The organism is Paenibacillus thermotolerans (genome assembly GCF_028745515.1).
GTDB classification, from domain to species: domain Bacteria; phylum Bacillota; class Bacilli; order Paenibacillales; family YIM-B00363; genus Paenibacillus_AE; species Paenibacillus_AE thermotolerans.
Genome location: NZ_JAQZSG010000002.1, coordinates 247,401 through 336,003, shown reverse-complemented (window position 1 = coordinate 336,003; position 88,603 = coordinate 247,401). Strand labels below are relative to the sequence as shown.

At 54.0% G+C, this 88,603-nt stretch carries 79 protein-coding genes and 1 pseudogene; 18 read left to right on the top strand and 62 right to left on the bottom strand.

Going from position 1 to position 88,603, the window contains the following annotated elements; translation table 11 throughout:
- Nucleotides 1–206: 206 nt before the first annotated feature.
- The 8 genes from PT964_RS03570 to PT964_RS03535 all read right to left on the bottom strand — a co-directional run bounded on the left by PT964_RS03570 (nucleotide 207) and on the right by PT964_RS03535 (nucleotide 7,723).
- Entirely contained in the window at nucleotides 207–1,589 is a 1,383-nt protein-coding gene (locus PT964_RS03570; RefSeq protein WP_274361954.1) for an NAD-dependent malic enzyme, read from the bottom strand.
- Nucleotides 1,590–1,692: 103 nt separating this feature from the next.
- A complete protein-coding gene (locus tag PT964_RS03565; protein ID WP_274361953.1) occupies nucleotides 1,693–2,505 on the bottom strand; it encodes a Cof-type HAD-IIB family hydrolase in 813 nt (270 codons plus the stop codon).
- A 42-nt stretch (nucleotides 2,506–2,547) separates the two neighbouring features.
- Entirely contained in the window at nucleotides 2,548–3,204 is a 657-nt protein-coding gene (gene rnhA / locus PT964_RS03560; RefSeq protein WP_274361937.1) for a ribonuclease H, read from the bottom strand.
- A gap of 230 nt (nucleotides 3,205–3,434) precedes the next feature.
- The gene (locus tag PT964_RS03555) at nucleotides 3,435–4,466 is read right to left on the bottom strand and encodes a GNAT family N-acetyltransferase (RefSeq protein WP_274361936.1); all 1,032 of its coding nucleotides are present in this window, start codon (nucleotides 4,464–4,466) and stop codon (nucleotides 3,435–3,437) included.
- Between the two features lie 14 nt (nucleotides 4,467–4,480).
- A complete protein-coding gene (locus PT964_RS03550; RefSeq protein WP_274361935.1) occupies nucleotides 4,481–6,406 on the bottom strand; it encodes an endonuclease MutS2 in 1,926 nt (641 codons plus the stop codon).
- A gap of 421 nt (nucleotides 6,407–6,827) precedes the next feature.
- Nucleotides 6,828–7,043 carry a hypothetical protein gene (locus tag PT964_RS03545; RefSeq protein WP_274361934.1) on the bottom strand — a complete coding sequence of 72 codons (216 nt, stop codon included), beginning with the start codon at nucleotides 7,041–7,043 and terminating at the stop codon, nucleotides 6,828–6,830.
- Between the two features lie 38 nt (nucleotides 7,044–7,081).
- Entirely contained in the window at nucleotides 7,082–7,384 is a 303-nt protein-coding gene (locus tag PT964_RS03540) for a hypothetical protein (protein ID WP_337995004.1), read from the bottom strand.
- A 180-nt stretch (nucleotides 7,385–7,564) separates the two neighbouring features.
- Nucleotides 7,565–7,723: a hypothetical protein gene (locus PT964_RS03535; RefSeq protein WP_274361932.1), complete on the bottom strand. Its 159-nt coding sequence runs from the start codon at nucleotides 7,721–7,723 to the stop codon at nucleotides 7,565–7,567.
- A gap of 95 nt (nucleotides 7,724–7,818) precedes the next feature.
- On the opposite strand from PT964_RS03535, the gene PT964_RS03530 reads away from it, so the two are divergent.
- Together PT964_RS03530 and PT964_RS03525 are read left to right on the top strand one after the other, a co-directional pair.
- Nucleotides 7,819–8,223 carry a CBS domain-containing protein gene (locus tag PT964_RS03530; RefSeq protein WP_274361931.1) on the top strand — a complete coding sequence of 135 codons (405 nt, stop codon included), beginning with the start codon at nucleotides 7,819–7,821 and terminating at the stop codon, nucleotides 8,221–8,223.
- 128 nt (nucleotides 8,224–8,351) lie between these two features.
- Complete coding sequence (locus tag PT964_RS03525) at nucleotides 8,352–9,671, top strand: hemolysin family protein (RefSeq protein ID WP_274361930.1); 1,320 nt, start codon at nucleotides 8,352–8,354, stop codon at nucleotides 9,669–9,671.
- A gap of 99 nt (nucleotides 9,672–9,770) precedes the next feature.
- Here the strand turns inward: PT964_RS03525 and PT964_RS03520 are convergent, their stop codons facing one another.
- From PT964_RS03520 to PT964_RS03500, 5 genes are read right to left on the bottom strand one after another with little or no spacing between them, the layout of a single operon-like run.
- Nucleotides 9,771–10,757, bottom strand: coding sequence for a phosphotransferase (locus PT964_RS03520; RefSeq protein WP_274361929.1), 987 nt, complete (start codon nucleotides 10,755–10,757; stop codon nucleotides 9,771–9,773).
- A 15-nt stretch (nucleotides 10,758–10,772) separates the two neighbouring features.
- Nucleotides 10,773–12,248, bottom strand: coding sequence for a glycoside hydrolase family 32 protein (locus tag PT964_RS03515; RefSeq protein ID WP_274361928.1), 1,476 nt, complete (start codon nucleotides 12,246–12,248; stop codon nucleotides 10,773–10,775).
- Nucleotides 12,214–13,314, bottom strand: coding sequence for a phosphotransferase (locus PT964_RS03510; RefSeq protein WP_274361927.1), 1,101 nt, complete (start codon nucleotides 13,312–13,314; stop codon nucleotides 12,214–12,216). Before PT964_RS03510 ends, PT964_RS03515 begins: the two co-directional genes overlap by 35 nt.
- Nucleotides 13,311–14,597 carry an FAD-binding protein gene (locus PT964_RS03505; RefSeq protein WP_274361926.1) on the bottom strand — a complete coding sequence of 429 codons (1,287 nt, stop codon included), beginning with the start codon at nucleotides 14,595–14,597 and terminating at the stop codon, nucleotides 13,311–13,313. The genes PT964_RS03510 and PT964_RS03505 overlap by 4 nt, the downstream gene beginning before the upstream one ends.
- A 45-nt stretch (nucleotides 14,598–14,642) precedes the next feature.
- The gene (locus tag PT964_RS03500) at nucleotides 14,643–14,900 is read right to left on the bottom strand and encodes a winged helix-turn-helix transcriptional regulator (RefSeq protein WP_274361925.1); all 258 of its coding nucleotides are present in this window, start codon (nucleotides 14,898–14,900) and stop codon (nucleotides 14,643–14,645) included.
- Here PT964_RS03500 and PT964_RS03495 point away from each other — a divergent pair.
- Complete coding sequence (locus PT964_RS03495; protein WP_274361924.1) at nucleotides 14,892–15,551, top strand: nitroreductase family protein; 660 nt, start codon at nucleotides 14,892–14,894, stop codon at nucleotides 15,549–15,551. The two genes, PT964_RS03500 and PT964_RS03495, sit on opposite strands and share 9 nt — an antisense overlap.
- Before the next feature lie 51 nt (nucleotides 15,552–15,602).
- On the opposite strand, the gene PT964_RS03490 is transcribed toward PT964_RS03495, so the two are convergent.
- From PT964_RS03490 to PT964_RS03475, 4 genes are all read right to left on the bottom strand, one after another.
- Entirely contained in the window at nucleotides 15,603–16,103 is a 501-nt protein-coding gene (locus PT964_RS03490; RefSeq protein WP_274361923.1) for an NUDIX domain-containing protein, read from the bottom strand.
- A 387-nt stretch (nucleotides 16,104–16,490) separates the two neighbouring features.
- Nucleotides 16,491–17,069 (bottom strand): ATP-dependent Clp endopeptidase proteolytic subunit ClpP, encoded by a 579-nt coding sequence (gene clpP / locus PT964_RS03485; RefSeq protein ID WP_274361922.1) that lies wholly within the window; start codon nucleotides 17,067–17,069, stop codon nucleotides 16,491–16,493.
- A gap of 26 nt (nucleotides 17,070–17,095) precedes the next feature.
- Nucleotides 17,096–17,977, bottom strand: coding sequence for an RNA polymerase sigma factor (locus tag PT964_RS03480; RefSeq protein WP_274361921.1), 882 nt, complete (start codon nucleotides 17,975–17,977; stop codon nucleotides 17,096–17,098).
- A 71-nt stretch (nucleotides 17,978–18,048) separates the two neighbouring features.
- Nucleotides 18,049–19,269 carry an MFS transporter gene (locus PT964_RS03475; RefSeq protein WP_274361920.1) on the bottom strand — a complete coding sequence of 407 codons (1,221 nt, stop codon included), beginning with the start codon at nucleotides 19,267–19,269 and terminating at the stop codon, nucleotides 18,049–18,051.
- An 80-nt stretch (nucleotides 19,270–19,349) separates the two neighbouring features.
- Here PT964_RS03475 and PT964_RS03470 point away from each other — a divergent pair, with 80 nt between their 5' ends.
- Entirely contained in the window at nucleotides 19,350–20,012 is a 663-nt protein-coding gene (locus tag PT964_RS03470) for a LysE family transporter (RefSeq protein WP_274361919.1), read from the top strand.
- Between the two features lie 423 nt (nucleotides 20,013–20,435).
- On the opposite strand, the gene PT964_RS03465 is transcribed toward PT964_RS03470, so the two are convergent.
- The gene (locus tag PT964_RS03465) at nucleotides 20,436–20,909 is read right to left on the bottom strand and encodes a DinB family protein (protein ID WP_274361918.1); all 474 of its coding nucleotides are present in this window, start codon (nucleotides 20,907–20,909) and stop codon (nucleotides 20,436–20,438) included.
- Nucleotides 20,910–21,177: 268 nt separating this feature from the next.
- On the opposite strand from PT964_RS03465, the gene PT964_RS03460 reads away from it, so the two are divergent.
- The 3 genes from PT964_RS03460 to PT964_RS03450 all read left to right on the top strand — a co-directional run bounded on the left by PT964_RS03460 (nucleotide 21,178) and on the right by PT964_RS03450 (nucleotide 25,369).
- Nucleotides 21,178–22,914 (top strand): alpha-glycosidase, encoded by a 1,737-nt coding sequence (locus PT964_RS03460; protein WP_274361917.1) that lies wholly within the window; start codon nucleotides 21,178–21,180, stop codon nucleotides 22,912–22,914.
- A 135-nt stretch (nucleotides 22,915–23,049) separates the two neighbouring features.
- The gene (locus PT964_RS03455; RefSeq protein ID WP_274361916.1) at nucleotides 23,050–23,979 is read left to right on the top strand and encodes an AEC family transporter; all 930 of its coding nucleotides are present in this window, start codon (nucleotides 23,050–23,052) and stop codon (nucleotides 23,977–23,979) included.
- 127 nt (nucleotides 23,980–24,106) lie between these two features.
- A complete protein-coding gene (locus tag PT964_RS03450; RefSeq protein ID WP_274361915.1) occupies nucleotides 24,107–25,369 on the top strand; it encodes an MDR family MFS transporter in 1,263 nt (420 codons plus the stop codon).
- Between the two features lie 17 nt (nucleotides 25,370–25,386).
- Here PT964_RS03450 and PT964_RS03445 read toward each other — a convergent pair whose 3' ends face one another.
- The 8 genes from PT964_RS03445 to PT964_RS03410 form a co-directional block, all read right to left on the bottom strand.
- Nucleotides 25,387–25,821: a hypothetical protein gene (locus PT964_RS03445; protein ID WP_274361914.1), complete on the bottom strand. Its 435-nt coding sequence runs from the start codon at nucleotides 25,819–25,821 to the stop codon at nucleotides 25,387–25,389.
- Nucleotides 25,822–26,101: 280 nt separating this feature from the next.
- Nucleotides 26,102–26,380 carry a hypothetical protein gene (locus tag PT964_RS03440; RefSeq protein ID WP_274361913.1) on the bottom strand — a complete coding sequence of 93 codons (279 nt, stop codon included), beginning with the start codon at nucleotides 26,378–26,380 and terminating at the stop codon, nucleotides 26,102–26,104.
- Nucleotides 26,381–26,620: 240 nt separating this feature from the next.
- Nucleotides 26,621–27,055: a VOC family protein gene (locus PT964_RS03435; protein ID WP_274361912.1), complete on the bottom strand. Its 435-nt coding sequence runs from the start codon at nucleotides 27,053–27,055 to the stop codon at nucleotides 26,621–26,623.
- Between the two features lie 111 nt (nucleotides 27,056–27,166).
- Nucleotides 27,167–27,469 (bottom strand): hypothetical protein, encoded by a 303-nt coding sequence (locus tag PT964_RS03430; protein ID WP_274361911.1) that lies wholly within the window; start codon nucleotides 27,467–27,469, stop codon nucleotides 27,167–27,169.
- Between the two features lie 4 nt (nucleotides 27,470–27,473).
- Nucleotides 27,474–27,677 (bottom strand): helix-turn-helix transcriptional regulator, encoded by a 204-nt coding sequence (locus tag PT964_RS03425; protein WP_274361910.1) that lies wholly within the window; start codon nucleotides 27,675–27,677, stop codon nucleotides 27,474–27,476.
- Nucleotides 27,678–27,894: 217 nt separating this feature from the next.
- A complete protein-coding gene (locus PT964_RS03420) occupies nucleotides 27,895–28,350 on the bottom strand; it encodes a GNAT family N-acetyltransferase (protein WP_274361909.1) in 456 nt (151 codons plus the stop codon).
- A 21-nt stretch (nucleotides 28,351–28,371) separates the two neighbouring features.
- Nucleotides 28,372–28,863, bottom strand: a complete 492-nt coding sequence (locus tag PT964_RS03415) for a GyrI-like domain-containing protein (protein ID WP_274361908.1) — start codon at nucleotides 28,861–28,863, stop codon at nucleotides 28,372–28,374.
- A gap of 144 nt (nucleotides 28,864–29,007) precedes the next feature.
- On the bottom strand, nucleotides 29,008–29,520 hold the full coding sequence (locus tag PT964_RS03410) for an NUDIX domain-containing protein (RefSeq protein ID WP_274361907.1): 513 nt from the start codon (nucleotides 29,518–29,520) through the stop codon (nucleotides 29,008–29,010).
- A gap of 640 nt (nucleotides 29,521–30,160) precedes the next feature.
- On the opposite strand from PT964_RS03410, the gene PT964_RS03405 reads away from it, so the two are divergent.
- The gene (locus tag PT964_RS03405) at nucleotides 30,161–30,661 is read left to right on the top strand and encodes a hypothetical protein (protein ID WP_274361906.1); all 501 of its coding nucleotides are present in this window, start codon (nucleotides 30,161–30,163) and stop codon (nucleotides 30,659–30,661) included.
- A gap of 66 nt (nucleotides 30,662–30,727) precedes the next feature.
- Here PT964_RS03405 and PT964_RS03400 read toward each other — a convergent pair whose 3' ends face one another.
- From PT964_RS03400 to PT964_RS03380, 5 genes and pseudogenes are all read right to left on the bottom strand, one after another.
- Nucleotides 30,728–31,426, bottom strand: coding sequence for a DUF4386 domain-containing protein (locus PT964_RS03400; RefSeq protein WP_274361905.1), 699 nt, complete (start codon nucleotides 31,424–31,426; stop codon nucleotides 30,728–30,730).
- A 31-nt stretch (nucleotides 31,427–31,457) separates the two neighbouring features.
- Nucleotides 31,458–31,682 (bottom strand): helix-turn-helix transcriptional regulator, encoded by a 225-nt coding sequence (locus PT964_RS03395; RefSeq protein ID WP_274361904.1) that lies wholly within the window; start codon nucleotides 31,680–31,682, stop codon nucleotides 31,458–31,460.
- 1 nt (nucleotide 31,683) lies between these two features.
- A complete protein-coding gene (locus PT964_RS03390; RefSeq protein WP_274361903.1) occupies nucleotides 31,684–32,130 on the bottom strand; it encodes a hypothetical protein in 447 nt (148 codons plus the stop codon).
- A 273-nt stretch (nucleotides 32,131–32,403) separates the two neighbouring features.
- Nucleotides 32,404–32,757 (bottom strand): annotated as a pseudogene (locus tag PT964_RS03385) (bifunctional 5,10-methylene-tetrahydrofolate dehydrogenase/5,10-methylene-tetrahydrofolate cyclohydrolase); the annotation flags it as partial.
- Nucleotides 32,758–32,921: 164 nt separating this feature from the next.
- Complete coding sequence (locus tag PT964_RS03380; RefSeq protein WP_274361902.1) at nucleotides 32,922–34,727, bottom strand: LamG domain-containing protein; 1,806 nt, start codon at nucleotides 34,725–34,727, stop codon at nucleotides 32,922–32,924.
- A 130-nt stretch (nucleotides 34,728–34,857) separates the two neighbouring features.
- Between PT964_RS03380 and PT964_RS03375 the strand changes: the two genes are divergently transcribed.
- The 3 genes from PT964_RS03375 (at nucleotide 34,858) to PT964_RS03365 (ending at nucleotide 37,027) form a co-directional block, all read left to right on the top strand.
- Nucleotides 34,858–36,045, top strand: coding sequence for an MFS transporter (locus tag PT964_RS03375; RefSeq protein ID WP_274361901.1), 1,188 nt, complete (start codon nucleotides 34,858–34,860; stop codon nucleotides 36,043–36,045).
- 70 nt (nucleotides 36,046–36,115) lie between these two features.
- Nucleotides 36,116–36,547 carry a GNAT family N-acetyltransferase gene (locus tag PT964_RS03370; RefSeq protein ID WP_274361900.1) on the top strand — a complete coding sequence of 144 codons (432 nt, stop codon included), beginning with the start codon at nucleotides 36,116–36,118 and terminating at the stop codon, nucleotides 36,545–36,547.
- 123 nt (nucleotides 36,548–36,670) lie between these two features.
- Nucleotides 36,671–37,027, top strand: coding sequence for a VanZ family protein (locus PT964_RS03365; protein WP_274361899.1), 357 nt, complete (start codon nucleotides 36,671–36,673; stop codon nucleotides 37,025–37,027).
- Here PT964_RS03365 and PT964_RS03360 read toward each other — a convergent pair.
- Entirely contained in the window at nucleotides 37,008–37,652 is a 645-nt protein-coding gene (locus PT964_RS03360; protein WP_274361898.1) for a YwmB family TATA-box binding protein, read from the bottom strand. The genes PT964_RS03365 and PT964_RS03360 overlap by 20 nt on opposite strands.
- Before the next feature lie 110 nt (nucleotides 37,653–37,762).
- Between PT964_RS03360 and PT964_RS03355 the strand changes: the two genes are divergently transcribed.
- Both PT964_RS03355 and PT964_RS03350 read left to right on the top strand, forming a co-directional pair.
- Nucleotides 37,763–38,659, top strand: coding sequence for an AraC family transcriptional regulator (locus PT964_RS03355; protein ID WP_274361897.1), 897 nt, complete (start codon nucleotides 37,763–37,765; stop codon nucleotides 38,657–38,659).
- A 101-nt stretch (nucleotides 38,660–38,760) separates the two neighbouring features.
- Complete coding sequence (locus tag PT964_RS03350; RefSeq protein ID WP_274361896.1) at nucleotides 38,761–39,756, top strand: phytanoyl-CoA dioxygenase family protein; 996 nt, start codon at nucleotides 38,761–38,763, stop codon at nucleotides 39,754–39,756.
- 345 nt (nucleotides 39,757–40,101) lie between these two features.
- On the opposite strand, the gene PT964_RS03345 is transcribed toward PT964_RS03350, so the two are convergent.
- Nucleotides 40,102–45,579, bottom strand: a complete 5,478-nt coding sequence (locus tag PT964_RS03345; protein WP_274361895.1) for an S-layer homology domain-containing protein — start codon at nucleotides 45,577–45,579, stop codon at nucleotides 40,102–40,104.
- Between the two features lie 307 nt (nucleotides 45,580–45,886).
- Here PT964_RS03345 and PT964_RS03340 point away from each other — a divergent pair, with 307 nt between their 5' ends.
- On the top strand, nucleotides 45,887–48,955 hold the full coding sequence (locus PT964_RS03340; protein WP_274361894.1) for an ATP-binding protein: 3,069 nt from the start codon (nucleotides 45,887–45,889) through the stop codon (nucleotides 48,953–48,955).
- Between the two features lie 30 nt (nucleotides 48,956–48,985).
- On the opposite strand, the gene PT964_RS03335 is transcribed toward PT964_RS03340, so the two are convergent.
- Both PT964_RS03335 and pdxR read right to left on the bottom strand, forming a co-directional pair.
- Nucleotides 48,986–50,119 carry a response regulator gene (locus PT964_RS03335; RefSeq protein ID WP_274361893.1) on the bottom strand — a complete coding sequence of 378 codons (1,134 nt, stop codon included), beginning with the start codon at nucleotides 50,117–50,119 and terminating at the stop codon, nucleotides 48,986–48,988.
- Nucleotides 50,116–51,672, bottom strand: coding sequence for a MocR-like pyridoxine biosynthesis transcription factor PdxR (pdxR, locus tag PT964_RS03330; RefSeq protein WP_274361952.1), 1,557 nt, complete (start codon nucleotides 51,670–51,672; stop codon nucleotides 50,116–50,118). The genes PT964_RS03335 and pdxR overlap by 4 nt, the downstream gene beginning before the upstream one ends.
- 177 nt (nucleotides 51,673–51,849) lie before the next feature.
- Here pdxR and PT964_RS03325 point away from each other — a divergent pair, with 177 nt between their 5' ends.
- Nucleotides 51,850–52,476 (top strand): pyridoxamine 5'-phosphate oxidase family protein, encoded by a 627-nt coding sequence (locus PT964_RS03325; protein ID WP_274361892.1) that lies wholly within the window; start codon nucleotides 51,850–51,852, stop codon nucleotides 52,474–52,476.
- Here PT964_RS03325 and PT964_RS03320 read toward each other — a convergent pair.
- The 11 genes from PT964_RS03320 to PT964_RS03270 all read right to left on the bottom strand — a co-directional run bounded on the left by PT964_RS03320 (nucleotide 52,473) and on the right by PT964_RS03270 (nucleotide 65,019).
- Entirely contained in the window at nucleotides 52,473–53,627 is a 1,155-nt protein-coding gene (locus tag PT964_RS03320) for a glycerate kinase (RefSeq protein ID WP_274361891.1), read from the bottom strand. The two genes, PT964_RS03325 and PT964_RS03320, sit on opposite strands and share 4 nt — an antisense overlap.
- A 17-nt stretch (nucleotides 53,628–53,644) precedes the next feature.
- Nucleotides 53,645–54,040 (bottom strand): YkvA family protein, encoded by a 396-nt coding sequence (locus tag PT964_RS03315; RefSeq protein ID WP_274361890.1) that lies wholly within the window; start codon nucleotides 54,038–54,040, stop codon nucleotides 53,645–53,647.
- Between the two features lie 51 nt (nucleotides 54,041–54,091).
- Complete coding sequence (locus PT964_RS03310) at nucleotides 54,092–56,224, bottom strand: ABC transporter ATP-binding protein (RefSeq protein WP_274361889.1); 2,133 nt, start codon at nucleotides 56,222–56,224, stop codon at nucleotides 54,092–54,094.
- Nucleotides 56,225–58,018 carry an ABC transporter ATP-binding protein gene (locus PT964_RS03305; RefSeq protein ID WP_274361888.1) on the bottom strand — a complete coding sequence of 598 codons (1,794 nt, stop codon included), beginning with the start codon at nucleotides 58,016–58,018 and terminating at the stop codon, nucleotides 56,225–56,227.
- A 3-nt stretch (nucleotides 58,019–58,021) separates the two neighbouring features.
- A complete protein-coding gene (locus PT964_RS03300; RefSeq protein WP_274361887.1) occupies nucleotides 58,022–58,924 on the bottom strand; it encodes a GNAT family N-acetyltransferase in 903 nt (300 codons plus the stop codon).
- Between the two features lie 401 nt (nucleotides 58,925–59,325).
- Complete coding sequence (locus PT964_RS03295) at nucleotides 59,326–59,886, bottom strand: nitroreductase family protein (RefSeq protein WP_274361886.1); 561 nt, start codon at nucleotides 59,884–59,886, stop codon at nucleotides 59,326–59,328.
- 79 nt (nucleotides 59,887–59,965) lie between these two features.
- Nucleotides 59,966–60,775, bottom strand: coding sequence for an ABC transporter permease (locus PT964_RS03290; RefSeq protein ID WP_274361885.1), 810 nt, complete (start codon nucleotides 60,773–60,775; stop codon nucleotides 59,966–59,968).
- A complete protein-coding gene (locus PT964_RS03285) occupies nucleotides 60,759–61,580 on the bottom strand; it encodes an ABC transporter permease (RefSeq protein WP_274361884.1) in 822 nt (273 codons plus the stop codon). Before PT964_RS03285 ends, PT964_RS03290 begins: the two co-directional genes overlap by 17 nt.
- Nucleotides 61,577–62,578: an ABC transporter ATP-binding protein gene (locus PT964_RS03280; RefSeq protein ID WP_274361883.1), complete on the bottom strand. Its 1,002-nt coding sequence runs from the start codon at nucleotides 62,576–62,578 to the stop codon at nucleotides 61,577–61,579. Before PT964_RS03280 ends, PT964_RS03285 begins: the two co-directional genes overlap by 4 nt.
- Nucleotides 62,579–62,817: 239 nt before the next feature.
- Nucleotides 62,818–63,612, bottom strand: a complete 795-nt coding sequence (locus PT964_RS03275; protein WP_274361882.1) for a HipA family kinase — start codon at nucleotides 63,610–63,612, stop codon at nucleotides 62,818–62,820.
- Nucleotides 63,613–63,624: 12 nt separating this feature from the next.
- Entirely contained in the window at nucleotides 63,625–65,019 is a 1,395-nt protein-coding gene (locus tag PT964_RS03270; protein ID WP_274361881.1) for a hypothetical protein, read from the bottom strand.
- A gap of 218 nt (nucleotides 65,020–65,237) precedes the next feature.
- On the opposite strand from PT964_RS03270, the gene PT964_RS03265 reads away from it, so the two are divergent.
- The 3 genes from PT964_RS03265 to PT964_RS03255 are packed head-to-tail and all read left to right on the top strand — an operon-like array spanning nucleotide 65,238 to nucleotide 68,066.
- The gene (locus PT964_RS03265; protein WP_274361880.1) at nucleotides 65,238–66,569 is read left to right on the top strand and encodes a glycosyltransferase; all 1,332 of its coding nucleotides are present in this window, start codon (nucleotides 65,238–65,240) and stop codon (nucleotides 66,567–66,569) included.
- Entirely contained in the window at nucleotides 66,569–67,090 is a 522-nt protein-coding gene (locus PT964_RS03260) for a PIG-L family deacetylase (RefSeq protein WP_274361879.1), read from the top strand. The genes PT964_RS03265 and PT964_RS03260 overlap by 1 nt, the downstream gene beginning before the upstream one ends.
- A gap of 19 nt (nucleotides 67,091–67,109) precedes the next feature.
- A complete protein-coding gene (locus PT964_RS03255) occupies nucleotides 67,110–68,066 on the top strand; it encodes a glycosyltransferase family 4 protein (protein ID WP_274361878.1) in 957 nt (318 codons plus the stop codon).
- Nucleotides 68,067–68,169: 103 nt separating this feature from the next.
- Here PT964_RS03255 and PT964_RS03250 read toward each other — a convergent pair whose 3' ends face one another.
- From PT964_RS03250 to rimI, 16 genes are all read right to left on the bottom strand, one after another.
- Entirely contained in the window at nucleotides 68,170–69,120 is a 951-nt protein-coding gene (locus tag PT964_RS03250) for a sugar phosphate nucleotidyltransferase (protein WP_274361877.1), read from the bottom strand.
- Between the two features lie 331 nt (nucleotides 69,121–69,451).
- Nucleotides 69,452–70,654 carry an MFS transporter gene (locus PT964_RS03245; protein ID WP_274361876.1) on the bottom strand — a complete coding sequence of 401 codons (1,203 nt, stop codon included), beginning with the start codon at nucleotides 70,652–70,654 and terminating at the stop codon, nucleotides 69,452–69,454.
- Nucleotides 70,655–70,754: 100 nt separating this feature from the next.
- On the bottom strand, nucleotides 70,755–78,719 hold the full coding sequence (locus PT964_RS03240; protein ID WP_274361875.1) for a PKD domain-containing protein: 7,965 nt from the start codon (nucleotides 78,717–78,719) through the stop codon (nucleotides 70,755–70,757).
- 3 nt (nucleotides 78,720–78,722) lie between these two features.
- On the bottom strand, nucleotides 78,723–79,865 hold the full coding sequence (locus PT964_RS03235; RefSeq protein ID WP_274361874.1) for an S-layer homology domain-containing protein: 1,143 nt from the start codon (nucleotides 79,863–79,865) through the stop codon (nucleotides 78,723–78,725).
- 48 nt (nucleotides 79,866–79,913) lie between these two features.
- Complete coding sequence (locus PT964_RS03230) at nucleotides 79,914–80,462, bottom strand: hypothetical protein (RefSeq protein ID WP_274361873.1); 549 nt, start codon at nucleotides 80,460–80,462, stop codon at nucleotides 79,914–79,916.
- A complete protein-coding gene (locus tag PT964_RS03225; RefSeq protein ID WP_274361872.1) occupies nucleotides 80,455–80,904 on the bottom strand; it encodes a hypothetical protein in 450 nt (149 codons plus the stop codon). The genes PT964_RS03230 and PT964_RS03225 overlap by 8 nt, the downstream gene beginning before the upstream one ends.
- 12 nt (nucleotides 80,905–80,916) lie before the next feature.
- A complete protein-coding gene (locus PT964_RS03220; protein ID WP_274361871.1) occupies nucleotides 80,917–81,072 on the bottom strand; it encodes a hypothetical protein in 156 nt (51 codons plus the stop codon).
- Nucleotide 81,073: 1 nt separating this feature from the next.
- The gene (locus PT964_RS03215) at nucleotides 81,074–81,253 is read right to left on the bottom strand and encodes a hypothetical protein (protein WP_274361870.1); all 180 of its coding nucleotides are present in this window, start codon (nucleotides 81,251–81,253) and stop codon (nucleotides 81,074–81,076) included.
- Between the two features lie 25 nt (nucleotides 81,254–81,278).
- Nucleotides 81,279–81,416: a hypothetical protein gene (locus PT964_RS03210; RefSeq protein WP_274361869.1), complete on the bottom strand. Its 138-nt coding sequence runs from the start codon at nucleotides 81,414–81,416 to the stop codon at nucleotides 81,279–81,281.
- Nucleotides 81,417–81,429: 13 nt separating this feature from the next.
- Nucleotides 81,430–82,308, bottom strand: coding sequence for a hypothetical protein (locus tag PT964_RS03205; RefSeq protein WP_274361868.1), 879 nt, complete (start codon nucleotides 82,306–82,308; stop codon nucleotides 81,430–81,432).
- Between the two features lie 17 nt (nucleotides 82,309–82,325).
- Nucleotides 82,326–83,297: a type II secretion system F family protein gene (locus PT964_RS03200; RefSeq protein ID WP_274361867.1), complete on the bottom strand. Its 972-nt coding sequence runs from the start codon at nucleotides 83,295–83,297 to the stop codon at nucleotides 82,326–82,328.
- Nucleotides 83,294–84,706, bottom strand: a complete 1,413-nt coding sequence (locus PT964_RS03195; RefSeq protein ID WP_274361866.1) for an ATPase, T2SS/T4P/T4SS family — start codon at nucleotides 84,704–84,706, stop codon at nucleotides 83,294–83,296. Before PT964_RS03195 ends, PT964_RS03200 begins: the two co-directional genes overlap by 4 nt.
- Before the next feature lie 14 nt (nucleotides 84,707–84,720).
- On the bottom strand, nucleotides 84,721–85,941 hold the full coding sequence (locus tag PT964_RS03190) for a CpaE/TadZ family protein (protein WP_274361865.1): 1,221 nt from the start codon (nucleotides 85,939–85,941) through the stop codon (nucleotides 84,721–84,723).
- Nucleotides 85,938–86,729: a Flp pilus assembly protein CpaB gene (cpaB, locus tag PT964_RS03185; RefSeq protein ID WP_274361864.1), complete on the bottom strand. Its 792-nt coding sequence runs from the start codon at nucleotides 86,727–86,729 to the stop codon at nucleotides 85,938–85,940. Before cpaB ends, PT964_RS03190 begins: the two co-directional genes overlap by 4 nt.
- Nucleotides 86,730–86,883: 154 nt before the next feature.
- Entirely contained in the window at nucleotides 86,884–87,924 is a 1,041-nt protein-coding gene (gene tsaD / locus PT964_RS03180; protein ID WP_425262659.1) for a tRNA (adenosine(37)-N6)-threonylcarbamoyltransferase complex transferase subunit TsaD, read from the bottom strand.
- Between the two features lie 109 nt (nucleotides 87,925–88,033).
- Nucleotides 88,034–88,501 carry a ribosomal protein S18-alanine N-acetyltransferase gene (gene rimI, locus PT964_RS03175; protein WP_274361862.1) on the bottom strand — a complete coding sequence of 156 codons (468 nt, stop codon included), beginning with the start codon at nucleotides 88,499–88,501 and terminating at the stop codon, nucleotides 88,034–88,036.
- Nucleotides 88,502–88,603: the final 102 nt, after the last annotated feature.

Here is an 88,603-nt window from a genome sequence, read left to right as displayed (position 1 = left end):
TTTTGTCCAAGACGAAATCTTAGTCCTTACAGGAATGTTTAGCGGCGCGGCGGTGGGTAAATTGGCGATATAGCGTCTGTGGTGTCCGTTATTTAGAAGCTGCGATTCAGTATGTTGGTTTCCATGCCCTGCATGCAGCTCCGCACTTTCCGAATCGTGCAAAAAAAAAGCCGCACCCGGTAGGTGCGGCATGCCGCTTCATTCGCTTATCTGAATTCCTTCGGCACGCGGCGGGCAACGCCGGTAGCCAAGGCCGCCTCCGCAACGGCGCGGGAGACGCGGTCCACAACCTTGTCGTTAAATGTGGACGGAATAATGTATGCCTCGTTGAGCTCCTCGTCCGTAACGACAGAGGCGATCGCCCGCGCCGCGGCGAGCTTCATCTCCTCGTTGATCGTCCGGGCACGGCTGTCGAGCGCCCCGCGGAACATGCCCGGGAAGCACAAGACGTTGTTGATTTGGTTCGGGTAATCGCCGCGGCCGGTCGCCATAATCCGCACATAAGGCTCCGCAACCTCCGGCAAAATTTCCGGTTCCGGATTCGCCATCGCAAACACGATCGGATCCCGGTTCATCCGCTGAATATCTTCCACCTTCAGCACGCCGGGGCGGGAAACGCCGATGAATACGTCGGCGCCCTCGATGACGTCCGAGATGCCGCCGCGCAGCTTCCGCGGATTCGTTCGCGCCGCCAGCCAATTCCAGTTGTCGTTGGCGTACGTTTGGTCGCTGACCAAGGCGCCCTCGCGGTCCACGCAGATCAGCTCGCCGACGCCGGCGGAAAGCAATATTTTGGAGCATGCCGTACCTGCCGCGCCGCAGCCGACCAGCACGATCCGCACCTGCTCCATCGGCTTTTCGACGAGCTTGAGCGCGTTGATCAAGCCCGCCAGCAGCACTACCGCGGTACCGTGCTGGTCGTCGTGGAATACGGGAATATCGAGCTCCTGCTTCAGCCGCTCTTCCACCTCAAAGCAGCGGGGCGAGCCGATATCCTCCAGATTGATTCCTCCGAACGCCGGAGCGATCAGCTTGATCGTGCGAATGATTTCTTCCGTGTCTTTCGTATCCAGGCATATCGGAAAAGCGTCCACTCCCGCAAGCTGCTTGAAAAGCATCGCCTTGCCTTCCATAACCGGCATCGCCGCATGCGGCCCGATGTCGCCGAGGCCGAGCACCGCCGTCCCGTCCGATACGACCGCCACCGTGTTACGCTTGATGGTCAACGAATACGCTTTGCCCGGATCCTCGTGAATCGCCATGCACACCCGCGCGACGCCGGGCGTGTACACGCGCGACAAATCGTCGCGGTTTACGATTTTCACCTTCGGCTGCATCTCGATTTTCCCGCCGAGATGCACAAGGAACGTGCGGTCCGATACGTTCACGACGCGTATGCCGGGAACGCTGCCGACCCGGTCGATCAGGTCCGTGTAATTGGCGTCCGCCAAATTGATCGTAATGTCCCTCGTTGTGGAATCTTTACCCGAACGAATGACGTCGATGGCAACGACGTCCCCTCCGGCGTTCGTTATTTCCGAGATGACTTGTCCGAATCCGATTTTCGTTTTGTCCATTTCAATCCGCATAATGACGCTTGTTCCGATAGCCACGACTTGCTCTCCCCTTTTAATTGAATGGTGGTTAATTATTGAAGCGGAGATGCCTGCGCGCTTTGCCCGCGCAGGAGGGTTACGCGCCGGTGCCTGCTCCCCTTAGCAAAAACCGATCCACAACCGTGCGTACTCCCTCTTCATTATTGCTTAAAGTAATAAAATCCGCCACCTGCTTCAGAGGCTCCACCGCATTCGCCATGGCAACCCCGAGTCCAGCGGCTTCGATCATCTCGCGGTCGTTCCAAGAGTCGCCGACGGCGATCGTCTGCGACCGGTCAATTCCGTAATATGCAGCCAGATGAAGCAATGCATGGCCCTTTGTCGCTTCGGGATGCAAAATTTCCAAATAATGCGGCTTCGATTTCGTAATGTGCGCTTGCTCCCCCAGCAGCTGCTTCAGCTCGGGAATGAGTTCGTCCAGCTTGGACGGCTCGTCGATGATGAGCAGCTTTGTACTGCCTTGCTTCGCAATGCTGTCAAAATCGGTCACGATGGAATACTCCACCTTCACTTGCTCCGCGTACTTTTTGACCTTGTCGTTTTCTTCCCAAGCATACAGCTCGTCGTTTAGATAGGCCTGCAAATGCAGCCCGCGCTCTTTCGCGAACCGGATCACCTTAAACGCGGCTTCCGCCGGCAAGGAACGCTCGTACAGCACTTCGCCGTCCAGCAAATTTTTAATCAATGCGCCTTGGTACGTGATGACCGGAACGTTCAACTCAAGCTGCTCGGCCACCTTCTTCGTGGAAGCGAACATTCTCCCCGTCGCCAGCGTAACGACCGCCCCTTGGCGAATCGCTTCGGCAAGCGCCTCCCGCGTGCCCGGCGTCACCTCCAAATTGTCGTTAAGCAGCGTGTCGTCGATGTCGATCGCAATCATTTTGTATATCGTATCCATTTCGCTCCAGCCCTTATCCGTTGAACTTGTTCTCTATTTCCGCCCGAAATCGGCTTTAATTTCTCCCCATGCTTCCGTTTCCCACTTCACGATCTTGTTGCGGTACGGATTGCCGCGCAGCCACGCCAGCGCCCGGTCGACGAGCCGCCAAATTTCCTCCGTGGAAGCGTCCCGGACGAGCGTCGTCGCTACGTGCTTCTCCCTCACCCATTTGATCGCCGTGCGCGAATCGGAGTAAATCGTCTTGCCGCTGCCCTGCTGCTTCAAATACGCAAGACCGTGCACGATGGCCAAAAATTCGCCGAGGTTGTTCGTGCCCTTCGGGATCGGCCCATTGTGAAACAGCCGCTCGCCGGTCCGCGTATCGACGCCTTGATACTCGACAATGCCCGGGTTCCCGCTTGAAGCGGCGTCTACGCAGATGCTGTCGAGGTCGTAATTCGCAGCGGCTGCGCTGCCTGAGCCGGAACTGCCGGTTTTGGCGCCTGCCGATTGCGCCGCGATCTTGGCGGACGCCGCGAACGTCTTGGCCCAACCGGTTTCGTAGGCTTGCTGCGCCTCCGATTTGGATGGGAAGGACTTGTACTTGGCCCCCTGAAAGCCGTCCACCTGCGCCTTGCAGTCGTTCCATGTTTCGTAGATGCCCGGCTCGCGCCCGACCCAAACGACGTAATATTTCGATTGTGCCAAGTTCATCACCAGTTCACAATTTTACCACAGTCGGAGAAAACAAAATAGCATGCCGTAAGAACGAGAACGGCGGGTTCGCCGGCCGGCACCCGCCCTTTGCTCCGCTACAGCAGCTCTCACCGACAAAGCAGCTGCTCCCAACGGAGCTTTGTTCCGTTGCAGCCTGCCGCACCGCCTGACCGACCACCTCGTACGGAACTTTATTCCGCTGATCGCCACCGCGGGCCGCCTTACGAGCAAACGTCGAACGCCGAAGGCCAAATGACGAGCCCCGGAAGCCGGATGCCCTCCTTCACTTCCTTCATATAAACCGCCGCCTCTTCAGCAGTGCCCTCGCCGAACACGCGGAGCATGCCCGCGTCCCAAACGTTCGTCTCCGCTTCATACGGCATCCGCAGCAGCTCGCGAACGGCGCGTGCCCCCGGATGCAGCGGGAGATAAAGCGGCCCGGGCTCGCGTGAGCCCGCCGCGCCCGCAGGTCCCGCGACGCGCCCGTCGGCGTCGACCCCAAGCGCCGCAAGGTGCCCGAGCAGTTCCGCCATAGCCCCGCCATCTTGCGCCAGCACGAGCTCCGGGGCCTGCGGCCGATCGTTGCGGTACTTCACAAACCCGCACATCTCCCCGCCCCGTTCCAGAACGACAGAGCGGAACCGCCGATCCGGCGAGATCCAATCCGCCAAATCGTCACCCACGGCAAGCGCCAGATCGACGTCGCCGTGCCACAGCTCCCACATCCGCTGTAGCGCCGGGATGTCGTCTCTCCCTACACGCCGCTCCTCCAAGCGCGCAGCATCAATCGCCGCACGCGCCACCTTCAACCGGCACGTTCCGAACATACCGGTCACATAGCCGAACCGAGGATAGTATCCCGGATGGCCCAGTACCAATCCGACCTTCACGCCCATTTCTTCCAGCACCCGGTGTCCTTCCTCAATCAACGCCGACGCCACCCCTTGGCCTCGAAACTCTTTGGCGACAGCCACCGGCGCCAAGATCGATGCGCGAACGCGAGCCCCGCCGATTCGCGCTTCATACAAGCTGAACATCGCATGCCCCGCTACGCGGCCCTCCGACTTCGCCACCAGCGAAAGCCGGGGAGCGTGCAGCCGCCGTCTGCGCAGCGCATCCGTCAGCGCAACCTCCCCCATTCCCGCGGAATAATCGAACGCCTCCGCGTGCAGCTCGGCGATGCGCGGAACATCCCGCCAGTCTTCGTGCCGTATCGCATATTCCACATAACCCGATTCAACCCTATTCCCCATATCCATTGCTCCCCCTACTTCTCTTCCGCTTTCCGCACGATCATGACGCCTTCCGCGTGCCTTTTGCTCATCAGCTTTTTATTCTTCCGGTTTTCCTTCGATTCGAACACGATGTCAAAATCGTAATCCTTCGGATACAGCTGCTCTTTCGAAATAAACGGCTTCAGCCTTTTTTGATTGATCGATAGCTTTTCCTTCTGAATTTGTACGCCGACGTTGCCCATCGCATCCTCCACCGCATATACGATACCGGAACGCCCCATCGAAGGAATGTAAACACTGTCCCCGATTTCAAAACGATTCCCATCAATCGCCACTCCGCCATCCGATTCGCCTTCCTGCACGGAGTCGGAAATCGCCGGCTTGAACGCCGGAAGCTCGGCGGCGCCGCCGAAATCAAGCGGACCTTCCCCGCGCGCGACCGACGTTAATTGACGCGAACGCGCAAGCACCTTCTCCGGCATGCCCAGCTTGCTCGCGATGACGAACGCATAGCTGCGCCCCGCCTCCCCGATCCGCAGCCGGTAGAGCGGCTCCAGCGTCTCCGTGTCGAACTCCATGCGGGCGTTCTCAAACCCGGGAGCCGCCGCGGCGAAACGCTTAATCTCATTAAAATGCGTCGTAGCGACAACCGTCGCTCCGCGCCGGTACAGCTCCTCGAGCACCGCGATCGACAGCCCGACACCTTCCCCAGGGTCGGTTCCCGATGCCATCTCGTCGATCAGCACGAGTGTCGAACGGTTCGCCGACTTCAATATCTCAACTATATTTTTTACATGCGCGGAGAACGTGCTTAACGATTGCTCCAGCGACTGCCCGTCACCGATATCCGCAGCGATATTCGTGAATATCGCGAACGTGCTGTCCGGGGCCGCCGGCACAAGCAAGCCCGACTGCACCATGAGCGTAAGCAGCCCCACGGTCTTTAACGCAACCGTCTTGCCGCCGGTATTCGGACCGGTAATGATAAGCGTGCGGAACCTGCGACCGATCTCGAACGACAGCGGCACCATGGCGCGCCCCAGCAGCGGGTGAACGGCATCCTTGACGTCGATCAAGCCGCCGTCGTTCACTTCTGCCGCGACTCCGCCGATCGCCCTGGCGTACTTCGCCTTGGCGAACAAGAAATCGTAGCGGCCCACCCCGTCCGCGTTCACTAACAGCTCGCGTTCATAGCCTTCAAGCATGCCGGTCAGCATCGCCAGCACCTTCGTCTCCTCCCGCGCTTCCTCGGACCGCAAGGCGTTCAGCTCATACTGCAGCGAACCGATTTCCGCCGGCTCGATATACACGGTTTGGCCGCTCGCCGATTCGTCCAGCACCGCACCCTGCACGAGCCTGCGATGCTCCTTCTTCACGGGGATGACGTACCTGCCGCCGCGCAGGCTGACGATGTTCTCCTGCAAGATCGAGCGGTGCTTCGAAAGCAGCGCGTCCATCCGCTTCTTTACTCTTTCTTCGGCGACCGCTATTTTTTTGCGGACTTTGGCAAGCTCGCCGCTCGCCTCGTCGGTTACCCGTCCGTGCCGGATGCAGCGTTCGATTTCCGACTTCAAATCCGTAAGCGCATATAAAGCTTCGGCGTAGGAGGCTACCCGGGGTGCGGCGCCGGACTTGCCCGCCATATACTTTTTCAAATGCCGGCAGCTGTTTAAAAATGTCGCCACCGCGCCAAAATCCGCCTCCGAAAATACGTAGCCCTTCCCCAGCAGACCGAAAACCGTCTCCATGCCCTCTAACGAAGGGAGCGGAACGTTTGCCCCGTGCTTAATGAGGTCGGCGGCCTCAGCCGTTTCCTGCAGCGCGGACATTACCGCCTTCAGCGTCACCATCGGCTGCATTTGCTCAACGAGCTCTCTGCCCAAATACGTTACCGCCTGTTCCTTCACTCTTTCTTTAATTTGCGGATACTCAAGGCGTTGCAATGTTTTTTCGTTCATCGTTATTCATCCCTTCTTTATTCTTTTGCACAAAAAAAGAGGCAGAAAGCGCGTCAACAACGCATTCTCTGCCTCAAACTCAAAAAGCGCACACTTATGGCGTCCGCAGAAACTAAAAAAACCGTGCTGAACAACAGCACGGTCACGGCGCCAAAAGCAATAGCTTTCAAGGGCGAAATGAATGTGGTTTTTCGCTGTTCTTAACTGATCGAGACTACGGCATGCGCAGCAAACTAAACCTCACCCTAATCGAAAGGCGAAGCAAAATGAATTGCATACGTGCATCTTACAGTCTCGCTATTAAATTGCTCAGTTAAGAACGCTCACCGACATCAAAATCTCTCCTTGAAATAGGATACATTCACTTTAATGGATATTGTAAACCGCTGTCAAGATATGGTTTGCCCATTTCTCGCATTACTTAACCAAAGTAACGCATGACCCATACCATAACGACGATAAAAATGACCGTACCAGCCACATACAAGACCGACAACCGGATCCAGTTCGGTATGGAATTGCGGTCGTAAGCGGGATTTCCCTCTTTATTTTCCTTCGATAAGCCGACCATCACCGTCAAAACGGCCCCGATCAACAATACAGCAACTGCCGCTATGATCATTACGCTTTGGCTCATGTTCATCCCGCCTTATTGTGAGCTTCGTCACACCTATATTACATGGATTGACAGCTTTCGTCCAAGGTGTTCACAATAATTTCCGAATTTAGTTGTGTGCCGGCTCCCAGCGAAAAGTAACGACGGCAAGAAGAATGGCGAACGGCCGCAAAAATAACGATCGTAAGCAGCAATTGCGGGAGCACATCGAAGCTGCCGTTCATAGCGGCGCGCACGGCGTCGACAAACGGGCTGTATGGAAGCGCTTTGCCTACCGTTTGCGCCCAAGCCGGCGCGTCCTGCATATTGTAGAACGATTCGCTTGTGAAGATCATCGGAAAGCACAGCAGGTTCGTCAGCATGTTTACCTGTCCTTCTTGCTTTGCCAGATTGCACGCCGGCAAGCAGCCGTTCCCGATCTGCCGGGTCCTCGAAGAAGACGAACAAGCCGATTAACAACCCGATCGGCAGCAGCACGGAATAAATGATCGTATAAACGTCCTTCGACATATTTTTGAGCAGCATGGCAAGCATTGTCTTCATTAAGCGATATCTCCTTTCGAGTATGCGGCATCCGTTACCTTCATATACAAATCCTCAAGACTATTTGTTCCGTGGGCTTCGCACAGCTCTATGGGAGTTCCTTCCGCAATGGCCCGCCCTCCGGTAATGACGATGACGCGCTGCGCGATTTTCTCCACTTCCTCCATAGGCGTCTTTTGGAAATATCGACCTTTTTTAGACGCGGGAAACCGGTTCATGTTACAATAAACGTTGGAACTGGAGGAGCATAAGTATGAATATAGCCTTTTTTCTGCTGCCGAAGGAGAATGTCGTGACGCTGAAACCCAGCAACACGATGCGTCAGGCACTGGAGAAGATGGAGCATCACGGTTTTACCGCATTCCCGCTCGTAGATGAGAACGGCAAATATGCGGGAACCATTACAGAAGGCGATTTGTTGTGGAAGATGAAGAGCGACCCCGAGCTGAAATTTGCCGACACGCACCGGGTTCCGCTCCTGAACGTGCCTAGTAGAAGAACGATTGCCCCGGTAAGAATCGACGCCGTAATGGAAGATTTGATTACGCTGGCCAAGTCTCAAAACTTCGTCCCTGTCGTTGACGATATGGGAGTTTTTATCGGAATTATTCGCAGAAGCGATATTATCGAGTATTATTACGGCAAAATGGCGCGTTAACGCACAATATGCGAATAGTGACAAGTTTGACGGAATAGGCTGATACTACCTATAATTAGCTTTAATAATTATTTTAAATTTTAAGGAGGTGCAAACTACCATCCGGACACCGGATCGGTAGAAACCATTTGGATCCTTCCCCCTTACCCGGTTGGATAAGTATTCCGTTAATTTTATTCTTAGTATTTCTTAACGGATTCTTCGTCGCGGCTGAATTCGCGATGGTGAAAGCGCGCGGCTCCCGAATCGATACATTGGTTCAGCAGGGCCATCGGAGAGCGCAATTTGCTAGAAAGCTAACGAATAATCTAGATGCTTATCTTTCCGCATGCCAGCTCGGCATAACGCTCGCATCGCTCGGCCTCGGCTGGGTGGGCGAACCGGCGATCGCCAACTGGCTGGAACGGTCATTCGCGTCAATCATTCCTGCTTATTTGATTCACCCGCTCTCTTTTGCAATCGCGTTCTCTGTGATTACGGTGCTGCACATCGTGCTTGGCGAACTTGCGCCCAAGTCATTGGCCATCCGTAAAGCGGAACAGCTTACGCTGTTGACAGCGCTTCCGCTTGAGCTATTTTACCGGATCATGTACCCGTTCATCTGGCTTTTGAACGGGACGGCCAACAGCCTGCTTCGGATGTTCGGCATTCAGCCGGCAAGCGAAGGCGACTCCGCCCATACGGAAGAGGAAATCCGGATCTTGATGAAAGAAAGCAACAAAAGCGGCCATATCGATAATACGGAAATGACGCTCGTGGACAATGTGTTCGATTTCGCGGAAACGACGGCAAGGGAAATTATGATTCCTCGCACAGAGATGGTTTGCCTGTACCTCGATAAGTCGTTCGAAGAAAATATGGAGATTGCCGTTTCGGAGAAGCGCACGCGCTATCCGGTATGTGAAGGGGATAAAGACAATATTGTCGGACTCATTCATATTAAAGATTTGTTAGAAACGAAAGGACCGACCGATCTGCGGTCGTTAGTCCGTCCGATCACCTCGGTGCCGGACGGCATGCAAATCAGCCAGCTGCTGAAAGTGATGCAGAAGAAGCGCACGCAGCTCGTGCTGTTGATCGACGAGTACGGCGGCACCGCCGGGCTTGTCACGTTCGAGGATATTATCGAGGAAATCGTCGGCGAAGTACACGACGAGTTTGACGAGGAGCGCCCTCATATCGAGAAGAAAGAGAACGACATCTACTCGATCGACGGTTTGCTGTTGTTGGAAGACGTGAATGAATATTTCGGACTCGAGATCGACACCGAGGTTTACGACACGGTCGGCGGCTGGATGTACTCGCAGGTGGAAAGTCCGCCGCGCATTAACCAGAAAGTAACCGTCGGAGATTTCGACTTTATCGTAGAAGAGACGGAAAACTTAAGAATATCGCGCCTTATCGTTCGCAAGCGGGTTGCAGAGCCGCTGCGGGCATACGGCAGCTGACGAAGACGCCGGTCGCTGGATGTGACCGGCGTTTTTTGTGCGTGCGGCGATGGTGTTAGACAGCGTTGGCCGCTTGCAGCGGAACTTTGTTTCCGTTTCCTATAACAAATCCGCAACAACAGACCGGTCCGCTTCCGAAACAAGCCAATCGATCAACGGCTCTTGCTTTTCAAGCTGGCGGTTCAACTCCCCGGAAGGGTTTCGATGAAACGACGACGTACACACAAAAAACAAAGCGGCTCTCGCTACGGCAATCGGCAGCACGTTCCGCTCGGCCGGCGTTAAATCGCCGTACCCTTCAAGAAAAGCTTTGCCGAGATGGCGGAAAGTATCGTTCTGCAACAGCGCCCATAGCATATAAGCGATGTCGTGCAGCCGCTCCGCCCGCTGTACAAAATCGAAATCCATCACGGCCCGAATATCCCCGTCTTCTCCGTACAACACATTTCCGGTGTGCCAGTCACCGTGAATGACCGTCTCCGGCAGCGTGCCTCCATATTCGCACCATTCGGGCATCATGAGATCATACAAACGTTCTGCCCTGAACATAAGCTCTTCCGGGGGGTTACATGTTTCCCTCAGCAGCTTTAATCCCTCCGATAAAATCTCATTCGAAGGGTAGTTTGACCATTCCGGCTTCGGACCGGCTTCAAAGGAAGCAAGCACGTCATGCATCTTCCGAAGCAATCTCCCGTTCGTCCTTGCATGTTCAACAGACGAATCGAACGGTTTCCCTTCAATGAACGGAGTGACCTGTAAGAACCTGTCTTTATACTGCGTATAATAGATTCCTTGCTCGTTAATTAACGGAAACAACACGGGGACATCAGCGGCTTCCAGCGCAGAGAGCACCTTTAGCGAATAATCGATATGTTCGGCGCCGACGAGGCCGAAGGCAATGCGGCAAACGAACATGCCTTTATCCGTTTCGATTTTAAGGTTTGCGTTATATGCACCGCCGAGATCCCCGTGATTGTGCAAGAACGCGCCCAACCCAAAGTGTTTGCAGATCGCTTCCAATTCGGTTCGATCCGGGATATGCCTGAACAACGGATCGTAAGCCGGGTAAACTCCGCTTGCCGCCATAATCAACGTCGCCCCCTACCAAATCGGCTTCAATTCCCACGCATCAAGCGAAATAAGCCGTGCTTCCCCGCCCCGCGAGAACAGCTGTACCCCGAGGCTGTCCGGGTCCGGATAAATGCGGTTCGTGATCGTCCGAACTCCGTCGTTGGCGAACAGCTCCACCGAGGAACGATCCAAGAACAAATGAAGCTTCAACGCTCCGTCGGCAGACGGTTCGACAACGGCCTCGCTAATTCCGCCGTCTCCGTGCCCCGCACGTTCTCGGTCAACCGACAGCTTCCGCCCGGCAACCGTATAACGGATCTCTGTATACTGATCGCCATCTGACGAGCACCGCAGCCGCAGCCCGAACTCCCGGGCATCGGCATCCTTCAAATCGAACACCGCAACGATTTCCAGGACATCCCCTCGAATGCCGGGAAGCGGCGTGATCCGATCCGCCCCGATCGTCTGCGACCCAAGAGCGTACCGGACACTCCGCAGCGCTTTCAGTTCCTCCACAGGCTGCATCCGCACGGATCCGTCGGAAGCGCGCGTAAGCTCCCGCGGAACTGTCAATGCGCCCATCCAGCCGTCCTCCTGCTCCGGCATACGGGCGCCCCAAATGTTCATCCAAGCGATCAGAATCCGTCTGCCACGGCCGTCCGCGAACGTTTGCGGCGCATAAAAATCGAAGCCGTAATCAAGCCGGTCTGCATATATTTCATCAAGCTTTCCGCTCTCATAGTCAAAGGAACCGCTTATGTAATAGTTTTTTGCGCCATCCATATTCATCGGCGAAATAATCAACGTATGCTCATCGTTCTCCCCCAGCGGGAACAAATCCGGACATTCCCACATGTTGCCCCGCGTCCCGTCGCTTTCGGCCGCAACTCCCGCATAGGACCAATCACGCAAGTTGCCGGATTTATAGAGCAGCCCTCTCCCTAACCCATCCTTGCCGCTTCCGACAACCATAAACCAGGTGTCCCCGCGCTTCCACACCTTCGGATCTCTGAACCCGAAACACCCTTCCTCCGGCGGGCCGGAAACGACCGGATTACCCGCATATTTTTCAAAATGGACGCCGTCCTCGCTATACGCCAGACACTGCGCCTCTTCCGGCATTCTCCCGTCGACATGACCGGTATAGATCAGAACCAGCTTTCCGCCATCGTCGCAGACGGCGCTGCCGGACCAACAGCCGTAACCGCCGCTCGCACCCAAATCGTAAGGCTCCGAAGGAGCCAGCGCCACGGGAAGGTGCTCCCAGTGCACCAGATCGCTGCTCCTAACATGTCCCCAGTACATCGGTCCGTGGTTCGGCCGGAACGGATAATGCTGGTAGAACGCATGGTATTCCCCGTTATAGTAAACGAGTCCGTTCGGATCGTTCATCCAGCCCGCCGGCGGCATGACATGATAAGCTAATCGGTACCGTTCGTTCTTCAGACGCGCTTGCGGGCTGGAAATATATTCATTCGCTGCTTGAATCCGTTCCCTGTGCTTCATGTTTCGTCCCCCCTAGAAATGGGTACTTGGTTCCGGGCCGCTGAAGACAGGCTTCCACAGCGCCGATCGCCGGTTCGATCCCGTCCCATCGGTTCATGCAATGGTGAAGGATCATGTCCAGATCGTTTTCTTTTTGAGCTTGATCCAAGTTTCTGAAAATAATGTTCATCAACCAATTTGTCAAGTTCCGAAGGTGGTTCCGATAACAATAAAACCTCAATATGTCGGGATCGACGGCCGGGGAACGACCGAGCTCCCGCTCGTAAGCGGAATAGAAAGCATTGAAGCTCTCCCCGATATACCCCGCCATATCGAATTCACGAGGCGCAAGCTGAGCCGATTCCCAATCAAGCACATACAGCTCCGATTGTTGACGGATCATATTGCCTCCCCACAGGTCGCCGTGACACAAAACCATCTCTCCGGGGGCGGCGATCGTATCGGCGCGAAGCTCGCGAACAAAGGTAAGAAGCGCTTGAATCCGGTCTTTACTACCCAAAACATGATCTCGCAGCGATTGTAGGATAGGATCGTCGAATGATTTTGCATTGTCTAGCATCTTAAGACATTTGTCTAAATCGGGTATGAAAGAAATATCGTAGGTTTCCGTTGATAGCATCGACCGGTCGATGTGAGGTGTCGTCAGATGGATTCGCGCTGCGGTTCGGCCGACGGCTTCAAGAATGTTCTCGGAAAAAGGATACGCATCGGCCAACGTTTCCCCGTCGATGAAATGGAAAAGGACCGCGGTGCAGTCTTTTAACGTCGTTTTGAAATCGCCGCTTAACGCTCGGATCGGGTACGTTACGTTGCGAAAAAGCGCTTCATGATACAGCCGCCAGGTGAGAGGCAAATAAAACTGCAAACGGTCAATCCCTTTGCGCTGACTATCGTTACTATGGTCAAACAGCTTTAAGTGATATTGCTCCCCCGACACGCAGCCGACTCGATAAGAATAAGCCGAATCGCCGATCGGAAGGAAGCGAAGCCGATCGATTTCAAGTCCGTATGCTTGGCTTAGCTCCATCATAAGCGCCGACTCGTCTACCCTAAATCTCGTTCTCATTCGATTCCATCGCCCATAATATATTTTTCCATGAACGCGTTGCGGAACTTTCCTTGCGGATCATACCGAAGCAGCAGCTCCCGGAAATCGGGCAGCTTCTCGTAAAGCGAGTGCAGCCGGGCAGGCGGCATCGTAAACAGCTTGCCCCAATGCGGACGCGCGCCGAACGGCGCCAGCTGTTCTTCGATTGCCGGCAGCACTTGCCGAACCGCTTCCCAATCCGGCTTCCATGTAAAATGAAATGCCGCCGTATCCTGTTTGTAGCACGGACTCATCCACAGCTCGTCAGCCGCAATCGTCCGGATTTCGGAAATATACAGCAGCGGCGAGATTCGTTCTTTCAGACGATCAAGCGCAAGCAATGCTTGATAGACATCTTTGCGGGCCACGAAATATTCGCTTTGCAGCTCTTCCCCGGCGCTCGGAGTGAAGTCCATGCGAAAATGCGGCAGCCGTTCGTACCACGGTCCCGGTATGCCCAACTGCTCGCTGCAGTTTTCCGCCGAAATGCCCGGCACCGGATGCCGGAGCCCATCGGCAGACGCTGCGCCGAAAAACTCCCGCTCTGCCTCAACCGAAGAGGCCTGTTTTAACGGCTCCGGAAGCTTCCGCTTCACCCATACTTGATTGAACGCCGACGCCGTCCAATCCGTAAACAAGCTGACGCTGTAAGCGCTTGAAAATATGTCGTCAAAATGCTCCTCAAGCCGCGCCAAAGGCAAGTTTTCATATACGTGCTGGCTTACGTGAAACGCCGGAACGACATCCAGCGTAATTTTCGTGACGGCACCCAAGCCTCCGAGCCCGACAACCGCACCGTAAAATTCGCCGTTCGACTGCCCGCGGGAAAATACGGCTGTCTCCCCGTCCGCTGTGACAACCTCGAGGGAATGAACCGCCGACGCCAAATTGCCGTTCCGGTCGCCGGAGCCGTGCGTCGCGGTTGCGCACGCGCCTGCAACGCTGATGTGCGGCAGCGACGCCAAATTGTGCAGCGCATAACCGTTGCTGTGAAGATACCGGCACAGCTCTCCGTACCGGATGCCGGCTTCGACCGTTACTTTGTGCCGGAAACGGTCGAGCTCGATCACGCGGTTAAGCTTCTGCAGCGACAGAAGCGCTCCGGAGCAATCGGCGATTCCGTTAAACGAATGGCGCGTCCCAAGCACTCTCAGTTTGCCGCTGCGCGCCACCAGCTCCTGAACCTGCTCCACATTCTCGGGAGCATGAACGACTGTCGTGCTGTACAGGTAATTCCCTGCCCAGTTGCGTTCCTTTTTCATTCCGGCACGCTCCTTTCGATCAACCATATCGAATTTCGAATCGGTTTACAGTATCCCTTGCAGCTTTTTATGGTGTCGTACGCCCCATTCGCTTATGAGTTGAAGCATGGGTGTCAGCTGTCGCCCGTACTCGGTCAAATCATATTGAACGGAAATGAGGTTTCCCGCGGTTTCTTGAGTCCTGCTTACAAATCCGTGCTCCTCCAATTCGCGCAGCGACTGGGCGAGCATTTTTTTGGTAATTTCGGGGATCAGCCTCTTCAACTCCCCATACCGCGACGGGCGATGGCTTAAGTGCCACAAAACGCGGGTTTTCCATTTCCCGCCGATACCGTTTCCGTCATCGACGTCATGCAGTCGAGAAAAAGCGTCAGATCCTTCGATCCGGACCGAAAGCTGCCGCGCAATGAGTTAGAGCGTATTTTGCAAGCGGCCGTTACTGCGCCTTCCTCCTGGAACCTGCAGCACTGGCGATTTTTAGTCCTTGAAACACCGTCAAGCAAAGCGAAATGTTACCCGATCGCTTGGAATCAGGAACAAATCCTTAGCAGCTCCTGCGTGATTGCGGTGCTGGGCGATCTGGAGCCGTACCGCAGAGGGAAAAACATATTTTCGAAGCAAGTAGAGCTTGGGAATATGCCAGAGACGTTAATGGATACGTACTTGCGGAGCCTGCCTCCGAAGTACGGCGACCGCGATTTTGCACTGCAAGATGCGGTCCGCAACGCGTCTTTGGCGGCCATGCAATTGATGCTGGCGGCCAAGAGCCTCGGCATCGATTCCTGCCCGATGATCGGGTTCAAGCCGCAGGAGTTCGCGGATGCTTTTCATATTCCGGACAGGTATGTTCCCGTCATGCTGATTTGTTTGGGCTATGGGGTTCGGGATGCGCATGCGACGATTCGTTTGCCGCTGGAAGAGGCCGTTTATTTTGAGTGTATGAAAGAAATGTGATTATCCGCCTATTTCAATACATTACCTTTTCTTCCGATAGAAAGAAACCCTTTAGAACACAATCGGGTCTTGCAGCGCCGTCCATTGGATTTGCGGTTGTTTGTCGGATGAAAGGGTCATCGTCCCGACGAAAATTTGCTCCGATTCGAGATTCCGCAGGTAATGTTCCAGCATGAAGCGAAGGATGGCGGACATCGGGAGCCTCTGCGGTTCACGGAGATCCGTCCAGTGCAGCTCGCCTTCCTCGGAAGAAATGAATTCCGTGGCGGCCGCCCTGCCGAAATAGACGAACTGCTGCCTGATTTCGCCTTCTTTGTTCCTTAAGAGGATGTATCTGAGCTTTAGGCCGGCAATGTCTTTTGCGGCGATGCCGGACTCCTCGTAAATTTCCCTCAGGCACGCTTCTTTAGGAGAGTTTAATTCTTCAGGCTCCAAATGACCGCCCAGCCCGGTCCAAAACTCGCCGCTGAACAGCCGGCTGCCCGATCTTTTCATCATTAACACTTTCTTGCCGTTGAACAAAAATGCGGTTGCCATCTGTCTGACTTCCATAGGGACACCTCTCCGGGGATGATGCCGTCCTTTATTCCCGTCATCCTCGGAAATAAGGGAGGCACATGAAATAGCAAAACTATGAGTTGCTAACGGCCTGTTTTTCGCTTTGCGTGGGAAATTAGCCGCACTATAAGTTGCTATTGCCCCAAAAACCACCGTTCCAGGGGTGGAAATCGGAAGATAGCAACTCCAGGTGTTGCTAAAAAATTTCAGCCGCCGTTTTAGGCCGAATAGCAACCTGTAGTGTTACTATTTTCGGGCCGTGGTGGATAGACTCTCGCACTAAACTATTTCGCCTTGATCCCCGGGTTTTCCTTGAAAATGCGCCAACAAAAATAGTGCCCTGCCAACCGGACGAATCCGGCTAAGGGCACTATTCCCTGCTTACCGCTCCAACACTTTATCGACGATCCCGTACTCCAGCGCCTCCCGGGCGCTCATGTAAAAGTCGCGGTCCGTATCCTTCACGACCTTCTCGTACGGCTGGCCCGTGCGTTCCGAGATCATGCGGTTGACTTGCTCGCGCGTCTTGATGATGCGCTCCGCGTGAATCATCATGTCGCTCGCTTGACCTCGCGTGCCGCCGAGCGGCTGATGCAGCATAATCTCCGCGTTCGGAAGCGCAAAGCGCTTGCCCTTCTCGCCGCCGATCAGCAGCATGGCGCCCATCGACGCCGCCATCCCGATGCAAATGGTGGACACGTCCGGCTTAATATGGCTCATCGTATCCAATATGGCGTAACCAGCCGTTATGCTTCCGCCCGGCGAGTTGATATACATGTGAATGTCTTTCCCGTCGTCCTCCGCGGCAAGAAACAGCAATTGCGCAACGACCGCGCTCGCAACGTGGTCGTCGATCTCGCTGCCTACAAAGATAATCCGGTCCTTCAACAGCCGCGAATAAATATCGTACGACCGCTCTCCGCGGTTCGTCTGTTCCACTACCACCGGCACATATGCCATGCGGTTCAGCCCCCTATTCGGAACGCCTATACCGCGATCGCGTCTCCCGCGCGGGCCGTGATCACCCGAATGCACGACCGGCCGCCCGCGCTAACGTGCAGCGCAAACGTGCAGCTGCCGTCGCCGTCCTCGGCGAAGCCAAGCCCGGCGCGCCTGGATGCTGCCGCATCGGAGCGGGCGAGCAGCTTGCGCGCACCCTCGGCTTGCGCCGAAGGGCCGTCCGCCGCTGCGGTGACCGCGCCGCCGAGCGCGACGATGCCGCTCACGCTGCCCGATTGCAGCGCGCGCAAATACGCCTCCACGAGCGCGCCGTCCGCCGCTTCGTCAGCGGCGGCACCGGCTTCGCGACCGGCCGCGCCGCCCGCGCGCAAGCCCGGTTCGCCCGCCTTGCGCAGCCGGTCCAAGCGGTCCCTGCTTCTGCGAAGCAGCGATTTCACCGCGCCCTCGGTCGTGCCCGTCAGGGCGGCGATCTCCGCCAGAGTGAGCTGGAACGCCTCCGCCAGCAGCAAGACGGTCCGCTGCTTTGCGGGCAGCCCCGATATAATCGTCTCCACCGCCCACCGGGCATCGACGGCGGCTTCGATCGGAGACTCCGTCAGCCCGAGTCCGCTCAGCTCAGCCCCATCCAATGAATACGGATGCTCCCGTTCCCTGCGGAGTTTGTCGATCCAGGCGTTCGACGCGATGCGGTACAGATACGCTTTCTTAAAATCAGCCCGCCCGGTGTGCACATACCGGACATACGCTTTCGTAATGGTCTCTTGCAGCAAGTCGTCCGCGTCCCAGCGGTTGCCGGCCACGGAACGGCAATATCCGGCAAGCGCATCCTGTAGCGGCGCAAGTGCGCGCTCGAACGCATCGCCTTCGGATACGCCGCGCTCCTTCTCTTTGGCGCCAAAGAAGAGCATCGGAGTCCTCCTTCGTGTTGAAAAGTACTTCTCATCCTAAGTAACGGATTATGCCCGCGAAAAGATACGGTCTACCTGCGTTTGAACGTATAAATCAAATATACGCCGATAAACGCGAGAAACAGCACCGACGACGCTCTGTACATCACCGCAAAGCTGCCGAACGTATCGGCGATCGGGCCGAGCAAAATCGCTCCTCCTCCGATGCCGAGGTCGATCGAGGAAAACAGCGTCGCGTTGGCGGTGCCCCTGCGGTGTGCCGGCGCGCGGTTAATGACCCAAGCTTGAAGCGAAGGCTGAATGCCGCCGAATGCAATTCCGAAAAAGACCGCGCTTGCAATTAGCATGTAGGTGCTCGTCGTGTATGACAGGAGCAGGATGCCGATGAACCCTGCGACGGCGCACGGGAGCAGCACCCAGACGTGCCCCAGCCGGTCGAACAGCCTTCCGGAAATCGGGCGAATCAAGAACAAACATACCGCGTTAGTCGAGAAAAACAAGCCTACATTTTCCAGCGCCCGTTCCTCTCCGTACAGCGTAATGAACGTAACGACACCGCCGTAGCCCGACATAATGAGCAGCATGAGCAGCGAGGGAAACAACGCGGTCGGCTCGATAAATCTTCGCCAGCCGGTAACAGGCGCGGCGGGAACCTCCGGCAAAGCGCCGGCGTGACCTTCCCCGCTCCGCCCGGGCTCCTGCACCGCAAAAGTTAAAGCGAGCGCAGCGGCGGTGCTGGCTAACGAAACCGCAAACAGCGGACCGAAGCCGTACCGGTCCATGATCTCAAGACCGCTGAGCGGACCGACGATCATCGAGAACGTGCCGGCGAGCCCGAAGTAGCCCATTCCTTCTCCCCTCCGGGAAGAGGGAATGATGTCCGCGACGATCGTTCCGTACGTCGTCGTAGCAAATCCGAAGCCGAACCCGTGAATCATCCGCACAAGCAGCACCAGCAGCACGGCGGCGGCAAAGCCGTACAAGCCGATCGCCAGCAAGCAAAAGGCGAGGCCGAAAATAAGCACCTGCTTCTTCGGATACGCATCCAGCGCCCATCCGGCAATCGGGCGGGCGATCAGCGCAACGATCGTGAACATCCCGATAATCCACCCTACCTCCGTGTTGCTCCCGCCCATGTTTTGCACATATACGGGCAGCGTAGTGAGCAGCATCTGGAAGCCGAAAAACATAAGTCCGTTCGCCAGCGCAAGCAAAACAAAGTTTTTCGTCCACAGCTTCTCCTTCGCCGCAGGTTGTATCGGATGCTCCATTCGAGCCTTCGCCGTTTCCATGAAAATAATTGCTCCTTCCGACGCTGAAATCGGTATAATAGTTTGATATAACAATTCAGATACAGGTGTTGAAACAACAAGTGCTGCTTACATCGTTGTTCTTCTCGGGATTTGCCCTATCGCTGTCTCTATGTCTCGATCTCGGCACGGTGAACGTCGCCATCATCCGTGCGGGAGTCGTTCGCGGCTTCCGGCCGTCTTTCCTGATCGGCGTCGGCTCTTCTTTCGGCGACTTGACGTATGCCGTTCTGGCCGCCACTGGAATTACGTTCCTGCTCGGCTATGAGCCGGTCCGTTGGTTTCTTTGGCTGGGCGGGACGGCCGCGCTGCTCTATTTTACCATAGGCATGGTAAAAGCTGCATGGAAACCAAAAGCGTTACAAAATGTTTCCGACGACGCTGCCGGGAACGGGCGCGACAACGACAAACGGTGGAAAGACTTCTTCTGGGGCTACGGTCTCGCTATGTCTTCGCCGACCGCCATTCTATGGTTCGCAACCGTCGGCGGAAGCGTCATCGCGAACTCTCCGGTCCGGGGGGCGGGGGCGCTGTCCGTGTTTTTTGCGGGCTTTTTCGCCGCTTCCATCGTTTGGTCGCTCGGTGTGGCCGCTCTTTCCTCTGCGGGAGGACGCAGCTTCGGCCCGGTGTTCATCCGCGTCATCTCCGTGCTGTCCGCGCTGTTATTTTTATATTTGGCGGTTCACGTCTTTATTAACGGTTATGTACAATTGATCCGGCAATAGTCTGGGGCTGGCGGGGCATTTTGAAGGTAAAAGTGGTGACTGTTATCGAAATCGAGGCGCCGGTCGAAGCATACGAAAGAGCGAGCGGACGCCGGCGTAACGGACGGGCTTATGCGGAGGTTTTTGGAGCACAGAAATCTTGAGCTGAAGCGATTGTCTGAAGCCGGTGCGTCGGCTGCAGGAGGCAAATAACGGATCTAGAAGCACTTATTTCGGAACGTCGGCCAACCGATTCGTCGAATAACGGATCCTGCGGCACTTAAATAGACGTTTACCCCATATCAACCTATGGACGATGTTACAATAAGTACCTTCGAATCCGTTAATGTAAGCAATTCAAAGCCGCCCCTGAAAAATAAGCACGTCATCATCCGTTAACCCATGACGGCAGGCAGCTAGCCCCCGCCGTCACCTCAGCTTAGCCTACCCGCCCCTGACCAGCCTCAAGATCGTCTGCATGGAGGCGTTGTGGCCTCCCTCATGATACAAACTGAAATTGACGATCGCTCCGATCGTGTCAAGTGTCCCGCTGTAGTTCTGGAACGGGACGGCGGGAGCCTCGCTCAGCTTTTCGCCAAGCAGCGTGCGGATGCGCCCCGGCTGCTCCGAAAGCCTCGCGGCAAGCTCGGCGATCGGGGGCGCCTCGCCCTTCCATTCGGACGGCCTCGTGCCGTTCCCGAACAGATCGATATAGACCGGCGGCACATCCACCGGAAATCCGGCGAAATGAAACGCCAGCCGCTCCTGCACAAGATATATATGCCCCAAATGCCACCGGATCGTATTGTTGAAGCCGGCCGGCTGAACGTCGGCCTCCTCGTCGGTGACGGTTTCCACTGTCTTCAAAGTGATCGAGCGGATCAACTCCACTTGCTTAAGCAATTGCTCCGGATTCAACACGTTCCCCTCCATATCGTAAGCGGTCGTACGGCAGTCGGCGCATTTTCCTTATTTTAACACCCTAGTCTTCGCCGTGTGAACCGTACGATCTTCCCATGTTTTTTGTGAACGCTTCCATCGACTTCTTTATTTCAAACTTCGGCCCGGTATGATAAAATAGTACGTAATTTGAAGGCAATGCTACCTTGATGAGACGGGTACAACCTCGGGTGAACGAACACTCAAGGCTGTACCCTTTATTTTTACAGTAAGGAGTTGATCGCGCATGTTGTTGGAGGCGGTTTATCATCGTCCGAAGCTGAATTGGTCGTTCGCCTACGACGAGAAAACGGTTGTGCTGCGGCTGCGAGCCAAGCGCGGCGATCTGGACGGCGTCGAGGTGCTGTACGGGGATAAATTTCAACCGTTCGAGCAAATGAAGACGGCTTCCGCGGAGAAGCTCATTTCGGACGAGCTGTTCGACTATTGGGAGGCTTCCGTCCAGCCGGAGTTCCGGCGTCTGGCGTACGGGTTCCGCTTGTTGTCCGGCAAGAAGGATATTTGGTATTCCGAGAAGGGCTTTCATTCCGAGCGTCCGAAGGAGCATTTCGGTTTGTTCGAGTTTCCGTTCCTCCACGCTTCCGAGCTGTTTAAGCCGCCGGAATGGGTGAAGGATGCCGTCTTCTATCAAATTTTCCCGGAACGGTTTGCGAACGGCGATGCCTCCAACGACCCGGAGGGAGTGTTGCCGTGGGGCGGCAAGCCGGAGTGGTACAATTTCTTCGGCGGCGACCTGCAGGGCGTGCTCGATCATCTCGATCACTTGAGCGAGCTTGGCGTGAACGCGATTTATTTCACGCCGATCTTCCAGGCGACAACCAATCACAAATACGATACCGAAGATTATTTGCGGGTGGATAAGCATTTCGGGGACAACGAGCTTCTGAAGAAGCTGGTCGACGCCTGCCATGCCCGCGGCATCCGCGTCATGCTCGACGCCGTGTTCAATCACGCGGGCGCCACCTTCGCCCCGTTCCTCGACGTGAAGAAGAAGGGCGCGAAGTCGCAGTACAAAGACTGGTTCCATGTCAAAAAATTTCCGCTCAAGAAAAAGGACGGCGTACCGACCTACGACGCCTTCGCCTTCGAAGAGCATATGCCGAAGCTCAATACGGCGAACCCGCAGGTGCAGGAATATTTGCTCGGCGTTGCGCGCTACTGGATCGAAAAGGTCGGCATCGACGGCTGGCGGCTCGACGTGGCGAACGAGGTGGATCACGAATTTTGGCGGAAATTCCGCCAAACGGTGAAAGCGGCGAAGCCGGATGTGTACATTCTCGGCGAAATGTTCCACGATGCGATGATGTGGCTGCAGGGCGACCAATTCGACGCGACGATGAACTACCCGTTCACCGGCAAAGCGCTCGACTTCTTCGCTCGCGGCGACCTTGACGCGCGCGAATTCGCGGATGCGATCGGGCGCCAGATCGCCTCGTACCCGCGGCAGGTGAACGAGGCGATGTTCAACCTGCTCGACTCGCACGATACGCCGCGCCTGCTTACCGTCTGCGGCGGCGACAAGCGGCTGCTCAAGCTCGCCGTCTTGTTCCAGCTGACGTATATAGGGGCGCCGTGCATCTACTACGGCGACGAGGTCGGCATGGCCGGCGAGGGCGATCCCGATTGCCGGCGGTGCATGGTTTGGGATCCGGCCGAGCAGGATCAAGAGCTGCTTGCGTTCTACAAGGACGCGATCGCGCTCCGCAAGCGCCATGCCGCGCTGCGCTGCGGTTCGCTGCGTTTCCTGCATGCCAAGAAGCGCAGCCTCGTGTACGAACGGGCGGATGCGCAAGAGCGGTTCGTCATTCTCATGAACCGGCACAAGAAGCCGCGCACGTTCGAGCTCGATTTCGGCGAAGGCAATTGGCGCGACGCGCTCACCGGCGAAATTGTCGCCGTCGGCAGCGGCCTTGAGATAGAGCTGCCGGAATACGGATATTTGGTGCTTCAATCGAAGGCTTAGTTTATACGTAAATCGGAGAAGACCGCAAGGTCTTCTTTTTTCTATGGATTCATTTCCTGTCAAAATAACCTTCAAAAAATCGTCCGTTCGCGGTAAGCTATAGTTCGATAACAATAGGGAGGCGGTAACCGCAGCATGGCTTATTTTTTACATATTTTATTGTACAACGTCATCCCGCTCTCGATTATGATCGCCGCGGGCGCAACGCTGCAGCGCGTATTCAAGCTCGATATCCGGACGCTTTCGAAGCTGAACTTTTATTTGTTTTCGCCCTGCGTGCTGTTCGTCATGCTCTATGAATCTACCTTTACCTTTGGCGTTCTGGGCCAAGTGCTGCTGTTCTTCGCGATATTCTATGCGGCCTTGCTGCTGGTCGCCGAGGCGGCCATAAGACTTCGGCGCCTTCAAGGCGGAATGCGCGGGGCGATGCGGAACAGCGTCATTTTTTACAACAGCGCGAACTTCGCGATTCCTTTGAACCAGCTTGTGTTTGCAAACAATCCGTTCACGATGTCCATTCAGCTCATCATTATGATGATGCAAAACTTGCTGCCGAACACGTTCGGCATCTACAGCGTGAACGCCCATCGGCTGACCTTCAAGCAAATATTGCGCGAAATCGCAACCTTCCCTGTCATTTACGTATTGCCTCTGATCTTCCTTGTGAAAATAACCGATGCGCCGATTCCGGAATCGATCTATATTCCTCTCAAATACGTTTCGCAAGGGTTTGTGGCAACCGCGTTAATTACGCTAGGCGCCCAGCTGGGCAACATGAACTGGAACGTCTCCATGTCGGGCTTGTCGAACGTGTTTCTTTCCAACGGCCTGCGGCTCGTCGTCTCTCCGGCCATCGGCTTCGCCGTTGTGTTCGCGCTCGGCTATCACGGGCCGCTTGCGCAAGCGCTCGTTCTATCGTGCGCCGTCCCCACGTCGCTCAGCAGCATGCTGCTTGCGGTGGAGTTCGACAACGAGCCGGACTTCGCGTCCCAAGCGGTGTTTCTTTCCACCCTGTTCAGCATCGTTACCGTAACGGTAGTAATCGCGCTGATCGGCGGTCTTTAATAAAAGGTGAAATGGCATGATCAAAAGCTGCTCTTTTTCTTCCCCCTTTCTCCGATATAATGATTTACAACCCTGATGAAATGACAGAAATAGATTAAGGGGACGGAAGATAAGGAGTGGAAGAGGCATGTGGACAAAATTAATTTCTCGCTATGACGCCGCGATTTGGATTCGGATCATCGGCACGGTCATCACGACCGTCGCCGGCTTCATGATTCGGCCTTTCCTGGTGCTGTATCTGTATGACAAGCTCGAAGGCTCGATCCTGCTGCCGATGCTCGTCGTCGGGCTTCAGCCGCTGGCGGCCATGGTCGTCGGGCTTTGGGCCGGCGGCTTGTCCGACCGGATCGGCCGCAAGCCGCTAATGATCAGCGCGCTGGCTCTCAATATGGGGGCGATGGTCGGCTTTTTCTTCTCCGAATCGGTCTGGGCGTTCGCATTATGCTCCATCGTGAACGGAATCGGCTCCAGCTTGTTTTTCCCGGCCGCTAACGCTCAGGTGGCGGACATCGTGCCGGCCGAGCGGCGGGCGGAAGTATTCGCATCGCTGCATGCGGCGCTCAATGTCGGCGCGGCGTTCGGTCCGATGCTCGGGCTGCTGATCTTCTCGTGGGAACCGAAGATCGTGTTTGCGATTTCGGCCGCTTCCTTCGCCCTGTACCTGCTGCTCGTATGGCGGAAAGTTCCCGAAACGATGCCGGCCCGCGGCCGCGAAGCGGACAACGGCGGCGCGCCTGAAGCGGCGGCCGTACATACGCGCCTGAACTTCCGCGATCACAAATGGCTGTTTTATATGACCCTGCTTGCGCTGCCTATAGGTATTTTGTACGCGCAAGTAGAAACCGTACTTCCGCTGCATCTGCAAGGCCAGTTCGACAATTACAAGGCGATGCTCACGACGATGCTTACCATTAACGGCTTGACGGTTATGCTGCTGCAAATCCCGCTCGCACGGTGGACGGAGCGTTGGGAGACGCGCCGGGTCATTCTGCTTTCGTACGGATTATTTACGGCGGTTGCGCTAGGATACGGCTTCGCTCCCGGTCTCGCGCTGCTTATTCTCGCCGAACTGGTGTTTTCCGCCGGAGAAATGCTCAACGGCCCTCATATGCAGAAGGCCGTCTCCATGATCGCTCCCGAACATATGCGGGGACGCTATTTCTCCGTATTCAGCATGAACTGGCAGCTCGCCCGCGGCGTCGGGCCGATCGCTTTCGGCTTTCTGTTTCAGCTGTGGGGCGGTCATGTAACGTTCGCCATCGTGGCCGGATCGCTGGCTTTGGCGGGATTGGCGCAATATGCATTGATCCGGAAAATGTCCGCCGCTCCGTCCGCCGGCGCCAAAGCCTCGAAGACTGCGGGGAAAACGGCGGCGGCAGGCAGCGCTTAACATGATGCGGCGCAATGTTAGTGGACCTGGTTATTGTTGTTCGTGCCGCCGATCTGATCGCTATCGTCCTCAGTTTGCTTCGACCGCTGCTGCTTGGATTGTTGATTCGATTGCTGCTGCGGCTGCCGGATCGATTTAAACTGGTTCTGCGCTTTGGATGTTAATTGCTGCATTTGATCGAGAATTTGATAAGCCTGCAAGCTTTGATTCGCTTCGTTCAACGTTTGGGCCGCCTGCTGAATCGATTGCTGAAGCTGATCGAACGCGAGCTTCTTCTGGTCTTGAATTTGGCTTCCGAATTGGTCGATTTGTTTCATCAGTTCATTGGCGCTCTTCTCTTTATTTTGCGCTGAAGAGCCGCCGTTCCCGTTCTGTTGCTGGCCGTTGTTTTGCAATTGCGATAATGTTTGCTGCAGCTGCTCCAATTGATTGCTTAACGGATCAAGTTCCATGGCAGCCTCCTCTGTTGTTGATGCCAACGGTTCATTGCTTTTCGACGGATCCCGTTTTAGCGCCCGGAGCATTTCTTTAGACAAAGTGATGACCTCCCGCGATTTTGTCCGTATGGGGCTTCAACCGTTTCCAAACGTTCATTATTTTTACACTTGCCGTTTCATTTTATCCGCCGATTTTTGGAAATAACAAAGCAGCTCTTGCAAATAAAAAAACGGATAGAGTTCAGATCGGCTCTGAATTCTATCCGTTACTTATTCCCACTGGAGATTATCGGCGTTATACGGCATTAATATTGACCGCGCTAAGGCATTTGGTGCAAATATGCGCGTTCCACTTCTCCTCCGCCGATTCTACGCTGTCCACCCAATAGTAATGTACGAGCGCATTGCCGTTGTCGACGACCTTCGTTTTGAAATATTCCGCAGAAACCCATGTGCAATCAGGCCGGTGGACTCTATTAGGATTGTAGGAATCAGTGATTACGACGAATCCGATCCCCGCTTCCTTCATTTTTAAGAACGAATCGATATCCTTAATTTCTTTACTGTCGCCCATTTCCTTCCCTCCATCGCGTTTCTGTAAAATACGTATTCTTCGCGAGCGATGGAAATCCTTTTTTATCAGCTTGTACGTATATAACCGGTGGCAGCCTTGCGTTGTCAGCTGAATTGACTCATTTGTCAGCGACCGCTGACTCATTTGTCAGTGCGATTGACTATTCGCCTTACATGTCAACCGTATTGACAAGTTTGTCACTCTTCGCTGACTCATTTGTCAGTGCGATTGACATTGACTTTATTGAACATCCTGCCATGCGGTATATTTATTGCCGTCCGGGTCGAAGAAATGGAACGCCAGGCCGCAACCTCCGCTGTCTTTGAGCTCGGATACGTGCGCGCCGTTATTTTTCATTTGCGCGTGCAGCTCGGCGATTTCGGTTACTTCAAAACAGATCGACTCCATTTCGTGCTCTTCGTTATTCTCGTCCCAATCGTGGGTCACGAAATTGGCCGTCTGCTTTTCCTTCGTCTCCAAGAAGAATATGCCTTGCCCGGAAGCCAGCTTCACATTTCCGTTCGGAGATAAAGTTACCAGCCCGTGCTTCATGAAAAATTGTTTCGTCGTTGCCGCATTAGTCACCGGGATGTATACGCATTCGATTCTTTTCAACGCTGCCTGATTATGCGGGTACTGTCTTTCCAGCTCATGCTTCAGCTCCAGTTTGTTCATCCCGTCACGCACCTTTAATTGGAATATTCATCCATATATTCTTCGTTGCGCAATCCTATTCCTGCAATGACAAATTAATATTATTTTTCGTGTTTATGGCAGCTTCCCGCTTTACAATTTCAAATGATAGTAAATCGTTGAGAATGCCCACCCGGCCATGTGCACAAGCATCAAAATGCCGATCGCCGGCACGGCGGGCAGTTGTACGCCGAAAACCAGCAGTATGAAGATAATATAGATGGCCGCTAATGTTATTTTCCAAGCCGTTTCGAGCGATTTGACGGAGATCGTTTCAAATCTTTCATCGAGTCCCCGCTTTCGAGCCGCTTGTCTGCGGCCCCACCACCATCCGAATGCTCCGCCGGCAGCCCCGAAAATGATCCCGAACAAACCAAGTATTTGGTCCAATACCATACCTTCAGTCACTCCCTTTCTCAAAAATAAAAACTTCCTCGATCGTACGGTGAAACACTTTCGCTATTTTGTAAGCCAACTCCAACGACGGGTTGTACCGGCCATTCTCTATTGAAATAACGGTTTGTCTTGAAACGCCTAATTGTTCGGACAGCTGCTCCTGCGTTAAGCCAATTTCCGCCCGAAGCTCTTTGATGCGGTGCTCCACGTACAATCACCTCCTGAATAGTAAAGCTAGCTTTACGTAAAGCATACTTTACGTCCATGCTGTATGTCAAGACCCCTTTACATATTATTCGAACATAAAAAAGCCGGCACCACAGCAATGGTACCGGCTTAACCATACTTCGAATGTCCTTGAATGACGACCTGTTTTACTACGATCGCTTTCTTCCCCGCTATAACATCCAAACTGCCTCCAACTTCTACAATTCCATCGTCATAAATGCACTATTAGGATCTTCCACATAATCTGCAAAAGGCCCGCAATATTGAAAACCGAAGCTCTCGTACAACTTCCTTGCAGGTATAAAAGCGTCCATCGATCCTGTTTCCAAGCTGAGACGCCGGTAGCCGCGCCGTTTCGCTTCCTCAATGATGTGTGCAAGAACCGCTCTTGCCACACCTTTTCGAAGATGGGCCGAAGAGGTTCGCATCGATTTGATTTCGCCATGCTCGCGATCGAGTTCTTTAAGCGCCCCGCATCCAAGCAACTGTCCTTGCTCCCAAGCGCTCCAGAAAGTAACGTCGGGTTTTCTCAAGCCTTCAAGATTGAGCGCATGAACGCTTTCCGGCGGGGAATGCTCGAACATTCCTTGCAGATGCTCGTTGATCAAAGCCGCGATTTCGGGCCCGGTTACATCGTCCAGTATGATTTCCACCCTACCCACTCCTAGCTATATCTATTCTTTGATCGGTAGAGAATACCGAGCAAATCCTTCAGCGTTATAACGGTACCTCTCGCAGATTGTATATTCGCGCCCTTCTGCATCCACGGTCAAGCCATTCTCGGCTATATATGCGTCGATCACCCGACCGGCCCCGTCAAAATCTCCGTCTTTGCTGGCCGCCGCAACGCAGCGCTGCGCCGGAACCGTCATTCGCACAAACCATTCCGGCACTCCGTCGAAGGTGGAAACCTCCACGCATAAAATATAGGCGTGCGTGCTCGGCGTATGTTGCCCCGGAACTTGGGGCCACATGCCGTACTGCACGGACGCATCTACGATTTGGGGCAAATGGCCTGACAGTCCTAGCAAGCTATCCTTCGCAAGGCGATACTTGGACCCCATATCGGTAAGACCGATACATGGAATGCCGATCAGCTTCAACTCCCCGTGCTCTAAGATCTGAGCCTGCATGTCCGGCAAAGCGAAAAGCGTTGTCCCGTTCAATACAATCTCTCCTTTTTACAGCACTTATTAATATTTGCCCAGTGTTTGTACCAGCTAACGGCTCATAGAAAAAAGACAGCGCGTAAAGCGACTCTCTCTTTTTGCATTACCGCTTTTTTCATCATTATACCATATTGTGGTAGACTACCTAGACTCCCGACTCACTCTTCGGAACGCCTCTTCGTAGAATGCAAAGTTGTCCCTCACCCAGGGAATGCTTTGAATCTTCTCCGGCCCGAAAAGTCCTCTTTCCTTAACCTCCTCGGTGCTTTCGAACGGATCCAGCTTTGCAATGTTCGCGCAGTAAAAGACCATGTAACTGCAAGGAAAAGGGTATTTATATCCGGGAGGCCTTTCGCCTAATAAATGAATCTTCATAAATCCAAGAAATTCGGGTTCTTCTATGACGGCTCCGGTTTCTTCGTACAGCTCTCTCATTACCGCCTGAACCGGAGTTTCCCCCGCTTCGATATGCCCGCCGGGAATATCCCAGCCCCGGTCGTTCAAGTTCGTTACAATCAAAGCATTCTCTTTAAAAGCAAGTACAAATGCGGATGTCACAAGCTCGGGAGGAGGCAGCTCGTTCGTTATTACCGAGCGAATTTCGTTAGGCATCGGCAGCCATTCCATGTTCTCTTTCACATTCACAACGGTCATTGCAGCATCCCCCTTATCGGACTGTGCCTCGAACTATGTAGTGCGCTTATCACCGTTTCGATTGCGGCCGCGATCATCCCGCTTTCAAGGCGTCTCCTGACTAAGAAATAACGATCTTAATGTTTATGAATTGTTATCAGTAGCAATACTATGAATAAAACAAAATAACCTTTGAGGGAACTATGATCATATCCCTTTATATTTCCTTGTGTTGGCTTCTACTAGCGTCAGCTATGTCGGTAAAAAAAATACCCAACCAGGAGTTCGCCTTTGTTTTTCTAATTGTAAACTTTATCAATACTAACTTATCCTATGTATTCGGCGACACGTTGCATCTGTTCGGCATAGCGAAGGAAGCCCATCGCTATGTCTCTTTCTCGTTGCTGCAAAGCATCATGATCCCATTATTTATTGCGATTATGATCAACTTATTGTATTTGGTCCGCACCTTTTCTAAAAAAATACTCGTTCATCTCTTCGCAATCGGTTTCCTTATTGGCACGGAAGCGCTCAGTTACTTTACAAACATTGTCTCCTACAGCGAAAAACATGTATGGATATGGCTTATCGGCTATAAGCTTCTTTTGTTTTTCTTAGCATTCGCGATGTTAAGATCCTTTAGATGGGTGTGTAGCCGGTCATGAAAGGTCCCGCTTGGTTGGTTGAAAAAGCATTTGATCTGAATGACTGGTTCGTGCTGGGCTGCCTTGTGCTTGCATACACGGTGATGTGCTTTATGCCGAAACGGTTTCCGATGTCCACCACTCTCTTGCTGATTCTCTTTAGCGCTGCCGTCGCTTCCATATTGGATAACTCTGCCGGCGGTCATGTTTTTGACCTGTACGATATTATGGACGGACCTGCCTATACCTTAATGGATTTTATCGTTTATTTTCTCTACGCGCCTTTCGCGTACTATTTCATTTACTTTTATGACCGTTGGCAAATAAAACGGTTCGGAACTGTCGGATATATTATACTGTTTTCCGCTATTTCCGTCGCTTTTGAATTGTTATGCGCGAAAGCGGGAGTCTTTCATTATAAGAACGGTTACCGCGTGCAATATTCATTCTGTATATATTTATTTGTTCAAAGTGCCACGATTTGGTTTTATCAATATATTTCGAAGCGCGCTTCCTGAGGTAAATAAAGGCTTTTTGTTTGAATATCCAGCATACGTATCATCTATCCAACTTATAAGAAGACTCTAGTAAGAAAGAGAAGCAAATGCGGATTTGTTGAAGCCTTTCACGATGAGCCACACCGCGAGAGTCATTTCGTTAACGAAAACAGGCACCGCCAAAATAGCGCCCCAAACGGAAAGTTGATCAAATACGCCGAACATGACTAACAACGCGCAGAGAAAAATACAAACTGACCCCGTCATACCTAAGATCGGAATAAACCTTGGCAAGAGCCTGGTTTTGTAGAAAATATAACTGTACATCATCGTATTGATGCCCAACATGAAATTGGGGCCAAGCAGGAAGGTCCAGTCATGTATTGCTTTCAGCGAAGTGCCTGTTGCTTGAAAGAAGGCGGCGTCCCCCGCACCTGCGGCTGCAAATTCACGGCTTAAGGTCACTAGGGACAATACGCTGATTACACCGACCGTAATAATGATCGCTTCAAGAAACCGAAAGCACACATGCCAAAGCGCTATCGTTTCATTATACTTCCTTAAAATCGGAAACATGGTCGTTGCAGTGCCGACCGCCGAAACGACCAGGACTAACTCCATAACCGCACCGAATATCACTTCATTGGCGTGCTCGGAACCGTTCACCAGGTAATCGGAACCAAGGATCGGTTTATAAAAAATAAGTCCTCCGATCACCGCCGTAACGGCTGCAACAATAAACAATATTCCCACAATAATTGCGCTCTTTCTGATAGAAAAATTCACTCGATTTTCTCCTTCGTTGTTATATTCGCGCTTACTGCTCCGTATGTTCCCCGTAAAAGAACACCTCTTCCAAAGGCAAGCTGAAGGCGTGAGCAATGCGGAAAGCAAGCTCCAAAGACGGGGAGTAATTTCCTTTTTCCAGGGCCACGATCGTTTGTCTCGTTACGCCCACCTTGTCAGCCAGCTGCTGTTGGGTCATTTCATGATGGATGAACCGTAATTTTCGGATGTGATTGCCGACAAGATGTTTACTCATATTAGACTCCTCTCCGATAGTGATAAAGTTTCGTAACGGAGCCGGTCACATCGGAAACGAATCCGGCGGCGATCAGGATTACAAACATCATCTGTGACGGCTGATCGACGACCAGCGAACCCATGGCCAGAAGAAAGCCAAGGATAAATACAAAAAATGAGTTCCGGAACGCTTTCAATTCAATGAGCTTATCCAGTTCATCCGCGAACGTCGGTTCCTTCTCTCCGGTCGTGATTCGAAAGACGATGTTGAAAATAACGCTGATAACGATATGCGCGACGATCGACACCAGCATTAAGTTGAGAACGAAGGCGCCCCAGAAACGAAACGTTTCCATCGACTCCAGTCCCGCGGCGGGAAGCTTCGGAACCATGTACAAACAATAAGCTCCGAATATGAGTATGGCGCCGATCAGCGTTACGATGCTCTTCTTTTCTTGATAGGTCATGGAATACGCCTCCTGTATATTCCTCTTTACATAATGTAAAGTATGGTATACATAACGTAACCAAAATCATCCATTATGTCAAGTTTAATTTACACATAAAAAACGCATCGTCTGCGGCCAACCGCGACAGTGCGTTTTCTTTACTCTTTCCTATTTGTCAGCGATATTGACTATTTTGTCAGTGACCGCTGACTATTTTGTCAATATCAGTGACACCCGCTTCTACTAGTCAATCGAATTGACAATTTTGTCACTCTACGCTGACTAATTTGTCTACTTTACTGACATACTCAGGTGAAGGTTGTCCCGGCCCATTCTTTCCGCGGCATCCACTGTATGCTTTAGCAAGGTAGCGATCGTAACCGGTCCGACCCCCGCCGGAACCGGGGTGATCGCGTACGCGTTCTCCATACAGCCGTCATAGTCGACGTCCCCGATGTTCCCTTCGTTATACCCGGCGTCCAGCACAACCGCACCCGGTTTAATCCAATCCCCTTGAACGAACTTCGGCTTTCCTACGGCGGCAACTACGATATCCCCTAATCGAACGATCTCGGCAATATTTCGGGTTTTCGAATGACAGGTCGTTACGGTAGCGTGTTTGTTCAGAAGCATTGCCGATACCGGCATGGATGCTCTTAACAAGCTGATCAGACATCCGAACGATTTCCAAGGCGCATTTCTTTGTTCCTCTTCAGTAGTCTACACACAATGGACTGAGGCCGTAAAACATATGTTTACCTAATTTCGGCAAGCAAGCCACCCCTTAAGGGTGGCTTGCTTGTACGATTTCAACCGACAATGCCCTCAGTCATCTCCAAACCGAGCTCTTCATCCAGCGGTGTCAAATGTTTCACCATCTCGCGCAATACAGCCAGCCCGGCAACCTCGGCTTCCCGTGCTTCACGGAGCAGCCGGATCGCTTCCGCCTTCAACACGGGATCCGCCGGATCCGCGCTATGCGGAAACGGGAACATCTCACGCATGCTTACCCAAGCCCGATAGCTCGACAAATACACGTCGGATGCCTTCAACATCAGCTGCTGAAGCTTCGGATCCTGAATGGACATGCAATGGGTAATCGACGATTGGATGAAGAACGGAACGAGATATTGCCTTGAAGACGTGATCCACAGAAGGTTGTAGCTGGTGAAAAACCGGTGCGCCGTTCCCTCCTCGAAAGCGGTAATCCATGCATCTATGGCGGCTATTCCGTTCTTTCGTACGCTCCCGTCCCCTCCCTTGTCGTCTATGTGGCGAATCGCAAGGGCGAGCGCTTTGCTTAATGTTTTCCTGTAGCTCGCGTCTTCTTCCTCCGAATATCGCGTAACGTTTACGTGCGGCCGGTCGTTCCGCTCCTTTAACGCCAATACGAACATTTCCGGATTGATGGGCTGCCCGTTCCGCGGTCTTCGCCCGAAATCGTCATAGGAGAGCTCTCCTCCGCCCCGCGCGTTAATATCGTGAATGTGGAGAATTCGCCGCTCGTCATCGTATCCGTAAATAAGCCCATGCTCGTAGTTATCAAGGTTCCAGCCTACGACGGCAAAGCCGCGCCCAATGCTTTCCCGGACGATGTCCAGCGCCCGTTCGACGGTATGTTCTTCCCAATCGCCCCCGTAGAGGTTGGCCGACAGCACCTCGATGTCGAAGCCGAGATTGTCCATGGCTTCCCTCAGCAAGCTTCCGTCGCCGAAAACATCCATCGGCATAACGGACTCGTTCGTATTAATGGAGAAAGCTTGTCCCGTATAAACCAATGCCTGCGGCAGGCTCAACGGTTTGGACGTATACAGCATTGCGCCGTGCAGGGCTAACGCAAAAGAGTTATAGCAATCGTTCCAATTGAAGGCTTGGCGTTCCAGCAGCTTTTTCGCCGGGAATTTGGCAGATGCGTCGTACGCCTTGCTTTCGCGGGCCGGAACGTGCGCCAATTGAGGGTCACCGGTGTAGCCGTTTTCCGTATAGAGAGCGGATACCTCCCGCTCGGACAGCGCTCTGTCATACATTCGAAGATCATCCAGCGCTCCGCGAAACCAAAACCGCGGTTCATTCGAATTTTTTTTCCCGATATAAATCGGCTCGTCCGCACTGGGCGCAAAAGATCCCGGCTGTTCGTCCTGCAACATCCCGTTCACATAAAGCGAATGGCGTCCTTCACGGTATACGGCCGCAATATGATACCAAACGCCCGGCTGAATCGGCTGCTTAGCTATCGGATCCCGTCCGCCCATCATGCGATGCCATACAAATAATGCCCCTTTGGTGCTCAACTGAAATACGCGATGCGCCCCTTCCTTCCGAAGGCCGTTATCGTCCTGTGAAATGATGGCGCTGTTCCACCCCTTGAGCGCCGCCTGCTCGTCATACTTCGCCCAAACGGATACGGAAAACGCATCGCGATCGAGCGCCGGCGGAAGCGTTACAACCACATGATCCCCATTCCCTGAAAAAGCGCATGCCCCGTCCGTCTCGCCGAAACGGTCGGCCGTATAGGTTATCCCCTCCGCCCTGCCGTGACGTCCGAAACCGCTCGTGTCCTCAACGTTGCCGTCAAACAAATAGTGCCCGACTAACCCCTCCCGCAAGCTGTCCAATCCATTTCCTCCTTATTGGAACATTTATCCATATCCCTTTTACTATATCATAGATTTGAAAACCAAATAGGATTTCCGCTCTCGATCCCGAATAGGATTAAGAAAGCCATAACAACCGGGAGGATTCCTCATGCGCATCGGAAACGACTTCCGAACGTTCGTATCGATCAAAGGAGCTTGGACGCTCATTGCAACGCTGTTTCTGTACGGTGTCGGCACCGGCATATTAGCCCCGATGAACGCCGTCTATTTGGACGAAAGCATCGGGCTTTCCAAAGAGCAAATCGTTATCGTGTTCGCGTCATCCTTGTTCCTGAACATGACGATTACGATCGTCACCGGCTGGTTCAGCGACCGGCTCAAAAGCAAAAAGCAGCTGCCCATAATAGCGGCGAGCCTTTGCATCATCGGCTTGCTGCTGTATATGAACGCAACCGATTTCGCAAGCGCGCTCGTCGGCATGATTATCGCCGTCGCGCCTTCCGGCTTAATTATGGGCCAGCTGTTCGCCATGTCGCGCAACCATTTCTCACACTATGCGAAGGATATTGTAGAGATGGCTCAGCTGTGGCTTCGAGCCACGTTTAGCGTCGGATTTTTTACCGGCTTGCTGCTGGGGGCGAATATTTTCCTCATTGCGACCTTCAGAGGCGTGCTGTGGGGCAATTTGGCCGGCTACGTTTGTTTGCTGCTGCTTCTGCTGTTTTACCGGGAAACGACAGCCGCCCCCGGAACGAAGCAGGAGGTCAAGGGCGAACCCTTTTCTCTCATTATGCTGATTGCGCTGCTGATGCTGGCTTGTGCGGACGCCATCCGCGGCCTATATTTGCAGCTTGTCGTCTTGAAGCTGTTCGAGCAGCCGCAAATTATGTCTTATTTGTGGAGCGCCCAAGCCGTGTTCGAGCTGCTCTTCATGACGGTAACCGGCTATTGGGCGGCACGCTACGGCAGCAAAAAAATTATATTCCTCGGCGGATTTTTCGCATTGGCGACGTATTTGACGTATGCGGCCGGCGCCTCGCTGCCCGTCTTTTTCGCGGTGCAGCCGTTGTACTCGTTCTTCGTCTCGATTTTGTACGGCGTAGCCATGGGCTACGTCCAGCGCATGTTCATTGCGCGCACCGGCTTCGGTTCGAGCTTGTACGTGTTCATTTCGCAGATGGCTTCATTGATCGGGTACTTTTTGCCGCTGTTCGTTCAAGGGATTACGCCGCATATTTTCTTCATTCCAAGTGCGCTTGTAGCTTGCTCCCTCATTCTTATGGCAACGGTGCTCCTTTCGGACAAACGAGCCCCCGCCTTGAAAGCAAGCGCTTAATGACGCAAATATGATATGATGCTAATGGTCTTTTTTTCAGAGGATTGATCGGAAGGAGCGTTGCGCATCTATGTTAGTTAATCTGAAGCATCGGACAGACGAGCCTCTCGTTCAAGAGCTGGTAGGCTACAGCGTGTTTCCGGACCCGGACAAGCTGGCGGGCGTCATGGAGGCATACCGTGCCGATTCGGCGCTTGAGCTGTACGGCATTGCCGGCGAGGACGAAGAAGACATCGTCGGCATTATAGGAATACGGATCAATGACGGAAACCGGATGACCATCGAGCATATCGCAGTACTTCCGGATTGCCGGGGCATGGACTACGGGCGAGGGCTGATCTTAGAAGCCATTGACCTCAAAAAGCCGTCCGAGGTCACAGCAGAGACGGATGAAGAGGCCGTCAACTTTTATCGCAGCATCGGATTTACGATCGAAAGCCTTGGCGAAAAATATCCGGGCGTTGAGCGGTTTCTGTGCACGTTTGAAGCGGAGGTCGAGTGATCCGTTGTTTTCCGCAGCGACGAGGGCTTTCTTTTTCCTGCTAACGTTACTATATCTCGCCTGCCTGATTTATTGGATGTTTATCGGCTTCGGCCGGTCTGCCGTACCCCGCATCAGGAGTATATGTACAACATTACGCCGTTTGCGACGATCAAAATGTACTTCAACTACTTCGATCATTATAATCTGCGGACTTGGGCGGTGAACGTCTTCGGAAACGTCGGCGTCTTCATCCCCTTCGGCTTCATGCTGCCGATCGTGTTCCGGTGGGGGTATTTGAAATTCGCCTCCGTATTCGTTGCGGGCTTGACGCTGCTGGAGCTCGGTCAGATGGTGAGCAAGCGCGGAAGCTTCGATGTTGACGATATTATTTTGAATACGGTCGGCGCAACGATCGGCTTTCTCTTGTATTTGTCGGTGCCGAAGCCTCGCAAAAGCGGCCGAAGAACGAAGGGAAAACCTAGTATTCGATCAAAATGACCGGCGTACCCAATGTTATTCTCCATTCCTGCGACTCGGTAGAGCGGTGTGCGGCTGCCTGCAGCTGTACCGCGTGCTCCCCGCTTCTTACGGAAGCTTTGAGCATCGGGGTTTGGTAAGTCACGCTGCGGGAGCCCGCATCCTCATAAGATTCTATCATTGTTGCTTTTGCCGAACGCTCGATTTGCTCCCATACGAAATCGGGCGTTTGTTGTGCCTCGGCAACGAGATTGCCCTGGATATTGATGTTCCATGTACCGTCTAAGCGGTTGTTTTGCATTTCGATCATCGCTTCCTTGATCCATTCGGGTGCGGCTTGGGAAGCGGCCGCGCTTTGGATGCTGTAGCGGATCAAATATTCGCAATCGGTTGGGCCGCAAACTGCACGGCCGTACGGGCGAAGCTCGGTCATCAGCGATTGAACGGCTTCTCTCGAACCTTCTCCTCTAACCGTAACGACGATCAGCCTGTTATCGGACGATATGACTTCATCGGCAAGCAGGGTCAGCCGGCGATAATCTTCCAAAACGTGCGGCGATGGCTGCGCAGGCTTCGCAACGGCCCAGCCGGCGCAGGCAAGGATCGTTACGATGAGCATAAGAAGGAGCGAAAGATTGCGTTTCATGTACAGCAGTCCTTTCTAGTAAACTAGTAATAGATTTGCCGATAATAGCGAATAATATACCTGTAGGTTGAGAGAAATATAGAAACGCTTCGGAAGGGGAGTGGTCTTGGGTGGAAGAGATTCGTTTGATTCGGTTCCATCATGCAGGGGATGTAACGGTCAAAGGGGGCCACCGGCTCGGGCCGCGAATAATCGACGATTATGAGCTTGTGTACTTTCCGGCCGGGAACGGGACGGTCTATGAAGCTCAAGGGCGAAATTATCCGCAGGATGTGCCGACCGTTGTCGTGACGCGCCCCGGGGAACCCCATCACTATACGTTCGATCCGGAGCTTCCGACGCGGCATCTGTTCATCCACTTCGATCCTGCGGATGAACGGCTGCTGGAGCGGTATTCGCTGCTGGGCCGGACGGCGGTTTGCAGCATCGGATTGCGGCGCGAATCGCTCGTTCCGCAGCTGATGAATCAGCTGATGTATTGCTTTCATACGCGCCCGGCCCGGTGGAGACAGCTGGGAGAGATGATGCTGCTTAGCATTCTTGAAGAGCTGGAAAGCGGACTTGCGGAGCCTGCCGCAGGCGTGAGCGCGGAAGAAGCGTCGCTGCCTCCTCAAATTTCGACTGCTTTAAGCTTTATGGAGGCCCACCTGACGGAAAAGCTGGAGATTGACCGTTTGGCGCGTCATGTGGGGTGGTCGCACGAACATTTTTCGCGGACGTTCCAACAGCATGTAGGCTGTTCACCGAAGGAATGGATGACGAAGCGGAGAATCGAGCATGCGGCCCAGCTGCTGCTGCAGCGGTCGGACAGCGTAAAGGCGATCGCGCGGGAGAGCGGATTCGGCGACGAGTATTATTTCCATCGCCTGTTCCGGCGGCGGATGGGTGTGACGGCGACGGAATACCGCAAAAAATACGGCGATCCCCGGTTTCATGAGCTGGTACCGGCGAACGGATTCGGTCGGTTTTATCCGTTGAATCATTTTTTTGCGCTGGATGCGGATTGATTGTACCCATATCAAATTTGTCCATCATCTTTCCGGTTGCGTTCATTGTGTAACCGTTCTCTTTCGGTCAAAATGAGGAAAAACGAGGGGAGCTATGCGCGATGACAGTAACTCAAGCTCAAAGACAGCGGTACACCGTAAAGGTAGACGAATATGTAAGCTATCATAGAGACGGATATTTGATTGTGCGCGGCCTGCTTCCGAAAGAGGACGCGGAACGGCTGCTGAAGTGGATGGATGATGTGTACCACGGCCGAATCGACGACTTGGATCATTTGTCGCCGGTGTTCGACTGGATGGACGAGAAGCAGAAGACCGAGCGGTTTTCCTCCGCTCGCCTCCATATGCCGCATCGGCACAGCGCCACGGCGGAATGGGGCTTGCTGCATCCGCGCGTCATCGACGTGCTGGAGGCGCTGATCGGGCCGGACGTATATGCGCTGCAATCGATGATGTTTTTGAACCCGCCGGGCAAGGGCGGACAAGGCTGGCACCAGGACGCCTTCTATATTCAGACGCAGCCGGATACGCTGATCGGGGCGTGGATGGCGCTGGATCGGGCCGATGAGGAGAACGGCTGCTTGTGGGTGGCGCCGGGCTCGCACAACGAGCCGATTTATCCGCCGGAGGAAGCGCACCGCGGAGGCTTCGTGCATGTGGACGACAAGCAGATCGAGGGCTTGTTTACGGCTGAGAACGTGAGCAATATGGACGATACGGTCAACAATTTGTCGGGCGTGGCCGCGAAGTACGGGAAGCCGGTGCCTGTCGTTTTGGAGCCGGGGGACGTGTTGTTTTTCCACTCCCACCTGCTGCATCGTTCGTATAAGAACACGACGACGGACCGGATGCGCCGCTCGTATGTGACGCACTATTGCAATGCGCGCTCCTGGGTGCCGTGGACGCACGGCGAACCGTATGAGGGCGAGGCTGCGAACCATATGCACATTCTCGCCCGCGGGCGCACGCATTATCCGTACGCGCTGCCGCAGTTCGGCACGCCGGTGGAGCTTTCGAGCGCCGACGGCAAAGACGGCGACAACGGCTCCGTCATGGTCGCCATGCCTGGCGGCGAGATGGGCAAGATGGAGATGTAGGTTGGGCTTGAGTGAGGGGTGCGCCGCGTTCGGGTGCACCCCTTCCTTGCTATTGTTCCGTTGCTCTCTCCCGCGCCGCATGATCGACCGCCTCGAACGGAGCTTTATTCCGCTGCATTCTGCCACGATGAGTTAGCGGAAACGATTGTCCGCTAATTACGGCAAAATTGCCAATTTTGCCGATTTATCGGAACCAGATGTCCGCTAACCCGCGCTTTTGGGCCGTTTTTAAATAAAAACCCCCGATTAACGGACATATCGTTCCGTTAATCAGGGGGGGGTTCGCATTAATCACTATTTTAGCGAACATTCGGTTCCGTTAGGTCCACCGTAATGAGTTATGTGTTAGCGTACGTCGTCATCCAGTGTCTTTAACCAGGCTTCGCTGCCATCAAGATTGCGAGTGGATTCATGAGATTGCGTCGCTTCCTGCACTTGGCCGAACGCCCAATGGCTCTCCGGAATATCCGGGAACATCGGCTCCAAACCGTGCAATGGACCGCGATATAACATCCGGTTAATGAGCGTCACCGCTTCCGAGCGAACGATCTTATCGTTCGGTTTAAAAGATCCGTCAGGATACCCGGATACGAATTTGTTCCGGTACAGCTGTTCAATCGCTTCAGCTGCCCAATGGCCTTCAATATCGTTAAAGTGCCATTCGCCTTGCTTACTCACTTGAATACCGAGGAAACGCGTCATGACCGTCGCCAATTCGCCCCGGGTCACGGCCTCCTCCGGACGGAACGTGCCGTCGGCGAACCCGTGGAAGTACCCGTGCTTCGTCACGATCTTGATGTAATTGGCTGCCCAATGGCCGGGAGCAATATCCGTGTACTTCAAATCGTCTTCGATCTCAACATTTTCCGTTAATCTCGCCAGAATTGCGGCCAGCTCGGCTCGCGTCAGCGAACGTGCCGGCTTAAACTCTCCGTCCGGATAACCCAAGATATACCGTTGATGCTGCAAGGTCCCGAACCGGTTGGAGTATACTCTCACAATCGAATCCGCTTGTGCTGTGACCGTTTCCTTCGGGTTAGGGCTCGCAATGAGCTCGGATTTGATCGCAAACGATGCCTCGGCTTGGTTTAATTTCGGCCATTTCACCACGATTTCCAGTTGACCGGATGCATCGGCCGCCAAAGCTTTTATCGTCCATGTAACCGCATTATTGCCAACGCGCCCGCCGTCGGCGTCCACAACTTCGACGCCGTCAGGCAATAATAGCCGGATGTCGACAAAGTCCAGCGGCCGCTCGGACTCGTTCCTGTAATCGATGGTGATCGTCGTCCGGCCTTCTTCCTCGACCAGGTTCTTGTCTACGGACAAATTCAGACTGAATTTCGGTTCAGCCGGTGGGACAACGGCGTTTCCGCTTCCGCTCCCGCCTCCGCCTCCATTTCCGCCTCCGCCAACGTTCGAGGGAATAGGGTCGAGCCAGACATTCTTTTGAACGATCGACCATTCTACCGGTATATCCTCACTCTTATAGAACACATATCCTTCTTTTTCCACTGTAATATAGTAATCCGTCTCCGGATACACCATATAGGCATAAAATCCCGCCGCATCCGTCAATTGAAGCGGGCTTGCGTTGTCATTCGGCGCAAATCCGGCAATGGGCGGCAACGTTACTTTCGTATCCGTCAAAATCCCTTTATCTTTATTTCGATCCGTATTCGCATAGAACAGATTCACCCTTGCCCCCGGAATTACCGCATTCGTTACCGAATCGCGGACCGTACCGTATGGGTCGACAAGCTCGCTGACTATATTCATCTCTCCGTCGTCGTTTACAGTCAGCGCGGAAGTCGAGATTGTCAAGTACCGGTCGGGGCCGACGGGATCGGCCGGATCGTTCAGCACGGCGCGGACGACCAAGTCATATCGCCCGTTAACGGTGATCGGAATGTTGAATGTCCCATCCGCATTGAGTGTAACGGGCACCTTGATGCTTGGATCGTCCTTATCGATCAAAACAGCTTCAATCTTATCGAAATGGTCGACCTCGTCAAACATACTTTGCGGAGACACTAATGCATGATGAACAGGATCCTTGACGAGAACGAGACCGCTGCTCACTTTATTGGACTTATACGTTTCTCCGTTCGAAATAGCGCCCACCGCTGCCGATTGACGGAATGTGATCTTTTGGGATGTCCCTCCGATGCTTACCGTCTTGGTGATCAAAACAAGGTACTCCTTATTCCCTTCAGGTACGCCGATTGCATATTTGCCGTCATCCCCGGTTACTTGGCTGGCATAGAAACCGATCTCCTCTTGAATCACCTCGACCAGCGCGCCGGAAACCGTAATCTTCCGGTTGCCCTTTGTTTCCCATACGACACCCTCAATGGCTCCGGGTTCGAATGTCACCCAAATTTGCTTGGATGCCGTCAAGTCGTACTCTTCGTCGTTTACGGTCATGGTCACAGGGAACTTAAGGGACGATGCGCCGCTAACGGCTTCCGATCGGAATGTAAGCGTCGCCGTACCGTTCTCATCCGTTCGAGCCGTCGATCCGTTCGGGAAGCTCCCGTACGGCGAGGTGAATGAGACCACAATGCCGGGAGGCACCGGTTTGCCGTCCGGATCTTTAATCGCCGCTTGCAAGACGGTGGTCGACATTCCGTCGCCGCGAATCGAGCTCGGGCTCGCGGTTAACACGATCTGATACCGGGAAATCTCCGCATTCACCGTGATCGCGTTGCCCGCCTCGTTATAGTCGCCATACGCCGGAATGGCGAAGAAATTCACACCGGAATCGGAGTAGCCGGCATTTCCGGCCATTAATTGATACTGTTGGTATTGTCTTGCCTTCACTGCCGTGAACGTATATTTCCCGTTCGCATCCGTCAACGCCGGGCCTGCAACCGTTTCGTCCGTGGCCGGATCGACGAGCTTTACCGTTGCGCCCTCAATCCGTTCTCCCGTATTCGAATCCGAAACCGTTCCCTCAACGGTTAGGGTCGACAATACGCCAAGTTTATTGTTGAGCCGATCCGCAGCGTCCTCGCCTTGCGAATCGTTCGTGGCGAACGTGACCGCATATTCGGCCGGAACGATATCGTCCGGCAATCGAATCGTACCTCGCCATTGCTTTTGTCCGTTCGATGCGGAAGTACCGGCTAATTGAGCGGTAAGCTTCTTTGTTCCAACCGGCGTATTTACGTTTAATTCGGCAGTCACTTCTGCCGCGCTCTCATCGCTGACTGCACGGAGCTGAACCGAATCCCCCGCACCGTAAGCGGGAATTGCCCACCCATTGCGTTCCTGGCTGCCGGTCCAACCGTCCAAATTCGCATCCGCCGCCGGCGCCGCTGTCAGCTCGACATCCAAATAACCTGTTTGTTCGGGATCGGCCTTCAAAGCCGCGGCGACTCTAACCGTCGTGCCGGGTGCGGCTTGATGCGCAACCTGCAGCACGCCTTCCGCATCAATGCTCACCCCGACCGGCACATTCGAGGTGCCCGGTTGATAAACACTCCAGGTTACCGTGCTATTCGGCAGTACGCTGTCTCCGTCTTTCGCTTGATACTCCGAGGTCGCTGCTCCCTCCGCCGGAATCTGCAAGGAAGCCGCGCCCGTCACCTCAATGTTCATTTCCTCCGCCGGCGCCGCAGTCAGCGTAACCGACAGCTCATCTTTTATTTCCGGGTTGTCGGCTAAGGCCGCAACTACCCTTACCGACGTCTCCTCTTCCAAATGCGCAACCGTCAATCGGCCTGTCCCGTCAATGGTTACACCGTCCAAGGCGATATTTTGCGCTTGCTGATATACACTCCAGGTCACCGTATAATCGCTAATCCCCTGAACATCCGCCGAGTACGTCGATGTTTTGGTTTGTCCTGCGACAGGAAGCGCCAGCTGTTGCTCTCCCGCCACCTCGATGCTTGCAACATGGAAAGTCGTAACGGCGGTCGCTTCATTGCCGTTGGCATCGTAGGCTTTCGCATATATCGTATGCTCTCCCAAAGTCAACCGGCTCGGTGTATAGCTCCATTTCCCATCGGCATCCGCCCGTACCGTAACTTGCGAACTACTATCGATTTTCAGCGAAACATAGGAATTTGCCCCTTCGGCAGCGGCCGGTTCCGCCATCCCTTTGATTTCCGGGGTTGTTTCCGCAGTGACGGAACGGTGAGCGGGAGATGCGACCGTCACCTCGGTTGTCGTATCCAGTTTCACGGTTTGCGTATCCGTTGCGCTTGTGTCATTCACGCTGGCATCGACCCTGTAATTTTCGCCGGCTAATGGATCTTGAATGTCGACGAACCAAGTACGATCGGCCTGAACCACAACATTCTCATTCTTATAAACTTCTAAATCCGTATCCCGATCCGTAATTTTCAGAGTGATTTGGCTCGCAGCCGGCGCGTTGGTTCTTCCTCTGATGGTCGGCCGATCATCGGTTAAAGTCACTTCATCGCCGTTGTCGATGCTGATCGAAATATCTCCCGTCCCCACAGTATGCGTAGTTGAAGCCGTCGCGACATTCCCTTCGCTGTCCGCAGCTTCCGCCGAAAAGACGTAATCTTTTGGAGACAGCGGCTTCTCCAGCGTATAGGACCAGCTCTCTCCCTCCGCTTCAATCGTTGCGATCGTAAGGCCGTCTTGCTTGAGCTTGACCGTATTGCCCGCTTCCGTCGTTCCATGGACGGTCGGCATGGCTGCTCCGCCAGGACCCGATCGGTCAATGTTTATATCCACATTCGTACCGCCGGCGGCTGCGTATTGAATTTGTACTGTGTCCGAAATGTATTGATCGGGAGTGTTTTGATTATAAAATCTCACTTCCGCCGTATTTTGGCCCGCTCTTAACGGATTAGCGGACGGAATCGGGATCGTCCAAGATCTGGTTACCGCCCCGTTGCCGTTGCTGCCCTTTAATACTTCTCCTAAATCGGCTCCATTGACAAATAATTTTACTCTTGAGTTCGAATTAATCGTTACGGATCCGTCTATCGTTCCTTTTAATGCAGGCGTCGCCGTATCCGCGACGATCGTCTCTCCATCCTTAACAGGCTTGCCGTCCACTTGAGTAATTTGAATGCCTTGCGAAGCCGGGGCAGGATTTACGTTATTTAGCGTAATTGCTTTCTTATCTTTAAACGGCGCATCCGCGAGATCCCGGCCGTCCTTGTTCACCACAGCCAAATTGGCCGCTTTGGAGGTGGCGAAATACAATTGAATAGACGATGTTGCCGGATCAATATCCGGCGCTACCCCCGTTATGACCGACTTGGGAACCTGAAAATCCAAAAAATAATGTCCGTTCTCCGCGGGTACAATTCTCGTGCCCGGCACCTTCGATCCCGTTGCCGGATCGACTGTATTTGACGGATTCGTCGCATAAACTTGAGTCACGTCGACTTCACTTGCGGCGTTCGGACCCGCTGCGTAAACAAAATCCGTGTCGGGATTTTTGCCGAACACACCCACCGTTGCTTTATGTACGCCCCCTACCCCTAATTGAACAAGCCATACCGAAGAAAGGAACCCGCCTTTACGGTCATATGGGTTGCCCTTGAGGCGTACGCGGAAAAACATATGTTCCGTATCCGAAGCAACATAGAAAGAAGGAAGATCGCCTATCCCTTTATCCGCTCCGCTTGTAAAATCGACGTCATCCGGGCTGATTCCCGGCTCGTTGGCCGGATCGTAAATATTGCTCCCGTTACTCCATGTATAAGGTGTAAATTCGCTTGGCCATGTCCCTGGCGTGTACGTCCCGCCTTCCGCCGACGCCGAAACCGGAACAATGCTCATAAGCAAACACACTAACAAAAACAAGTTAATAACTTTCATCCGTTTCTTCCCCACTCCATTACCCTCCCGTTGTAAATCATGCAAAATAAAATATTTATGTCCGTCAACAATTTTTCCAATAAAAAATTGTACCGCCGGTACCTCTACAATTTCTTTACAAAGCTCTATGTAAGTCTTCGAAGATAACCTTTTGGCCGCGATGCTTAATAGTTGTAACTGCCTTCTATATACACCTATTCCACTCCAGTCTTCATCTTCGCTCCGGTAACGTTCTAATTTATCATCCGCATTGTCACACGACGAACTCAACAATTTCTAGACAAGCAGGAGAATGAAGATGCAGCGCGAATAGTAGCCCATTATGCTATCTAACAAAAAGATCATCTTAATCGTTGTCCTGTTTCTGACGGCCATAACAGGGATGCGTCTAACGTGGCTCGGATTCCAAAAAACAATTGAACATCCGCAAGCGATCAATGGCGTACTAGACCTGCGAGGATGGCCGATCCCCGAGAACCATACCATTACATTGAATGGGGAATGGGAGTTTTTCCCCTCTCGCTTGATCCGGCCCGAAACCGACGGAAAGAACGCCGTTTCGTCCGTATATGAGAAAAAATTTATACAAGTTCCGGGAAAATGGAATCATGCTTTTCCAACCGATGCTGACGCTTCGTTTCATTATGGTACGTATAGACTGCGGATCCTGCTCGATGACCATAAAGAACAAAATGTAATATTGCGGATCAATGAAATTAGGACCGCATCCGCCGTGTATATCAACGGAAGGTTCGCCGCGGGAGAAGGGCATCCGGCCGAACGGAGGGATTTGCATCAGGCAAGGCATGTCCCTTACTCCGTTACCTTGCCTCACGGCAGCAATGTCATCGAAATGATCATTCAAGTCTCGAATCACGCGGGAGACGGCGGCATAACGCAGCCCATTCGATTAGGATCGGTGGAAGCCGTAGATCACCGAAGCCTGTTCTCTATGGGCTTGCAATTTATGCTGTGCATTGTTTTTTTCATACACGGAATTTATGCCGTTATGCTGTATTTCCTGGGGGCGGCAAACAAAGGAATGCTCTTATTTTCTTTATTAATCTTCAGTGCGATCGTCACCGTTTTGGTCTCGGATGACAAATTGCTGTTGATCTGGTTTCCTTTGCCGTATGAAATATTTTTAAAGATTGCTCTCTTGTCCTACATTGGCACGGCTTCATGTTTACCGCCGCTGCTGAACCATATGTATCCCGACTGCGGCAGCCCCAAATTATTGCGGTGGTTTGCGGTTTATTGCATTGCATATTCGATGTTTGTCTTATTCGCGCCGTCTCAATACGCAGCTCCGTCCATCAAAATATTTCTCGCGGCGACCCTGCTGATTTCGGTATTCATCTCGGGCTCTATTTTGCAATCTGCGGTCAAAAAGAAAGAAGACGTCATTTACCTGCTGCTCGGCTGTACCGCCTTTGCGGCAAACGTGATGTGGACCATCATTAAAGGCAGAGCTTCAATCCATATGATGCATTACCCGTTCGATTTGATGATAGCCGTGTTCTGCTTCGCGGCTTTTTGGTTCAAGCGATTCTTTCGGGCGAATTTGCAAACGAAGCAGCTTGCGGAAAAGCTCCAAACGGCCAACCAACAAAAAGACGAGTTTCTCGTCAATACATCGCATGAATTGAGAATTCCGCTGCACGGCATCATCAATATCACGCAAAGCGTGTTGGACGATGCCGACAATCCGGCAAACGACGATCACAGAAAAAGATTGGAGCTTCAGGTCGCCGTTTCCAAACGGATGTCGCTGATGCTGGATAATCTGCTGGACGTAGCGCGTCTGAAAGAGAACACCATTCGTTTGCAGATCGCAAAACTGCGGGTGCAATCCGTCGTTGCCGGCGTACACGAAATGTTCAGATTTATGCTCGAAGGCAAACCCATTCGATTTCGCATCGGCATTGACGACGCTTTCCCTCCTGTCTTGGCGGATGAAAACAGGGTTATTCAAATCATGTTTAATTTGCTTCATAATGCGATCAAATTCACGGATGAAGGAGAGATTGCAGTCCGCGCCACGATCAAGAACGGCTTGGCGCACATTCATATTAGCGACACCGGAATCGGAATGGACGAAGAAACGCAGCGGACAATATTTTTACCCTACGAACAAGGCCGTTCGAATATGGAAAGAGCAAGCGCGGGGTTCGGTCTTGGGTTAAGCATTTGCAAACAGCTGGTTGAGCTTCATGGCGGTACGATAAAGGTCGAATCCGCTCTCGGACAAGGCACGGTCTTTACCTTCACCCTGCCCTTATCGGAAGGTGCCGAATATTCGGAAGACGAGTCGCCGTTACCTGCCGCCGTCCGTTACGAAGCCGCCGCCGCCGGATCGGACATGACCGGCGCAGCTTTCGCTTCGGCTTCAACCGCCGGGGCAAGCAAACCGAAACTATTGGTCGTTGACGACGACAGCATAAATTTGAAAATAGTTGCGGAAATACTCGGCGCCGCGCAATATCGCATATCCACCGCTACGAGCGCCTTAGAGGCGATAGCCAAGCTGGAAAAGGAACATTATGATCTCATGATTTCGGATGTGATGATGCCTCACATATCCGGCTATGAATTGACTCGCATCATTCGTGAACGATTCTCGGTTTCCGAACTCCCCATTCTTCTGTTGACGGCGAGAAGTCGTTCCGAAGATATCGTTGCCGGCTTTCAATCGGGCGCGAACGATTATGTGACGAAGCCGGTGGATTCGTGGGAGCTCAGATCCCGGGTGCGCGCGTTAACCGAGCTGAAGCTGTCGATCGAGGAACGGATGCGTCTCGAAGCCGCTTGGCTTCAATCTCAGATTCAACCGCATTTCCTGTTTAACACGTTAAATTCGATCGCCGCGCTCGGAACGATGGATATGGCAAAGATGCAAATGCTGCTTGAACAATTCAGCAATTACTTGCGCATGAGCATCGACTTTCACAACTCCGATCGCATCGTTTCGATCGAACGCGAGCTCGCCCTCGTTCGATCCTATTTATACATCGAGAAGGAACGGTTCGGGGAACGGCTTGATGTACAATGGCGGCTGGATGCGAACATTTCTTTTCTTTTGCCTCCTCTGTCCATCCAAACACTCGTCGAGAACGCCGTGAATCACGGAATATTGCGGCGTTCCCGCGGCGGAACAATCCATATTCGGATTACCGATGAGAAGGACCATATAAATATATGCATAAGCGATGACGGTGTCGGAATGAACGAAGAAACATGGGAGCAGGCGCTTAAACTTTCGGGCTCCGGCAATGGAATCGGTCTTCGCAATACGGATCGCCGCCTCAAACAGCTGTACGGCAAAGGTTTGCAAATTCGGAGCGCTCCCGGTCAGGGGACGGTTGTCGCTTTTCAAGTCCCGAAACAATAAAACTTGAATTAAGGAATGAACAGCGCGGGTTCATTCCTTAGTTTCTTGATTCCAACGATTATACCATTCGGTAATGTACGGGCTCGGCTTCTCGTTTATTTCTTCCATTAGCACGGTTGTCAGCAAACGATACTGACGATGCACCAATAAGTGATTATTCATTGCGGAAAACAGTTTCATCAAGGCGAAATGCGCTTCTTCCGCTTGCGGATACCGGTCGCATATTTCGAGATACTTCTCCATCGCTTTCTCCCGCCGGCCGCAAGAAACATACCATTCGGCCAAACGGAAGGACATGCGGAGCCATAGTATTTTTAACCGCTGGCGCTCGCTCTCCGCCCACCAGTAATCAAATCCCTGCAAATAATCTCCTGCGTACAGAACCATGACCCTCTCGTAATGATCAATTGTTTCGGCGGTTACCGGCGGTCCCGATTGGATACGCTGCTCCCATTCCTCCACATCGATCAGCACATGCTCAGTATGCAAAATATACCCTTCCGTCGCATTCGCTATTTTGATATAAGCGCCGTATGGTTCCAACGTTTTCCGAACGTGATAAACCGCCGTATATAAATGCGAATAGGCCTTGCCAGGCTCGAATTCGGGCCAAAGCAATTCGATCAACGCAGACTTCCGAACAAGCTGCTCCCGGTTTTGAAGCAAATACAGAAACAGCTCCTGAGCTTTGGTCGTGCGCCAACGAATCGTTGCGAAATGATGTTCTTCGGACTGAATGGATATATGCTGAAACATTTTCAATTGAATGTTTTTTACTTTCGGCCGCGAAGCGGCGGACGCTTCCCCGAGACGCTCTTGGATTCGCTGTATGGTTTTCAATAAACGTTCCGTACCGACCGGCTTCAGCACGTAATCCAGCGCATTCAGCTCGAACGCTTGAATGGCATAATCGTTATAGGCCGTTACAAACACTATATTTAGTTTAGGCTTGTGCTCCAATATTTGTTCGGCCAGCTCAATTCCGTTCGTTTCAAGCATTTGGATATCCAGGAACGCCACATCGACATCTTCGCGAAGAATGCTTTCCTTACCCGCAATCGGATCGTCGAACTTCCCCACAATGCGAACATCCGCTATTTTTTGGAGCTGATGCTCGAGATAATTCAAAGCAAGCCTCTCGTCATCTACAAGAATTATTTTCATCGGTTGCTCCCTGAACCTATAAATTGTTGTATTGCGCATTCGGAATCGGACATGATTTCAGCCGGACCGCTCTCGGAGCATGCCCCTTCCTCGCGAATGATCTCCACCCCGAGCTTGATTTGAGCCGGAGACAAGCCCGCAAATCCGAAGCATGCTGCGGTTACGGTCTCCCCTTCTCTCCGGAAGGAAACGTCCGCCCAAGTCACGCCCCTTTCCCGGCATCGCTCGGTCAAGCGCCGATACTCCTCATGAGGCTTGCGGCAGAGGCAATACAGATGCAAGCCCGCATCCTGGGGCCGAGGGTCGAACCAATCCGACAGCCGTTCGCGGAATAAGCCGTACATCGTTTCGTACTTGGCGCTGTATATCCGCTTCATCCGGCGCAAGTGCCGCTCATAATGCCCCCCGCTCATAAAGGACGCAAGCGCCCGCTGCTCCGTCGCACCCGAAGGATGCGGCTCATACAGCTGCTTCAGCTTAACGAACAAATCAAGCAGCGAATCCGGCACCACTGCGTAGCCGAGCCGAAGCCCCGTAAACAACGTCCGCGAAAAGGTTCCCACAAACACGACCCGCCCCTCCCGATCGACCGACTTCAAAGGTTCGAGCGGACGGCCGCCGTGCCGAAACTCGCTGTCGTAATCGTCCTCGATAATGACGGCGCCGCGCTCGGCAGCCCAGCGCAGCAGCTGCTGGCGGCGCTCGAGCGGCAGCACGGCGCCGGTCGGGAACTGGCGGTTCGGCGTCACGACGAGCACGCGGGCGTCCCAAGGCGCTGGCACGATGCCTTGGGCGTCCACCGGGGCGAGCAGCGGAACGCCGCCCGCCGCCTCAACGGCGCGGGACGTTCCGGAGAAGCCCGGGTGCTCGACGACGACCGGGTCTCCGGGGTCGACGAGCAATTGCACGAGCAGCGCCAGCGCCTGCATCGAGCCGTTGACGACGACGACGTGCTCCGCCGTCGTCGCAATGCCCCGCGTGCGCCCGAGATGGCGCGCGATCGCTTCGCGCAAGGGCCGGTACCCTTGCGCGATGAAGGCGTCGTAGCCTCCGACGCCGCTGCTGCGGGCCGCCGCGAAGACGGCCCGGTTCCACTCCGCCGCCGGGAATGCGGCGGTGTCCAACCCGACGGTGGAGAAATTCACCGTCGCACCCGGCTGCGCGGCTTCACGCAGCCGCATTCGCGCGAGCCGCTGGGCCCAGGCGGACATCGGCACGGACGGCGCCGCCGGAGCCGCAGCCTCCTCAGCCGCATCCGCTCCGCCGGCTGCCGCAGCACCCGCAACCGCGTCCGCGCCGGCCCCGCCGCCGCGAAACGCCGCATACGTACCGCTCCCCACGCCGCGGATAACATATCCTTCCTCCGCCAGCATATCATATGCGAGGCTCACCGTCCCTCGGGACAAGCCGTAAGCGCCGGCGAACGACCGGCTGGAAGGCAGCCGCTCGCCTTCGGCCAGCGCCCCGCCGACGATCGCCTCCCGCAGCGCGTGATATAACGCCAAATATTTCTGCTTATAAATCGTTGAATACGTATCGTAAAGCGCCAGCATATCCAAGCCAATCGCCGCCTCGACTCCAAATTGGTCTATAAAAATCAATCTAAATCGGTTCTATTTTATTGTCAATTAAAAATGGACTATAAAAAGTTATCGAAATTGGATCTTTTTTATTGTCAATTATGGAACTACAATGATTTTCAAACAAAAACGGGGGAGCGACAAAACGAGATGAGAAGAAAAGAGTTTACAGTAGGGAACGAACAAGAGGTTGAGGAATTTCTAAGGGAAATGACCTTCGGCTTTCTGGGAACGATCGGCGACGACGGCTACCCGCACATTACGCCCCTTAACTTCGTTTATGCGGACGGCAACTTCTACATGCACGGCAGCAAAATCGGCCAAAAAATGTCCGATCTCAAGCAGCATTCGAAGGTCACCTTCACGGTTGCCAAGGAATACGGCATCATCCCGTCTTATTGGAGCGATCCGGTGCTGGCTTGTCCCGCGACCGCCTTCTTCAAATCGGTCGTCGCCCGCGGCGAAGCCTCAATCGTAGAGGATCCCGCGGAGAAAGCCGCCGCCCTTTCCGCGTTCATGGAAAAGCTGCAGCCGGAGGGCGGTTACGAGCCGATCCGCGCCGACCATCCGAAGTACAAGCCGCAAATTGCGGGCGTCGCCGTCATCAAAATCGCCGTGAAGGAAATGACGGCAAAATTCAAATTCGGGCAAAATTTCCCGAAAGCCAAAGCGGAGCATATTATGACGGGGCTCGGCGAACGAGACCGAGACTTGGATGCGGAGACGATCGAGCTGATGAAAAAATATTGCCCGCACCATAACCGGCAAACAGACTAACGCCGGACAGCGCCGCCCCCCCTGCTCATAAACAACCGCACTACGTTTTCCGCGGCCCGCTCAAGCAGCTCGGGCGCACGGGCGATCGCTTCGTCGAGCGGCAAAGGACCGTCCGCTATGCTGAACAGCGCGGTCATCCCGTGCTCGTACAGCGCCTCCGCTCCAGGCTCGACGCCGCCCGAGACGCACACGGCCGGCACGCCCGCGGCGCGCGCCGCGCAAGCGACCCCTTGCGGCACCTTGCCGCTCGCCGATTGCGCATCCGTCCTGCCCTCTCCGGTCAGCACCAACGATGCGCCGGCAAGCAGCGACGGCAGCCGCGCGGCGTCCGCCACCAGCTCCACGCCGCGGCGAAGCTCCGCGCCTAAAAACACGATCGCGCCGTAGCCCAATCCGCCGGCCGCTCCGGCGCCCGGCAGCTCGGCGGCGTCAATTCCAAGCTGCTCGCGCACCTTCGCGGCGAGCCACTGCAGCCCGCGGTCGAGCCGCTCCAGCTCATCGCCGCTGCCGCCCTTCTGCGGCCCGTAAACAAACGCCGCACCCGACGGGCCGTACAGCGGGTTCGTCACGTCGCACGCCGCGACGATCTCAACCCCGTCAAGCAGCGCCGCAGCTTCGGAAACATCGATCGCGGCAATCCGCGCCAGCCCGCCCCCGCCGAACCCGATCTCGGTCCCGTCCGCATCCGTAAACCGCACGCCCAGCGCCTGCGCCATGCCGACGCCGCCGTCGTTCGTCGCGCTGCCGCCTAGCCCGAGAATGATTTTGCGGCAGCCATCCTCCAACACCGCGCTCCGAATCAGCTCTCCCGTTCCGTACGTCGTCGCCGCCGACACATCCCGTACCTCCGGAGGCACAAGCGCCAAGCCCGATGCCGCAGCCATCTCGATGACCGCGGTCCCGCCGCCGCCAAGCACCCCGTAGCGAGCCTCCACCTTCTCGCCCATAGGCCCCGTCACAAGCCGGGTACGCCATTCCCCCCCGGTAGCGGAAACCAGCGCCTCAACGGTCCCTTCCCCGCCGTCCGCCATCGGCACCCGAATCACTTCGGCGTAAGGTGCCGCGCGAAGGACGCCCCGCTCGAGCGCCTCAGCGGCCTCTATAGAAGAAAGACTCCCCTTAAACTTATCGGGAGCCAGCACGATTTTCATATTCACCCGTACCTCCTTCATCCGAGTTGCAGACGCCGGTAAACAAACCACCCGACGTACAATATCACCGCGGCCCATATCGCAACAATGACCGCTCCGCCGATCCAATTGACAGGCTTCTTGCTTCCCGTTGCAATCAGACGTTCCGCTTCCCGCCGGCACTCCTCCAAAACCGCCGGCGGAATCAGCTTCACGACGAGCGCAATGCCAAGCGGAACAAGAATGACATCGTCCAAGTACCCGAGCACCGGGATAAAGTCGGGAATGAGGTCGATCGGGCTGAACGCATACGCCGCAACCGCTACGGCCGCCGCTTTGGCATACCATGGCACATCCTTCCTGCGAGCCGCCAAGTATAGCGCGAACAGCTGCTTCTTCAACCTTTTCGCCCATGCCTTCAATCGTTCGAACACAAGTACCGTCTCCCGCGAATCATTTTTTCGATCGAATCCTTGCCTCAATCCTTACCCCGAAAGCGTAACGCCTTTATCCTTAAACTGCAGCTGATGCAGACGGTAGTAATACCCCTCCTGCGCAAGCAGCTGGTTGTGGTTGCCGATTTCCCGCACCTTGCCCTTATGCATGACGACGATTTGGTCGGCATGCTGGATCGTCGACAGCCGGTGCGCAACGATTAGCGTGGTACGGCCGACGCTTATGTCCGCAAGCGCCTTCTGCACGACCAGTTCGGTTTCCGTGTCGATATTGGAGGTCGCCTCATCCAGAATCAGCACCTGCGGCTTGAACACGATGGCCCGCGCGAACGAAAGCAGCTGGCGCTGCCCGAGCGACAGCGTGACGCCTCTCTCGCCGAGCAGCGTGCCGTAACCGTCCGGGAGCGAGCGGATAAAGCCGTCCATGCGGACCTGCCGGGCCGCCTCCCGCACATCCTCATCCGTAATCGACATTTCGTTCAAGCGCACATTGTCTGCGATCGAACCCGTAAACAGGAACACGTCCTGCTGCACGATACCGACCGCCTTCCGCAAATCTTCGAGCGCAATGTCCCGAATATCGATGCCGTCGAGTAAAATGCGCCCTTTCTGTATATCGTAAAACCGGTTGATGAGCTGAATAATCGAGCTCTTCCCCGCGCCTGTCGCGCCGACGAACGCCGTCGTTTCGCCAGGGCGGATTTTGAACGAGACGTCCTTGAGCACCCAGTCCTCTTCATTGTAGGCGAACCAAACATGTTCGAAAGTGATTTCTCCGCGAACGCCGTGCTCGGGAAGCCGCACCGGGTTCGGCTTGTCGACGATCGCCGGCTTTTCGGACAGCAGGTCGAAAATCCGCTCCGCGCCGACCATCGCCATCTGGACTTGGCTGTATTTTTCCGCAAGGCTTAGGAGCGGGTTAAAAAACTGCCGCACATAGATCGTGAACGCAAATACGACCCCGAACGTCAGCGTCCCGTCCAGCACCCGGATGCCGCCGTACCACAGCAGCATCGCCACCGCAAAGTTGCCGATCAAGCCGATCGCCGGCTGGAACACGGAGTTGATGACCGTGCCCCGCATCCCCGCCTTGTAATGCGCTTCGTTCAGCTCGTTGAACTGCTCCCACTGCTTCCGTTCGCGTACGAACAGCTGCGTAATGCGCATGCCGGACAAGTTTTCCGCAAGAAACGAGTTGAGCCGCGAGAGGAGCGCTCTCGTGCGGCGCTGCGCAGCACGGATGACGTGGTTGTACCAGAACGTCAAGCCGGCCAGAAACGGCAGCACGATAAACGTCAGCAGCGTCAGATTCACGCTCATGTGCAGCATGACGCCGATAATGCCGACCAGCACGAGAATGTCTTTCAGCAGGTTCACAATGACTTGCGTGAACAAGTTGTTGAGCGACTCCGTATCCTGCGTCACCCTTACGACGATGCGGCCCGCCGAATTTCTGTCATAGAACGACATGTGCATGCGGCTTAAGTGCCTGAACAGGTCGTCGCGAATTTTGTACAGGATGCTTTGCCCGGTTTCTTGAAGCAGGTTCATTTGCCATATGCTCAAAAAAGCCGCGCCGATCACCACCGCTAAAAATACCGCACCCAGCAACCATATTCCCGCATAATCGCCGGCCTGGAACGCCGACTCCTGTTCCTCCGTCAGCGAACGAGCCGGTAGCGGCGCGGCCGCGCCTTTCAAAGAAACCTCATAGCTTCCACCGCCGTCGTCCGTGCGCTCGGTCAGCTTGATTTCGCTCTGCTCGGCAGGCAGCCAGCCTTCCACCATGTAGGACCGGCCTTCGATTTCCACGATTTGCACTTGCTGCAAACCGTTTCCGTCTTGGTCTTGCGTCGCCCCCGCGCCCTTCGTTCGCGCATAAGACCGCCCGAACACATCGGCACCTTCGAGCGGCTCAAATCCGAGACTGCGAAGCCGCTCCTCGGAATCCGCCGCAACCATCGGCTGCCGGTAGCCGTTAATGTGGTCGTCGATCGTCAGCTTAATTAAGTACGTTCGGCCGAGATCGGCGCCGACGACGACGAACGCCAGCAGCATGCAGATCAGAAACTTCCCCCAGTAAGGGGCCGCGTACTTCGCCAGTTTTTGCAGAAGCTCCCGGTCCGTAAACTTACGAGTTTCCCCTTCCTGATGAATGCTCACCTATCTCCCGACCTCCTTCGGCAAATCATGAGAATCCTGCGTCTCCGTGCGTTGAGACTCCTCATCCATCAGCTGCTTGTGGTACATGTCGGCATAAATACCGCCCAGACGCAGCAGCTGTTCGTGCGTGCCGCGCTCGACGATGCGGCCTTCGTCCATGACGATGATTTGCTCTGCCCGGCGCACCGAGGAAATCCGGTGTCCGATAATGATCGTCGTCCGATCCTTCATGACGTTGTCGAGCTCGGCCAAGATCCGGTCCTCCGTCAACGTATCGACCGCGGAGAGGCTGTCGTCGAAGACGAGAATCGCCGGCTTCTTAATGACCGCGCGGGCGATGCTTACCCGCTGCCGCTGGCCGCCCGAGAGCGACAGCCCGCGTTCTCCGAGCTCCGTATCGAAGCCCTTAGGAAACTCGATAATGTTGTCGTACACTTGCGCGATGCGGGCCGCCTCTTTCACCTCGCAGAAGGAGTGCGGCTGCGGATCGAACCCGATGTTCTCCTTGATCGTCGACGAGAATAAAAATCCGTCCTGCGGCACGAAGCCGATATCGCTCCGCAGCGTCGAAAGCGGCACGGTCAAAATATCGTTACCGTCCATATACAGCGTGCCGATCGGCGGATTGTACTGCCTGACGAGCAAGTGTACGAGCGTGCTCTTGCCGCTCCCGACCTTGCCGACGATGGCAAGCGAGGTGCCCTTCGGCACGTTCAGCGTAATATTCCGCAGCGCCGGACGCTTCGAACCCGGATATGTGAACGTCAGATTGCGGAACGCGACAGCGCCCTCCAAGTGTTCGATCTCATTGTTCGTATCGGGGCCGTCCTTAACCTCGGGGGCGGTGTTCAATATGTGCAGCAGCCGCTTCTCCGACGCCCAACCCTTCTGCAGCACGTTCATGACGCGGCCGATGTTTTCGATCGGTCCGATCAGCATCGACAAATACGTGTTGAACGCTACGAATTCGCCCAGCGAGATGACGCCATTGAGCACCATCACCCCGCCGTAGATAACGGAAATTAGGAAGCTGACGCCGACAATCGCCGAGCTCGCCCCGTTGAACTTCGAGTTCGTGCGGACGAGCCTTACGTTCGTTTCCACTCCGTATCGGTTCGCCTTCGAAAACCGTTCGATTTCGCGCCGCTCCTGCACGAACGATTTGACTACCCTTATGCCCGCCACGAACTCCTGCACCCGGCTCGTCATATCGCCGATGGCGTCCTGCACCTCGGAGGATTGCTTCTGAACGGTGCGGTGAAACCGGTACGCCAGCGCCGACAGCATCGGCAGCGGCAGCAGCGTGAGAAGCGTCAACAGCGGCGAAATAGAACCGGCCATGGCCACGACCGTAACTCCGATCATAACCACGGCCTCCATCACCTGAAAGTATGCGCCCATCGTCACTTCCCGCATGACGCCGACGTCGCTGACGCCGTGCGCCATCAGATCGCCGATCCGCTGATTGTTATAGTACTGCGCCGGCATTCGTTCCCAGTGCGTGAACAAATCGTTGCGCACCCGTTTCTCCAGCTCCCGTGCCAGACGAAACAAATAAATCCGGCCGACCGACCGGAAGAGCGCCGTGCCGAGCGCCGCCGCCGCGATGCCGGCGGCCAGCGCCGCGATCCCTTCGGACGTCAAAATTTTCTGCTCCAGCCGGTCGGTGAACTGACCCATTAATGCCGGAATGAGCAGCTGAAGCAGCGATGAGACGGTAACGAGAATGAAGCCTAGGATATAAGACCATTTGTGGCGCAAAATATGCTCCCGAAAAATGCTTTTTCGCTCCATCGTTCAGTCCCTCCTGTACAACTGCCAGTAATAAAATCGTTCCGTTTCATGGTACCTCGTGAACCCAAGCTTGCTGAGCACGTGAATGGAAGCGTCGTTCGTCTTCTCCGTCTCGGCGATGACCTGCCGCACACCTTGCCGGAACGCCCACTCGACAAGCGCCTTCGCCGTTTCGGTGCCGTAGCCGATGCCGCGCGCCTCCGGCAGGAAGCCGTACCCGATCTCCACGCACATGCCGCTGTCCGGCTTGCCTTTGAAGCCTGCGTCCCCGACGAACCGCCCGGTGTCCAGCGTCTGCACGAGCCATGTCCCCCAGCCGATCCATTCCGGATCCCGCTTCAAATGCGACAAATACCATGTCACATGGTTTCCCACGGGGTAGCTTTGCCGCTTCGCTTCCTCCAGCCGCTCCGGAGTGCACGGCATGATGCGCAATCGCTCCGTAACGATCGGCTCCGGCGGTGCGATTGCCGCGTGCTGTCTGTTGAGGCCTGCCGCTTTTTGCAGCAGCTCCAGGATCACATAGTACAGTAGAGCCGCAAAGGAACCGATCAATAACGTCGCTGTCGAAGTCGGTGAAGAGATACCGTACGGTGGTCCCGATATCGATTGAATAAAGAAATAAAACACAATGTACCCCGCGGCTGCGTACAGCGGCGCCTTGACGAGGTGCGGAACCGGCCCCGATCGAAGACGAAGCGCGCCGGCGAAGCCGTCGATTGCAAGCGACACCGGGATGCCGGCGATTAGATACACGGGTGCGGCAAACACGGCGATGAACAGGATAAAGTATAACGGCCCCGCTTCTCCCCCGCCCAATGTGAATAAGAACACGATCGCAAGTATGACGGGAAACACTATCGAAGAAACGATTCCCGCCAAAAAACGAAGCAACAACGACGCCAACTTCCGCCACTCCCCCAACCGATCCGAACGTGTGCATTACTGTTATCCTTTATCATACACCAATCCGGCGGCGCGCTCACCGAAAAATTACAGTTCGCTTCCATTTGTCGTGCGTAATGCCGCTTCTCCTGCAAAGAGACCACCTTGAACGGAACTTTATTCCGCTGCAGCCTCCACACCGCCAAACTAGCTGCCTCCAACGGAACTTTGATTGAACTTTGTTCCGTTGCTCGCCACCGCCTACGATCCCCCTCCGACCGCGATAACACCAACTTTTGGTGTTATCCCCGGCGAAACCGATCCGCCGATCCGCCGTCCCGCCCCGCCCCATCTCTACCAAAAAAACAAGCCAGAACCGGACCCGCGCTCGCAGCACGCAGGCCGTTCCTGACCGTTCAACGTCACTCCTCGATCCATACCGTCCGCTCCGCCGCGGGGGTGCGGACCGCCTTCGGCGGCTCCATATCGGGCCAGCCGATGTAGATCAGCCCCAGCACCCGATCCTGCTCCCCAAGCCCGAACGCTTCGTTCATGCGGGGATGGTACGCCGGCTCCCCCGTGCGCCAAATCGCGCCTAACCCGAGCGAGTGCGCGTCAAGCAGCATATTTTGAATGCCCGCATACACCGCAGCGTACTCCTCAAGCTCAATGACGCCCTTGGCTCCGGACGGAGAGCAGCACGCCGCCGCCACGACCGGAGCGCGAAACGCCTTCGCCCGCTGCTTCCGCACCGACTCCTCGTCCGCATCCGGATGCTCCAGCCTATAGATGTCCGCATAAGCGTCTCCCAATCGGCCGCGCCCGTCCCCCGTCATCACGACAAACCTCCACGGCTCCGTGTGCCGATGGTTCGGCGCCCATACCGCCGCCTCCAGCACCTTCGCGATCAGCTCTTTATCGACCGCCTCCGGCTTCACCCTGCCGATGCTTCTTCTCGTCAAAATGCCGTCCATTAGCTCCATTTTTCCACCATCCCCCATCCCCTCTTTTTCTCTATCTTATTCTAACGGAAGCGGCCTCTATTCGTCACGAGACGCGAGTTTACCCTCGCATCGCCATTAAATTGCCCGAGCTGTAACGGCGCAGTCCCGCATAAAACAGCTTCACCGCTCCGATCCCCAGCAGCGCGGACACTCCCAACGCGCCTAGCAGGAACGGCCAATCCACCGCCGACCGCATCAGTCCGATCGGCATATAGCTGATGAATCCGGCGGGCACCACCGTAAAAATAATGAGCCGCCCGGCTCCGCGGAATATGTCGGTCGGATACGTCGTGAACGTGATCATGGACATGAACAGCTGCTGGCTGAGCCCCTCCGCGTTGCCGAACCAGAAGGCGAGGGAATTGATCGCGACGCAAAAAAACAAGAAAATTGCGGCGGATACGATATGCGCCAGCACGTATTTCAGAAAGCCGGACAGCGTGCCGTCGCCAAACATGAAATAAAGCACGACCGAGAACGAAAAATCTCCGATCGCCGACACCGACATGCGGCTCGCCAGTACATTCAGCAGCACCGGCTTCGGCTGCGCCAAATACACGTCCAGCTGACCGTTCGCCGTCATGACCGCGATCCGGTTCATGTTGCCGAACAACGTTGCGGCGATGCCGAACCCGCCGGCGCTTACCGCCCACATCATCATGACATCCTGCAGCTCCCACCCGTTCACCGCGTTGAACCGGTTGAAGAAGACGCTCCAGAAAAAAATCCATACGAAATCGTTGAGCAGCATCATCCCCGCCGTAAGCAGGAACGATACGCGATACTCCAGCGCGCTTGCCAAATTGCATTTCCAACAAGTCCCCAAAAATACCGCCAACGATTTCATTCCGCTAACCGCCGTTAACATTGAGCTTCCGCACCCCCTTCCGGTACATGTACGCCACGACCACAGCAAGCGCCGCCGACCAGCCCCACTGCACCGCCAGCATGCCGCCCAGTTCCCCGGGATGGAAATTCGTCACCGTTCTTGCCGGAAAATACAGCACCGCCTGGAACGGCAGCCACCGGCACACCTCCTGCAGCCACCCCGGAAACATCTCCAGCGGCATCATCATGCCCCCGACGGTGAACAGCAGCTTTTTATATACAAATTCGATTCCTTGCGTTTCCTCCACCCAGAAAGCGCACAACGCGACAATCATATTGAGCAAAAAGTTCACCGTAAGCGCCCCGACCGCCACCAAAACGAACGCGCTCCACCCGAAGCCGAACGACGGCGGCCCGAACACCAGAACGCCGAGCGCTCCCCCGACGAGCAGATTGACGCCGAGCCTGAGGACGACCTCGCCGAGATAAGATGCGTAATGGAAGCCCACATATCCGATCGGCCTCGTCAGCCGGTATGCGACATCGCCGCCCTTCACCTCCTCTTCAATGCGGAAGGCGAGACTCGGAAACGCAAGCGTAACCGCTTCGGAAATAATGAGATACCAGATGATCTGGGAGAAGGTATAGCCGGCGATCACGGGCTCCTTTTCCCCGGCGAACACGGCGCTCCACAGCTGCAGGAAAATGTACAAAATAATAATCAGAAATACCGTACGCACTAGGAAATCCAGCAAATACGCCAGCTGGTTCCGCAGCGTGATATGAGCCACCGCCGGATATTTGCGCATAACGGCCGCAACCGGCGCCCTCGTCCAACCGCTCATGCTCCTTCCTCTCCCTTCTTCTCATAAATGTGGGCGATAATTTCCTCCATCGGCGGATCCTCGATCGTTACGTCTTCAATCCGGCAAGAGCTTACGATTTCCCCTAACACCGATTCGATCGTCGTCTTCCGCGTATCGACCGAAAGTATCAGCTCGCTGCCGGTTTGCTTCGTAACGGTCGTGCCTGCCATCCGGAAGCTGTCAGGCCGCTTTTCGCCGAGCAGCAGCTTGATCGTCTTGTGCGTCAGCAGCTCCCGCTTCATGACCGCCACCTGCTCATCCAGAATGACCCGGCCGTGATTAATGACGATCGCCCGGTCGCACAGCTGCTCGATGTCGCCCGGGTCGTGCGAGGTGAGGAAAAATGTCGTCCCATCCTCCCGGTTCATTTCCCGAATCAGCTCCCGTATGTGCTGCTTCACAATGACGTCCAGCCCGATCGTCGGCTCGTCAAGAAAGACGATTTCCGGGCGGTGCAGCAGCGCGGCCGCCAGCTCGCACCGCATCCGTTCGCCGAGCGACAGCTTTCTGACCGGCGTCTGAAGATACGGCTGCAGCCGGAACCGCTCGATCAGCAAATCTCTTCTTGTCTTGTAGTCGTTCCGCTTCAGCTCATACACCCGGCTCATCAGCTCGAACGTATCGGTCGGCGGCAGGTGATACCATAGCTGCGACTTTTGCCCGAACACGCTGCCGATTCGGTAAGACAGCTTTTGCCGGTCGCGCCACGGGGTAAGCCCGAGCACGCTCGCATCGCCTCCGGACGGGTGGAGAATGCCGGTCAGCATCTTGATCGTCGTCGATTTGCCGGCCCCGTTCGGGCCGAGGAACGCGACCGTTTCCCCCCGCTCCACCTGGAATTCGATCGCCTCCACCGCCGTCTTCTCGACATACTGCGGACGAAGCACGGACCGCAAGCTTGCGGTAAGCCCTGCCCCTTTGCGCTTCGCGCGAAACGTCTTCGTCAATCCTCGGATCTTGATCGCTGCCGTTGTCATTGCATGCTCCCTCTCCCTTTGTTTGTCTCTGCACCCCGGTAAAGCAAGAAAGACCTCCGTCAAGCTCGCCCTTGGTCGGGCGGAACTTGCCGAAGGTCTTTTATCCCTTACGGTGTGGCGCGCTATTGCTTGATCGCCGGCTTCGCTCGGTTCGGACACGCTCGTGTCCGGAGCCCTAGAAGCCCTTCCGTTTGATGTAAGATCTTACCACGGTTATTGGAGCAATGCAACGGTAATTTTCAGTCGTGTCCTTCCATACTGCGTTTCCATTGAGGGAAATGCCGAACCAGCTTCCGCAACGCGCGATGGATACGATCCTTGCGATACATAAGAAACTCGACTAGCCGCTCCCGCTCTTCCCGGCCGATGCCCCATTCGCGAGGCAAGCCGTGAACGGCGGCCTTAACCTGATCTCCGCCGATCGACCGGAGCAAAGCGATATAGTTTCCGAACGGGTCGGGGCCATCGATGTAAGGCACGAATTTGCGATACACCGGACCCCAGAACGTTTCCATATGTCCCGGATCGTCCAGCCATTCGTCCATCTCCCATCCCGGACCGAAGAAGGCGTCGGCATGGTCGATGAGCATGAACCGATTTCGCTCCGGCACATATAATACATTCGCCTGCATTTCATGCCTGTCGCCGTTGTTGATCCAATGGTCGAACACTATCATTCCCGCGCCTTGGCCGACATTGGCGCACGTTGACAGGTCGACCTCGTCGTCAAGCACCTTGGCTTGCTGCTCGAACAAGCTGCCGATGTGCGGCCCTTCCGGTACGTCCATGCTCTTGAGCATCGGATACGTCTCCAGCAAGTCTCGCGTTATCCATACGATGCGTGTCTGCGTCATCGGCAAGTTAAGCAAAGGTCCAAGCTGCGAAGCGATCCATTCGTTAGCCAGCGTGCCCGGACCGTCGGGATTGTTCATAAATTTCACTACATAACTTAAACCGTCGTCGCAAGTGAACAGGTGCGGCTCGCTCCAGCCCTCGTTCATCGGCCTGACGTATTGCACTGCGCGGATCTCCATCGCACTCGCCTCTTAATCGTACGGTCCGAACCAATCCCAGCTTTTCCGGTCGTCCCTGACAAAATAATGGTATTTGTCGCCATAACGGGCGACTGCGGTCAGCTGCTTCTCGTCGTTCTCGACCAGGATGGCTTCGTCATAATTCGCGGACCCGAATTTCACCGGACCTCGCCACGGAAAGCGCGGGTTATCGTTGATTCTGTACCAATGCCCTATGCCCCCGTCCCGAAGCGGCGACACGACCTCAAAGTTGCCGTAGCTGCTCTCGATAAATCCGAGCTTGCCCGCGGCCCCTTTTGCGAACGGCTCGGAAGGGTACCATTCTCCCAGCTTCTCCACTCTGACATAATGGACCAGACTGCTTCCGATGCGGCACACCGCCTCCAGATTGCCGAACCGTCCGTCCAAAGCCGCTATCGATTCCACCTTGCCGCTGCCGAATGAGTAAGGGCCGTACAGGTTCATCTTTCCCTTCTCTCTGGACTGACGCCAATAGAGCATGCCTCCCTTCCGGGATGCCGCCAGCCATTCGATCGTCTTGCCCTTATATTTCTCCCTGCGGATCATGTACGGCTGTACTCCAAGATATTGCCCGGCGAAACTTTTTTGCAGCTGCGGATCGCTTTGAATCTTTCGCTTCATCAGCTCACGAACGAACGCTCTCGTCTCATTCCCCATCCTCCGGTAAATCGGATGAAACAGGCTGCTTTCCGGATAGCGGTTCAATCGGCCGATCACATCGTCAAGCGGAAAATACGGCCGGTACCGGATCGAGTCGGACGCCTTTTTCGGATACGGGTGAACGTCAAAGCCCAGCCGCTGCGTATACGTCACATAAACAAGCTCATCCACTCCGAACGCCTTCGTTTTGCGCAGCCCTTCGAACAGTAAATCAAACTTTTCGCTCTTCAAGATGCTTCTTACAAGCCGCTTGCTGTACACCTGGCCCACATTGAACGATTCCTTGTACGGCTCATTGCCGATCACCGGCTCCCAGCGCTGCTTCTCTTTGCGAAGCTGAATCAGACAATAAAAGTCGTCGTCCGGCGTTTTCGTACCTACTCCCATGTAATCCTTATCCCGCATCTCCTCCGAAATAAACCGCTCAAACCCTTCCCTGGCAAACAGCGCGTCGGAGTCGAGGTTGATTAAGTACTCGTAGGAGAAGCCGGTGTCCTCCAGCCAGCGCATCACTTCAAGGATGTAAATCGCCGTTACTCCATAGGACAATTTCCGGCTCGTAGGACATACCGGATACCCTAAATCTTTACACAGGTCGGGGTCGTTTCCCCCGTTGTACAGAACAATGGAGCTGTCCGGGCAAAAGGTGCGGATATTATCCAGCAGATCGACGACCACATCCCGCTTGTTTTGTACCAAGACGGCGAAACAGATGTTCCGGTTCAACTCGTAAACCCCATTTCCTTGGCATGATGGTTATTTTTATGTGAAAACCGACTCACGTGATTGGACAGATATAGGATATTTCATCGCGGGTTTGCGCACATATTGCGCGTCTGTACGTGTCAGCAGGACGAATGCATTCATAATTTGATGCTAAATAGAGCGAAAGCGGAAGGGACGTGGCGGATCTTGTCTCTTCTGAATAAAGGAGGGGATGAATCGTGAAACGAAAGGCAATTCCCGCCGTAAAAAGACCGCCCGTTAAAAAGCGCACGGTCTCGAAGCAGACGGCGGCTCGAGCACATATGCCGGCTTCCTCGCTCAAGCGAATCATCCTGCCTGAGAAGGACGGCAGCATACACGTTACCGACATTCCCTATTCGTGGAGAGGAAACGATCTGAAGGATTTGCGGGTCCTGATGGTAATCGACCAATTCAACATCGGTGGCACTGGGATGCATGTGCTGTCGTGCACGAGGCAGCTGCTTCGCAAAGGGGTCCATGTGGCGATTGCGGGCAAGAACGGCTTGATGGGTGATGCTTTTGCAGCGTTGGGCTGTCCTATTTATGAGCTCGATTTCGTGACGGACGGCTGCCTGCGCAACGATGCCGAGGAGAAAGCGATCGTTACGCAGCTGAAGCAGATCATGACCTCCGAAGGCATCAATGTGGTCCATGCCCACCAAATCCCGGCCGGCTATTTCGCCGCAGCCGCAGCCGAGCAATTGACGCTGCCCCTTGTGCTCACGCTTCACCAACAATATAGTGCCGAACAAGTCGATCTGCTGAATAAAAGCCGCGCGGCCATTTGCGTCAGCAAGCCGATTTTGAAGCACTTGCCGGTTCACGGGCTGCCTTCGAAGCTTATCCCTAACGGCATCGATACGGTCCAGTTCGATTACCGCCCGCTAATCGAAGCGCAGCAGCGCAAAGCGCTCGGCATCCCCGATACCGCTCCCGTCGTTATGTATGCGGGCCGGCTGTCGCGGGAGAAGGCGGGCATTTGCAGGGACACGATTGAAGCGTGCAAGCAGTTGAAGCTAGGCCGTTATCCCGAGCTGCACCTTCTCATTGCGGGAGACGGGCATCAAAGCGCGAAAATCAGAGAGCTCGCGGATGAGGCGAATGAGCAGGCGGGCCAGCCGTTCATCCATATGCTCGGCAATTCCTTGAACATGTCGCCCTACTACACGATCAGCAATTGCGTCGTCGGCACCGGCAGAATTGCATTAGAGGCGATGGCGTGCCGCCGGCCCGTCATAGCGGTGGGAAGTAGAGGATTTTTCGGCGAGGTTGTCCCATCCAATTACGTGAGCGCTTGGGAGACGTGGTTCGGCGATCACCTGGCGACCGAGCCGTGGACGGCGGCCAAGATCAAGGAAAGCGTGCTCCGTGTGCTCAGCTTGCCCCCCGGTGAAATCGCAGACCGAGGCTGGGCGGGCCGCAATCTGGTGAAGGAGCAGTTCAACATCGTTAGACTGACGGAAAAAATGCTCGACGTGTACCAAGAAGTGCTTCAAGACCGAAGCGCGGTGTACGAGGTGACGGTATAATGTGCGCATCAGCGAAGGTTGACAAGCTCATGATCGTAGCCCATCCGGATGACGAGGCGATATTCGGCGGAGGGGCGCTCGTGTCCGAGCCCGGCTGGAAGGTCATCTGCCTAGCCAACGGGAGCAGCCGAACCCGTTCGCGCGAATTTCGCAAAGCCATGGAGTATGCCGGCGCGGACGGTGAAATTTGGGATTACCCTGACGTGTATGGCGGTTCTTTCGATAAGGAGCGTGTGGAGGAAGATCTTCGGGAGGTGCTCGATTCGAAGCGCTTCTACCGCGTCGTCACCCATAATCCGAAGGGCGAGTACGGTCACACCCAACACAAAGCGTTGTCGCGGATTGTCCGCGGGATGCACGTGGAAAATTTACATTTTTTCGGCACTGCAGACACGCCCCTCCCCTTCCACGTTTTGCGAAGAAAGTTAAATTTGTTGAACATTTACGCCAGCCAGCATTTTGTGATCGAGCAGTTAATGGATTATATCCTGTATGAAAGCATCGTCCCCGCAGACTCATGACCGGAAGAGGTGGATCGAGGTGATTATCGTTCAGGTCGCTCCGTACATCATCCCGTTGCCGGGCAGCGGAGGGCTGGAAAGAGTCGTCTATAATTTGACGGAAGCGCTCGTTGCGAAGGGGCACGAGGTGTACGTGTACGCCATGGCCGGGAGCCGAAGCAGCGGGATCGTCATCCCTTACGGACACCGGTGGAAGGATTGGGATTTGGTAGACTTCGTGTTGGAAACGATGCCCGACGACTTCGATATCCTGCACGATCATACACATGACTTGATTTTCGGGCAGAAAAAGCTGCGCGTTCCGGTCGTTTCCACGTTTCATACGGAGTGGGCGATGCATATTCCCGCCAGCAATCCCGTGTTCGTCAGCAAGACCAAACTAAAGCAGTCGCCGCATAGGAACCACGGATATTACGTGCATAACGGAATCGACTTGGATCAATATGAATTCAGCACTGACAAAAGGGATTACTTGCTGTTTCTCGGCCGCATCGACTGGGAGAAGGGCGTCCCTGACGCGATTCGCGTCGCGGAGCTGACCGGACAGAAGCTGATCATCGCAGGGCCGATCTGGGACGAGGAGCTGTACGATAAAATCCGGCCGCGCATCAAGCGAAACCCGAACATCGAATACGTCGGCGAGGTGCATGGGGAACGCAAGCAGGACCTGCTGAAGCATGCGAAGTGGGTTTTGTTCCCGACCGCCTGCGAGGAGCAGTTCGGCTTAGTCATCGTGGAGGCGATGGCGTGCGGCACCCCTGTCGCCGCATATCGCAGAGGCGCGATTCCCGAGGTGCTGGAGGGGTATCCGGAGTTTCTGTGCAAGACGCCGGAGGAGATGGCGCGGATCGTCACACAGGAGCCTGCCGTGTCGCCGGCGAAGCTTCGGCGGTACGTGGAGGATCGGTACACGAAGGAAAAGATGGCGGAAGGCTACTTGGAAATTTATAAGAAGGTTATACGCAAGGGGAGATGATCGACCCCTTGCGGCAGTAAAATGAGTCGTTGCAAAGAGCCGTAAACAGACGAAGTCGCATGGCTAGTGCCTTGCGACTTCTTTTATGATCGGTTCGCTTGCATCAATTGCGGTCGATGACTCGGTTGCGTATCGGCTGCTCTCCCGTACCGACAATTTCGGCGCCGTCAAGCACGATGCTTCCCTCTAGGCGCACCCCTTCCGCCCTGCTCCCGTCCTGCATGGTGACATGCGGGCCGATCACCGTATTTTTGAGCGTTACGTCGTTGCCGACAACGACCGGTCCGATGAAGGTGCAATTGTCGATCTTGGCATTGCTTCCGATGACGATTCGCTCCCTCAGCGTCTCTCTAAGCATCCACTCGTTCGCCTCCAGCCAGCGCTCCGGCGTACCGACATCGGAATATTTCTTATCGGTGACCGAATATGACACCGGGTAATCGTGATCCAGCAGCCACTGGATGGCGTCCGTTATTTCGTATTCGCCCCGAGCCGACGGTTTGATGGACGCTATAGCTTCGAATATGTGCGAATCAAACCAATACGCGCCGATGACGGCTAAATTGCTTTTGGGCTGCTTCGGCTTCTCCTCGATGCGGACAATCCTTCCGCCTTCAACCTCCGCTATGCCGAACTCGCTCGGATTCGGGACGGCCCGCAGCAGCACGGATGCGTTTCCTTTAAGGGATCGCCGCGATTCTATTAGAATACTTAAATCTTCCGTGATCAGATTGTCCCCCAGCAGCAGGACGAACGACTCTCCCGCCAAAAAGTCTTCAGCCTGCTTGACGGCATGAGCGACCCCCTTTGGCTCCGATTGAAATAAATAGTCGACTTTGGCGCCGTACCTCCCGCCGCTGCCGACATATTCCCTAATGCTTCCCTGTTCCGGATTAATGACAATGCCGATGGTGCGAATACCTATGTTCCGTAAGCTTTCTATTCCGTAGTCGAGGACCGGTCTGCCCGCGACCGGCAGCAGCGTTTTGGGGCGGGTATCCGTATAAGGCTTTAACCTGGTGCCTTTCCCGGCGCAGAGGATGAGTCCCTTCATCGCTTTCCCTCCTAGTCAATTCACTACGAAATTGTATGAAACTATCACGGGTTCAGTAACGGTGTTTGTCTTACGGGACAAATAAAAATCCCCGGCACGCCCGCGTTTAGGCAGCATGCCGGGGGTTCATTCACCCTGCTGGATTATAGTCCTTCCGTTCGCCGATGTGACCCATTGTCACCCAGATTGACTAATTTGTCAGTGTGCAGTGACTAATGTGTCAATGTCGCTGACAATGCTCCGTTGTTGTCAGTCAGATTGACTATTTTGTCAGTCGGCGCTGACTCATTTGTCAATTACGCTGACAAATCGAGTCTGAACCGGCCCTCGCCTACGCTGTGCCGAGACTCCGGCTGCGCGCTTGCAGCCTGGCAAACGCTAGCGTGACAATGACCGCGGTAATCGCGAATGCGCCGCCCAGCCAGAAGCCCGCCTCCAGGCTCGCAAATTCGTTCACCCAGCCGGCAACGAACGGACCGCCGAACATGCCCGCCGCATACACCGCCTGGTAGAAGCCCATTGCGGTCGCTTGCTTCTCCGAAGCGACTCCGGTGATCGACAGCCCTAAGAATAGCGGCAAATGCAAGCCTTGCGCCAAGCCGTTCAGCGCTTGCGTTGCATAAAGCCACGGCAGCGAATCCGTAAACGGAATCGCGAGCGTACACAGTCCGCTGATCGTAAACCCGATGACGATCGTCGTCCACGAGCCGATTCTTGGCGCCACGAGCCGGCCGCTGAAGAACGAAGCAAGCGCGTGCGGAATCATGAAGGCGAAGCTTAGCAGGCTCAGGTCCCAGTTGGATGCTCCCAAAGCCGAGGTGGCGTAAGACGGCGTAAAGCCGAACATCGTAATGAACAGGACGCTATGCGCCAAGATCGAAAGAACGGACACCTTCCAAAGCATCGGACTGCGAATGACGTGCGTCAAATCCTTCAGCGAGATCGGAGCTCGCGCAACCCCTCCGGCGGGTTCCTTGATCGCGAACGTAAGCAGCAAGCCGGCCAGCCCGGCCGCGGCCCCTGCGTAGAACGTAGCGCCATACCCGTACTCCTCCGCCAGCCAGCCGCTCATCCCCATACCGATGAGCTGCCCTGCGACGATCAAGAAGCTGATCGTGCTCATTGCTTTGCCTACTGATTTGCTCGGATAGTAGGCCGCGTACAGCACCGTGAAGGCTACCCAAGCGGAAGAGCAGATGCCGCTGACCGACCTTGCCGCGAGCGCCCAAGCCGGATTCGCCCCGGCGGCAAACATAAAGCAAGACAGCGCCCCGGTGAACATGCCCAGCGCGATGAACGGCCTCCGTCTTCTCAGCCGGTCGGAATAAATCCCGATCGGCAGCCGCAGCAGGATTTGCACGAAGCCGTAGCTGCCGAGCACGATCCCCGCGAACGCAGCCCCCACCTGCAGATGATCGAGCAAATACGGAGAAAGCACCGGCACGTATGTATATAAAGAAGTCCAGTACAACAACGTAACGAGCGCAAAAATAACGTGATGCCTTCGGCTCGTTTCGATTAACGGCTTATCCATCTTCCCATCTCCCATCCCGTATGTAAGAGCAGGCTGCCGGCAGAACGCGCCGTAGCCTGCAAGGTTGATTGTATGGGAAAGCAGGTAAACTGGCAATGCACTAATTTCTAAGCTGCGTAACAATTACATCATGGATACTTCCGGCAATGGTAAAAGCTACATCGTGCCTCTCTACATGGCCGTTCGTCCATGTGACCGTAAACCGCATGGTGTAACTTCCGTCGCTCAGCAGCTTCGGAAGGTCCGTGTTCACCATTTGTCCGTTGTAATGGATACGATTTCCGCTTGTCATCGCCGCCGAATCGCCCGTTGCGGTCAGAACGGCAGTTACCGTCCGCGGTTTCGTGGTACTCGCAGCGGTATTCGTTACCGTGGCGGACAGAACAAATGCTTCACCCGCCCAGAACGTGTCCGGAGAACGCGTCTTATCGGGGAACTTATTGTTCCAAAGCTGCCGGAATGACTCCCACTCCGGCGTGTGCGAAACCTGTCCTGTAATTCCCAAATCACCGACAGGGATCGCTTTCGTTATCGTGCCAGAAGCGCCGTACGGATCCGTTACCGTAAGTGTTACGTTCCATTGGCCCGGACGATTTTGAGTGTCCGCTCCGGATACCGCAGCATTAGGGGTTGTATAGGTTTTTGTAAATCCTCCCGGCCCCGAAATCGTCCATGCGCTGATTAACGAGTCGCCGTCCGCATCCGTGGACGTGTTCGTCAGCGTAATTCCGTCACCTTCCCAAACCGGATTCGGCGACCAAGTAAAATCCGCCGACGGTGCACGGTTGATCATAAACCACGTCTGCGCACTCCACGCCGACCAATCGGTGCCATCAAACACTCTAACCTGTACCCTTAACTTCTGACCCGTAGGAAGAGATGCTGCAGCCACATGAGTCTTTGTAGTCGACATCGTGTTTTGTGCGACTGTTCCGGTTTGATAAATTGTTAAAGTGTTTGCTTCATTCGTCACCCGAAGCTCGTATGCCTGGAACGTGGTGCCGGCATCCGGATCCGTTTGATTCCAACGGAACGTTGGGGTTGTAGTGGCAAAGACCGTTGGCGCAGTTTGCGTTCCATTTGGCGACGTCATGACGGCTGAAGGCGGCTGATTGAGTTGAATCCTTAAATACTTGGCCGCGGAAGGGTCTGACCAATCGATACCGTCAAAACCTTCGACTCGAACATAATAAGTTGTCTTATCCGCAAGATCAGCTGTTGGCACCCACTGTTTTACAGAACCCACCTGAACGTTGGAGCTCTGCACCAGTACATTACTCGTGTTGTAAATGTTAACTCGGTATTGCTGCTGCGTATCGCCGTCCGCATCCGTGAATGTCCAATCGATCGCCGGCCGCAGGGTGCGGTAAATTGTCGGGCTGGCCGATGAAGCCGAAGACGGATTCGTTACATTCACGATCGGTTTCGTGTTCGGCACGACATTCGCCGGGTCCGTCACCAACGTAACCGTATACGCGTCGCTTTCGACGCCTTCCAGGTCCGTAACAATCAAGGAGACGAGATACGTTTGGTTCTTCTCTACTGTTGAAGGGAGCGGTCCGAATGTCCAATCCGCATCATCTTTCTTCTTCCATTTCCAATCCCGTTTTACAATGCCTTTGGCCGCATGCGTTACTTGGTGATCAAGGTCATACGATTGGTCCTGAGTTTTCGTGATCAGCTTCGTGCTGTCGCTCGGATTCACATGCGTTGTAACCGTAAACCGCGCGACCGGTTTTCGATGAATGTAAAATTCAAACGGTACAACCGGCGGATCGCTCCACTTTCGATATCCGGCCACTCCCGGATTATCTTGCGCGGTAAATTCCACAGTGTACTTACCGGGCAGCGTGAACGATGCCGGCGCTGTTGTAATGTACTGATTGTGCTGCGGGAATTGCCCCAGCGAATTATCGAATACGGCCGGGTCGTGCAAAATTCGAAACCGCGTTGCATACATCGGGTCCGACTCGTAGTCGAAATATTGCTGCAAGAACGAAATACTGCTCCCGACTAAATAATAGGCACTTGATCCGCCGTAACGCTGCCGCAGCGAGTTTTCAATGTACACGGCGAGCGTATCGAGAATCGCGGGTCCTCCAATTGAGTTATCTATAAAAGTGCCTCCCGTTGCGTCAACGATGCCCGAAACAGGCTCTTCCAGGATTTCGGGACCGACGAACACGGTCTTTATGTTGCTGCTGACAACGTTGTTTGCAAAATCGGGGTTTCCTTCCCCCGTCCCCATCAAGTTAATGACTGTCGGAACCGTGCTGCCGTTGTATTCCATTGCCAGCAGCCTTCCCTTGCGCATTGCCAATGAATATTTAATATTGTTCTCCGGCGTTTTTTTATTTTTCTCGAAATTCATAAGCTGGAGCGTTCTCTTGTTGAATTGATACATCCGGTTTCCATGAACGGTATAAAGAGAGTCGCCGCTTATCAAGAAATCGGAAGATTGCACCACCGTCCTAGTTGCAGAGTCGACGGCAACAACATAATAAGTAGTTTTTCGGGCGTCATAATCATAAACGCTGTGAACCGCGAAGATCCTTCCCGTATCTTTGTCATAACCCATTTTAATGAAAGACGGATTATTGAAAAAAGCACATGTCGGCACCCCGCTCAAGTTTGTGACGTCGATCGAACACGCTCGGCTTTGTTCCGCCCATACCAATCTTCCGTTGCTGTAATACAGCTGCTGGGTTGTAGCGCCAACGGACGATTTGACGAATGTCCCTGACCGATTGTGGTAGATCGAGCATCCCTTGCTGGAATATCCGGGCTGACTTTGACACACGGCAACATAAGTGTAGCCCTCGTCATCTTGAACCACGGATGAATTGGTTTCGATAGCGTACCCTGCATCTGCGGCAATGGTGCTAATCGGCGTTACTCCGTTGGGACGTATTTTGTAAATCGTAGCCGATATATTTACGCTGCTGCCGTTAATAACGCCTTTATTGCCGAACAGCGAGACCATAGAACCTTTATGGTACGACAAATCCAAGAAGTTCTGTGACGAGGTGCTTTGGAGCACTTTCGTATAAGAGTTCGTCGATCCGTCATACAAAAAATATTGGGCTTGAGTGCTGTTCCCCCATGAATCGAAATGCTTCCAGCCCATTCTCGCGAAGGTCGTCGTTTCCGGGTCGAATAGTAGCCTGGATACATAATACGGCATGTTGCTTTCACTAAATCTGCTTGCGTACATATATTTCTGTGAAGGCGAACCGACACCCTCTTCAAACAAATACGCCTCATTCCCGTTAAACCTGGAAGCAAGCTTGTACCTATCGAACTCGGGTTCCGGTTTGGCATCCGGATGGTTCGTAAACACCATCCAATCATAATTGCCATTGGCATAGAAAGTATCATAGCCGTAATAATACCCCGTTGTCCCGATTACGCCGATCGTGCCCATTTTCTCATTTTGGATATAACCCACCAGTTGAAGGCTATAGGAAGTGTAGGTTCCGCTTGCATCGGTGGAAGCAATAATTTTATATATCTCTTTTGCCGTATATCCAAAATTGATCAGGATATGAGGTACATCCCCGATCATTAACAGCTCGGCATACCTGCCCCCTGTCGATAGCTGTACTCCATAATTTTGTCTGGTCTGTACAGACGGAATATTACTCGCAAAAAATACATCGTATGTGGTCACGCCGCCGCTGCTTCTGTACATATTCTGAATAGCGGCGTAATTACCCGTGCTGTCCCGATCGATATATCCGTTTGAACTGGAATAATTTTGCGAATTGTAATCCCCAACAATCCTTTTCCCATCCGGAGCGCTGATATAACATGTTGTCGTGTAATTTACCTGAGAGCAATACCTTGTTAGTTCCGAGAGCCTTCCGTTTGTTGCGCTATACGTATCCCTATTACTGCTGGATGAATTCCCGGGAGACGTCTGGTTAACCACTTGCTGTCCCACTTTTCCCAAGAAGGTAAAACCATTGGTGCTTCGAATGAATTCATATACCGGGTAGCCTTGCTCGATATAGGCGCTTAAATCGAAAAGATAAACACGTCCGAACCGATCCTTCTGAATTTTTACATAAGGGCTATACGTTGCCGCCGTTGTAATAGACGCTTTCTTAGGCGCAAAACCTTCGGACTCCCGTGCATAATAGAGCTCGTTGGTTGCCTTTTGGTAGAAAAGTATGGCTTCGCCATCCTCAAAAATGATGACACGGTGTGGTTTTGTACCTATATTGTTGAACGTATAGACATACCTTTCACCGTCACGATCTATTTTTTTTACTTGCCAACTATTTTGCATATTATCTACATGTTCTACCCAAGCGCGCTCACCGGTAGAATTAATATCTGCATTATACATAGGATAATGGGTACTTACCGGACGCAGCACATCATTAGCAGGAGCCCGGGAATCACCGTCTTTCGACATGTACAGAATAGTGGAAAGATCCGTTTTAAACAGGTAAATCGGAGTGTTGTCCGTATCAAACATGACATCTTGAATCCGTATACCAGCAGGTACACTTTTGATCCAGTCTGCTTTTTTGTTGGTAAGATCGTACTGTATCACTTTGTCGTTGTACGGCCCGCCTAAAAATATTTTTCCGGTGGCAGGGATATATTGCAGCACCTGCAAATCCGCTTCAAATCCTGGTAAATCCACCGCTGAGAGCAAATTGCCGTTCTCAAAAGTGAGCAGCTTCGCTTTGCGGTCATCCGATTTCAACCGGGCGACAATCGTAACCTTGCTTTGTGATGTATACCCGTGAAGAATGGAGGAATAGTCACTTAAACTCATTTTTTGCGAGCCGTTATATTCCAGTACAAGGTTGTTGGAATGATTCGACCCAGATCTCACGAACCAGTAGTTGTTTCCAGCACTATCGCTAAAGCCGATCTCATACTTGTATACCGTTCCGCTAGAATAGCTTCCATAGCTGGATGGATTCCAGCCGTTGGAACTGGTTCGGAAATAGTTCTCCTGTTGGTCCCACGTATCGATCCAATACAGACCCATGGCGGTCCAAATCGTAGCTCCTTGCGACATCATGCTCATGCGCGACATAATCTGAGTATACTGATTATAATACGTCCGAAATTGCGCCGAACTATAAAAGTCGGGGGCGTACAAAAAATAGTTCTTCCGGAAAATATCCGGAGGATTATTCGTTTCCTTCGTGAAAATCCAATAAGGCCGCCCTAGCGTATCTTTGGACAAACTCGGATAAGCGTTATAGTTAGAGGAGCTATTAGCTTCTGTGTACTGGAACCCGGTAGACTGATTAACAACCACGGAACCATTGACAATTTTGGCATACCAATACGTGTAGTCCGTAGTTGAGCTGCCGATCGGTTTCTTATACATCAGATAAATCGCATTGCCGTACGCTGCAGCATCGAGAACGTTCGTGATACCGCTTGTCGGAATAAGCTTTAAATCAAGAGAACCCGACGACGCAGCAGGCGCCGAAAAATCAAGCGTATTGGTCATACCCACGAAGTATTTTTGATCGATGCCGGTTCTCCACTCTTTCTCCAGTAAGGACTCGTTGGCATCTTTTAAAAATTCCGGCTCGGCCGCTTGATCCCATTGATGAATGCTGATATCGGTATCTATGAGTTTTCCTGCTAAAATCGATTTAATATTATTTAAATTGTTCGCAAAAAATGTACGATCAACAGAAAGCAGATCGCCGAGAGAGACGTATACGTCAACTTTGTATTTTTGTCCGCCCGATAACGATGTAATCGGCGCAACATTATCTACCTCTATTGTCTTGGTAAACTGATTCGAAGATAAATAGTCGGCAGCCGTTATGTAAGAAGCGAAAACTCCCGGATCAAATGTTTCTTTCACTTGATGCATCAATTGATATTTACCGACTCCGGCAGCAATGAATGACCCTTTACCCGTTGCCGGATTAATGGTGACAGGCGTTTGATTCGATTCGTCCGTAAACAGACCGTCATTATCGGTATCCCTCACCGCAACGGTTGTTTGTTGGTTAATTACATCTCCATCCGGAGAAACGGATTCGTCGGTTATGTCGAAAGTTGCACGGTTTCCGTTGTTCGGATCGCGATATATCTTGCTCGCCGTTACCAGTTCTGCAATCGGAGGCTTGTCCTGTTCGATTTCAAGGACAATCGATTTGGTATCGGATAGCCCCCTCGTATTCGTTACTGAATAAGTAACGCGATAGCCGCCCGGCTTCTTAAACATCACTTTTACCGATGAAGTTCCGCTTAGTGATCCGCTTGTTACAATGTCTTCCGCAAATGTTTCGCTCATCGGCTCAATGGTCCATCTTCTGCTTGAATCAATGATGGGGTAAGCTTGCGGGCTGGAGCTTTGGGAACCGTCTAGCGTGATTTCCCGTTTTTCTTTTAGCTGGCCATTCGTCCGAATCTCAGCATTCGGTTTCGGCGGTTTAACACTTATGATCTTGGACTTCCAGTCACTTTTGCCCTTTGTATCGAAAACCGCAACATGGACGTAATAACGCCCGTCGTCAGGGAATGTAATTGTTCCGTCTCGCGTTGCGTGTGCGGACTGTACCGGACCGTTCGAATTGTCGAACACCTGCCAATAATGCCATTGGTAGGTAATGTTTTCGCCATCCTCCGGATCATATGACCCCATTGCCGAAACAAACGTAGTTGAACCTGCTGTCGTTTCATCCGGGGCGGTTAACACGGCTACCGGCGGTTGGTTGTTGTCTACCGGATTCTCAGGGGGATTTACTTCGCCGGGCGGATTGACCGGAGGAGGCGTATCTTTGTAGATCGTTACGGAGCATACATTCGAGTTTGTTGCAGTTGTGCCATCGGTTAAGGTTACTCTTGCGGTATGTTTGAATTCGATAATAAAAAAGTTTTCGTTCTTTAGTTCTGCTTCTTTTAGTTTCTGCTGGATGGTTGCTGCAGAAAAGGTAAATGAAAATGTAGTTTTTATGCCATCTATTATTTTCGATGTCGAAGTGTAAGGCGTTTTGTCTTGCGACCCATCCATGGTTCGGGCGTAAAGAGTCCACTTCTGTACCTTGTTCGGGTCGGTTATGTTAAACAATTTCGCTGGACCCGCGTGGAGGGTTACGTTGATGTCCGAACCTTCGAATTTGATTGGATCGCCACAGGTGCAGGAGGTTTCGACGTATGGAATGGTTGTGGGTTTGTAATATACGAGCACTTTGCCGGTGTATTCGTAGGTTGTTGCGCTCCAAGTCACGTGTACTCGCATAAAATAGTTACGTTCTTCCGCTTCACCTGTAAATGTAGGATTATATGTTTTAAAGTAATCGACACCTTCTTGGTTAAATCCGCTATTTAATGGCTTTGCTAATTGGATATAACCCATACCGGTAATTCTTGATCCTTTGTCAACAACCCAAACTCCTCTCGTATAAGGTGTAGCGTCTGTAATTTTTATAGAGGATGGAGTTACATTTGTTGTTTTTATATAACCTTGAGGACGTCCTGCGATCGACAATTTGAATTGAGTAGGTGGGGGAACATCTTGCTTTGTTGTTACGGCATCCCCATTTTTCTGCAGGTATGGACTAATAGAATTTGGATATTTGCCCGGACACTTCGCAATAGAATTTGAACTGTCTCGGCAACCGTAAGGATCGCCAGGCGCTGTCGTCCATTCACCGAAACCTCCTAGACCTGATGCGACCGTCCACGATGTTCCGTTTGATCTACGATTCACATAATGGCCGGGATTGTAGGCGTCTTTATCTTCAGCCTCAGTATCCCATACCACCGTCCTAGCGATCCCATAAATATCTATAGAAAATACATCTCCACTTACGCTGCTTGTAAGGTCCTTTACAACTCCGCTGCTTCCGACAAACTCCACCTTCTGAATCTCTCGACCCGATGGTGTATTCAGATTTACCTCATAATCATCTAATACATTAGTAGAAAGATAGTAATAGTCGCCGATCTTATCTCCATTAAATGTAAGTTGAATTTCTTTATCTGGTGCAGCTGCGAAAGTTAAGTTCGTTGGTGTAATACTCGTGAAGAGAAAAATAAATAGAAACAGTATCTTAAACCATTTGTAATTCAAGCATTAGTCACCAACTTTTTCTGAAAATCTAATATTCCCACCGAAAGCTGCATTTCGCCCAATGAATACTTGAAATTTCTTTTCATTCATCCACTTGATGTAATTTTCTTTACTAATGGACAACATATACCATCCTGTTTTCTTAAATGGCTTGGACAAGTCTTCTCGGAAGAAAGTTATTGGTGTCTTACCCCGTCCCTCATCAGAAATTGTAGCTATTCGAAATGGCCCTCCCCCAGGAAGCCTACCTTCCGGATACCATGTGCTGAATGGACGTGATTTTTCATTTACAGCGGTCATCCTATAAGCTACAACATAAATACCTTTTTCTGCTCCTGTTTCATCTAGGACCGCAGGGAACCATTTACGATACGCCCCATTTTTATCGTCAATATCCACAACCAACACCTGATCAACCGTAATATCCACGCCATCCCCATTGTTGAAGCTAATCGGCAACGCCTTCGGCTTCACACCAAACATCGTCTCAATGTTCGTACCGCGATACTCCACTTCCGCATAGCTCGCCGCGGTCTTATCCATCGGCACCGTACCGCCCGACTTGATCGTCAATATTCGCTCGATAATCACAACAGCCTGCGCTCGGGTGCTGAAGCCCTGCGGCTCCAATTCCCCGCCCGAGACGCCCTGAATAACTCCCTTTTGCGTGGCAAGGAACATCACATATTTATCGTCAAGCGGAGCTTCGGCATTACGCAGCTCAGGAGTTACTGCGCGAACCGCCAATCTCGCCATTTCAAGACGCGTGAGCTTGTCGTGCCAACCGGCAGAGAAATCGGCAAAGCTATGAATCCCTTTGCCAACCGCAGCACTAACATAAGGGAAAAACCAAGGCTCCCCCGGTTTCTGTTCGGCAACTTCAATCCCAAGCGCAACGGATAACATCTTAATAAATTCAGCACGCGTTACACTAGCATTCGGCTTAAACGTTCCGTCCGGATACCCCTTTACAATGCCGCGTTTTACCGCTGAAACAATGGCGCCCTTCGCCCAGTGCTTTTCAATATCGGTAAGCGCAATCGCCGCTTCTTCGACTGCAGCATTACCTGCCGCAATGGCGGAAACCCCATGCACACTTCCCGCCAATATACTGCCTATTAATACGCTGATTATTGTTTTTTTCATAAATAAACTCTCCTCCAAAAAGCGCATCTTCCGCCAATTATATCCTTATTACCGAAAACGCACATTAGCAACGCTGGACAGGACGATCGGCTCCGTACGGCCGCTTGCGCCGATCATGCGCTGTTCAACCTCGACAATTGCAACAAGAGAAGGCCCGTATACGGTGACGTCTATATTTCGAACCGTCTCCTCCGGCGTTCCTATGCGAACGGTCACGCTTCGCCGGACGACAGACGGGTATGACGGCAAGCTTACGAACTCCAGCAGATGGACAACCGGAGATCGCGCAATATAGCTTCCCGGCCCCGGCTCTCCGAACGGGTCGAGCTTTAAATTCATCGATAAATATGTATAGAAATCAGCTGTCCCCGAAGCTTGATCCCAAACCAATCTGCCAAGAGCCGCTTCCGTTGGGTCAATATTCAGTGCGGCGGCATGAACCGCCCGATCGAGAACCAGCTTCGTCTTTGTCTTGTTTGTGGATTGAAGCATCCAGTTCAATGAAACGACCAGCAACGATACGGCAAACATGACAGCCATAAGCCCAAATAACAACACATGGGCGCCGCCGCGCTCGTTGCATACGTATCTACTCATACGCCTCGCTCTTCCCATGCAGCACGATTCTGTAAAAGCCTTCATTTGACTCCGTGCCCCCCGAACCGCCGACTGCTCTAAGCATTCTTGAAAGTCCGGGAGCCGGATATTTGACCACCAAAGTAACGGTCGAATTTGCCGAATCCTTATACACCTTCGAAACAGTACTTCCTTCAAAAGAAGGGTAACTGACCCCGCCGATCGTAATCGGCTCCATCCCCAAGCCGGAAAGACGCGCCGCGGCGGCGGAGGCAATAGCGGGGCTGACGTATCCGACAGCCTCCGCCTCCTTCAGTGCGTGATTGGCTACGACATTCAGATGATTCGCCTTCAAAATATATACAAAGAACGGAACTCCCGCAAAGCTCGCAAACAGGAGCAGCGGGACGACGAACATCGTGATCAACAAAGTATCCGCGCCTCCGCGCTCATTTCGAATCACGCCGGTCTCCTCCTAGTTGGTTACGTAATCAAATCCGCGAATTGTACTCGTTACGGAGTCGTGCCCTTCCCGAACGGCGTCATTCAATCCTACGCCCCCCGAGAAAATATATATCGCCGCTCCAAGCAGCAAGACCAGCAGCGCAAGCGAAACCAACAGCTTGGACATATTACGGCGTTCTGATCGTAACCGAGCCGTCAGTCGAGCTCACCCGCAGGTTTCCGCTCGACAAGGAAGTCCCGATATCCCCACCCCGGTTCACAATTTGTGCCGCGATGCTGTCTCCGATAAAAAGAACCGCACCTACCAAAATTACCGCCAAAGCCAACGCAACCCCAATTTTGCTCATGTCATGCTCCTCCTATATTTTAATTTTAGAAAGCATCTCGAATCGTTTCTCTCGTGGAAACCCCAGCCTCTCCAACCGCCGGCACAATCAATTGTCCCACCGTGTAAAGCGCGGCTCCCAGCACTAATACCGACAACGCAATTGTCGTCAAAAGCTTCCCCAAGGCAATCACCTCTTTAATTGGCTGAAAAGCTTACCGTAAGCTGCTCCAATACCGTAAGCACCCACGGATAAACGAATAGAAACAAGCAAACGAAAAACGGAATCATAATATAAAAGCTGATCCAAAGCGGAGCGTTCTCGATCCGTTTGTTCATTTCCGCCTCCAGCGTCGAATCGATCGACTTGGAATGCTCGAGCAAAATACGGCTCACATCGGCCGACTTGGCCGTTGAGATCGCCATAAATGCATTCACGAGCGGGTATACCTCGGAAATGCCGACCGCATCTTTAAAATCCATAATCGCTTCCCGCTGATCCTTCCCCCATTGTGCGGCCAGCTTCTGGATGTGAGGCTTCAATATGCGCAGCGGCCGCCCGGCTCGCAATATCATTTCGCGAATATCGTTCTTGTCCGTCACGCAGATCGCCAGCCGGTGGGAAAACTTCGATATTTCAGCTAAACATCTCCCCCTTCGTTGCGCAGCAAGCACCGACATCAGCCATATCGGAGCATTCCATAATGCAAACCCGGCAAAGCCGGAAATGACAAGCAGCCGAACGACTTCGTACAAGCTAACTCTCCCGAAGGCGCCGATTCCCGGGAGCAGTACCGCTAAGCTCAAATAACAGCCTGCCGCGGCCATTCCTAACCTAAGCTGTCGATACGCTCGATAGGACCATGTCACTCCCGAAAGCCTTGCCCGCTCAAGAAACTGAAGCTCCTTCGGAGACATCGGAGTGATCGGCAGCTCAGCGCCTGCAGGCTTGATTTGGCGGAATCGTTCAATCAAGGCGCGTATCGGATCCCGTCTGGACCGCACCAGCGGCAGAAGCAAAGTGCCCCAGACGAGCCCCGCCCCCGCTGCGAAGGATATGTAGAACAGCCACTTCAAGTGCAAGTCCACCTCTCTTAAAACGTCTTCCGGCCCGATCTTACGACCATCAGCAAGGATGCGAACATGACGACCGACGACGCCATAATGATGCCTCTCCCGGACGGGTTTACGAAATAGTGCCTGTAATTCGTGCCGTCGGCGTACACGTTAAAGAAAATCACAAAGCAAGAAAACAAAATCATAAATACCGTACCGATCCGGTAAACCGTAACCATCGCAAGCCGTTTCTCCTCGTTGCGCCTTGCGGTCTGCATGTCAATCACTAATTTATGCAGCGCGTCGACGATGTCGTTGCCGTACCGGTGCTTAATCAGCAATATATCGGCTAAATCTTCCGCCCAAGCGTTATCCACCCGCCGGGCAAATTCATACAACGTCTCCTCCAGCGACGTTCCCATGTGCGACTGCAGCTCAAGATGCTTCCACTCCGAACGAACATGATCCGGCATCGTGGAAGTCGATCGGGCGATAATATCCTGAATCGTCCTTCCTACGCTGTAATGCCCGATCAAGTTTTGAACGAGCTTAATCATATCGAGCGCAATGCGGTGTCTCTTTCGCTGAAGGCGGAATGACACATAAAAGTAGGGAAAAGATCCGATCAGCAGCGAAATAAATGCGCTTAACAGCCATGTGTTGGAAGGGATCAGTTTATCGGCATCCAATGCAAAACGATCCCGCATTCCCGTCAATGCCGCATGCACCACAAACCATCCCGCAACCGCCATCATTACCATGGAAGCAATGACCGCCTCGACAGGGAGCTTCAGCTCCGCAATCTCCATATCGTCCGCCAGCTTGTGGATGAACGGCAAATTTTTTAAAGGTACGGCCGGTTTCTCTGTCCGCCCGTTCGCGATCAAAAGCCTTCGGCGTCTGCTCTTGCGAATCGCTTGAAGCGCCCATGACAGCCAAGTGACGATGACCAGTCCCGCTCCGGCCGCCCACAGAGCATAGAACACCGTTACCGACCAATCGATTGTCATGCCCACACCCCCAACGAACGAAAAGGTTTCGGGTCCGCGCCGTATGCATATATATGGTTGCGCAACGGTTCGCTTAACCGTTCCCCCGTAAATCGCCATTGCTTCGCATCGTAATCCCAAACTACGATGGGTCTGATTTGCGGTTTGCCGTGCTCATCCACGGACAGCTCCGTAATTTCCGTAACGATTCTTCGAACCGTACCGTCGATTCGCACCAAACGCAAAAACACCAAAATATTGAATGCCCGAGCGACACGCCGCTCCACGTCGTCGTATTGATGTGCGCGGCCGTCCTGCTTTACCATGTCGACAACGTCCGAAAGAAACGACTCCCGGTACTTCGTATGCATCGTTCCCATCACATCGTGACCGCGCAAAGCGCCTTGAACCATTTGGGACACTTCCGCGCCCTTCGCCTCGCCGACGATTACCCACTCCGGACTCATCACAAGCAACGGCTTAAATGCATCCTCCATCGTCAGCTCCGAATCCGCCGTTTCTCTCGCGGCCAATATGTTCCGCTTTCCCCGCAGTCTTTCTCGTAACGCAATCTCAAACTCCTTCTCAAGAGTCCGTATCCGCTCGTCCTCCGGAATTTCGGTTGCCAGCGCGAACAGGAACGTCGTTTTTCCGGTATTCGTACCCCCTCCGATCAAAAAACTCGCATGATATCGGACAAGCAGCCGCAGCAGCTCGGCCATGTTCCCGTTAATGGTGCCCAGCTCGACCAGCTTCTCAAGCGTCACATGTTTCACGATAAAGTTCCGTATATGGATGCTTGGCACATCCGTGTACGGCTCACGGGTCATGACAAGCCGCGAGCGGTTCCAAAGATAAGATTGAACGACGGGCTGCTTCTCGCTGATCGGCTTTTTGCCGCAAAGTGCCAGACGGTCCTGGAGCAGGCGAACGTCTTCCAAGCTGTCGAACGCTCGATGATGCAGAATTTGTTTGCCGTTTCGAATCAGGAAAATTTGCCGCCCGATCACCTGCACCTCCTCCACATCCGGTTGAAGCTTTAAATCCTCGATCAAGCCTGCTCCGCAGGTCATCGCAAATACGCAATCCGTAGGGGTCAGATCATCGATTAACGTCGCCGGTTCAATCTCCAGCCTATACTCCGTAATCATCGTTTCGATCACGGCCTTCATCCGCGCCTGCGCCTCCGGTTCTCCCAAACCGGCTTGCAATATATCTTTGTGAAGCGACTCTTCTTTTTTCGAACGGTCGGTAAGCTGCTCGTAAATGATTCTCGACGCATCCTTCAACGACAGCCGAACGTTTCCTTTGTTTAAATCCGGATCGGCTGCAGCCCTCACACGGCCTATCTGTTCCGACGGTGAAGAAAATCGAACGACTTTGGCGTACTGGGCCGCATCAAAAAACGTGCGTTCCTTTAACCCGGGCATATTCCGCGTGCCTCCTATGTAAACAGACCGGATAAAAGCGTCAACAAACCGTTTCTCCGAGCGGTTTGCCGCTCCGGAAGCGCGGGCGCTCCCGCGGCGACGGATAACCGCGACGCCAGCTGCCGAATGCCGTCCGCGAACGAATCGGCTCCGGGCAAGTCGATGAAAAGCGGCCCCTCAAGAGATTCTCTTGGCCCTGCCCAACCCGTTGCATTCGGCAAACTGCAAGCCAGCTTCATTCCCAGAATGCCGGCGATTTTTTCCGGAGATTCGCCGCCCCCGGCGTACCGGTTCAATACGAGGGAGATGTCTTGAGGATGAAGTCCGATATACTTCCAATAGCACTCGTACCATTCCGTCCAGCTCAACCGATGCGAGGCGAAGTCCTGCTGCGCGACCAGCCACTTCATATCGGCATTCTTCACCGCGCAAACGGTCGCGGCGTTATCCGGGAAAGCGGATACGTCCGCTATCGTTACGTCAAAAACGGCTCTGCACGTCTCCAGCAAATGCTCCACCATTCCCGGCGTAACGTCGCCGGCGGTATCTCTGCGGTGCGAGCCTGCAAGAATGTGCAAACGCGGCGTTTTTCTATACTGCTGGCACGCATCAAGCAAGTCGCTCGCCGCGAGCGTCCCGGTATGGAGCTTGGGCCGCAGCAACAAGTTCGACCGGTGCAAATCCTTCAATTGCAAGCCGTACTTTATTTCCGGATTTTTGAGATTTAGGTCCAGCAACCCGACGTTCAGCTGAGAGCTTCTCGCAAGCATCACGGCGGCGTTGACCGCCACGGTGGTCGCACCGTCTTTATTGGCCGCCGACCACAACGCCGCAACGATCCCGCGTCCGCTCCCTCCGACGACAGCCGCAGAAGCGGGGTCGCGATCGTTCGAGCTTAGCTCCGCCAGCAATGACTTTGCATTGCTGCCTAAAGGGGCAACCCGAATAAAAAAATCGTCCCCTAACCGATACAACACCTCCAGCCACAGCGAATCGTAAAGCGACCCGTCGGGAATCACGGTGATGCTTGCGGCGGATTGTTTATCGCGAAGCAAAGGAATCCACTCCCACGGATACATCTGCCCGAATATGCCGGCATGCACAATTACAAGCTCGAACGTCCCCTCCAAAGCCTCGAAAAGGCCCGTTCGCTCTTCAACAACGGTTACTGAAGCACCGGTTTCGGAAAGCTCCTCAAACAGCTCGCCGTATTTACCTCCTAATAAGACTTTCAATGGTGCTCACCTCCGGGGGCATCCTGAATTTCAGCCGCAGAAAAAGACATCTTCAGCTTCTTATAATCTTCCGTAACCCGAGCTGCGGAACGATCCTGCAGCGAGAGATCCGGCAAAGCCAGCTTAATGGTGCCTGCGAGCGCCCCAAACGTATATGCCTCATATATTTGTTCCGACATGATATAGGTGTTGATGTCGGGTTTTCCGCTCGGAGCCCCCCTTAGCCGGTCATACTGCCGTCCGCTGTCTTGAAAAGGGACTCCAAAGGAGGAGGAATCCGCGATCTCTCCTCCCTCAGCCGTCTTCACGTTGGCGATTCGCAAGCCTTCGATGATTTTGACCGAGCCGGCCGGCTCTCCGCCGATCATTCTCGCCTGCTCAAACTCGACCCATACGTCTACGCGGTCCCCTTTCCGCAGCATGTTGCCTACATTCGTCACGTCATCGGTCTTGAAGGAAATATATCTCTCCCCTTCGCCCGGCGTGAGCTGATCGTCCGCCAGCTTCCAAGGGAAAATTTGCTCCTCCGCCCCAATGGGGACGACGACCGTCTTTCCGACGATCTCATGCGGCTCCATTAAAGCACCCGGTTGGACGGCTCCTGCCGGCACCGGCACAGACCGAAGCATGGATGCGTCGATCACCTCGCCGCTCGAAAGCATGCGGACAGGCTTCACGGCTGTTGTCGTCCGTACCTCCTCCTGCACCCGGACGGCATATTTCGAAAATCCGTACACCGACGCCCCCATTAGCACGATGCCGATGATCGTTACGAGCCATTTTCTCATGAGAACGGTTCACCTCTTGCGCACATTTCCGGAAAAATAAAAACGCCCAGCCACCGCTTGCATTTCAAGCGGTAACCAGGCGATGCTTTCGCTCTGTGAAAGATTCGATTAGTTAAAATTTAACATAGCGCCTAATGCTCGTCAATAGAGAAATTTATACCTCGACCGACCATTCCTCCAGCGAGAACAGCGGCTCGGCCTTCATATCAAGCCCCGAAAACTCGCCGCGCTTCCACTTCAAATAACCGGCGGCGGCGATCATGGCGGCATTGTCCGTACAGAGCGACAGCGGCGGGACGGCCAGCGGAATACCTGCTGCTTCACATTCTTGAGCGAGCTTAGACCGCAACCCCTTGTTCGCGGCAACGCCGCCGCACAGCAGCAGCTGCTCCGCGCCGAACTCCTTCGCGGCACGAAGCGCCTTGGTGACAAGCACGTCGATCGCGGAGTTTTGGAAGCCGAGCGCGAGCCCGGCCCGATTGACGACGTCGCCTTTCATCTTCGCTTTGTTGACCTCGGCCAGCACCGCCGACTTAATGCCGCTGAAGCTGAAATCGTACGACTCCGGCTCAAGCCACGCGCGCGGAAGCTCGATTTCCTCGTCCGCCTGCTGTGCGAGCTTGTCCACGTGAGGACCGCCCGGATACGGCAAGCCCATGGCGCGCGCGACTTTGTCGTACGCCTCGCCGACCGCGTCGTCTCTCGTCCGCCCGATCAAGCGAAAGCGCCCCTCCGCCTCCACAAGCACCAGCTCGGTATGCCCTCCGGACGCGACCAGCGCCATCAGCGGATAGCGCAGCTCCTGCACGAGCGCATTCGCATAAATATGCCCTGCAATATGATGAACGCCGATCAGCGGAAGCTCGAGGGCGAAGGCGAGCGTTTTGGCCGCGATGTTTCCGACCAGCAGCGCCCCGACCAGCCCCGGACCCTGCGTTACGGCAATGGCCGTCAGATCGCGCAGTTCTACGCCGGCTTCCCGCACCGCTTCCTCCATAATCCGGGTAATCGACTCCACGTGCTTGCGCGACGCGATTTCCGGCACTACCCCACCAAACCGCCGATGCGTCTCAATTTGGCTCGACACAACATTCGATAAAATCGTCGTCCCGTTTTCCACGACTGCCACGCTCGTCTCGTCGCAGCTCGTCTCCACTGCAAGAATGAGGCAACGATTCCCATCCGCCATGGCCATTCTCCATCCACTTCCAATCCGTGTCTCTCTATAGTTAGCAGCCTTTACATTTTATATGGCAGCATCGTTTCATACGTTAATATTTATTGTTAAAAATGCCCCGAAATCCCTACACCGCCGGCAAATCCGCCCACATAATCAAAGCGTCCTCGCCGTTGTCGGAGTAGTAGCCCTTCCGCACGCCGACTCCGCGGAAGCCGAACTTCGCGTACAGCCGCTGAGCCACAATGTTGCTGACACGCACCTCGAGCGTCATGCGCGCGGCGCCGAGCCGGTATGCTTTTACGGCCAGCTCGGCCAGCAGCCGCTCGCCCAGCTTTTTTCCGCGATACGCCGTCCGCACCGCGATGTTTGTAATGTGTGCTTCGTCAATGATGATCCACATCCCGCCGTAGCCGATAATGCGGCCCTCGTGCTCCATCACAATATATTGTGCAAAATGATTTTGCGTCAGCTCGTTCACGAACGCGGACTCCGACCATGGCGATGTGAACGATTCGATTTCGATCTCGCAAATTTGCGGCACGTCTTCCAGCCGCATCATGCGGAAGCTCACTTCGGGCGCTGTAGCTGCCATGAATGATGACCGTCCTCTCGTTAGTCCGGAGTACGCGCGAGAAGCTTCGCTTCCGCCTCCGCAAGCTGCGTATAGTTCGGGGCAAGGTCGTGCGCGTCGCGC

Bases quoted from the DNA above. Each gene is read 5' to 3' on its own strand.
- PT964_RS03570 (WP_274361954.1), bottom strand. From the start codon at position 1,589: ATGCGGATTGAAATGGACAAAACGAAAATCGGATTCGGACAAGTCATC.
- PT964_RS03555 (WP_274361936.1), bottom strand. From the start codon at position 4,466: ATGGGGAATAGGGTTGAATCGGGTTATGTGGAATATGCGATACGGCAC.
- PT964_RS03550 (WP_274361935.1), bottom strand. From the start codon at position 6,406: ATGAACGAAAAAACATTGCAACGCCTTGAGTATCCGCAAATTAAAGAA.
- PT964_RS03545 (WP_274361934.1), bottom strand. From the start codon at position 7,043: ATGAGCCAAAGCGTAATGATCATAGCGGCAGTTGCTGTATTGTTGATC.
- PT964_RS03540 (WP_337995004.1), bottom strand. From the start codon at position 7,384: ATGCTGACGAACCTGCTGTGCTTTCCGATGATCTTCACAAGCGAATCG.
- PT964_RS03530 (WP_274361931.1), top strand. From the start codon at position 7,819: ATGAATATAGCCTTTTTTCTGCTGCCGAAGGAGAATGTCGTGACGCTG.
- PT964_RS03520 (WP_274361929.1), bottom strand. From the start codon at position 10,757: ATGGCGGCAAGCGGAGTTTACCCGGCTTACGATCCGTTGTTCAGGCAT.
- PT964_RS03515 (WP_274361928.1), bottom strand. From the start codon at position 12,248: ATGAAGCACAGGGAACGGATTCAAGCAGCGAATGAATATATTTCCAGC.
- PT964_RS03510 (WP_274361927.1), bottom strand. From the start codon at position 13,314: ATGAGAACGAGATTTAGGGTAGACGAGTCGGCGCTTATGATGGAGCTA.
- PT964_RS03505 (WP_274361926.1), bottom strand. From the start codon at position 14,597: ATGAAAAAGGAACGCAACTGGGCAGGGAATTACCTGTACAGCACGACA.
- PT964_RS03490 (WP_274361923.1), bottom strand. From the start codon at position 16,103: ATGGAAGTCAGACAGATGGCAACCGCATTTTTGTTCAACGGCAAGAAA.
- clpP (WP_274361922.1), bottom strand. From the start codon at position 17,069: ATGGCATATGTGCCGGTGGTAGTGGAACAGACGAACCGCGGAGAGCGG.
- PT964_RS03480 (WP_274361921.1), bottom strand. From the start codon at position 17,977: ATGCTCTTCTTTGGCGCCAAAGAGAAGGAGCGCGGCGTATCCGAAGGC.
- PT964_RS03475 (WP_274361920.1), bottom strand. From the start codon at position 19,269: ATGGAAACGGCGAAGGCTCGAATGGAGCATCCGATACAACCTGCGGCG.
- PT964_RS03460 (WP_274361917.1), top strand. From the start codon at position 21,178: ATGTTGTTGGAGGCGGTTTATCATCGTCCGAAGCTGAATTGGTCGTTC.
- PT964_RS03455 (WP_274361916.1), top strand. From the start codon at position 23,050: ATGGCTTATTTTTTACATATTTTATTGTACAACGTCATCCCGCTCTCG.
- PT964_RS03450 (WP_274361915.1), top strand. From the start codon at position 24,107: ATGTGGACAAAATTAATTTCTCGCTATGACGCCGCGATTTGGATTCGG.
- PT964_RS03445 (WP_274361914.1), bottom strand. From the start codon at position 25,821: ATGGAACTTGATCCGTTAAGCAATCAATTGGAGCAGCTGCAGCAAACA.
- PT964_RS03440 (WP_274361913.1), bottom strand. From the start codon at position 26,380: ATGGGCGACAGTAAAGAAATTAAGGATATCGATTCGTTCTTAAAAATG.
- PT964_RS03435 (WP_274361912.1), bottom strand. From the start codon at position 27,055: ATGAACAAACTGGAGCTGAAGCATGAGCTGGAAAGACAGTACCCGCAT.
- PT964_RS03430 (WP_274361911.1), bottom strand. From the start codon at position 27,469: ATGGTATTGGACCAAATACTTGGTTTGTTCGGGATCATTTTCGGGGCT.
- PT964_RS03410 (WP_274361907.1), bottom strand. From the start codon at position 29,520: ATGACCGTTGTGAATGTGAAAGAGAACATGGAATGGCTGCCGATGCCT.
- PT964_RS03405 (WP_274361906.1), top strand. From the start codon at position 30,161: ATGAAAGGTCCCGCTTGGTTGGTTGAAAAAGCATTTGATCTGAATGAC.
- PT964_RS03395 (WP_274361904.1), bottom strand. From the start codon at position 31,682: ATGAGTAAACATCTTGTCGGCAATCACATCCGAAAATTACGGTTCATC.
- PT964_RS03390 (WP_274361903.1), bottom strand. From the start codon at position 32,130: ATGACCTATCAAGAAAAGAAGAGCATCGTAACGCTGATCGGCGCCATA.
- PT964_RS03375 (WP_274361901.1), top strand. From the start codon at position 34,858: ATGCGCATCGGAAACGACTTCCGAACGTTCGTATCGATCAAAGGAGCT.
- PT964_RS03370 (WP_274361900.1), top strand. From the start codon at position 36,116: ATGTTAGTTAATCTGAAGCATCGGACAGACGAGCCTCTCGTTCAAGAG.
- PT964_RS03365 (WP_274361899.1), top strand. From the start codon at position 36,671: ATGTACAACATTACGCCGTTTGCGACGATCAAAATGTACTTCAACTAC.
- PT964_RS03360 (WP_274361898.1), bottom strand. From the start codon at position 37,652: ATGAAACGCAATCTTTCGCTCCTTCTTATGCTCATCGTAACGATCCTT.
- PT964_RS03350 (WP_274361896.1), top strand. From the start codon at position 38,761: ATGACAGTAACTCAAGCTCAAAGACAGCGGTACACCGTAAAGGTAGAC.
- PT964_RS03340 (WP_274361894.1), top strand. From the start codon at position 45,887: ATGCTATCTAACAAAAAGATCATCTTAATCGTTGTCCTGTTTCTGACG.
- PT964_RS03335 (WP_274361893.1), bottom strand. From the start codon at position 50,119: ATGAAAATAATTCTTGTAGATGACGAGAGGCTTGCTTTGAATTATCTC.
- pdxR (WP_274361952.1), bottom strand. From the start codon at position 51,672: ATGCTGGCGCTTTACGATACGTATTCAACGATTTATAAGCAGAAATAT.
- PT964_RS03325 (WP_274361892.1), top strand. From the start codon at position 51,850: ATGAGAAGAAAAGAGTTTACAGTAGGGAACGAACAAGAGGTTGAGGAA.
- PT964_RS03320 (WP_274361891.1), bottom strand. From the start codon at position 53,627: ATGAAAATCGTGCTGGCTCCCGATAAGTTTAAGGGGAGTCTTTCTTCT.
- PT964_RS03305 (WP_274361888.1), bottom strand. From the start codon at position 58,018: ATGGAGCGAAAAAGCATTTTTCGGGAGCATATTTTGCGCCACAAATGG.
- PT964_RS03295 (WP_274361886.1), bottom strand. From the start codon at position 59,886: ATGGAGCTAATGGACGGCATTTTGACGAGAAGAAGCATCGGCAGGGTG.
- PT964_RS03290 (WP_274361885.1), bottom strand. From the start codon at position 60,775: ATGTTAACGGCGGTTAGCGGAATGAAATCGTTGGCGGTATTTTTGGGG.
- PT964_RS03285 (WP_274361884.1), bottom strand. From the start codon at position 61,580: ATGAGCGGTTGGACGAGGGCGCCGGTTGCGGCCGTTATGCGCAAATAT.
- PT964_RS03280 (WP_274361883.1), bottom strand. From the start codon at position 62,578: ATGACAACGGCAGCGATCAAGATCCGAGGATTGACGAAGACGTTTCGC.
- PT964_RS03275 (WP_274361882.1), bottom strand. From the start codon at position 63,612: ATGGAGATCCGCGCAGTGCAATACGTCAGGCCGATGAACGAGGGCTGG.
- PT964_RS03260 (WP_274361879.1), top strand. From the start codon at position 66,569: ATGTGCGCATCAGCGAAGGTTGACAAGCTCATGATCGTAGCCCATCCG.
- PT964_RS03250 (WP_274361877.1), bottom strand. From the start codon at position 69,120: ATGAAGGGACTCATCCTCTGCGCCGGGAAAGGCACCAGGTTAAAGCCT.
- PT964_RS03245 (WP_274361876.1), bottom strand. From the start codon at position 70,654: ATGGATAAGCCGTTAATCGAAACGAGCCGAAGGCATCACGTTATTTTT.
- PT964_RS03235 (WP_274361874.1), bottom strand. From the start codon at position 79,865: ATGAAAAAAACAATAATCAGCGTATTAATAGGCAGTATATTGGCGGGA.
- PT964_RS03230 (WP_274361873.1), bottom strand. From the start codon at position 80,462: ATGAGTAGATACGTATGCAACGAGCGCGGCGGCGCCCATGTGTTGTTA.
- PT964_RS03220 (WP_274361871.1), bottom strand. From the start codon at position 81,072: ATGTCCAAGCTGTTGGTTTCGCTTGCGCTGCTGGTCTTGCTGCTTGGA.
- PT964_RS03215 (WP_274361870.1), bottom strand. From the start codon at position 81,253: ATGAGCAAAATTGGGGTTGCGTTGGCTTTGGCGGTAATTTTGGTAGGT.
- PT964_RS03200 (WP_274361867.1), bottom strand. From the start codon at position 83,297: ATGACAATCGATTGGTCGGTAACGGTGTTCTATGCTCTGTGGGCGGCC.
- PT964_RS03195 (WP_274361866.1), bottom strand. From the start codon at position 84,706: ATGCCCGGGTTAAAGGAACGCACGTTTTTTGATGCGGCCCAGTACGCC.
- cpaB (WP_274361864.1), bottom strand. From the start codon at position 86,729: ATGAGAAAATGGCTCGTAACGATCATCGGCATCGTGCTAATGGGGGCG.
- tsaD (WP_425262659.1), bottom strand. From the start codon at position 87,924: ATGGCCATGGCGGATGGGAATCGTTGCCTCATTCTTGCAGTGGAGACG.
- rimI (WP_274361862.1), bottom strand. From the start codon at position 88,501: ATGGCAGCTACAGCGCCCGAAGTGAGCTTCCGCATGATGCGGCTGGAA.